At 63.0% G+C, this 110,869-nt stretch carries 110 protein-coding genes, 3 tRNA genes, 2 pseudogenes and 2 riboswitches (2 of these 117 running past the window's edge); of the genes and pseudogenes, 66 read left to right on the top strand and 49 right to left on the bottom strand.

The annotated features are described in order from the left end of the window. Positions 1-533: the 5' portion of a precorrin-6A synthase (deacetylating) gene (gene cobF, locus GEV39_RS09825; protein WP_173888590.1), read on the bottom strand. The gene continues 217 nt to the left of window position 1, outside the view; only the first 533 of its 750 coding nucleotides appear in the window; the start codon lies at positions 531-533; its stop codon lies off the left edge, out of view. Positions 534-601: 68 nt separating this feature from the next. Next, positions 602-1,891 carry an OprD family porin gene (locus GEV39_RS09820; RefSeq protein WP_173888588.1) on the bottom strand — a complete coding sequence of 430 codons (1,290 nt, stop codon included), beginning with the start codon at positions 1,889-1,891 and terminating at the stop codon, positions 602-604. Positions 1,892-2,242: 351 nt separating this feature from the next. Between GEV39_RS09820 and GEV39_RS09815 the strand changes: the two genes are divergently transcribed. The 3 genes from GEV39_RS09815 to GEV39_RS09805 all read left to right on the top strand — a co-directional run bounded on the left by GEV39_RS09815 (position 2,243) and on the right by GEV39_RS09805 (position 3,697). Beyond that, entirely contained in the window at positions 2,243-2,602 is a 360-nt protein-coding gene (locus tag GEV39_RS09815) for a histone-like nucleoid-structuring protein, MvaT/MvaU family (RefSeq protein WP_054905064.1), read from the top strand. 226 nt (positions 2,603-2,828) lie between these two features. Further along, the gene (gene gloA, locus GEV39_RS09810; protein WP_173888586.1) at positions 2,829-3,356 is read left to right on the top strand and encodes a lactoylglutathione lyase; all 528 of its coding nucleotides are present in this window, start codon (positions 2,829-2,831) and stop codon (positions 3,354-3,356) included. Positions 3,357-3,454: 98 nt separating this feature from the next. Beyond that, the gene (locus GEV39_RS09805; RefSeq protein ID WP_173888585.1) at positions 3,455-3,697 is read left to right on the top strand and encodes a hypothetical protein; all 243 of its coding nucleotides are present in this window, start codon (positions 3,455-3,457) and stop codon (positions 3,695-3,697) included. A 75-nt stretch (positions 3,698-3,772) separates the two neighbouring features. Here the strand turns inward: GEV39_RS09805 and GEV39_RS09800 are convergent, their stop codons facing one another. Then, on the bottom strand, positions 3,773-4,594 hold the full coding sequence (locus GEV39_RS09800) for a shikimate 5-dehydrogenase (RefSeq protein WP_173888583.1): 822 nt from the start codon (positions 4,592-4,594) through the stop codon (positions 3,773-3,775). Positions 4,595-4,753: 159 nt separating this feature from the next. Between GEV39_RS09800 and GEV39_RS09795 the strand changes: the two genes are divergently transcribed. Both GEV39_RS09795 and GEV39_RS09790 read left to right on the top strand, forming a co-directional pair. Beyond that, complete coding sequence (locus GEV39_RS09795; protein WP_009686467.1) at positions 4,754-5,101, top strand: hypothetical protein; 348 nt, start codon at positions 4,754-4,756, stop codon at positions 5,099-5,101. 94 nt (positions 5,102-5,195) lie between these two features. Continuing rightward, positions 5,196-5,378, top strand: a complete 183-nt coding sequence (locus tag GEV39_RS09790) for a hypothetical protein (RefSeq protein WP_054905061.1) — start codon at positions 5,196-5,198, stop codon at positions 5,376-5,378. A 24-nt stretch (positions 5,379-5,402) separates the two neighbouring features. Here GEV39_RS09790 and GEV39_RS09785 read toward each other — a convergent pair whose 3' ends face one another. Continuing rightward, on the bottom strand, positions 5,403-5,786 hold the full coding sequence (locus tag GEV39_RS09785) for a chemotaxis protein (RefSeq protein ID WP_173888581.1): 384 nt from the start codon (positions 5,784-5,786) through the stop codon (positions 5,403-5,405). 158 nt (positions 5,787-5,944) lie between these two features. On the opposite strand from GEV39_RS09785, the gene GEV39_RS09780 reads away from it, so the two are divergent. Then, positions 5,945-6,769: a S24 family peptidase gene (locus GEV39_RS09780; RefSeq protein ID WP_173888579.1), complete on the top strand. Its 825-nt coding sequence runs from the start codon at positions 5,945-5,947 to the stop codon at positions 6,767-6,769. A 38-nt stretch (positions 6,770-6,807) separates the two neighbouring features. Here the strand turns inward: GEV39_RS09780 and GEV39_RS09775 are convergent, their stop codons facing one another. Beyond that, positions 6,808-7,128 carry a DUF1654 domain-containing protein gene (locus GEV39_RS09775; RefSeq protein WP_173888577.1) on the bottom strand — a complete coding sequence of 107 codons (321 nt, stop codon included), beginning with the start codon at positions 7,126-7,128 and terminating at the stop codon, positions 6,808-6,810. A gap of 226 nt (positions 7,129-7,354) precedes the next feature. Between GEV39_RS09775 and GEV39_RS09770 the strand changes: the two genes are divergently transcribed. Together GEV39_RS09770 and pbpG are read left to right on the top strand one after the other, a co-directional pair. Continuing rightward, positions 7,355-8,029, top strand: a complete 675-nt coding sequence (locus tag GEV39_RS09770) for a polysaccharide lyase family 7 protein (protein ID WP_173888574.1) — start codon at positions 7,355-7,357, stop codon at positions 8,027-8,029. Positions 8,030-8,311: 282 nt separating this feature from the next. Then, the gene (gene pbpG, locus GEV39_RS09765; RefSeq protein ID WP_029887028.1) at positions 8,312-9,238 is read left to right on the top strand and encodes a D-alanyl-D-alanine endopeptidase; all 927 of its coding nucleotides are present in this window, start codon (positions 8,312-8,314) and stop codon (positions 9,236-9,238) included. 30 nt (positions 9,239-9,268) lie between these two features. Here the strand turns inward: pbpG and GEV39_RS09760 are convergent, their stop codons facing one another. After that, positions 9,269-9,715: a hypothetical protein gene (locus GEV39_RS09760; RefSeq protein WP_173888572.1), complete on the bottom strand. Its 447-nt coding sequence runs from the start codon at positions 9,713-9,715 to the stop codon at positions 9,269-9,271. Positions 9,716-9,888: 173 nt separating this feature from the next. On the opposite strand from GEV39_RS09760, the gene GEV39_RS09755 reads away from it, so the two are divergent. The 9 genes from GEV39_RS09755 (at position 9,889) to GEV39_RS09715 (ending at position 17,432) form a co-directional block, all read left to right on the top strand. Then, positions 9,889-11,223 carry a lysine N(6)-hydroxylase/L-ornithine N(5)-oxygenase family protein gene (locus tag GEV39_RS09755; RefSeq protein WP_173888570.1) on the top strand — a complete coding sequence of 445 codons (1,335 nt, stop codon included), beginning with the start codon at positions 9,889-9,891 and terminating at the stop codon, positions 11,221-11,223. 175 nt (positions 11,224-11,398) lie between these two features. Then, entirely contained in the window at positions 11,399-12,592 is a 1,194-nt protein-coding gene (locus GEV39_RS09750; protein WP_173888569.1) for a PepSY-associated TM helix domain-containing protein, read from the top strand. Next, entirely contained in the window at positions 12,589-13,128 is a 540-nt protein-coding gene (locus GEV39_RS09745; protein ID WP_173888567.1) for a PA2404 family protein, read from the top strand. Before GEV39_RS09750 ends, GEV39_RS09745 begins: the two co-directional genes overlap by 4 nt. Further along, complete coding sequence (locus GEV39_RS09740) at positions 13,125-13,445, top strand: hypothetical protein (RefSeq protein WP_173888565.1); 321 nt, start codon at positions 13,125-13,127, stop codon at positions 13,443-13,445. The genes GEV39_RS09745 and GEV39_RS09740 overlap by 4 nt, the downstream gene beginning before the upstream one ends. Beyond that, on the top strand, positions 13,442-14,011 hold the full coding sequence (locus tag GEV39_RS09735; protein WP_173888563.1) for a DUF6162 family protein: 570 nt from the start codon (positions 13,442-13,444) through the stop codon (positions 14,009-14,011). Before GEV39_RS09740 ends, GEV39_RS09735 begins: the two co-directional genes overlap by 4 nt. A gap of 16 nt (positions 14,012-14,027) precedes the next feature. Further along, positions 14,028-14,930 carry a metal ABC transporter substrate-binding protein gene (locus GEV39_RS09730; protein WP_173888561.1) on the top strand — a complete coding sequence of 301 codons (903 nt, stop codon included), beginning with the start codon at positions 14,028-14,030 and terminating at the stop codon, positions 14,928-14,930. Continuing rightward, complete coding sequence (locus GEV39_RS09725) at positions 14,927-15,673, top strand: metal ABC transporter ATP-binding protein (protein WP_173888559.1); 747 nt, start codon at positions 14,927-14,929, stop codon at positions 15,671-15,673. Before GEV39_RS09730 ends, GEV39_RS09725 begins: the two co-directional genes overlap by 4 nt. After that, positions 15,673-16,572, top strand: a complete 900-nt coding sequence (locus tag GEV39_RS09720) for a metal ABC transporter permease (RefSeq protein ID WP_173888557.1) — start codon at positions 15,673-15,675, stop codon at positions 16,570-16,572. Before GEV39_RS09725 ends, GEV39_RS09720 begins: the two co-directional genes overlap by 1 nt. Beyond that, on the top strand, positions 16,569-17,432 hold the full coding sequence (locus GEV39_RS09715) for a metal ABC transporter solute-binding protein, Zn/Mn family (protein ID WP_173888555.1): 864 nt from the start codon (positions 16,569-16,571) through the stop codon (positions 17,430-17,432). The genes GEV39_RS09720 and GEV39_RS09715 overlap by 4 nt, the downstream gene beginning before the upstream one ends. Before the next feature lie 29 nt (positions 17,433-17,461). On the opposite strand, the gene GEV39_RS09710 is transcribed toward GEV39_RS09715, so the two are convergent. The 6 genes from GEV39_RS09710 to GEV39_RS09685 form a co-directional block, all read right to left on the bottom strand. Then, on the bottom strand, positions 17,462-18,517 hold the full coding sequence (locus GEV39_RS09710; protein ID WP_283246106.1) for a DUF1615 domain-containing protein: 1,056 nt from the start codon (positions 18,515-18,517) through the stop codon (positions 17,462-17,464). A gap of 23 nt (positions 18,518-18,540) precedes the next feature. Beyond that, entirely contained in the window at positions 18,541-19,092 is a 552-nt protein-coding gene (locus GEV39_RS09705; protein WP_173888553.1) for a hydrolase, read from the bottom strand. A gap of 57 nt (positions 19,093-19,149) precedes the next feature. Then, on the bottom strand, positions 19,150-19,869 hold the full coding sequence (locus GEV39_RS09700) for a thioesterase II family protein (RefSeq protein WP_173888551.1): 720 nt from the start codon (positions 19,867-19,869) through the stop codon (positions 19,150-19,152). Next, positions 19,866-20,087 carry an MbtH family protein gene (locus GEV39_RS09695; RefSeq protein ID WP_009686443.1) on the bottom strand — a complete coding sequence of 74 codons (222 nt, stop codon included), beginning with the start codon at positions 20,085-20,087 and terminating at the stop codon, positions 19,866-19,868. The genes GEV39_RS09700 and GEV39_RS09695 overlap by 4 nt, the downstream gene beginning before the upstream one ends. 93 nt (positions 20,088-20,180) lie before the next feature. Further along, positions 20,181-20,582, bottom strand: a complete 402-nt coding sequence (locus GEV39_RS09690) for a hypothetical protein (RefSeq protein ID WP_054905046.1) — start codon at positions 20,580-20,582, stop codon at positions 20,181-20,183. 66 nt (positions 20,583-20,648) lie between these two features. Next, complete coding sequence (locus GEV39_RS09685; RefSeq protein WP_173888549.1) at positions 20,649-21,533, bottom strand: LysR family transcriptional regulator; 885 nt, start codon at positions 21,531-21,533, stop codon at positions 20,649-20,651. A 146-nt stretch (positions 21,534-21,679) separates the two neighbouring features. Here GEV39_RS09685 and GEV39_RS09680 point away from each other — a divergent pair, with 146 nt between their 5' ends. Both GEV39_RS09680 and GEV39_RS09675 read left to right on the top strand, forming a co-directional pair. After that, positions 21,680-22,699: an alpha/beta hydrolase gene (locus tag GEV39_RS09680; RefSeq protein ID WP_173888547.1), complete on the top strand. Its 1,020-nt coding sequence runs from the start codon at positions 21,680-21,682 to the stop codon at positions 22,697-22,699. A gap of 183 nt (positions 22,700-22,882) precedes the next feature. Continuing rightward, positions 22,883-24,256 (top strand): hypothetical protein, encoded by a 1,374-nt coding sequence (locus GEV39_RS09675; protein WP_173888545.1) that lies wholly within the window; start codon positions 22,883-22,885, stop codon positions 24,254-24,256. Between the two features lie 64 nt (positions 24,257-24,320). On the opposite strand, the gene GEV39_RS09670 is transcribed toward GEV39_RS09675, so the two are convergent. Then, positions 24,321-24,614 carry a DUF1330 domain-containing protein gene (locus GEV39_RS09670; protein WP_110678535.1) on the bottom strand — a complete coding sequence of 98 codons (294 nt, stop codon included), beginning with the start codon at positions 24,612-24,614 and terminating at the stop codon, positions 24,321-24,323. A 77-nt stretch (positions 24,615-24,691) separates the two neighbouring features. Between GEV39_RS09670 and ribBA the strand changes: the two genes are divergently transcribed. From ribBA to GEV39_RS09635, 7 genes are all read left to right on the top strand, one after another. Next, entirely contained in the window at positions 24,692-25,813 is a 1,122-nt protein-coding gene (gene ribBA / locus GEV39_RS09665; RefSeq protein WP_173888543.1) for a bifunctional 3,4-dihydroxy-2-butanone-4-phosphate synthase/GTP cyclohydrolase II, read from the top strand. A 353-nt stretch (positions 25,814-26,166) separates the two neighbouring features. Further along, positions 26,167-27,192 carry an ABC transporter substrate-binding protein gene (locus GEV39_RS09660; protein WP_009686436.1) on the top strand — a complete coding sequence of 342 codons (1,026 nt, stop codon included), beginning with the start codon at positions 26,167-26,169 and terminating at the stop codon, positions 27,190-27,192. Further along, complete coding sequence (locus GEV39_RS09655; RefSeq protein WP_173888541.1) at positions 27,189-28,106, top strand: ABC transporter permease; 918 nt, start codon at positions 27,189-27,191, stop codon at positions 28,104-28,106. Before GEV39_RS09660 ends, GEV39_RS09655 begins: the two co-directional genes overlap by 4 nt. 6 nt (positions 28,107-28,112) lie before the next feature. Further along, positions 28,113-28,919, top strand: coding sequence for an ABC transporter permease (locus GEV39_RS09650; protein ID WP_173888539.1), 807 nt, complete (start codon positions 28,113-28,115; stop codon positions 28,917-28,919). 17 nt (positions 28,920-28,936) lie between these two features. After that, positions 28,937-30,085: an ABC transporter ATP-binding protein gene (locus GEV39_RS09645; RefSeq protein WP_173888537.1), complete on the top strand. Its 1,149-nt coding sequence runs from the start codon at positions 28,937-28,939 to the stop codon at positions 30,083-30,085. Between the two features lie 352 nt (positions 30,086-30,437). Then, positions 30,438-31,745, top strand: a complete 1,308-nt coding sequence (locus tag GEV39_RS09640) for a substrate-binding domain-containing protein (RefSeq protein ID WP_173888536.1) — start codon at positions 30,438-30,440, stop codon at positions 31,743-31,745. Between the two features lie 177 nt (positions 31,746-31,922). After that, entirely contained in the window at positions 31,923-32,963 is a 1,041-nt protein-coding gene (locus GEV39_RS09635) for a TerC family protein (protein WP_173888534.1), read from the top strand. A 22-nt stretch (positions 32,964-32,985) separates the two neighbouring features. Here the strand turns inward: GEV39_RS09635 and GEV39_RS09630 are convergent, their stop codons facing one another. Next, on the bottom strand, positions 32,986-34,215 hold the full coding sequence (locus tag GEV39_RS09630) for an acyl-CoA dehydrogenase (protein ID WP_173888532.1): 1,230 nt from the start codon (positions 34,213-34,215) through the stop codon (positions 32,986-32,988). A 139-nt stretch (positions 34,216-34,354) separates the two neighbouring features. Here GEV39_RS09630 and GEV39_RS09625 point away from each other — a divergent pair, with 139 nt between their 5' ends. The 3 genes and pseudogenes from GEV39_RS09625 to GEV39_RS09615 all read left to right on the top strand — a co-directional run bounded on the left by GEV39_RS09625 (position 34,355) and on the right by GEV39_RS09615 (position 38,082). Next, the gene (locus tag GEV39_RS09625; RefSeq protein ID WP_054914004.1) at positions 34,355-35,281 is read left to right on the top strand and encodes a LysR family transcriptional regulator; all 927 of its coding nucleotides are present in this window, start codon (positions 34,355-34,357) and stop codon (positions 35,279-35,281) included. Positions 35,282-35,491: 210 nt separating this feature from the next. After that, positions 35,492-36,646 carry a cysteine desulfurase family protein gene (locus tag GEV39_RS09620; protein WP_173888531.1) on the top strand — a complete coding sequence of 385 codons (1,155 nt, stop codon included), beginning with the start codon at positions 35,492-35,494 and terminating at the stop codon, positions 36,644-36,646. Between the two features lie 378 nt (positions 36,647-37,024). Continuing rightward, positions 37,025-38,082, top strand: a pseudogene (locus GEV39_RS09615) (IS110 family RNA-guided transposase). A gap of 440 nt (positions 38,083-38,522) precedes the next feature. Here GEV39_RS09615 and nfsB read toward each other — a convergent pair. Continuing rightward, positions 38,523-39,176, bottom strand: coding sequence for an oxygen-insensitive NAD(P)H nitroreductase (nfsB, locus tag GEV39_RS09610; protein ID WP_173888529.1), 654 nt, complete (start codon positions 39,174-39,176; stop codon positions 38,523-38,525). Between the two features lie 104 nt (positions 39,177-39,280). Between nfsB and GEV39_RS09605 the strand changes: the two genes are divergently transcribed. From GEV39_RS09605 to GEV39_RS09595, 3 genes are read left to right on the top strand one after another with little or no spacing between them, the layout of a single operon-like run. After that, positions 39,281-40,204: a LysR family transcriptional regulator gene (locus GEV39_RS09605; protein ID WP_173888527.1), complete on the top strand. Its 924-nt coding sequence runs from the start codon at positions 39,281-39,283 to the stop codon at positions 40,202-40,204. Between the two features lie 48 nt (positions 40,205-40,252). Continuing rightward, positions 40,253-41,083, top strand: a complete 831-nt coding sequence (locus tag GEV39_RS09600; RefSeq protein WP_173888525.1) for an AraC family transcriptional regulator — start codon at positions 40,253-40,255, stop codon at positions 41,081-41,083. Between the two features lie 50 nt (positions 41,084-41,133). Then, on the top strand, positions 41,134-41,718 hold the full coding sequence (locus GEV39_RS09595; protein ID WP_173888523.1) for a LysE family translocator: 585 nt from the start codon (positions 41,134-41,136) through the stop codon (positions 41,716-41,718). 53 nt (positions 41,719-41,771) lie between these two features. Here the strand turns inward: GEV39_RS09595 and GEV39_RS09590 are convergent, their stop codons facing one another. Beyond that, positions 41,772-42,971 (bottom strand): sugar transporter, encoded by a 1,200-nt coding sequence (locus GEV39_RS09590; RefSeq protein WP_173888521.1) that lies wholly within the window; start codon positions 42,969-42,971, stop codon positions 41,772-41,774. A gap of 202 nt (positions 42,972-43,173) precedes the next feature. Here GEV39_RS09590 and GEV39_RS09585 point away from each other — a divergent pair, with 202 nt between their 5' ends. After that, the gene (locus GEV39_RS09585) at positions 43,174-44,490 is read left to right on the top strand and encodes a hypothetical protein (protein WP_173888519.1); all 1,317 of its coding nucleotides are present in this window, start codon (positions 43,174-43,176) and stop codon (positions 44,488-44,490) included. Positions 44,491-44,562: 72 nt separating this feature from the next. Here GEV39_RS09585 and calA read toward each other — a convergent pair whose 3' ends face one another. Then, complete coding sequence (gene calA, locus GEV39_RS09580) at positions 44,563-45,615, bottom strand: vanillin reductase (RefSeq protein WP_173888517.1); 1,053 nt, start codon at positions 45,613-45,615, stop codon at positions 44,563-44,565. Between the two features lie 180 nt (positions 45,616-45,795). Here calA and GEV39_RS09575 point away from each other — a divergent pair, with 180 nt between their 5' ends. Continuing rightward, positions 45,796-46,701: an AraC family transcriptional regulator gene (locus tag GEV39_RS09575; protein WP_029884985.1), complete on the top strand. Its 906-nt coding sequence runs from the start codon at positions 45,796-45,798 to the stop codon at positions 46,699-46,701. A 25-nt stretch (positions 46,702-46,726) separates the two neighbouring features. Here the strand turns inward: GEV39_RS09575 and thpR are convergent, their stop codons facing one another. Next, entirely contained in the window at positions 46,727-47,293 is a 567-nt protein-coding gene (thpR, locus tag GEV39_RS09570; protein ID WP_173888515.1) for an RNA 2',3'-cyclic phosphodiesterase, read from the bottom strand. 159 nt (positions 47,294-47,452) lie between these two features. Here thpR and lpxO point away from each other — a divergent pair, with 159 nt between their 5' ends. From lpxO to GEV39_RS09555, 3 genes are all read left to right on the top strand, one after another. Next, on the top strand, positions 47,453-48,352 hold the full coding sequence (gene lpxO / locus GEV39_RS09565; RefSeq protein ID WP_029884983.1) for a lipid A hydroxylase LpxO: 900 nt from the start codon (positions 47,453-47,455) through the stop codon (positions 48,350-48,352). Between the two features lie 137 nt (positions 48,353-48,489). Further along, positions 48,490-48,834: a carboxymuconolactone decarboxylase family protein gene (locus GEV39_RS09560; RefSeq protein ID WP_029884982.1), complete on the top strand. Its 345-nt coding sequence runs from the start codon at positions 48,490-48,492 to the stop codon at positions 48,832-48,834. 75 nt (positions 48,835-48,909) lie between these two features. Then, positions 48,910-49,479, top strand: coding sequence for a GNAT family N-acetyltransferase (locus GEV39_RS09555; RefSeq protein WP_173888513.1), 570 nt, complete (start codon positions 48,910-48,912; stop codon positions 49,477-49,479). A 68-nt stretch (positions 49,480-49,547) separates the two neighbouring features. On the opposite strand, the gene GEV39_RS09550 is transcribed toward GEV39_RS09555, so the two are convergent. Next, positions 49,548-50,294 carry an outer membrane beta-barrel protein gene (locus GEV39_RS09550; RefSeq protein ID WP_173888512.1) on the bottom strand — a complete coding sequence of 249 codons (747 nt, stop codon included), beginning with the start codon at positions 50,292-50,294 and terminating at the stop codon, positions 49,548-49,550. Between the two features lie 161 nt (positions 50,295-50,455). After that, positions 50,456-50,663, top strand: a riboswitch (cobalamin riboswitch). A gap of 111 nt (positions 50,664-50,774) precedes the next feature. Here GEV39_RS09550 and GEV39_RS09545 point away from each other — a divergent pair. From GEV39_RS09545 to GEV39_RS09525, 5 genes are all read left to right on the top strand, one after another. Next, entirely contained in the window at positions 50,775-52,901 is a 2,127-nt protein-coding gene (locus GEV39_RS09545) for a TonB-dependent receptor (RefSeq protein ID WP_173888510.1), read from the top strand. Between the two features lie 137 nt (positions 52,902-53,038). Continuing rightward, positions 53,039-54,205, top strand: a complete 1,167-nt coding sequence (locus GEV39_RS09540; RefSeq protein ID WP_173888508.1) for an acetyltransferase domain-containing protein — start codon at positions 53,039-53,041, stop codon at positions 54,203-54,205. Positions 54,206-54,233: 28 nt separating this feature from the next. Next, positions 54,234-54,431, top strand: a riboswitch (cobalamin riboswitch). 111 nt (positions 54,432-54,542) lie between these two features. After that, a complete protein-coding gene (locus GEV39_RS09535) occupies positions 54,543-55,553 on the top strand; it encodes an ABC transporter substrate-binding protein (RefSeq protein WP_173888506.1) in 1,011 nt (336 codons plus the stop codon). Then, positions 55,553-56,569 carry a FecCD family ABC transporter permease gene (locus tag GEV39_RS09530; protein ID WP_173891677.1) on the top strand — a complete coding sequence of 339 codons (1,017 nt, stop codon included), beginning with the start codon at positions 55,553-55,555 and terminating at the stop codon, positions 56,567-56,569. Before GEV39_RS09535 ends, GEV39_RS09530 begins: the two co-directional genes overlap by 1 nt. Beyond that, positions 56,566-57,354, top strand: a complete 789-nt coding sequence (locus GEV39_RS09525; protein ID WP_173888504.1) for an ABC transporter ATP-binding protein — start codon at positions 56,566-56,568, stop codon at positions 57,352-57,354. The genes GEV39_RS09530 and GEV39_RS09525 overlap by 4 nt, the downstream gene beginning before the upstream one ends. A gap of 41 nt (positions 57,355-57,395) precedes the next feature. Here the strand turns inward: GEV39_RS09525 and GEV39_RS09520 are convergent, their stop codons facing one another. After that, positions 57,396-57,893: a GNAT family N-acetyltransferase gene (locus GEV39_RS09520; protein ID WP_173888502.1), complete on the bottom strand. Its 498-nt coding sequence runs from the start codon at positions 57,891-57,893 to the stop codon at positions 57,396-57,398. 130 nt (positions 57,894-58,023) lie between these two features. Between GEV39_RS09520 and GEV39_RS09515 the strand changes: the two genes are divergently transcribed. The 3 genes from GEV39_RS09515 (at position 58,024) to GEV39_RS09505 (ending at position 61,656) form a co-directional block, all read left to right on the top strand. Continuing rightward, positions 58,024-58,503 (top strand): hypothetical protein, encoded by a 480-nt coding sequence (locus GEV39_RS09515; protein ID WP_173888500.1) that lies wholly within the window; start codon positions 58,024-58,026, stop codon positions 58,501-58,503. Between the two features lie 58 nt (positions 58,504-58,561). Beyond that, a complete protein-coding gene (locus GEV39_RS09510) occupies positions 58,562-60,133 on the top strand; it encodes a sensor domain-containing diguanylate cyclase (RefSeq protein WP_173888498.1) in 1,572 nt (523 codons plus the stop codon). A 185-nt stretch (positions 60,134-60,318) separates the two neighbouring features. Further along, positions 60,319-61,656 (top strand): MFS transporter, encoded by a 1,338-nt coding sequence (locus tag GEV39_RS09505; protein ID WP_173888496.1) that lies wholly within the window; start codon positions 60,319-60,321, stop codon positions 61,654-61,656. 638 nt (positions 61,657-62,294) lie between these two features. On the opposite strand, the gene GEV39_RS09500 is transcribed toward GEV39_RS09505, so the two are convergent. From GEV39_RS09500 to GEV39_RS09490, 3 genes are read right to left on the bottom strand one after another with little or no spacing between them, the layout of a single operon-like run. After that, positions 62,295-65,441, bottom strand: coding sequence for an efflux RND transporter permease subunit (locus GEV39_RS09500; protein WP_173888494.1), 3,147 nt, complete (start codon positions 65,439-65,441; stop codon positions 62,295-62,297). Between the two features lie 16 nt (positions 65,442-65,457). Beyond that, complete coding sequence (locus GEV39_RS09495; RefSeq protein WP_173888492.1) at positions 65,458-66,657, bottom strand: efflux RND transporter periplasmic adaptor subunit; 1,200 nt, start codon at positions 66,655-66,657, stop codon at positions 65,458-65,460. Further along, entirely contained in the window at positions 66,650-67,903 is a 1,254-nt protein-coding gene (locus tag GEV39_RS09490) for a TolC family protein (RefSeq protein ID WP_173888490.1), read from the bottom strand. The genes GEV39_RS09495 and GEV39_RS09490 overlap by 8 nt, the downstream gene beginning before the upstream one ends. Before the next feature lie 237 nt (positions 67,904-68,140). On the opposite strand from GEV39_RS09490, the gene aroQ reads away from it, so the two are divergent. Together aroQ and GEV39_RS09480 are read left to right on the top strand one after the other, a co-directional pair. Further along, the gene (aroQ, locus tag GEV39_RS09485) at positions 68,141-68,590 is read left to right on the top strand and encodes a type II 3-dehydroquinate dehydratase (RefSeq protein WP_173888488.1); all 450 of its coding nucleotides are present in this window, start codon (positions 68,141-68,143) and stop codon (positions 68,588-68,590) included. After that, a complete protein-coding gene (locus GEV39_RS09480) occupies positions 68,587-69,435 on the top strand; it encodes a shikimate dehydrogenase (RefSeq protein ID WP_173888486.1) in 849 nt (282 codons plus the stop codon). Before aroQ ends, GEV39_RS09480 begins: the two co-directional genes overlap by 4 nt. 54 nt (positions 69,436-69,489) lie before the next feature. On the opposite strand, the gene GEV39_RS09475 is transcribed toward GEV39_RS09480, so the two are convergent. The 4 genes from GEV39_RS09475 to GEV39_RS09460 all read right to left on the bottom strand — a co-directional run bounded on the left by GEV39_RS09475 (position 69,490) and on the right by GEV39_RS09460 (position 79,326). Continuing rightward, a complete protein-coding gene (locus GEV39_RS09475) occupies positions 69,490-70,041 on the bottom strand; it encodes a DUF4174 domain-containing protein (RefSeq protein WP_173888485.1) in 552 nt (183 codons plus the stop codon). 206 nt (positions 70,042-70,247) lie between these two features. Beyond that, positions 70,248-74,672 (bottom strand): NEL-type E3 ubiquitin ligase domain-containing protein, encoded by a 4,425-nt coding sequence (locus GEV39_RS09470; RefSeq protein ID WP_173888483.1) that lies wholly within the window; start codon positions 74,670-74,672, stop codon positions 70,248-70,250. Between the two features lie 78 nt (positions 74,673-74,750). Continuing rightward, positions 74,751-77,111 (bottom strand): DNA polymerase II, encoded by a 2,361-nt coding sequence (locus GEV39_RS09465; RefSeq protein WP_173888481.1) that lies wholly within the window; start codon positions 77,109-77,111, stop codon positions 74,751-74,753. Between the two features lie 106 nt (positions 77,112-77,217). After that, positions 77,218-79,326, bottom strand: a complete 2,109-nt coding sequence (locus GEV39_RS09460) for a TonB-dependent receptor family protein (protein ID WP_173888479.1) — start codon at positions 79,324-79,326, stop codon at positions 77,218-77,220. Between the two features lie 152 nt (positions 79,327-79,478). Here GEV39_RS09460 and GEV39_RS09455 point away from each other — a divergent pair, with 152 nt between their 5' ends. Together GEV39_RS09455 and GEV39_RS09450 are read left to right on the top strand one after the other, a co-directional pair. Beyond that, positions 79,479-79,721 carry a DUF1654 domain-containing protein gene (locus tag GEV39_RS09455; protein WP_054905228.1) on the top strand — a complete coding sequence of 81 codons (243 nt, stop codon included), beginning with the start codon at positions 79,479-79,481 and terminating at the stop codon, positions 79,719-79,721. A 245-nt stretch (positions 79,722-79,966) separates the two neighbouring features. Then, the gene (locus tag GEV39_RS09450) at positions 79,967-80,638 is read left to right on the top strand and encodes an OBAP family protein (RefSeq protein WP_249414356.1); all 672 of its coding nucleotides are present in this window, start codon (positions 79,967-79,969) and stop codon (positions 80,636-80,638) included. Positions 80,639-80,709: 71 nt separating this feature from the next. On the opposite strand, the gene GEV39_RS09445 is transcribed toward GEV39_RS09450, so the two are convergent. The 7 genes from GEV39_RS09445 to GEV39_RS09415 form a co-directional block, all read right to left on the bottom strand. After that, complete coding sequence (locus tag GEV39_RS09445; protein ID WP_173888476.1) at positions 80,710-81,000, bottom strand: hypothetical protein; 291 nt, start codon at positions 80,998-81,000, stop codon at positions 80,710-80,712. Between the two features lie 175 nt (positions 81,001-81,175). Beyond that, a complete protein-coding gene (locus GEV39_RS09440) occupies positions 81,176-81,406 on the bottom strand; it encodes a hypothetical protein (protein WP_173888474.1) in 231 nt (76 codons plus the stop codon). Between the two features lie 12 nt (positions 81,407-81,418). After that, positions 81,419-82,300, bottom strand: a complete 882-nt coding sequence (locus tag GEV39_RS09435; RefSeq protein ID WP_173888472.1) for a manganese catalase family protein — start codon at positions 82,298-82,300, stop codon at positions 81,419-81,421. Positions 82,301-82,468: 168 nt separating this feature from the next. After that, positions 82,469-82,894 carry a GTP pyrophosphokinase gene (locus tag GEV39_RS09430; RefSeq protein ID WP_173888470.1) on the bottom strand — a complete coding sequence of 142 codons (426 nt, stop codon included), beginning with the start codon at positions 82,892-82,894 and terminating at the stop codon, positions 82,469-82,471. Positions 82,895-82,992: 98 nt separating this feature from the next. Next, positions 82,993-83,562: an SPOR domain-containing protein gene (locus GEV39_RS09425; RefSeq protein WP_173888468.1), complete on the bottom strand. Its 570-nt coding sequence runs from the start codon at positions 83,560-83,562 to the stop codon at positions 82,993-82,995. A 132-nt stretch (positions 83,563-83,694) separates the two neighbouring features. Continuing rightward, positions 83,695-83,771: transfer RNA gene (locus tag GEV39_RS09420), tRNA-Val, on the bottom strand. Between the two features lie 155 nt (positions 83,772-83,926). Beyond that, positions 83,927-84,003: transfer RNA gene (locus GEV39_RS09415), tRNA-Val, on the bottom strand. A 201-nt stretch (positions 84,004-84,204) separates the two neighbouring features. Here GEV39_RS09415 and GEV39_RS09410 point away from each other — a divergent pair. Next, complete coding sequence (locus GEV39_RS09410) at positions 84,205-85,488, top strand: NAD(P)/FAD-dependent oxidoreductase (RefSeq protein WP_009682777.1); 1,284 nt, start codon at positions 84,205-84,207, stop codon at positions 85,486-85,488. A 113-nt stretch (positions 85,489-85,601) separates the two neighbouring features. Here the strand turns inward: GEV39_RS09410 and GEV39_RS09405 are convergent, their stop codons facing one another. Beyond that, positions 85,602-86,336, bottom strand: coding sequence for a peptidase C39 family protein (locus tag GEV39_RS09405; protein ID WP_173888466.1), 735 nt, complete (start codon positions 86,334-86,336; stop codon positions 85,602-85,604). A gap of 166 nt (positions 86,337-86,502) precedes the next feature. Between GEV39_RS09405 and GEV39_RS09400 the strand changes: the two genes are divergently transcribed. Continuing rightward, positions 86,503-86,682 carry a hypothetical protein gene (locus GEV39_RS09400; protein WP_173888464.1) on the top strand — a complete coding sequence of 60 codons (180 nt, stop codon included), beginning with the start codon at positions 86,503-86,505 and terminating at the stop codon, positions 86,680-86,682. 51 nt (positions 86,683-86,733) lie between these two features. Here the strand turns inward: GEV39_RS09400 and GEV39_RS09395 are convergent, their stop codons facing one another. Together GEV39_RS09395 and GEV39_RS09390 are read right to left on the bottom strand one after the other, a co-directional pair. After that, positions 86,734-87,486 carry a TerC family protein gene (locus GEV39_RS09395; protein ID WP_054905234.1) on the bottom strand — a complete coding sequence of 251 codons (753 nt, stop codon included), beginning with the start codon at positions 87,484-87,486 and terminating at the stop codon, positions 86,734-86,736. A gap of 28 nt (positions 87,487-87,514) precedes the next feature. Then, positions 87,515-87,754 (bottom strand): hypothetical protein, encoded by a 240-nt coding sequence (locus tag GEV39_RS09390; RefSeq protein WP_054905235.1) that lies wholly within the window; start codon positions 87,752-87,754, stop codon positions 87,515-87,517. A 133-nt stretch (positions 87,755-87,887) separates the two neighbouring features. On the opposite strand from GEV39_RS09390, the gene nhaR reads away from it, so the two are divergent. The 3 genes from nhaR (at position 87,888) to GEV39_RS09375 (ending at position 90,883) form a co-directional block, all read left to right on the top strand. Then, positions 87,888-88,781: a transcriptional activator NhaR gene (gene nhaR, locus GEV39_RS09385; RefSeq protein ID WP_173888463.1), complete on the top strand. Its 894-nt coding sequence runs from the start codon at positions 87,888-87,890 to the stop codon at positions 88,779-88,781. A 127-nt stretch (positions 88,782-88,908) separates the two neighbouring features. Further along, positions 88,909-90,120, top strand: coding sequence for a serine/threonine transporter SstT (sstT, locus tag GEV39_RS09380; protein WP_173888461.1), 1,212 nt, complete (start codon positions 88,909-88,911; stop codon positions 90,118-90,120). 115 nt (positions 90,121-90,235) lie between these two features. After that, positions 90,236-90,883 carry a YceH family protein gene (locus tag GEV39_RS09375; RefSeq protein ID WP_173888459.1) on the top strand — a complete coding sequence of 216 codons (648 nt, stop codon included), beginning with the start codon at positions 90,236-90,238 and terminating at the stop codon, positions 90,881-90,883. 4 nt (positions 90,884-90,887) lie between these two features. On the opposite strand, the gene GEV39_RS09370 is transcribed toward GEV39_RS09375, so the two are convergent. The 4 genes from GEV39_RS09370 to gorA form a co-directional block, all read right to left on the bottom strand. Beyond that, on the bottom strand, positions 90,888-91,076 hold the full coding sequence (locus tag GEV39_RS09370) for a hypothetical protein (RefSeq protein ID WP_041166543.1): 189 nt from the start codon (positions 91,074-91,076) through the stop codon (positions 90,888-90,890). A gap of 733 nt (positions 91,077-91,809) precedes the next feature. Continuing rightward, on the bottom strand, positions 91,810-93,387 hold the full coding sequence (gene ahpF, locus GEV39_RS09365; RefSeq protein WP_173888457.1) for an alkyl hydroperoxide reductase subunit F: 1,578 nt from the start codon (positions 93,385-93,387) through the stop codon (positions 91,810-91,812). A gap of 127 nt (positions 93,388-93,514) precedes the next feature. After that, positions 93,515-94,078, bottom strand: coding sequence for an alkyl hydroperoxide reductase subunit C (gene ahpC / locus GEV39_RS09360; RefSeq protein ID WP_004375926.1), 564 nt, complete (start codon positions 94,076-94,078; stop codon positions 93,515-93,517). A 180-nt stretch (positions 94,079-94,258) separates the two neighbouring features. Then, entirely contained in the window at positions 94,259-95,614 is a 1,356-nt protein-coding gene (gene gorA, locus GEV39_RS09355) for a glutathione-disulfide reductase (protein ID WP_173888455.1), read from the bottom strand. 240 nt (positions 95,615-95,854) lie between these two features. Here gorA and GEV39_RS09350 point away from each other — a divergent pair. Continuing rightward, positions 95,855-96,912: pseudogene (locus tag GEV39_RS09350) on the top strand (IS110 family RNA-guided transposase). A gap of 325 nt (positions 96,913-97,237) precedes the next feature. Here GEV39_RS09350 and galU read toward each other — a convergent pair. The 4 genes from galU to GEV39_RS09330 form a co-directional block, all read right to left on the bottom strand. After that, a complete protein-coding gene (gene galU, locus GEV39_RS09345; RefSeq protein WP_173888454.1) occupies positions 97,238-98,077 on the bottom strand; it encodes a UTP--glucose-1-phosphate uridylyltransferase GalU in 840 nt (279 codons plus the stop codon). A gap of 273 nt (positions 98,078-98,350) precedes the next feature. Next, positions 98,351-99,265 carry a c-type cytochrome gene (locus GEV39_RS09340; RefSeq protein ID WP_173888452.1) on the bottom strand — a complete coding sequence of 305 codons (915 nt, stop codon included), beginning with the start codon at positions 99,263-99,265 and terminating at the stop codon, positions 98,351-98,353. After that, positions 99,262-99,912, bottom strand: a complete 651-nt coding sequence (locus GEV39_RS09335; RefSeq protein ID WP_173888450.1) for a c-type cytochrome — start codon at positions 99,910-99,912, stop codon at positions 99,262-99,264. Before GEV39_RS09335 ends, GEV39_RS09340 begins: the two co-directional genes overlap by 4 nt. 145 nt (positions 99,913-100,057) lie before the next feature. After that, positions 100,058-100,417 carry a hypothetical protein gene (locus GEV39_RS09330; protein ID WP_173888448.1) on the bottom strand — a complete coding sequence of 120 codons (360 nt, stop codon included), beginning with the start codon at positions 100,415-100,417 and terminating at the stop codon, positions 100,058-100,060. Between the two features lie 159 nt (positions 100,418-100,576). Between GEV39_RS09330 and GEV39_RS09325 the strand changes: the two genes are divergently transcribed. The 8 genes from GEV39_RS09325 to csrA all read left to right on the top strand — a co-directional run bounded on the left by GEV39_RS09325 (position 100,577) and on the right by csrA (position 106,375). Beyond that, positions 100,577-100,879 carry a DUF1883 domain-containing protein gene (locus tag GEV39_RS09325; protein WP_003250918.1) on the top strand — a complete coding sequence of 101 codons (303 nt, stop codon included), beginning with the start codon at positions 100,577-100,579 and terminating at the stop codon, positions 100,877-100,879. 7 nt (positions 100,880-100,886) lie between these two features. Continuing rightward, positions 100,887-101,057, top strand: a complete 171-nt coding sequence (locus tag GEV39_RS09320; protein WP_173888446.1) for a hypothetical protein — start codon at positions 100,887-100,889, stop codon at positions 101,055-101,057. A 39-nt stretch (positions 101,058-101,096) separates the two neighbouring features. Beyond that, the gene (locus tag GEV39_RS09315) at positions 101,097-102,173 is read left to right on the top strand and encodes an NAD(P)H-dependent flavin oxidoreductase (protein WP_173888444.1); all 1,077 of its coding nucleotides are present in this window, start codon (positions 101,097-101,099) and stop codon (positions 102,171-102,173) included. 176 nt (positions 102,174-102,349) lie between these two features. Then, positions 102,350-103,072, top strand: coding sequence for a molybdate ABC transporter substrate-binding protein (gene modA, locus GEV39_RS09310; RefSeq protein ID WP_249414355.1), 723 nt, complete (start codon positions 102,350-102,352; stop codon positions 103,070-103,072). Beyond that, positions 103,072-103,752, top strand: a complete 681-nt coding sequence (gene modB / locus GEV39_RS09305; RefSeq protein WP_173888441.1) for a molybdate ABC transporter permease subunit — start codon at positions 103,072-103,074, stop codon at positions 103,750-103,752. The genes modA and modB overlap by 1 nt, the downstream gene beginning before the upstream one ends. Position 103,753: 1 nt before the next feature. After that, positions 103,754-104,845: a molybdenum ABC transporter ATP-binding protein gene (gene modC / locus GEV39_RS09300; RefSeq protein ID WP_173888439.1), complete on the top strand. Its 1,092-nt coding sequence runs from the start codon at positions 103,754-103,756 to the stop codon at positions 104,843-104,845. A 56-nt stretch (positions 104,846-104,901) separates the two neighbouring features. Next, on the top strand, positions 104,902-105,924 hold the full coding sequence (locus GEV39_RS09295; RefSeq protein WP_054913452.1) for a DNA topoisomerase IB: 1,023 nt from the start codon (positions 104,902-104,904) through the stop codon (positions 105,922-105,924). Between the two features lie 253 nt (positions 105,925-106,177). Next, entirely contained in the window at positions 106,178-106,375 is a 198-nt protein-coding gene (csrA, locus tag GEV39_RS09290; RefSeq protein WP_009683195.1) for a carbon storage regulator CsrA, read from the top strand. 42 nt (positions 106,376-106,417) lie between these two features. Here the strand turns inward: csrA and GEV39_RS09285 are convergent, their stop codons facing one another. The 3 genes from GEV39_RS09285 to GEV39_RS09275 are packed head-to-tail and all read right to left on the bottom strand — an operon-like array spanning position 106,418 to position 109,394. Beyond that, on the bottom strand, positions 106,418-106,771 hold the full coding sequence (locus tag GEV39_RS09285; RefSeq protein ID WP_173888437.1) for a response regulator: 354 nt from the start codon (positions 106,769-106,771) through the stop codon (positions 106,418-106,420). 11 nt (positions 106,772-106,782) lie between these two features. Continuing rightward, the gene (locus GEV39_RS09280) at positions 106,783-108,228 is read right to left on the bottom strand and encodes an ATPase domain-containing protein (protein ID WP_173888435.1); all 1,446 of its coding nucleotides are present in this window, start codon (positions 108,226-108,228) and stop codon (positions 106,783-106,785) included. A 5-nt stretch (positions 108,229-108,233) separates the two neighbouring features. After that, positions 108,234-109,394, bottom strand: a complete 1,161-nt coding sequence (locus GEV39_RS09275; protein ID WP_173888433.1) for a two-component system sensor histidine kinase NtrB — start codon at positions 109,392-109,394, stop codon at positions 108,234-108,236. Positions 109,395-109,662: 268 nt separating this feature from the next. Here GEV39_RS09275 and GEV39_RS09270 point away from each other — a divergent pair. Beyond that, positions 109,663-109,747, top strand: a tRNA-Leu gene (locus tag GEV39_RS09270). Positions 109,748-109,851: 104 nt separating this feature from the next. After that, positions 109,852-110,265, top strand: coding sequence for a DoxX family protein (locus tag GEV39_RS09265; protein ID WP_173888431.1), 414 nt, complete (start codon positions 109,852-109,854; stop codon positions 110,263-110,265). 1 nt (position 110,266) lies between these two features. Here GEV39_RS09265 and GEV39_RS09260 read toward each other — a convergent pair whose 3' ends face one another. Next, entirely contained in the window at positions 110,267-110,470 is a 204-nt protein-coding gene (locus GEV39_RS09260) for a hypothetical protein (protein ID WP_173888429.1), read from the bottom strand. A 398-nt stretch (positions 110,471-110,868) separates the two neighbouring features. On the opposite strand from GEV39_RS09260, the gene adhP reads away from it, so the two are divergent. Next, position 110,869, top strand: partial view of an alcohol dehydrogenase AdhP gene (adhP, locus tag GEV39_RS09255; protein WP_173888428.1) — a 1-nt sliver only. It continues 1,010 nt past the right edge of the window; only 1 of the gene's 1,011 nt is visible here; its start codon straddles the right edge of the window (only 1 of its three bases is visible, at position 110,869); its stop codon lies beyond the right edge, outside the window.

Genomic DNA, 110,869 nt, shown 5'->3' with positions numbered 1-110,869 from the left:
TCGATACTCCCCTGCCCGGCCAGACGTCGACCAGGCAGCACGGTCAGCGGTTCGCCAATGCGGTTGAGCGCAACCCGGTGGCGCGCCGCCAGTGCCTGCACGCTGCTGATGCCCGGAATGACCTGCAGGTGCAGCGCGCCAACTCGCTCGCAGACCAGGTCGAGGATGCGCAAGGCGCTGTCATAGAGCGTGGGCTCGCCCCACAGCAGAAAGGCGCCGGTTTCGCCGTCGCCGAGTTCCTCTTCGATCAGTTGCGCATACAGCGCTGCACGTTGTACGTGCCAGTCCTGTACCGCCTGCACATACGCGTCGGCCTGCCCATCGCGCAGCGGGTCGGCGACCTGAACCAGCCGATAGCCGCCCTCGGGCCGGTACCGCTGCAGGATGGCCTTGCGCAGCTGCACCAGCTCGTTCTTGACGCTGCCCTTGTCGAGCACGAAGAACACGTGGGCCTGGCGCAAACCGTCGACGGCTTCGTACGTGACCTGGCGTGGGTCCCCCGGGCCGATGCCGATCAACAACAGCTGTTTCATTGTGCTGCCCTCCGGTGCTGTTCAGCAGCCATTGTCGGGCGCCAGCAGGCCGCTGGCAAAGCACCCGTTCAGAGCAGCGAGAAGTTGTAGCTGACGATCACCCGCGTTTCGTCCATATCCCGCGCCCAGCGCTCATAGTTGCTGCGGTAGGTGGAATTACGCAAACGCACGCTGACGTCCTTGAACGTGCCACTTTGCACTTGGTACTTGAGCTCGCTGTCGCGCTCCCACTCCTTGCCTTCGGCATGGCTGCCTGGCACCTGGATATGGTCACCGTTGATGTACCGGGTGAAGAACGTAAGGCCAGGCACACCCAACGCCTTGAAGTCATAGTCATAGCGCACTTGCCAGGAGCGCTCCTGGGCGGCGGCAAAATCATTGACCTGTGCATAGTTGACCAGGTACGGGTTGCTGCCATCCAGGTAGGGCATGGCGCTGTCGCCATACATGCGCTGCCAGCCAGCACTGAGCTTGTGACCACCCAGGCTGTAGCCGAGCATGCCGCTGACGGCGCGGTGATCGATCGCACCCGCGCGGGCGTTGCCGATGTCGTCGCTTTTGATCAGCCGCAGGTCGGCAGCAAGGCTACCCACCGGCAGCGGTTGGCTGGCCACCAGGCCGAAATACTGCTGGCGATAGATGTTCTCCAGCCTGGCCACTTGATACTGGGCACCGAAACGCTCGTTGACCCGGTAATCGACCCCGGCGAGGTCGAAGTGGTCGGCTTCGATATCGCAGGCGTAACGCTTGTTCTTGCAGTGCACGCGAATGTTTTGGCGGTCGGTTGAATCCCTTGCGGTGTACCGATCCAGGCGTGCCAGGGTGAACTTCAAGTCCCGGCGTTCCTCGGAGGTCAGCATAGCGCCCTGGAACATCGTCGGCAGCAGGCGGCCATCGTTGTACTTGAGCAGGGGTACATCCGGCATCATCGAACCGTACTTGAGCACCGTGTTGGAAACTTTGACTTTGGCCGCCAGGCCCATCTTTGCATACTGGTTGGCGGAGTGCCGCGGGTTGTGCCCGGAAGCCGGCAGCAAGCCGCTGTTACTGTCGGCGGGGCTGGAGTCCAACTTCACACCAAACATGCCCAGCGCATCCACACCGAAGCCTACCGGGCCTTCGGTGTAACCCGACTGTACATTGAGGATAAAGCCTTGGGCCCACTCTTCTCGCTTGGACGCCCCTTGGCCGGAACTGCTGTGGCCGTCACGGAAATCCCGGTTGAAGTAGACAGTGCGTGCTTCAACCTTGGCACTGCTGTCTTCAAGAAAACCGGCAGCCTGGGCATTGGCACCGGCATATAACAGGAACAGGCCGGCAACACGACGCCCGGGGGCGAGGGGATAGGGGGCAAACATGCAGGGAAACATCCAGATTCAAAACGGGTTGACAACCGGTGGCACAGACTTGCCACGGTGATGGGACATGACCACGCAACAGCCAGCCATACTTTGAAATGATCACGCAATAGCGCTGGCGCGGGCCATTGGACCATGGTCTAAGCGCCTTGCCAGGCAGCTTAGGCGAATCGCGCATGGGCAACTACGAAAGTTCCCCGCTTACTTGCAAAAAGTTAGCGGTTTACCCCGCCCCGATGTGTGACTACACTCGATAGCAACGAACAGTAGAACCCACCTGCGTGGCCGGCGTATTCATGCGTTTCAATGTTCGTCACGCCCCGCCACAGCCGACGTACAGGAGTGATTACAGTGTCCAGACTTGCAGAGTTTCGTGCTGCGGAAAAAGCGCTCCAGGAACAGATGGCACAACTGGAAGCGTTGAAAAAGGATGCCGGCTTAAAACGCGAAATCGAGTTCGAGCAGAAACTTGTCAACCTGATGAAAAGCTACGACAAAAGCCTGCGCGATGTCATAGCCATACTTGACCCCAAAGCCGGGGCGCGCGCCACCAGCCCTGCCCCCAAACAGCACCGCCGCCCGCGGGTAGTGAAGGTTTATACACACCCCGAGACAGGCGAGCGGATCGAGACCAAAGGCGGCAACCACCGGGGCCTCAAAGCCTGGAAAGAGCAGTATGGCGCCGCCGAGGTGGAAAGCTGGGCCCGCTGATGAAACATCAACACGTGCTTCACACTTTTTTCACAAGGGCTGGCTCAGTATCGAGGCAGCTAAAGGACTAGCGACCCCATCACGCGCCCGCACATGCGGGCCTCTAATTCCAGCGCCCTGCATTCGTGCAGGGCGCTTTCATTTGCGCAATCGGCGCACTGACGTATCATGGCCAGCCTGTCTGTTTTGCCGGCGCCCCGTGCCCGGCCCTGCCTCAGGAGTTCCCATGAGCCTGCACGATCTGCAAACCTTGCCTGGTGTCACCGCACAACCTGACGCCGCCACCGCCCAATTCGTCTTCAACCACACCATGCTGCGGGTCAAGGACATCGAAAAGTCGCTGGACTTCTACACCCGTGTGCTGGGCTTTCGCGTAGTAGACAAGCGTGATTTCCCCGAAGCCGCTTTCAGCCTGTACTTCCTGGCCCTGGTCGACCCGGCGCAGATTCCCGCCGACGACGCCGCCCGTCACCAGTGGATGAAGTCGATCCCGGGCGTGCTGGAGCTCACCCACAACCACGGCACCGAAAACGATGCCGATTTCGCCTATCACAATGGCAATACCGACCCGCGCGGCTTCGGTCACATCTGCGTGTCGGTCCCCGATGTACGCGTCGCCTGTGCGCGCTTCGAAGCGCTGGGTGTACCGTTCCAGAAACGCCTGCAGGACGGGCGCATGAACCACCTGGCCTTCATCAAGGACCCGGATGGCTACTGGGTCGAAGTGATTCAGCCGGCCGACCTCGCAGGCTAAGCGTTCGTCGCGGCGCGTTCGTCGGGGGCGGGAACCATCGCCTCCTCGCCGTGGTATATGAAGGTAACTGCTTCCTATGCCACAGCGAGGTAAGAACCATGCAATCCCTTCACTGTGAATACCGCGAGCACACCATTACCGCCAGCGTGATGCCCCATCCGGAATCCCCCCTGCCCTACGCCGCTGGTTGCCTGATCACTGCCCCTGATGGCCATACCAGCAGGCGCCTGTCGATGCCGATGAAGTTTTTCTCTGACCTGAAGAATGCCCAGCGTGTGTCGCTGGCCCACGGTCGAGCGCTGGTGGATCAGCAGCTGGACGCCGGTAAGCAGGTGTTCTGACTGTGCTCTGGCCTGTGGCGGCCTCTTTGCGGCTAAAGCCATTGCTGTACCGCGAAGGGGCCGCTGCTGGTGCAATCAGCTATCGCGAGCGTAGGCCACGGCGGCATCGACTTGCGCGTGCGTCGGCCTCACACCCGTATACAACACGAACTGCTCCAGCGCCTGCAGCGCAATCACCTCAAGCCCGGTAATCACCGGTTTGCCCAGCGCCTGGGCGCGGCGAATCAACGGTGTTTGCGCGGGCATGGCCACCACATCGAACACCCGCTCTGCAGCTGCAATGGCGATGTCCGAAAACGCCAGCGCTTCAGCTTCTGCGCCCCCCGCCATGCCGATCGGCGTCACATTCACCAGCATCGGCGGGCAGATATCGCCGAGTTCTGGCAGCCAGCGGTAGCCGCACATATCCGCCAGCTGCTGCCCCGCCTGTGCATTACGCGCGACGATGGTGCCTTCGGCAAAGCCGGCATCGCGCAGGGCGCTGGCCACGGCCTTGGCCATACCGCCGCTGCCGCGCAGGGCGAAAGCGGTTGCCGGGTCGACCTGGTGCCGGGTCAACAACTGGCGTACGGCCAGATAGTCGGTGTTGTAGGCTTTGAGGCGACCGTTGGTGTTCACCAGGGTGTTGACCGATTCGATGGCCGCCGCCGACGGGTCGATCTCGTCTACCAGCGCCATGCACGCTTCCTTGTAAGGCATCGACACCCCACAACCGCGTATACCCAAGGCCCGAATTCCCGCTACTGCGGCCGGCAGGTCGTCGGTGCGCATGGCCTTGTAGTAAAAGTCCAGGCCCAACTGCTGGTACAAGTGGTTGTGAAAGCGCACGCCGAATGTACCGGGGCGGCCTGCCAGGGAAATGCACAGCACGGTATCCCTGCCGGGAGTTGTCGACATAGCCTGCTCCTGAGTCATGACTGAAACGTTTGTGCAGCGTACCAGAGGCAACCGCTGGTCGTCCCTTACACAACCTTTACCATTGCCCTGTGCGCAATTGACAAATACCGGAGTCATATTAGCGACACCCCACTTGGGGGGTTTACTCGCGAGGTTGATATGAACCGTCTCATTCCCGGAATCGCCCTGCTGGTCGGCGCTTTGGCCATCAGCGGGCCTGCAGCTGCCCACGGTGGTTACGGCCACGGCGGCGGTTGGTATGGACCGGGCCCGCTACTGGGCGCTGCCGTGGTTGGCGCGGTGGTTGGCGCGACGGTGTCTGGCGGGCACGACCGTACGGTGTATGTGGAACGCCAGCCGGTGTACTACCCGCCGCAACCGGTGTACGTGCAACCGCCACCACAGCCCGTCTATTACCAGCCTTACTATGCGCCGGCTCCGCCACCGCCAGGCTACCGGGCCTACTACGGCCCGCCACGGGTGTATTACGGCCCGCCACGCTGGTAAGGGTTGATAGAAGTAATGACCACTATCGACAACGTTGATTTCAAACCCTGGTAGCTGCTGGGTATGGTAGGCCCATGTTTCACAGGAGGTCCCCATGGCCACTATCCAGATCATGTCCGTTGTCGGCAGCGCTGTTCCGGTTTCACTGCGTGAACAAGGCCTGTTGGCCTGCTGGTACCTGGTGCGCAACGGCGAGGCTGTGAGTGGGCCGGTGCCGACCCTCGCCCAAGCCCGCGCATTGGCTGAACTGTTGCAACCAGGCACTTTGGCCGCCTGACCCGAATTTGTTGTGCGTTGCTCCCTACGCCCTTGTGCCCGCCGAAATGGCGGGCTTTTTTTTGTCTGTTCCTGGTGGGTGCGGGTCGTCGGTCGTTTCACGCCTTTGCCTGGCCAGTTGACTGGTCAGGGCCACGACCCTGCCTTGCAAGCGACCGACGGTGATCACCAGTTCGTTACGCTCCTTGGCGAACTGGTCTGCCTTGGCCTCCGCCTCACGGCGGGCATCGCGCTCGCTATCGAGCAGTTCGGTCAGGCGGCGAATGACCGCAATGTCTGCATTGTCCAGCGCGCGGTCTGCCGCATCTCTGGACAGCCATTTGCGCAGCCATAGAAAGGCCCCGAGCAACATGGTGCCTGTACCACCCAGCCACGTGAGGGTGCCTGGGCCGAGGTCGGTGGGATCCATGTAAACCTCTTTACTGACGTGATGGGCAGTCCACGCATTACATCGCTGTGGCTTTTATTATTTGCAGACTTAATTTAGCCTAGAGGTAAATTGACCTCAAGGAAAATTTAGCTATGCGCGCATTTAGCAGTCAGCTAAACACTGGCATGCTTCGCCTTATGGACATCTACGAAATCCGCAAGCAAAACCTGGTCAAGCTGATAGCCGACCAGAAAAAAGGCGCCTGCGCCGAGCGCTGGGGCATGGCACCTGCGCACCTGAGCCAGATTCTCTCGGACAAGACCGCCAAGAACCTGGGCGACGACGTGGCGCGGCGGATCGAGGGTATCGAAGGCTTGCCACGCGGCTGGTTCGACGCGCTGGCGCCCGGCGATCACCCGCAGGCCGCGGGCGGGCCTGCCGACGGCGCGCTGAGCGCGGCCGATCTGGTTAGGCAGATGCTGGCAAGAAGTGGCAAAGGCATACCTGAAGAAACCCGCCAGAGGCTGCTGGCCGCGGCTGCAGAGCCCGCGCAAGCCGTATTGCTGCAGGCCGACCAAGGCCGGCCCGGCCTAGTGGGTGATGAGGTATGGATTGCCCACTATGATGTGCGCGCAGCCATGGGCGGCGGCCAGATCCCCCATGACTACCCGGAAATGTTCAAGGATGTGCGGGTCAGCCCCAGCCACCTGCGTGAACTGGGTGTGGAATTCAGCGAGCATCACCACCTGAAGATGGTCACTGGCTGGGGCCAGTCGATGGAGCCCACCATCAAGCACCGTGACCCACTGATCGTCGATGTGAGCATCCGTGAGTTCGTGGGCGACGGGATCTACTTTTTCGCGTGGGGTGACCATATCTATATCAAGCGTCTGCAGATTGCCGATGACGATCATTTCGAGATGATTTCCGACAACTCACGGCACAAGGACCGCCTGATTCGCCGCGAAGAAACCTATATCCAGGCCAGGGTTCTGCTGGTGTGGAATGCCCACCTCGTGTAAGGCGCAACCTGCCCCGGCAGCGACCTGGCGCAGGGGTTTCAGAACGGGGCAGCCGACGCCAGTGACCCACAGCCCTGCTCGACGCTCACTTCGTCAAACTGCTGGCCGGCGTGGCGCTGCCAGCGCACCAGCACGCTGCCATCAGGGTTGAAGGTCAGGTCCAGCTCGGGGGTGTCCAGCAGCAGCCCCATCACCTCCTCCCATTCCGCGTCGCCATCGCTGTCCAGGCGATGCACCAGCACCCAGCGCTGGGTCTGTGCCACAGGGTGGTTGATCATCGACGATACCCGCAGGCTCAGGCGCTCTACACCCGACATGCCCAGGGGTTGAGGGATTGTCGACGCTGTGTGGATAGGCATATTGTCATCCTGATATATGTATATTTGTACAGTATCTGCCGAAAGCTTATCGCACAGCCAAATGCAGCGTAAAGGCCTTGTCTTGAAAATTTTCGCCAACAGGTAATTTCACGCCCAACACAATTTTAGCTTTAAGCTATTGACATTTAATTTAGCTACTGGCTAACTTTTCAGCCCAGCAGCATTCAGCTTGCGCTTGGAACCTGGCTGTTCATGAGGAGTTACCATGGCCGTAGACGTCAGCACCCTGTTGATCGCCACCCCGGTGGCAGTATCCGCAACCAATCCCGTCGCGCTGGAACTTGGCGGTGAGGAAGCCATCGCCCGTTTTCCTGAGGTAGTCAAAGTACTGAGCGACGGCTCGATCCAGCTTTCTGCGCCGACCAAAGGGGCGTCGAGCAAGAGTACCCACCGCACCCGCTGTGAATGGACCGAAACCCGTTCCTGGACGCTGGCCAGCGCTGCAGACCATTGGAGCCGTCAAAGCATGACGTTGACCAAGGTCAACGCAGCGCAGAAGGTGGTCATTGCCCAGATGCACGTGCACGGCGACGACGGCCCGCCCCTCAAGGTGTTCTGGAAGAAAGGCGATATCACCTTGGGCTTTCGCCAAACCTATGACCAGGCTGACCCGGTGAATTCGACGGTGCTCAAAGGCGTACCGCTGGGTGCGCAGTTCGGCATTAGCCTGCACGTCACGGCACAGGGCCTGGTCACCGTCACCGCAACCTGCAAGGGAGCAACCGGTACTTCAGGCGGTTTGCAACTCGACGGCAGTTGGGCTTCGCGCCTGTTCGAATTCCACGGCGGCGTTTACAACCAGGTCGACTACAACGATCAAACGCCGGCCGACGATGGCTCAATCTGCATTATCAGCGACCTGACGTTGATACATGGCTGAGGCGCAAACGCCTTTTCCGTGCCGGCCCGCCTGTAAATGGGGTCGGTACCGGACCTGATCAGAACTGAGCGTACAGTTTGCCCCACCTCTATTACCGCTCGGCGCCCTTTCTGAACAGCACATGAAGGGGACAGAATGGGTACGGGATTAAATTTCGTTCACGTTGCGCCCTTTAGATATAAGGCATTCGACAGCCGTTCAGCCATACTCCAGAATGCAGCGGTTTTTTGGGGGAAAACCCTTGCACAGCCAACGACATACCAACCTTTAGTGAGCCTCAACGTGAAAACATCCCTGTCCATTCTCAGCCTGCTGCTGTTGCTCACAGGTACCGCGACGCTGCCGTCGACCGCTGCTGCACAACCCCCGGCCAAGGTGCAACGCGACCCTTCCAAACTGCACCTGGCTTCGGGCAGCGCACTGCTGATCGACCTCAATACCAACCAGGAGCTGTACTCGAACCACGCCGACCGCGTGGTGCCGATCGCTTCGGTGACCAAACTGATGACCGCGATGGTGGTGCTGGACGCCAAGCTGCCCATGGATGAGATGCTCACCATGACCATCGCCAACAACCCGGAGATGAAGGGGGTGTATTCAAGGGTACGCCCCGGCAGCCAGCTCAATCGCCGCGAGACCCTGCTGATTACCTTGATGTCTTCGGAAAACCGTGCAGCCAATAGCTTGGCCAATGCCTACCCCGGTGGCTACCCGGCATTCATCAAAGCAATGAACGCCAAAGCCCGTAGCCTGGGCATGGCCCATACCCGCTACGTTGAGCCTACCGGACTTTCGACGCAGAACGTGTCGACTGCCCGCGACCTGTCCAAGCTGCTGATGGCCTCGCGCAAGTACCCTATGCTGAGCGAGCTGTCGACCACCCGCGAAAAGACCGTGGCCTTCCGCAAGCCCAATTACACCCTGGGGTTCCGTAACACCGACCACCTGGTGAACAAGAGCAACTGGGACATCAAGCTGACCAAGACCGGTTTTACCAACGAAGCCGGGCATTGCCTGGTGCTGTTGACCCGAATGGATAACCGCCCTGTGGCCATGGTCATCCTGGATGCCTTCGGCAAGTACACGCATTTCGCCGATGCCAGCCGCCTGCGCCAATGGCTGGAAACCGGTGCAGCCAAACCAGCGCCGGCCGTGGCCATGCAGTACAAGGCGGATCGCCAGGGCAAAGGGCGGGTGGCGGCCGAGTAAACAGGCCCGAAGCAACAGGCCATGGCGCCGTCAGGCCGTGGCGCTGACCATCCCGCCCGAGCTGCTGCCACCCTCTTGCTGCAGCAGCTCCAGCAACTGCGCGGTAGCGGCCATGATCTGACCGTTGAGGGTAGCGATGCTTGCCTGCTTGGCACCGACCGCAGCCGCCTTGGACGTCTCATCCATCTTGCTGTTCTGCAACGCGGCAAGCTGCTTCTGCTCCTCGGCCATTTGCTTCTGCAAGTCCTTGATCAACTGCCGCAGCTCGCTTACCGCCTCCGACTCACCGCTGTCCGCTGTAGCCGTTGACTGTGCCTGGCTACCCGCGGATACCTTGAGGCTGTCGCTGCTGATTTGCAGCGGGCCCACCGCTTCGCCGGCCTGCTTGGCCTGATCGCGTTCTGCGGCGGCATTGGCGCTGAGCACCTGCGCCGATACGCCATTGATCATGAGGTTGCCAGCTGTGATGACGGCCATGTCGGTCCCTGTCTGAAAGATCGGTCTTTGCGTTAACCACCCTATCGGCCAATTCGCGCCGCGCTTTAGCCCAATTAAATTCCCTGTCGGCTGGCTCGTTCCACCTCATGTACTTGCACAGCGGCCGAAGCCCCGGCGGGCGTGCCTATTCGAGCATTCAGGGAATCACCATCATGAGCCAGCCCATACAGCAGGACACCATCAAAGATCTGATCGGCGTGGGCTTCGGCCCTTCCAACCTGGCCTTGGCCATAGCCCTGGAGGAACTGGCAGAGTCACAAGGCCATGCCCTGGACGCGCTGTTCATCGACAAGCAACAGGACTACCGCTGGCACGGTGAAACCCTGGCGACACAAAGCGAGCTGCAGATCTCGTTCCTGAAAGACCTGGTGTCGCTGCGTAACCCCACCAGCCCCTACAGTTTCGTCAATTACCTGCACCAGAAACAACGCCTGGCCGACTTCATCAACCTGGGCACTTTCTACCCCTGCCGTCTGGAGTACAACGACTACCTGCGCTGGGCAGCCGAACATTTCGCCGGCCAGGCCGTCTATGGCCAGCAGGTGCTGCGGATCGAGCCGCAGGTACAGGGCGGCCGGGTCGAGCACCTGCGCCTGGTGTCGCGTGATGCGCAAGGCCGCGAATACAGCCGCCGCACCCGCTCGGTAGTGGTCGGCAGCGGCGGCACACCGAAAATTCCGGCGAAGTTCGGTGCCTTCAAGGATGACCCGCGGGTGTTCCACCATTCTCAGTACCTGAGCAGCCTGAACAAACTGCCGTGCACGCAGGGCGCCCCGATGCGCATCGCCGTGATCGGCTCGGGGCAGAGCGCCGCCGAGGCGTTCATCGACCTCAACGACAGCTACCCTTCGGTCAAAGTCGACATGATCCTGCGCGGCTCGGCCCTCAAGCCCGCCGACGACAGCCCGTTCGTCAACGAGATCTTCTCGCCGGACTACACCGACCTGGTCTTCAACGAGCCTGCCGAGCAGCGCAGCAAGCTGCTGGGCGAGTACCACAACACCAACTACTCGGTGGTCGACCTCAACCTGATCGAGCGCATCTACGGCATCCTCTACCGGCAAAAAGTCGCCCACCAGTATCGCCACAACGTCTTGTGCCGCCGCCAGGTCGAAGCCGTGGTCGCCACCCGCGAGGGCCTGGAGCTGACTTTGCGTGACCTTGCCACCGACCAGCAGCAAACGCACCGTTACGATGCCGTGATTCTCGCCACTGGCTACGAACGCCGCTCGCACCGCGACCTGCTGGCACCCCTGGCCGGGTACCTGGGCGACTTCAGCGTCGACCGCAACTACCGCGTGCTGGCCAGCCCCGACCTGCAAGCCTCGGTATACCTGCAGGGCTTCTGCGAAAACAGCCACGGGCTGAGCGACACCCTGCTCTCGGTGCTGCCGACACGTGCCGCGGAGATCGCCAGGGCCCTGTACCAGGACCTCGCACAGCTGCACGGCAAACCTTCTGCGGCAGTGGCCCTGACCAGCGCCTGACCGCCACAACACGCGCCGTACAGGCCGACCTGACGCCCCTGCGCAGGTCGGCTTTGTCGTTTGAAACATTTGCTTTCATTTTAATCGGCAGGATCTCGATTCTCATTCGTCCTTATCAGTACAGCCCTCTTTGGTTGGGCGCACGCTCGACCACCCATTGCAGAAGACCCGTCTGATGGCCAAATCGTTGAAAAAATCCAAATCCAGGCTGTGGTTCCTGGTGCACAGCTGGCTCGCCTTGCCGATCTGGTTCTTTGTATTGATCGTCTGCTTCACGGGCATGCTCGCGGTGGTCAGCCAGGAAATCGTCTGGCTGGCCAACCCCGATGTACGTGCCAGCAAGCCGGACCCCGACGCCGAACGCCTGAGCTTCCAACAGGTGCTGAACGCCCTGCATGAAGCAGAGCCGGATATGGTCGTGCGCTCCATCATCCAGCCTGAGGGCTCACACTTCGCCCTCACGGCCAATGTGACCTTCCCGGACGGCACCACCCCGACCTTGTACGTCAATCCTTACACCGGTGCGATTCAGGGCAAATCCCCTGACTTCAACTTCCAAGCCTTCACCCGCGCCCTGCACGGCTGGTGGCTGGTGCCCTTCACCAACGGTTTCAGCTGGGGCTGGTACCTGGTGTCGATCCTCGGCCTGCCCATGCTCGCTTCGCTGGTAACCGGGCTGGTGGTGTACAAGAAGTTCTGGAAAGGCTTCTTCAAGCCGGTACGCACAGGGCACGGTTCGCGCATCTTCTGGGGCGACCTGCACCGCCTGGCCGGTGTCTGGTCGATCTGGTTCATCGCGGTCATTTCCATCACCGGTACCTGGTTCCTGATCCAGGCGATTCTGTTCGACAACCACATCAGCATTTCCAGCGAGCCGATCGTGCCGGTCATCGCTCGCGACGAAGTGCCCCAGACCGCCGATGGCAGCCCAGCCCCACGGATCGACCTCGATGAGGCGGCGCGCATCGCTGGCCTGGCGATTCCAGGGCTGGAAATCAACTTCATTGCGTTGCCTGCCACCGCTTACAGCCATATTTCCATGGGCGGGCGGGGCTGGTATCCGCTGATGGTCCAAAGCGCCGAGGTCAACCCCTACACGCGCAAGGTAGACAGCCAGTTCCTGCTGGGCGACCGCTCCGCCCTGGAGTTCGTCACCGAGTCCATGCGCCCCTTGCACACCGGTGACTTTGGCGGCCTGCCGATCAAGCTGATCTGGTTCTTCTTCGGCCTGGTGCTCACCCTGATGGTGTTCAGCGGCTTGCTGATCTGGACCAAACGCACGGCGCAAGCCACCGCTGCCGCGCTGAAGCGTAGCGAACGCGCACCCCGCACTGCGCCCACCCAGACCTCGCTGGAGATGCAACGATGAGCCACACCCAGGCCGTGCCCGTCAGCCCGCTGAAACAGTGGTGGTTGAAGTGGCGTTTCCACTTGAACATCCTGCTGATCCTGATCCCGCTGGGTTTCATGCCCAAGTATTTCAGCGACGCAAAGCTGTTCCGCGGCGAGGCAGGGCTGGGGGCGAATGTGATCACCGGCATCCAGGCCGGCCCCTACACCCTGGACGTGGCGGAACTGCGTGACGAAGCCCCCCGCAGAGACGGCCCGGCAGGCGACTTCAAGGTATTCAGGGCAGCGCTGTGCAAGGCGTGCGTCAACGACGTGAAGGCCGTTTACCTGCGCATCGGCAAACCGCGCAGCCTGCGAGCGGCTGGCACGATCTTCTTCGGCGCGCCTTACGCCATGGCCACCAACCTGCCGATCCCCCCGCGCACCCAACCCGACGCCCAGATCTGGATCACCGTGGAAGGCTGGGACGGCAGCATGCACCAGGCGTCTGTCCCGCTGGCCCAGGCATCGCCAGCCACCGTGGCCTGGCTCGAGAAAAAAGGAGGCAAGAAATGAAATACCTGCTGCGCACCCTCGCCCTGCCCTTGCTGGCACTGGCCGCAAGCCCGGCACTGGCCCACAACCCTATGTGCGAATGCGAAGAACTGGCCAGCGGCCAAGTCAAGTGCACCGGTGGTTTCTCGGACGGCAGTGGCGCCCCCGGGGTAACCTTGGATGTGATCGGCTACGACGAGCAAGTGCTGGTCGGCGGCAAGCTTGGCGACGATTCGTCCCTGACCTTCAAGCGCCCGGACGGCGAATTCTACGTACTGTTCGACGCCGGCCCCGGGCACGTGGTGGAAGTCGACTACGCCGATATCGCCCAGCCATGAGCCGCGCTCACGTGATCCGCCCGGCCGGCGCCGGGCACGAAACCCTGTACGTGCTGTTGGCCAGCCTGCTGATAGTGACGTTGGCGGCTGGCGTGGTGTGGCTGCGCGGCGAGCGCGAGGACGAACAGGCCATCGCCAGCCACCAGATCGACGCCCGCCGCGACCTCACTGCGGCCGAGCAAGGCCTCTACACCGACCTACGGGTGGCATTCGACGAGATCCTGTTGCTGCGTGAAGAAAACGCCGCTGCACCTGGGGTACAGGCCCTGGCCGACGAAGGCCTGCCGCCGTTCGTGGTCGACGCCGGCAGCCAGAGGCGGGGCAGCCACCAGTGGACCTGGCTGGCGTCCGGCGCCTACCTGGGCCGCAGCCAGGCACCCGAAATTGCCGGCAGCCTGCTGCTGATCCTGCCACCCGACAGCACCGGCCAGGCCGATATCTGGTTGCGCCGCGACAGCGCCGCACCCCTCCCGGATGACCTCGGCCAGGCGGCACTGATCGCCGCTGGCTGGCAACAAGTGGTCAGCCACTACGACGCCGGGGTTACCCGCGAACACCGCCACTGAACCGAAGGACTCGCCTATGTTTCGCTCCGCCCTCGCCCTGCTCCTGGCCCTGGCCCTGCCGGCAATGGCCCTGGCCGATAACGGCAAGCCGCTGCGTATCGGCATCACCTTGCACCCCTACTACAGCTACGTGAGCAACATCGTTGGCGACAAGGCCGAGGTGGTGCCGCTGATTCCGGCGGGCTTCAACCCGCACGCCTACGAGCCCCGGGCCGAAGACATCAAGCGCATCGGCACCCTGGACGTGGTGGTGCTCAATGGCGTTGGCCATGACGACTTTGCCGACCGCATGATCGCCGCCAGTGAAAAACCTGATATCGCCACGATCGAGGCCAATCAGAACGTACCGCTGCTGGCGGCTACCGGCATTGCCGCGCGCGGTGCCGGCAAGGTGGTCAACCCGCACACTTTCCTGTCGATCAGCACGACCATTGCCCAGGTCAACAACATTGCCCGCGAGCTGGGCAAGCTCGACCCGGACAATGCCCGGTTCTACACGCAGAACGCCCGGGCCTACGCCAAACGCCTGCGTGCCTTGCGTGCCCAGGCACTGGCCAAGGTCACCGAGGCCCCCAGCGCTACCTTCCGCGTGGCCACCATCCATGCTGCCTACGACTACCTGGTCCGCGACTTCGGCCTGGAAGTGACCGCCGTGGTCGAACCCGCCCATGGCATTGAGCCAAGCCCGGCGCAGTTGAAGAAGACCATCGACCAGCTCAAGGCACTGGACGTGAAGGTGATCTTCTCGGAAATGGACTTTCCCTCAGCCTATGTCGAAACCATCCAGCGTGAGTCTGGTGTGCGCCTTTACCCCCTTACCCACATTTCCTATGGCGAATACACCAAGGACAAGTACGAAGTGGAAATGAAGCGCAACCTCGACACCGTGGTCCGCGCCATTCAGGAGAACCGCGCATGACCGCCGCTGCCAACCTGGCAACCGCCAGTGGGCCGCGCATCACCTTTGCCGGCATCGACCTGACCCTCGGCCGCACCCGCATCCTCGAAAAGGTCAGCTTCACCGTCGCCCCGGGCAGCGTGCACGCCATCGTCGGCCCCAACGGCGGCGGCAAGAGTTCGCTGATCAAGACCCTGCTCGGGCAAATGCCCCACCAAGGGCAATTGACCCTGCACTGGCCGGGGCAAGGCGAGGTGATTGGCTACGTCCCGCAGGCCCTGGAGTTCGACCGCGGGCTGCCAATGACCGTGGATGATTTCATGGCTGCCATGTGCCAGCGGCGCCCGGCCTTCCTGGGGTTGTCACGCAGGGTGCAGCCTGCCATCGATGCTGCGTTGGCGCGGGTTGGCATGCTGGAAAAGCGCAAGCGGCGCATGGGGGCCTTGTCGGGCGGTGAGCGTCAGCGGGTGCTGCTGGCCCAGGGGCTCATCCCCGAACCACAACTGCTGGTGCTGGACGAGCCGATGTCGGCGCTCGATGAAGCCGGCATTCAGGTGTTCGAACAACTGCTACTGGCCTGGCGCCAGGCCGGGACCACTGTGTTGTGGATCGAACACGACCTGGAAGCCGTGCTGCGCCTGGCCGACCGGGTTACCGGGCTGAGCCGTCAGGTACTGTTCGACGCCCCGCCAGCCCAGGCCCTGACGCCGGAGCGCCTGCTGGGCCTGTTTTCCGTCCACCCGCGTAACGAGAGCATTGCCTGATGAGTTTCGACATTTTTCGCCAAACGGTCCAGGGATGGGCCGCTGCCGGCTACCTGCCCGAGGCGCTGGCCTATGGCTTCGTGGTCAACGCCTTGCTGGCCGGCCTGATGATTGGCCCGGTGCTGGGTGGCCTGGGCACCTTGGTGGTGGTCAAGCGCTTTGCATTCTTTTCCGAAGCGGTCGGCCATGCCGCACTGACCGGTGTGGCTATCGGCATCCTGCTGGGCGAGCCCTACACCGGCCCTTATGGCAGCCTGTTCGGTTACTGCCTGCTGTTCGGCATCCTGCTGAACTTCCTGCGTAACCGCACCGGGTTGTCACCGGACACACTCATTGGCGTATTCCTCTCGGTGTCACTGGCGCTGGGCGCCAGCCTGCTGCTGATGCTGGCGGGCAAAATCAATGTGCACATCCTCGAAAACGTGCTGTTCGGTTCGGTGCTGACCGTGAGCGGGCAGGACCTGGTGGTACTGGGCATCGTCGCCGTGCTGGTGCTGGCCTTGGCGCTGCCGCTGTACAACCGCATCATGCTGGCCAGCTTCAACCCGCAGTTGGCCGCCGTACGCGGCGTGGCGGTGAAAACACTGGACTACCTGTTCGTGGTGCTGGTGACCCTGGTCACCGTGGCTGCAGTGAAGGTGATTGGCGCCATTCTGGTCGGTGCGTTGCTGGTGATCCCGGCTGCCGCCGCGCGCCTGGTGAGCCAGTCACTGAAGGGCTTTTTCTTCCTCTCGGTGCTCATCGCGAGCATCAGCGCGTTGTTCGGCATTCTGCTACCGATCGTGTTCGACCTGCCGGTGCCGTCGGGTGCCGCGATCATCCTGGTCGCCGGTCTCTGCTTCGCCCTCGCTGCGCTCGCCCGCACCCTCGTTCCCCGCCTGCAAGGAAACCCGGCATGAACCTGAAACACCTGACCCTGGCACTGGCCCTGGCCAGCCTGCCGTCGCTGTCTTTCGCCACGCAGGTGCTGACCACCTTGCCGATCACCCACAGCCTGGCCAGCGCCCTGCTCGAGGGGACCGGCGTACAACTCAAGCGCGCAGCCCCGGCCAACCTGCCGGCCAGTCGCCAGCCGTCGTATTTCAGCGGCCGTGGTGGCGCTAGCCTGGACAAGGCTGCGCAACAGGCCGATGCGGTGATCGGCGTGCGTTCGATCTGGCGCGACGACCCGCTGTACCCGATGGCTCGGCGCAGCAATATCCGCATTGTCGAGATCGATGCCGCACGGCCGGTGGACGGCGCCTTGCCAGGTATTGCGGTGAGTGGCGACGATGCCTACGACGCCTACCCGTGGCTGAACCCGACCAATCTGGGGCGCATGGCGGACGTCGTGGCCAACGACCTGGAACGCCTGGCGCCCAGCGAAAAAACGAAAATCCAGGGCAACCTGGCCGCGCTCAAACGCCAGCTGTTGGCGCTTGCCGCCAGCAGCCAGACGCAGTTGGCCAAGGTCGACAACCTCACAGTGGTCAGCCTGTCGCCGCGGTTGGGTTACCTGGCCAGCGGCCTGAACCTGGATGTGGTGCAGCAGCCGCTGCCAACGGCGTGGGATGCCGCCGCGCTGAAGGCGCTGGAAGCCAACCTGAAGGCACAGGATGTGGCGTTGGTGCTGGACCATCGCCAACCGGAGCCGGCGCTGGCCGCAGCGATCAAGGCAGCCGGCGCGAAGCTGGTGGTGGTGGACAGCGACCCGGATGATGCGTTTGCCGGGTTGAAGGCCAGTGTCGAACAAGTCGTCGGGGCACTTGGCGAAAGCTGATCAACAGTCCCTCGCAAATTCTGGAGGCGCTAGCGCTTCATGCACCGTTGATAACGCTCGTCCACCCGCCCTGCAAACCACGCCGTGGTCAGCTTGCGGGTAATCTTCGGGCTCTTCAGTTCGATTCCCGGCAGCACCGCTCGCGGTAGCGGCTTGCCAGCGGCGGCGTCGGCCAGGGCGAATACCCCGGCGTACAGCTTGCTGGCCTCGAACACCAGGCTGTCGCCGTCCTCCAGTTGGCGGCGAATCTGCGGGTTGCGCAGCCCCAGCTTCCCGCCCACTTTGCGCGCCGCCGTTTCGGTCGCGCCCGGCATGATCGACCCCGGTGCGATCAGGTCGCCGTCCAGCGCCAACCGCACACCCGTGACCTTGCTCAGCGCCGCTTGAAACGCCGCATTGCGGCTGGCGTACCAACCCGCATTGAAATCGGCGAAGCGGTAGAGCGGGCGTTCGTAGCTGGCCGGGTAACCCAGCAAGTGCGCGATACCGAAATACATGCCACCGCGCCGGCTGAACACCTCCTGGCGAATGCTGCCGTCATGGCTGTAGGGGTACCCCTCCGCATGCTGTTCGGCAAAGTCGATGCTGACCTGCATCGGCCCGCCGGTATGCACCGGATTCAGCCCGCCAAGCAAGGTCCTGCCCAACGGTAGGCGAGCAATGACCTCGTCGTACAGTTCGCTCAACTGTTTCTCGCTGCGCACTGCCTGTAGCCGCTGCTGGTAGCTTTGGCCGTTGCCAGACGGCGTTTTCAACGCACCATCGATCAGCAGCCTGGGGATGTGCAGGCGCGCGGCGCGGCGGTCGATTTCTTCACGGGCGATACGCCCCAGGTTGGGCACCTGTGGGTCGGCCGTGAAGGTCGACTCCTGCTCGGTGACCGCCAACACGGCACACAGGTTGCTCTTGCTGGGGGTGATGCGCTGGGCCTCGAAGGCCACCTGGATGTCCTTGGCCCAGCCCTCGCGGTCGCGGGCTTGCGTGGGTAGCAACCGCAGCAGTTGGGCGCGAACCTTGGCAGGGTCCGCTTCGGGCACTTCTTCGCGGCGCCCGGCGCAACCTTGCAGCAGTGCCAGGGCCATCATGCCTGCCGCCCATAACCGGCCGTTCAGGGCTGTTCACCGACCAGGTAGGTCTTGCTGATGTGGCGGAACAACGGATGCGCCGCACTCCCCATCAGCTCGAACAGCACCATTTCCCGGGTCACTACCTGCGCACCGGCTTCGCGCATGCGCGCCAGGCCCGCCGCCTTGCTGGCCGCCGTGCGGCTGTCACAGGCATCTTCGACCACGAACACCTGCTTGCCCAGCGCCAGCAGGCCGAGCACGGTCTGCAGCACGCAGACATGGGTTTCCATGCCACACACGATCACCTGTTCGCGGGCCATCAGGCTGTCGGGCAAGCATTGGGCGGCAACGCAGGAAAAATGGCTTTTCTCCACCACCTGGGCGGCCGGTGCCGCCACCAGCAACTCGGCCAGGGTATGGCCCAGGCCCTTGGGGTACTGTTCTGAAATCACCACCGGCAGCTCCAGCTCGGCGGTCGCCGCCAGCAGCCAGCGGGCCCGCGCCCGGGTGCCTTCGGCGTCGCTCATGGCGCCGATGAGCTTTTCCTGGATGTCGACGACCAGCAGCGTGGCCTTGTGTGGATTGATCAGCATGCTCTGCCCCTTGCCTGGGAAAAGGCCTAGCCTCCCCCAGGCAAGCGGTGACGTCAATCAGGCGGACAGGCGCAACGGTTGCAGCGAGGCAGTGAGGGCGTCGAGCACACGGTCTTCATGCTCGTGGATGAAGAAGTGCCCGCCGGGGAACATCTGCAACGAAAACTCGCCGTGGGTTTCTTTGCCCCAGGCCCGCAGTTGCTCGTCATTGGCCCGGTCCTCAATGCCGCCCAGCACATGCAGCGGGCAGCTCAGGGCCGGCCGCTGACGGTAGGCGTAGGTGCCGCACAGCAGGAAATCGGCGCGCAGGGTCGGCAAGGTCAGGCTCATCAACTCGGCATTGGCCAACACTTCCTCGGGCGTGCCTTGCAGCTCACGCAGCTCGCTGATCAGCTCGGCGTCGGTTTTGGGCTCGCGCCAGTGCCGGCCATCGTAATCTTCGCGCCGGGTCGGGGCCGCCGTGCCGCAGGCGAACAACGCCAGCGGCGCCGGGCAGCCAAGCGCTTGCAGCTCATGCGCCAGCTCGAAGGCCAGCAAGGCACCCAGGCTGTGGCCCAGCAACGCGTAGGGTGCATTGGCGGCCAGGCGCTGCTCGCTGGCCAGTTGCCGGGCCAGCGCCTGCATGTCGGTGTGCAGCGGCTCGGCCATGCGGGCGCCGCGCCCGGGCAGCTCCACCGGGTGTACCTGCACCCACGACGGCAGCTTGCGCCGCCAGCGGCTGTAGACCATGGCGCTGGCCCCCGAGTACGGCAGGCACAGCAGGTTCAGTGCGGTCACTGGGGGGCGGCTTCGGCCATTTTCTGGCGCAGGCTGAGGGGGCGCATGTCGGTCCACACCTCGTCGATATACGCCAGGCATTCCTTTTTCAGGCCGCTTTTGCCCACTGCACGCCAGCCGTTGGGGATGGCTTTGTAATCGGGCCAGATCGAGTATTGCTCTTCATGGTTGACCACTACCTGGAACTGGATATCTTCGCGGTCGAATACAGAAGTCATTGCCTGCCTCCTTGAATGATGAAAACCGCTGCGCGCACTGGCGCAGGGGGCTTTCAAGTAGACGTAGCAAGGCGGCGGAAAATTAACTTCATCTCATGCATCGCGCAGCAGGTCGTGGGTATCGAGCAGGCGGAACGCAACCTCGGGATTGCGCTCCAGCCCGCGCCGGATCGCCGCCGGGATCGCCTGCCGGGTTTTGCGGCATAGCCCGGGCTGGTTATCCAGTTCGATGACGATGCCGCGCATGGTCCGCACTTCATTGAAGCCCGGGGCAATGTGCACGCGAATGCCGAGATTGTCGAACAGGCGTTGTTGTAACCGCTGCAAGTCTTCAAGGTCCTTCAGGTTTTCCAGGCGGTCGAGCAGGCGCTTTTCTTCCTGGCGGGTCAGCAGGAGGATGCGCTGGGCGGTCTGCGGGTGGTCGGCCAGTTGTTCGCGGCCACAAATGCAGGCGCCAGGGGGGCAAGGCTGGCGCAACGGTGGAGAGCTGGTCATGAGGCAAGCATAGCCAGTTTTTGCGGGTGCTTGTAGAAGCGGTCTTTTATCGCACGTGCCGTGGCTTTACAGCTGCAGCAAGCGCTCGCGCAGGAAGTTCACGAACCCCTGCACCGGCCGCGCCACCTGCCGGTGCTGCGGGTACACCGCCGACAGCTGTAATGCCGGCGGCCGCCAGTCATCCAGCACCGTGACCAGGCGCCCATCGGCCAGCGCTTGCCCAACGATGAAAGTCGGCAGGTAAGTCACCCCCATGCCGGCAATCGCCGCATCCCTGAGGATTTCACCATTGTTCGCGCGCATGCGCCCGGCCACCTGAATCGCCTGGGCCTTGCCAGCCTGCCGAAACTGCCACTGCACCTGCCGCGAATGCCCATACGGCAGGCAGTCATGCCCGGCCAGGTCTTCCGGCTTGGCCGGCACACCGCGCGCCGCCAGGTAGCCCGGGCTCGCGCAGTACACCCGCTGCACATCGGCGATGCGCCGGGCGATCAGGCTGGAGTCCTCCAGCCCGCCAATCCGCAACGCCAGGTCATAGCCTTCGCCGATCAGATCCACCGCCCGATCACTGAGGTCCACCTCCACATCCACCTGCGCATGCAACTGCAAAAACTCGGTCAGCAAACAGCCCAGGTGCGCCATGGCGAACGACAACGGCGCGCTAAGGCGCAAGGTGCCGCGCAAGGCCTGGGCCTGGCCGCTGATGTCGTGCTCCACCTGCTGCACTTCACCCAGCAAGCGCAAAGCCGCCTGGTAGTAGTGCCGGCCCAGCGGCGTGGCATCCAGGCGCCGCGTGGAGCGGTTGAGCAGGCGCACGCCCAGGCGCTCTTCGAGTTGCATCAGGCGCCGGCTCACCGATTGCTTGGACATCCCCAGGCGGTCGGCGGCGGCGGTAAAACTGCCGGCCTCCATCACCTGGGCAAAGATTCGCATGTCTTCGTAGGGGTTCATTGTCTCGCTCTTGGTGACAGTTAAACGCTTTATAGCGGCTTTTTCCCACGAACGCACCTGCCTAATCTACGCACAGGTCGCAACGATGGCCCAGCAGGCCAGACAAGACGCCCATTCCCGACACTTGCACAGAAAAGGATTCGCCCATGAACATTGTCCACACAACACTGACCGCCTCGCTTCTGGCGCTGTCCGTTTCCAGCGCGTTCGCTGCGGGAAGCCCAGGCGTCGAGCAACACACCCAGGCCTTCCTCGAAGCCCTGGAGCAAGGTGGCGGCAAGCCACTGGAGCAACTCAGCCCGAAAGATGCCCGCGCGGTGCTGACCGGCGCCCAGGCCTCGGTCAAGGTTGACCTCTCCGGGGTCGAGGTGAAGGAACGCACCATCGAGGCGGACGGCCAGTCGATCAAGCTGCAGGTGGTTCGCCCGGCCCATGTCAAAGGGGCGTTGCCGGTATTCATGTTCTTCCACGGCGGCGGCTGGGTGCTCGGCGACTTCCCGACCCACCAGCGGCTGATCCGTGACCTGGTGGTTGGCTCTGGGGCAGTGGCGGTCTATGTCGACTACACCCCGTCGCCGGAGGCGCACTACCCGACCGCGATCAACCAGGCCTATGCCGCGACCCGCTGGGTGGCCGAGCACGGCCAGCAGATCGGCGTGGATGGCAAGCGCCTGGCCGTGGCTGGCAACAGCGTCGGCGGCAACATGGCAGCGGTCGTGGCGCTGAAGGCCAAAGAGGCTGGCACCCCGGCCCTGCGCTTCCAGCTGTTGCTGTGGCCGGTGACGGACGCCAGCTTCGAAACCGCTTCGTACAAACAGTTTGCCGAAGGGCACTTCCTGACCACCGGCATGATGAAGTGGTTCTGGGACAACTACACCACGGATGCCAAGGCGCGGGAACAGATCTACGCCGCGCCTCTGCGGGCCACCACCGAACAGTTGCAAGGCTTGCCGCCAGCGCTGGTGCAAACAGCCGAGTTCGACGTACTGCGTGATGAAGGTGAGGCCTATGCCCGCAAGCTCACTGCCGCCGGGGTGCCCGTGACCTCGGTGCGCTACAACGGCATGATCCATGACTATGGGTTGCTCAACCCGCTGAGCCAGGTACCGGCGGTCAAGGCGGCTATGCGCCAGGCAGGCGCTGAACTCAAAGCGCATCTGAACTGAGCCCATGACCGGAAGACCTGCCCAGGACCAATCGAGATGTTGGCGCTCGGTCACCTGGGCTTGGCCCGAATGCTGATAGAACTGCCAGTAGCCGCCACTTTTTTCCTGTGCGCAAATTGCACCAAAGCCCACGATAGCTATGCGTGCGGCTGTGCTACTCCACTCAGAAAAAGGTGCTCGCCAATGTGGACACGAATAGCCCTGTCGCTTCTAACCCTGGCAAGTTTGATCGGTTGCGTGTCGCACACGTCCTCTGTGCTGCCTGCCCGTCCGCCCGCGCAGACTCAGGCACTCACAAGCGCAACAGCCAAGTCACAGCAGTTGATCGAATTGAACAAGCGGGGTGAACAGGCGGTTACGCAACTGAAAGTCTGGTACGACTCGGTCACCGAAGACTGTGGTGGGCCTGACAAACCCAGCTACCTGTGCAGCGGTTTTGAAATGCGTGCCACCGGTTTCATCCCAGAATCGCTACCTTGGGACCCGAGCCGCAAGCACTTGGATAAAGGCGCCATAGCGTTTTCCTGGGTGCGCCGCGATACCAACTTCGGCAGGGCGGCGGAACGCTTCAATGGTTATTTGTTCCCGCCTCTGCAGGCCATCCCGCACGGCAAGCTGCGCGAGCTCGAAGTACTGTGCACCTTCCCCATCGATGGTGGCACGGACAACCGCGAAACCGCGCAGGGGTGCGGCCCGCATGATGGGTTTGAGAGCACCACGGATGCGTGCCAGAAGGTCGGCGTGAAGGATGCCGAAGCGTGGTTGGCAACGTACAGCGAAGATGACATCAGAAAATCAAGAGTCTGCGGGTGGGACCTTCGCGAAGCACCCGCGAACATGAAGGCCCGATGGTTCGAGATGCCGATAAAAGTCAGGGCAGGTTTGAGCGCAGATGCGTGGATGGGCTACAACGAGATTTTGCTCCCTGCCTGGCAAGTCGGCGTGGGCGCCGACTTGCCTGTTTTCGCATTTTTCTATGTCGAGGGTCAGACGCAGGCTGGCTTGCTGGCGCAGTTCGACCAGTTCCGGTATCACGCAGCGTATGGCCAGGCGGTGCCTGTAATCCGAATCAAGCTGCCCACGGCGAAGGATCAGGTTATGCAGCTAAGCTACGATGAGCAAGACCAAGCGGTAGGTCGCCCCATCGTGACTTCGGAGGTCGATTTCGAGTCCGAGCAGGTCGGTGACCGCAAGGAATTCAAGGTTGACCAGACGACATTCAAACTACATGGCACGGGTGGGATCAGCGACGATTCGCACAGCGGCGATGGAAGCGCCATAAAGGCAAAACATCTTACGTTCGACGGTTCAACCGAAATTCTGCTGCCTGGCACAGGTACCCGCCGCGTAAGTTACGACTGGGGGTGCAGTGATCTATGTACCAGAGATCTCACCTTCACGGACAACCACAAACGGCTGAGTGACCGTGAAGGTATGCATTATGGGTCCGATGAGCTAACGGTGAACGGCCCTGAAATACTGCACCTTCACATGGTTGAAGACGGCGAAAATCCGCGCATGGTCATCGACAACGTGCACGTTACGCAAGCGCCTTGAGCCTCTGTTTTGCCAGTAGTAGCCCTATCGCCGGCTCGCCGGCGTCAGGGGCATCAACCAACACTCACGGCCCCACCCCTTCAACGATGATCACGTCGGCCTTCGCTACCCCTTGGCGATGGCTGCACGCCTCCTGGTACAGCTCAGACCGGTAACACGCCACCGCCTGCGCGTAGGAATCGAATTCGATCACCACGCTACGCTGAGGTGTGGGCCGCCCTTCCAGCGCCTCGCTGCGCCCGCCACGGGCCAGAAAGCGGCCACCGAACGCCTGGAAGGCAGCCGGGGCGCGTTGGGTGTATTGCTGGTACTGCTCGGGGTCGGTCACGTCCACATGGGCGATCCAATAGGCCTTCATGCGCCTTCTCCTGATTAGCCGATACTTGTGTATGATGGTATACCATAAAAATGACACCACCACAGCGAGCGTGCAACATGGCTTTCAACACCATCGAGGAACTTCTCGAGGACTACCGGCAAGGCAAAATGGTCCTGCTGGTGGATGACGAGGATCGAGAAAACGAAGGCGACCTGCTGATCGCCGCCGAGCGTTGCGACGCTCAGGCCATCAACTTCATGGCCCGCGAAGCGCGGGGCCTGATTTGCCTGACCCTGACCGACGATCACTGCCAACGCCTGGGGCTGGAGCAGATGGTACCGGCCAACGGCAGTGTGTTCAGCACCGCGTTCACCGTGTCGATCGAAGCTGCCACGGGCGTCACTACCGGCATCTCTGCCGCCGACCGGGCACGTACAGTGGCCGCGGCCATGGCCCCCACGGCCCGCCCCGAAGACCTGGTCCAACCCGGCCATATATTCCCCCTTCGTGCCCGCGAAGGCGGCGTACTGACCCGCGCCGGCCACACCGAAGCGGGTTGCGACCTTGCGCGCTTAGCCGGCTTCAGCCCGGCCTCGGTGATCGTCGAAGTGCTCAACGACGACGGCACCATGGCGCGCCGCCCCGACCTTGAGGTGTTCGCTGCACGGCATGGCATCAAGATCGGCACCATCGCCGACCTGATCCACTACCGCCTTAGCACCGAGCAGACCATCAAGCGCATCGGCGAACGGGAACTGCCGACCGTGCATGGCACCTTCCGCCTGGTCACCTATGAAGACCGCATCGAAGGTGGCGTGCACATGGCCATGGTAATGGGCGATATCCGTCGCGAGCAGCCAACCCTGGTCAGGGTGCATGTGATCGACCCCCTGCGCGACCTGGTCGGCGCCGAATACGCCGGCCCCGCCAACTGGACCCTGTGGGCCGCACTGCAGAAGGTGGCCGAGGAAGGCAGCGGCGTGGTGGTGGTCCTGGCCAACCATGAATCCTCACAGGCATTACTGGAGCGGGTACCACAGCTGACCCAACCGGTGCGGCCTTACCAGCGCGGGCAGTCGAAGGTGTACTCGGAAGTGGGCACCGGGGCGCAGATTCTGCAGGACCTGGGGGTCGGCAAGCTGCGCCACCTGGGGCCGCCGCTTAAATATGCGGGGCTGGCGGGTTATGAGCTGGAGGTGGTGCAGAGCATTCCATTTGAGCCAGGACGTATGGGCTGACGCAATGCCTTGTAGGAGCGGCCTTGCGTCGCGAAAGGGCCGCATAGCGTCCCCAGGTTCTCAGCGTTGACAGATGAATTGTTGGGGCCGCTTTGCGGCCCTTTCGCGACGCAAGGCCGCTCCTACAGAGGTTCACGCAAGCACGCAGAGCATAGAGTGATGGCCGGTCGCCTCATACCTCTTGCCAAAAGTTTGGAATACCATAATATGATATCCCGTAGACCTTAAATCTGCACGCCGGCGTCCACATCGCCAAATGGCCACCAACACTTTGTTTTAGCTGCTCCCCGAACACTATTGGCGGGCGCACCAAAAGCCCCGCCTCGAATAACAAAAGCAACGAGGGCGTAACCATGCTGTTGAGCAAACGTGTAACCGCAGTGCTGTCCGCCAGCCTGCTGACCCTGGCATGTCAGGCCGCCCAAGCCGCCGACAGCCTCAACTTCGTCAGCTGGGGCGGGACTACCCAGGACGCCCAGAAAGAAGCGTGGGCCGTTCCCTTCACCAAAGCGACCGACATCAAGGTAGTCCAGGACGGCCCGACCGACTACGGCAAGCTCAAGGCCATGGTCGAGAGCGGTAACGTGCAATGGGACGTGGTTGACGTGGAAGCCGACTTTGCCCTGCGCGCCGCCAGCGAAGGCTTGCTCGAACCCCTCGACTTCACCCAGATCAAGCGCGACAAGATCGACCCACGCTTTGTGTCCGACCACGGTGTCGGCTCGTTCTTCTTCTCCTTCGTGCTCGGTTACAACGAAGGCAAGCTCGGTGCCAATAAGCCTGTCGACTGGGCGGCGCTGTTCGACACCAAGACCTACCCTGGCAAACGCGCCTTGTACAAATGGCCCAGCCCAGGCGTGCTGGAACTGGCCCTGCTGGCCGACGGTGTAGCCCCCGACAAGCTCTACCCGCTGGACCTGGACCGCGCCTTCAAAAAGCTCGACACCATCAAGAAAGACATCGTCTGGTGGGGCGGTGGTGCTCAGTCGCAGCAATTGCTGGCCTCTGGTGAAGCTGCGCTGGGCCAGTTCTGGAACGGTCGCGTCTACGCCCTGCAGCAAGACGGTGCCCCGGTGGGTGTGAGCTGGAAGCAGAACCTGGTCATGGCCGATTTCCTGGTCATCCCCAAAGGCGCCAAGAACAAGGACGCGGCCATGAAGTTTCTGGCCAACGCCAGCAGCGCCGAAGGCCAGGCCGAGTTCGCCAACAAGACCGCCTACGCGCCGGTCAACGTCGACAGCGTGGCGAAACTGGACAAGGACCTTGCACCCAACCTGCCTACCGCCCATGCCCAGGACCAGGTCACCCTCGACTTCGCTTACTGGGCCAAGAACGGCCAGGCCATCGCCGCGCGCTGGAATGAGTGGTTGGTCAAATGAAAGTCGCCATCAACGCCCTGCATAACGCGCAAGGTGCCCCCACAGGGGCCGGCGCTCCGGGCACCGTACCGCGCCGTGTCAGCCTGAGCCAGCGCTGGAAAGGCAGCCGTAACCTGCTGCCGGCCTTGCTGTTCCTGGGTCTGTTCTTCTTCGCCCCGCTGATCGGCCTGTTGCTGCGCGGGGTACTGGAGCCAACGCCCGGGCTGGGCAACTATGAGCAGCTGTTCGCCAACTCGGCTTACGCACGGGTGCTGTTCAACACCTTCTCGGTGGCCGGTGTGGTCACCCTGATCAGCGTGCTGCTGGGGTTCCCGCTGGCGTGGGCCATCACCCTGGTGCCCAAAGGCTGGGGCCGCTGGCTGCTGAACATCGTGCTGCTGTCGATGTGGACCAGCCTGCTGGCACGCACCTACTCGTGGCTGGTGCTGCTGCAGAGTTCGGGGGTAATCAACAAGGCGTTGATGGCCATGGGCATTATCGATGCCCCGCTGGAGATGGTGCACAACCTGACCGGTGTCGTGATCGGCATGAGCTACATCATGATCCCGTTCATCGTGCTGCCGCTGCAGGCGACCATGCACGCCATTGATCCGATGGTGCTGCAGGCAGGCTCGATCTGTGGCGCCAGCCCGTGGACCAACTTCTGGAAGGTGTTCCTGCCACTGTGCCGCTCGGGGCTGTTCTCCGGGGCGCTGATGGTGTTCGTGATGTCGCTCGGTTACTACGTCACCCCGGCACTGCTGGGTGGGGCGCAGAACATGATGCTGCCGGAATTCATCATCCAGCAGGTGCAGTCGTTCCTCAACTGGGGCCTGGCCAGCGCCGCCGCCGCACTGCTGGTGTTGATCACCCTGGTGCTCTTCTACCTGTACCTGAAGCTGCAGCCGGAGTCCCCGGTTGGCAACCCGAGGTAAACCGCCATGCTCCTTTCCCCCAATGCCATGGGCCGCCCGCTGCGCACAGGCCTGTACCTGACCACCGGGGTGATCGCAGCCTTCCTGCTGCTGCCGGTAGTGTTCATCGTGTTGCTGTCGTTCGGTTCGTCGCAGTGGCTGGTATTCCCGCCGCCCGGCTGGACCCTCAAGTGGTACGGCCAGTTCTTTTCCAACCCTGAGTGGATGGAGGCTGCACTGGCCAGCTTCAAGGTGGCCGTGCTTACCACCGTTGCAGCGGTGCTGCTGGGTTTACCCAGCGCTTTCGCCCTGGTGCGTGGCCGCTTCCCGGGCCGTGAACTGCTGTACGGGCTGTTCACCATGCCAATGATCGTACCGCTGGTGATCATTGCGGTGTCGGTGTACGCGCTGTTCCTCAAGCTGGGCTATACCGGCACGCTGTTCGCGTTCGTGGTCAGCCATGTGATCGTCGCCCTACCCTTCACCATCATTTCGATCATCAACTCGCTGAAGCTGTTCGACCAGTCGATCGAGGATGCCGCCGTGATCTGCGGCGCGTCGCGCCTGCAGGCGATCTTCAAGGTCACCTTCCCGGCCATTCGCCCGGGGATGATTGCCGGGGGCCTGTTCGCGTTCCTGGTGTCCTGGGACGAGGTGGTCCTGAGTGTGATGATGGCCAGCCCCGACCTGCAGACCTTGCCAGTGAAAATGTGGACCACCCTGCGCCAGGACCTGAGCCCGGTGATCGCCGTGGCCTCGACCTTGCTGATCGGCCTTTCGCTGCTGGTCATGTTCATTGCCGCCGCCTTGCGCCGGCGCACCGAAAACGCCTGAGCGCGGAGATAACAACAATGAGTGCAGTGATCAAAGACAACGCGCACGGCAAGACCCTGGTCAGCCTGCGCGGCCTGAACAAGCACTACGGCGACTTCACCGCCGTGGACAACCTCGACCTGGAGATCCAGGACGGCGAGTTTCTGACCTTCCTCGGTTCCAGCGGCTCGGGCAAGTCCACCACCCTGTCGATGCTGGCCGGCTTCGAAACGCCGAGCAGCGGCGAGATCCTGGTCGACGGCCAATCGCTGGTCAACGTGCCGCCGCACAAGCGTGATATCGGCATGGTGTTCCAGCGTTACTCGTTGTTCCCGCACCTGAACGTGCGCGACAACATCGCCTTTCCGCTGGCCATTCGCAAACTCAATGCGGGCGAAACCAGCAAGCGTGTCGATGCCATGCTCAAGCTGGTGCAACTGGAACAGTTCGCCCACCGCAAGCCGTCGCAGATGTCCGGCGGCCAGCAGCAACGTGTGGCGATTGCCCGCGCGTTGGTGTACGAGCCACGCATTCTGCTGATGGACGAGCCGCTCGGGGCCTTGGACAAGAAGCTGCGTGAAGACCTGCAGGACGAGCTGCGTCAACTGCACCGCCGCCTCGGCATCACCATTGTCTACGTGACCCACGACCAGGAAGAGGCCATGCGCCTGTCGCAGCGCATTGCCATTTTCAGCCACGGCAAGATCGTTGGCCTGGGCACCGGCTACGACCTGTACCAGAACCCACCGAATGCTTTTGTGGCGTCATTCCTGGGCAACTCCAACTTCTTGCGGATCAAGGCCAGCAGCAACGGCGCAGCCAGCTTTGAAGGCCAGCCGGTGGCCATCCGCCTGACCCCGGGGCTGGCAGCCTCGCAGGATGCACTGATCATGGTCCGCCCGGAAAAAGCCCTGGCCCTGACTGCCGAACAAGCCGCGCGCCAGCCGCTGCCGGCTGGCTGGAACGAGGTCAGCGCCAAGGTTGGCGAGGTACTGTTTTTGGGGGAAAGCCAAACCTGCCATGTGGTGACTGCTGGCGGTACCGAACTGACGGTCAAGGCGCTGTCTGCAGCGGGTATGCCGATGCAGCCAGGGGATAACGTGAAGGTGCGCTGGGCAGTGGCTGATGCCTGCATCTACACCGAATGGGCCGAGAGCGACCTGAGCAAATCGGCCGGCGCGCATTGAGACCGCCAGGGCCGCCTTGCGGCCCATCGCCGGCAAGCCGGCTCCCACAGGGATCGCATCAGGGCTGGCAGGTGTTTGTCAGAAGATATGCAGCGCCTGTGAGATCGAGCGCCGCGCGGGCGGCGCTCGATCTCACAGGCGCTGAAGATACTGCGGCTACCCTTGCCAGAAACCATAGAATCTCCCACAACGTACAGCACAGGTCTTGAGAACATTGCTATCGTGTGGGAGCCGGCTTGCCGGCGATGGGCTGCACAGCAGCCTTGACAGCCTCAATCCCATTGACTGTCACATTATCATCACGCCCCTGTCGTAATCTGCCGGCCAACTCTATGCCAGAGGGCCACCCGGCATGCCGCGCCTGCTTGTGCTACTGCTCACCGTGCTACCACTGGCCACCGTGGCCAAACCCGTTCATTTGCGTGTGCAAGGCTCCAATACCATCGGCGCAGCCCTGCTGCCGGCGCTGGTGGAGGGCCAACTGCGTGCGCAGCAAGCCAGCGCGATCCAACGGCAAGCCGGCAAGCGGCCCAACGAAACCGTGATCACGGCCCGGGACACGCAGGGCCAACCGGTGCGCATCGACATCGCTGCCCACGGCTCCAGCACCGGCTTCACCGCCCTGGTTGAGGGCGAGGCCGACCTGGCCGCCGCCTCACGGCCGATCAACGACAACGAAGCACTCCAGTTACGAGCGTTGGGCGACCTGCGTGCTACCGCTTCCGAGCAAGTCATTGGCCTGGATGGCGTGGCGGTCATTGTCCACCCCGACAACCCGCTGCCGCAGCTCAGCACAGGGCAACTGGCGCAGATTTTCTCTGGCCAGATCCAGCGGTGGGAAGAATTGGGCATTTCCGGCGGGGCTATTCACCTGTACGCCCGTGACGACCGCTCCGGCACCTTTGAAACCTTCAAGGCACTGGTACTGGAGCCGCAGCACGCGGCACTGTCAGCCCAGGCCCGGCGCTTCGAATCCAGTGACGAACTGGCTGCACGGGTGAGCACCGACCGCCAGGCCATTGGCTTCAGTAGCCTGGCCGCAATTCACGGGGCCAAGGTGCTGGCGGTGGCTGAAGGGGACGCCCCAGCCATGCTGCCGGAGCGGGCCCTGGTAGCCAGCGAGGACTACCCCCTGTCGCGGCGCTTGTACTTCTATCTGCCGGCCAACCCCAAACCACGCGCCAAGACCCTGGCGGACTTCGCCCAAAGCCCGGCAGGCCAGGCCATCGTCGCCCAGCAGGGGTTCGTTTCGCAGCAGATACAGGCCCTGCCAGTGCCACCACAGGCAGGCATGCCGCCGCGCTACCGCAGCCTGGCCAGGCAGGCACAACGGCTGAGCGTGAACTTTCGCTTTCAGGCAGGCAGCGCCAACCTCGACAACAAGGCCCTGCGTGATGTGCAACGGGTCGCAGATTACCTGCACCAGGCCGGCAAGCTACAGGGCAAGACAGTGCTGGTTGGCTTCGGCGACCCCAAGCTGACCCCAGGCCGCGCTGCGCTGCTGTCGCGCTTGCGGGCGCAGGCGGTGCGCCGCCAGTTGGCACGTAACGGCGTCGAAGTGCTGCAGGTGACCGGCATGGGCGCTGAATTGCCTGTGGCCGACAACGAACGTGAGCAAGGGCGGCTGCACAACCAGCGTGTGGAGGTATGGGTGTACTGAGCCACAGGGTGCTGCTGTTCACGGCCGCCTGGCAAACAAATGTAACAGCTCCGGGTTCGGCAGCGCAGGCAAACAGGTCTAGCCTCAAGCCTATGTGATACCGGGCCCCTCTGACGGCTGCCACGCCGTGATGTCGGATCACTGTTGCCACGCAACGTCGACATTCAAGGAGGGCTCATGACAGCTCTACAGGCGTTTCTCACCACCCCGTTCCTCGGTACCAGCATCTGGTTGTGGCTGATGTTCATGGCCATCGTCATCGGCCTGCTGGTACTCGACCTCGGCGTGCTGCACCGCCACGAACGTGAAATAGGCATGCGCGAGAGCCTACTGTTGTACTCCGGCTACTTCAGCATCGGCGTGCTGTTCGGCGGCTGGGTCTGGTTCCAGCTAGGCGCGCAATCGGCGCTGGAGTTCTACACCGGCTTGCTGGTCGAGCAATCACTGTCGATGGACAACGTGTTCGTCATGGCCATGATTTTCAGCTATTTCGCCATCCCCCGCCGTTACCAGCACCGCGTGCTGTTCTGGGGCATCCTCGGGGTGGTGATCCTGCGCGCGATCATGATCGGCGTGGGCGCAGCGCTGGTGCAGAACTTCGCCTGGGTGCTGTACGTCTTCGGGGCCTTCCTGCTGTTCACCGGGGTGAAGATGGCGCTGTCCAAAGAAGACAGCCATCCAGACCTGGCCAATAACCCAATCCTCAAGTTCGTACGCCGGCACCTGCGGGTGACCGACGAAATTCATGGCTCGCACTTCTTTGTCCACCAGACACCCCCGGGGCAGAACAAGGCCCTGCGCCATGCAACGCCGTTGTTCCTGGCGCTGGTGCTGATCGAACTGGCCGACCTGGTGTTTGCCGTGGACAGCGTACCCGCGATCTTCGCCATCACCCAGGACCCGTTCATTGTCTACACCTCGAACATCTTTGCCATTCTTGGCCTGCGCTCACTGTACTTTGCGTTGTCGGCGTTGATGCACCGGTTCGTATACCTCAAGTACGCATTGGCGCTGGTGTTGATCTTCATCGGCTGCAAGATCTTCTACCATGGCATGGTCGGCAAGGTGCCGGCGTTGCTGTCGTTGGGTGTGACGTTCGGGTTGTTGCTGGGTGGGGTGGTGGTTTCGCTGATCAAGACGCGGGGGCAAGAGGCGACTGTCGTGGATCCGCCGCCGGAACACGCTACGCCCCAAGCCAATGCAGGCCACAAAGGGTAGGCCTGACGAGCATCAGCCTGCCTCACCCCCCGCTGCGCAACATCTCTGCCGGCACATACTTGCCAATCTCATACTTGCCGATCGCCGCCCGGTGCACTTCATCGGGCCCGTCGGCCAGGCGCAGGGTGCGCTGCATGGCGTACATGTACGCCAGCGGGAAATCGCCGCTCACCCCTGCCCCGCCATGCAGCTGGATCGCCCGGTCGATCACCTTCAGCGCCACGTTCGGCGCCACCACCTTGATCTGCGCGATCTCGCTGCGCGCGACCTTGTTGCCGGCCGTGTCCATCATGTACGCCGCTTTGAGCGTGAGTAGCCGGGCCATGTCGATTTCCATGCGCGAATCGGCAATCTTGTCGACATTGCCCCCCAGGCGTGCCAAAGGCTTGCCGAAGGCGGTGCGCGCAACCGAGCGCTTGCACATCAGTTCCAGCGCCCGTTCGGCCATGCCGACCGAACGCATACAGTGGTGGATACGCCCAGGGCCCAGGCGCCCCTGGGCGATCTCGAAGCCGCGGCCCTCGCCGAGGATCACGTTTTCGTAAGGCACCCTTACGTTCTCGAACAGCACCTCGGCGTGGCCATGCGGTGCATCGTCGTAGCCGAATACCGGCAGCGGGCGAACAATCTTCACGCCAGGCGTATCGGTTGGCACCAATATCATCGAGTGCTGCTGGTGACGCGGGCCTTCGGGATTGGACAGGCCCATGAAGATCATCACCTTGCAGCGCGGGTCGCACGCACCCGACGTCCACCATTTGCGGCCATTGATCACCCACTCGTCACCGTCACGCACCGCGGTCGCGGCCATGTTGGTAGCGTCCGAGGAGGCCACGTCCGGTTCGGTCATGGCGAAGGAGGAGCGAATCTCGCCCCGCAGTAGCGGCTCCAGCCACTGGCGTTTCTGCGCCTGGCTGCCGTAGCGCACCAGCACCTCCATGTTGCCGGTATCCGGGGCCGAGCAGTTGAACGGCTCCGGGCCGAGCAGTGAGCGGCCCATGATTTCGGCCAGCGGCGCGTACTCCAGGTTGCTCAGCCCAGCGCCGTACTCCGACTCGGGCAGAAACAGGTTCCACAGCCCCTCGGTGCGGGCCTTGGCCTTGAGCTCTTCCATAATCGCGGTGGGCTGCCAGCGGTCGCCCTCGGCGACCTGGCGGTCGAACACCGCCTCGGCGGGGTAGACATAAGCATCCATGAACGCGGTGACACGCTCGCGCAGTGCCTGGACCTTGGGCGAATAGGCGAAATCCATCGGGCTTACCTTCACGGTTCGAAGAACATGGCCAGAGCCTAGAGCAGCGCGCCCCGATCCACCTAGTCTATTTTCCGCGTGTATGAACATTCATAACCGATATATGATCGGCGGATAACTCCAACAAAGAGCGGCGCCCATGAACCTCAGCAAGGTCGACCTCAACCTGTTCATCGTGTTCGATGCGATCTACACCGAAGCTAACCTCACCCGCGCCGGGCAGATCGTCGGCATCACCCAGCCGGCAGTGTCCAACGCCCTGTCGCGCCTGCGCGAAACCTTCAACGACCCGCTGTTCGTGCGCACTGCGCAAGGCATGGTGCCCACGCCCATGGCGCAGAACATCATCGGCCCGGTGCGCAACGCCCTGGCGCTGCTGCGCACGTCCGTACAGGAAAGCCGCATTTTCAACCCGCAACAGGCCAACAAAACCTTCCGTATCAGCATGACCGACCTGACCGAAGCGGTCATTCTGCCGCCCCTGTTCCAGAGGCTGCGCCGCCTGGCGCCGGCGGTGCTGATCGAGAGTTTCCTGTGCAAGCGCCGTGAAACCACCAAGGAGCTGGCCGCCGGCCGCCTGGATTTCGCCATCGACGCACCGTTGAACACCGACCCCCAGGTCCGCCACGTGAAGCTGATGCAGGACCGCTACGTCTGTGCCCTGCGCCAGGGCCACCCGCTGGCGGACAGCAAACTGACCCTCGACAGCTACCTGGGCATGACCCACATCCACATTTCCAGCCGCCGCAACGGCCTGGGGTATGTCGACCTGGCCTTGGGCAAGATGGGCGTGCAGCGCAAGGTCGCCCTGCGCTCGCAGCACTACCTGATGGCCTCGCAAGTGTTGCAGCAGACCGACATGGCGATGACCGTCCCGGAGCGTTTCGCTCGCCGTCATCAGCTGCGCTACCACCCGCTGCCGGTGGAGGTCCCGGCCCTGGAAACTCACCTGTACTGGCACGAAAGCACCGACCAGGACCCGGCCAACCGCTGGATGCGCGAGCAGATCACCGAACTGTGCCAACGTGTAGTCGCCGATGAAGAAAAAGCGCTTGAACCCGCCTGACACACACTCTGAACGCGGTCGAGGCGCATCACGATATGCTGTGCGAAGGGAAGGATCGAGGAAAATATTCTCCAAAAAATTATTCAAGTAGAACAGACACACCTATAGGCCGCAAATAGTGCAGCGGGAAGCGAAAAGCATCTTTCCGACAAACGATAGGCTGATGCCAACGATCGCCTAACCCACGGCGACAGACATGGACATGCCCCGATGCCTAACGCCCCGCTGTATTTCGATTACGCCGCCACTACCCCGGTCGATGACCGGGTGGTGGAAACCATGCTCGCCTGCCTGGGCCGCCAGGCCAACTTCGGCAACCCGGCCTCCAGTGGCCATGCCTACGGCCAGGCCGCCCGCAGTGTGGTGGAGCAGGCCCGACAGCAAGTGGCCGAGCGCATCGGCGCTTCAGCCGAAGCGCTGGTATGGACCTCTGGCGCCACCGAGTCGAACAACCTGGCGCTCAAAGGTGTTGCCAACGGCTTCGCCCCACCCGGGCACCTGGTCACCAGCCTGCTGGAACACAAAGCCGTACTCGACACCGTAGCCGAACTGGAGCGCCAGGGCTGGGCGGTCACGCGCCTGGCGCCTGATGCCCGTGGCCTGATCCAGCCCGCGGCCGTACAAGCCGCGTTGCGCACCGATACCCGACTGGTATCGCTGATGGCCGTCAACAATGAACTGGGCACGGTCACCGACGTTGCCGCCATTGGCGAGTGCGTTCGCGCCCATGGCGCCCTGTTGCACGTGGATGCCGCACAGGCAGTGGGCAAACTGGCGATCGACCTGAACGCGATGGCTGTCGACCTGATGTCGTTCTCGGCGCACAAGGTCTATGGCCCCAAAGGCATCGGCGCCCTGTACGTCGGGCCTCGGGCGCGCCCGGTACTGCGCGCACAGATCCACGGCGGTGGCCATGAGCTGGGCCTGCGTTCCGGGACCTTGGCCACCCATCAGATTGCCGGGATGGGCAGTGCTTTCGCCCTGGCCGGGCAGCCCGACGACAGCGAGTACCTGCGCCTTGCGCAGCTGGCCACGCGGCTGCTGGAAGGTTTGCTGAAGTTGCCCGGGGTCAGCCTCAATGGCTGCGCCACGCAACGCATCCCGCACACCCTGAACCTGTGCATCGACAGCCCGGGCTTCAACAGTGCGGCGCTGGCCAGCGAACTGGCGTTGTCCACCACCTCGGCGTGCAACTCGGCGAGCAACACGGCCTCCCACGTGCTGCTGGCGCTGGGGCTGAATGAGCACCAGGCGCGCAACAGCGTGCGCCTGAGCATCGGCCGTTTCAGCACCGACGCTGAGATCGACAAGGCGCTGGAGGTGTTTGCCAGGGTACTGGCTGCGGCGTCGGCAGCCTTGTGGTAACCCGCCTTTTGCGCGGCCCCTGTGGGAGATTCTATGGTTTCTGGCAAGGGTAGCCGCAGCATCTTCAGCGTCTGTGAGATCGAGCGCCGCCCGCGCGGCGCTTCGCGGGTAAACCCGCTCCTACGTTTGTTTCGGGCCAATTATGCCTGGGGGATTTGCGCGCGAACGCCTTGGCGCCCACCACGATATCGCGTCGTAAAAACAAGGCGGTCGCGCGCGTCCGGCACAGGCAATACTGGCCCGAAACAAATGTAATCGATGGACTCGCCCCCGCCGAGGCATCACAGTGCCACGGTGGCGTTCGAAGAAGCCAACGGCAGCGAGGGCGAGACCATGAAAAAGCATAGCTCCAAGCAAGCTTCTCTGTCTTCCACTGATGTGGAATCTTGCACCACCATTGCGATCGACCTGGCCAAACAGGTCTTTCAATTGGCAGGTGAGGATGCTACTGGCAGGGTTATCTACGAAGATCGCATTAAATCGCGGCAAGCTTTCCACGATTTCCTGATCAGATTGCCCTCCACAGTGGCCGTCTTGATGGAGTGCGGCCCTGGTGCACAAGCCTGGGCAAGGCTGTTGCAGACCCAAGGTAACTCAGTGCGTATTCTTCCTGCGCAGCGCGTTGCCGAACACCGCAGCGGTGCAAAGAACGACCGCAACGACACCCATGCCATTTTGCGTGCCGGCCGAGATAGCAGCATCGCGGCGATACCCATCAAGAGCACCGCAGCATTGGCCATCCAGGCCCTGCACCGTGTTCGGCGCGGCAGCATCAAGCGGCATACAGCCTTGGGTAATCAGATGCGTGGCTTGCTGCTTGAGCACGGCGTATCCATGCCGCAGGGCGATGCAGCGATCATCAAGCAAGTGCCGCGGTGCCTGGAGGATGCTTCTTTGCCTTTGCCAGACTTGTTGCGCGAGCTGCTCGATGAGCTGTTGGCTGACTGGCTGTCCCTGGGTGAGCGCATCGCCCGGTTGAGTAAGCGGCTGGAAGCGACAGCTCGCGAGGACAAGGTTGCGCAGAGACTGATCACCATTCGTGGCGTCGCGCCATCACCGCCACCGCGATTGTCGCGAAGCAGACAGAGCCCAGCCGTTTCGCCAGTGGCCGAATGTATTCAGCCTTCTTCGGCATCGTGCCCGACCAGCACAGCAGCGGAAACAAGGTCAGATTGGGCAGGATGAGCAAACGAGGTGATGGCTACATACGCAGCCTGATGATTCAGGGCGCGCATGCTGTCTTGAGTCAGCTAAAGCCTGATTCCGATCAGCCAGACGATCGCCGCCTCTTACGCTGGCTGTCTCGCCTTGGACGCAAGGAGGCGGCGATCAGACTGGCTAATCGGAATCTGCGCATCATCTGGGCGCTGTTGCAGAGCGATCAGGTTTATCAACGCAAACCGAACAGCAAGCCGGAGGCGGCTATGAGCCTCTGACCAACCGAGTAATGCCACCGGGGCGCTGAGCGCTCCAACCCCTGCTAGTGAACATCGACCCTTGGTAAGACCGTCGCAGATTGATGCCTCCGCTCCTACAGGCCTGTTAGTGGCCTCAATGTAAACGGCACTCTGCGAGCTCACCACGATGGTGGCCAGAAGCAAAAAGCTTCCTCGAATAGGCCTGATACATAGATGCAACCGGGTTCCTATGTTCAAAAGCAGCTAGACAGTGTGGGCGAGTCCATACATAGGAGCGGGTTTACCCGCGAAGCGCCGCGCGGGCGCCGCTCGATCTCACAGGCGCTGCATATCTTCTGACAAACACCTGTCAGCCCTGATGCGATCCCTGTGGGAGCTGGCTTGCCGGCGATGGGCTGCAAAGCAGCCCAATGGCTGCCACCAGGGCTTGACTGCCTGGCATTACCCGGCTGCCGCGCTTACAGGAAGGTGAATACCTGCGATGCCGGCAAGCGCGACTTGCCCAGGCCGGCATTGAAGTCGGCCTCACTGCGATAGCCCAGGCAGAGCATCACCACGCTGGTGAACCCCCGCTCGCGCAAGCCCAGTTCTGCATCCAGCAGCTTGCTGTCGAAACCTTCGATGGGCGTGGCATCCAGCCCCAGTGCCGCAGCACCCAGCAACGCCGTACCCAGGGCCAGGTAGGTCTGCTTCTCCATCCAGTGCTGCACGTCCTTCAGATCAAAGCGATGCAGGTCAACGTAGTGACGGCGGCTCTGGTTTTGCGCCGCGCGCGCCTGTTCGTCCCGGAAGCGCCCGTCGGCGGCCTCCTGGTCCAGCACGCTGTTCAGGTGCGCTTCAGTCATTTCGGTACGGGTGCAGAACACGATCACGTGCGAAGCATCGAGCAGCTTCGGCGTGTTGTAGGCATAGCCCTGCGAGGTGCTCTGGGCCAGGCGGGCCTTGCCTTCGGCGCTGTCGGCGACGATGAAGTGCCAAGGCTGGGAATTGACCGAGGACGGGCTGTGGCGCAGTTGCTCGAGCAGGGCATCGACCGTGGCCTGGGGAATACGGCGTGAGGCATCGTAGGCTTTGGTGGTGTAACGGCGCTTGGCCAGCGAGACGGTATCCATGCAACGACTCCAGGTATGAGCAGTGAATTTGCCGCTCATCTTATCTTTCCTGCAGAAAAGAAAAACCGGCACAATGCAGCAACACTTTCGGCCCTGGAGTGAAAATGCTGCGCATCGCAGACCTTGAGCTGTTCGCCCGTAGCAGCGTGCTGGGCAGCTTCACCGCCGCTGCCCACGAAGCGGGCTTGCTGCCTGGCCAGGTGGCTGCGGCCATCAAGCGCCTGGAGCGCGACCTGGACGTGCGTCTGTTCGCCCGCACCACCCGCAGCCTGCGCCTGACCGCAGAGGGCGAGCGCTACCTGCCGACCGCACTGAATGTGCTGGAGAGCCTGCGCCAGGGCCACGAGGACCTGCATGGTAACCCTGATACCCTGCGCGGTACGCTGCAGGTGTCGGCGCCCTCCGACATGGGCCGCAACATGCTGTTGCCATGGCTCAGCGCCTTCCGCCGCGAGCACCCGGCGTTGCAGGTGCGCTTCTTTCTCTCTGACCAGATCGCCGACCTCAACCGTGACCCGGTAGACGTGGCCATCCGCTATGGCCACAACCAGGACGCCAACTACATCGCCCTGCCCCTGGCTGCCTGGAACCGCCGGGTGCTAGTCGCCTCGCCCGACTACCTGGCCCGGCACGGCCGCCCACTCACCCCCGATGCGCTGCAGCAGCATGCATGCCTGTTGTATATGCAGCACAACCGGGTCTACGACAAATGGCAACTGGGCAACCGCACCGTGCAGGTGCGCGGGCCGCTGGTCAGCGACGACGCCGACGTCATCCGCCGTTTGGCCGTACAGGGTGAAGGCATCGTGTACAAGTCGTGGCTGGACGTCAGCGCCAACATAGCCACCGGCGAACTGGAGGTCGTTCTCCCCGAACTGCCCGGCGAATCGACCCCGGTCACGCTGGTGTGCCCGCATCGTAAACAGCTCACCCCGGCGGTGACCCAATTGCACCTGTGGCTACGCGAGCGCTTCGAGGCGTTGCGTGAACCGGCACTGGCCAGCGGCTGCACAATTGTTCCAGACTGACCTCAACCGTTACGCTAGGGTGGCCTTTTGAACCGGCGGCATGCCCCCATGAGCAACTGGATAGACTTCAAGCAGGACGCCGACACCGGCATCGAGTCGGTGCGGGCGCATTTTGTCGGGCATGCCTACGACCCGCACTGGCACGACAGCTTTCTGGTGGGTGTCACCGAACAGGGCGTGCAGCAGTTCAATTGCCGCCGGGTGCGCCACCGCAGCACACCCGGGCAGGTGTTTCTGCTCGAGCCTGGCGATATTCACGATGGCCTGGCCCCCACCGAGGAAGGCTTCACCTACTCCACGTTGTACCTGGACCCGCTCTGGCTCGACCAGCAATTGCGGTCGCTGTTCGAGCACGCGCCGGGCGGCAGCCTGCCGAGCTTTGCCGATACCCTTTGCCATGACCAGCGTTTGGCAAGCGCCACCGCCCTCGCCTTCCGCGCGGTTCATGACCAGGACTTGCGCATCGTCCGGCAAACCGCCACCGACGAACTGCTTGCCCGCCTGACCTGCCACCTGCAATGGCGCCGGCGCATCAACCCCGACCCGCGCCTACCGCTGAGCGCGCAGCGCGCGCGGGACTACCTGCATGCCAACCTGGAACGCGACATTGGCCTCGACGACCTGGCCCAGGCCTGCGGCATCGACCGTTTTCGCCTCACCCGGGCGTTCAAGGCCGCCTTCGGTATTGCCCCTCATGCCTACCTCATCCAACTGCGCCTGACCCGTGCCCGGCGGCTGCTCGCCCAAGGCCAGAGCTCGGCGCAAGTGGCCGTGGCCTTGGGCTTTGCCGACCAGAGCCACCTGGGCCGCTGGTTTCGCCGCGCCTACCAGCTGACACCGGCCGACTACCGCAGGCGCTGCTCAAACCTTCCAGACTGAAGCGCCTGGCAACAGCGAGCATGGGGCTTTGATGCTTTGGAGCGTTCCACATGTCTCAGCCGATGCTGCCCTTCATCCTGTTTGCTTTGGTCGCCAGCCTCAGCCCGGGGCCAACCAACCTGTTGATCCTGGCGCACGGCGCCCGCCTGGGCCTGCGGGCCAGCCTGTTGCCGATCCTGGCGGCCTGCTGCACGGCAGCGACGATTGTGCTGCTGGTGGGCCTGGGGCTGGGCGAGCTGTTGCTGCGCCACCCGCTGGCACAGCCACTGATGAGCTGGGCCGGAGCGCTGTGGTTGAGCGGGCTGGCGTGGAAAATGCTGCGCAGTGCCGGGGCACCGCTGCACGCAGGTACGGCTCAAGGCTTCAGCGCACTCAGCGCCGCCTTGCTGCAGGCGGTCAACCCCAAAGTGTGGTTGATGGCCGTGGCGGTGGTGGGGGTGTTTGCCGCCCCCAGGTTACCGGTATGGCAGTTGGCGTTGGTGTTCTGCCTGATTGCCCTGCCGTGCATGGGGGCATGGGCGGTACTGGGGGCAGGCAGCGCCCGCTGGTTGCAGGCGCCGCAGCGGTTACGGGTGTTCAACCAACTGTTGGCGGGGCTTTTGCTGATTTCAGCATGGGCGGCGGTGCTGGCCTGACGCCCTCCCACCGGTTTGGGCTGCCCCTGCAGCCCATCGCAGGGCCTGACCGGTCAGTGCGGTAACGCCTCTCGCAAGCGCCGGGTGCTGGCCACTGCCAGCAACAACGCGACCACCGCCACACTACCGCCTACCAGGCCGATGTACGCCACATCCAGCCGGCTGCTGACAATGCTGCCCAACAGTGCCCCGCCCCCAATGCCGATGTTGTAGATACCCGAGAACAGCGCCATCGCCACGTCGGTCGCATCAGACGCCAGCTTCAACGTCTTGGACTGCAACGCCAGGCTGAAGCTGAGGATCGCTACCCCCCACAACATGCTCAGCCCCGCAAACACGTAGAAGTTGCCTGACAGAGGCAACAGCAACAATAGGCACGCCGCCAGCACCCCCATCGAGCCCAGCAGGAAACCCTGCGCGAAGCGCTCGCTGTAGCGGCTGAACAACACTGAACCCAGTACCCCTGCACCCCCGAACAGCAACAGCAACAGCGTGGTGCGCTCGCCGCCGATCTGCGCCACGTGCAGAGCGAATGGCTCGATATAGCTGTATGCGGTGAATTGCGCAGTAATCACCAGGGTCACCAGCAGGTAGGTGATGACCAGCGCCGGGCGCCTGAACAGGACCGGCAGGCTGCGTAGCGAGCCGGAGTTCTGGCTGGGCAGCAGCGGCAACGACTTCATCAGGCACAACATGGTCACCAGCGCCACACCGGCAATGCTCAGGAAGGTGATGCGCCAGCCCAGCGCCTCCCCCACCACACGCCCGAGCGGGATGCCAAGCACCATGGCCAGGGTGGTGCCGGTGGCCAACAGGCCCAACGCCTTGGCCTGCTGCCCCGGCGGCGCCACGCGCACCGCCAGCGAAGCGGTAATGGCCCAGAACACCGCATGCGCCAGGGCAATGCCGATGCGACTGACCAGCAGCATGGCGAAGCTCTGCGACAGCCAGGACAACAAATGGCTGACGATGAACACCATAAACACCAACAACAGCAAGCGCCGCCGTTCGATGTTGCGGGTCAGCAGCATCATCGGCAGAGAGGCCAGCGCCACCACCCAGGCATAGATGGTCAGCATCAGGCCGACCTGGGCAGTGCTCATCTCGAAGCTGCGGCCAATGTCACTGAGCAGCGCCACCGGGACGAATTCGGTGGTATTGAAAATGAAGGCCGCCAGGGCCAAGGCGATGACGCTAAGCCAACTGCCGCTGCCCGTGCCGGGTGGCAGGTGGCTGGGTACAGGTCCGTTCATTGTAGAAAGAGAGTCTCCGCGAAAAAGCAACAGGTCGCGCGCCAGCGCCCCGCTTTACGGGCTTGCCGACGTACGCATTGTCATGAATAGGAATGCCGGCATGGTACGCGTCACACCCGGGGCTAACAACCGCAAGTCGGGCATAAGGAGTACCATGCGCGCTTGAAGTGAAACACGTTGCAGCAAGGAGCCCGCCCCACTCATGGATAAGCAGTACCCCCAGCAGCAATGGCAGCAGGCGGTCATCGCCTATGCCCAGGCCGTCAACGACTACGTCGCACAAGGCCGTGCCCAAGGCTGGGACAACCTTCAAGCGCCACAAGTGCCCGCCACGGAACACCTGCTCGACGCCTGGCTGGCGGCGCTGCAGGCAGCCAACCGCCCGGGCTGCAGTGAGCAGCAGCGCCAAACCTTCCGCGAAGCCTGGCCGCCTGCCCACCAACCGCTGGTGCCGTTGCTCGACAAGCATGGCCAGGGCATCAGCAATGTCCTGCTGCTGGACGACGGTAGCCTGCTGGCGCGCATCGGCATGCCGCACGACAAAGGCCAGGTGCTGCGTATCGATCGCCATGGGGTCACCCCGGTGATCGGCGTCGAGTACTTCGGCCGCTGCCCGGCCCGCCGCTACTTTGCCCTGGGCAATGCCGAAGGCGTCCGGGTGACCGCTGGCTGGGGCGGCCCACAGGTACAGCGCCTGGCCTGGCCGACCGGCCTGGAAGGGTTGCCGGCCGGCTACCCGTTCGAGCCGTTCGACCTGCCACCCGCGCCCACCGCTTTGATCCCCTTCCCGGACGGCCAACGCGTACTGCTGGTCAGTGCCGATGGCACCTTCGTGTTGGCCAGCGACGGCGCAACCCGCCTGCTGCCGCACCAGGCGCGGGTACTCGACGCCCTGGCCGAAGGCACCGAGCCGGAAGACATCAGCCTCGGGCTGAGCATGGAGCACGGCACGGTGTCGGCGGATGGCCGCTGGGTCGTGGTGGGTGAGCAAGGCAGCCGGCACCTGGTGCTGGACGACCGGCTCAGGTTGGTGGCCGAGATTGGTCCCGGCAGCGAATACCCGCATTTCGCGCTGTTCAACCAGCGGGGTAACCAGTTGATCCTCAACGCCTGCCACTTCTACAGCGGTGCCACGCTGGCGGTACGGGTAGCCGACCTGCCGGGGCTGCGCACCGATTACTACAGCCAGGACCCGCGCACCCCACTGGTGCAGGATGGCGCGCGTGTCTATGCCGGGGCGGCCCGCACTGGCGAATACATCATCGGTGATGCCTACGGCTACCTGCGGGCCTTTGGCGAAGATGGCCAGGAGCATTGGCAGCACTACCTGGGCTCGACCATCAGCGCCATGGACATCAGCGCCGACGGGCGTACCCTGGTGGCCGCCAGCCATGCCGGGATTGTGGCGGAGATTGCCCTGGACAGCGGCCGGCCGGCGTGGCAGATCGGTACCGGCGCGCATGGGGAGGTGCGCCGGTGGCTGTTCTGGAAGGGCTGGGACAAACCGCTGGCCTGGTAGCCAAGCCTGCCCCGGCAGGCCAGCGCCGGTCGCTTCGCGGCTTGCCCGCCAAGCGGCCGACGCAGGCCCCGATCAGGCCTGCAGCGTGGCCATGTCGATCACGAACCGGTATTTCACATCACCGGCGATCATGCGCTCATACGCCTGGTTGATATTGCGGATATCCAGCATCTCGATATCGCAACGGATATCGTGTTCGGCGCAGAAGTCCAGCACTTCCTGGGTCTCGGCGATACCGCCAATCAACGACCCCGCCAGCACCCGACGCTTCATGACCAGGTTGGCCGCATGCACGGCCGGGTCGATCGGTTCGATAAGGCCGACCAGAATGTGCACCCCGTCGAACTTCAGCGTTTCCAGGTACGGGTTCAGGTCGTGCTGCACCGGAATGGTATCGAGCAGGAAATCGAAACGGTCGGCCGCAGCGCGCATCTGCTCGGCATCGGTGGACACGATCACATGGTCGGCGCCCTGGCGCCGCGCTTCTTCGGCCTTGGCCTGGGAGCGGGTGAACAAGGTCACTTCTGCGCCCAGCGCCTTCGCCAGCTTGATGCCCATGTGGCCCAGCCCGCCCATGCCCAGGATGCCGACCTTGTGGCCCGGGCCGACACCGTGGTGCTTGAGCGGCGAATAGGTGGTGATGCCGGCGCACAGGATCGGCGCGGCGCTGGGCAGGTCCATGCCGGCCGGAATGCGCAGCACGAAGTGCTCGCTGACCACGATGCTGCTGGAGTAACCGCCCATGGTGTTGCTGCCGTCGACCCGGTCCGGGGTGGCGTAGGTCATGGTCGGGCCTTCCTGGCAGTATTGTTCCAGGTCCTTGGCGCACGCCTCGCAGTGGCGGCAGGAGTCGACCATGCAACCCACGCCGACCAGGTCACCTACCTTGTAGGCGGTAACCTGTTCGCCCGTGGCGGTGACGCGGCCGATGATTTCGTGGCCAGGCATCAGCGGGTATACGGCAATGCCCCATTCGTTGCGCGCCTGGTGGATGTCGGAGTGGCACACGCCACAGTACAGGATCTCGATGGCGACATCGTCTGGGCGCGGGCTGCGGCGCTCGAAAGTCATGGGGGCCAGGGGGCTGGTAGGGGTTTGGGCGGCGTAACCGATAGCGGTATACATGCTGGACCTCGCTGTAGAGTGAAACGATTCAGTGATGGAATTGTGCCCCCCATTCGCCCCCACGCCCACGGCAGATTCTCCGGCATGCATGCCTGATTCTCCGAACCTGCCCTTATGCTACTGGCGCGATACCGTCAATCTGCGATCATTAGGCTGTCTGATCCTCTGCCCTGGTTCATCATGCAACTGACCCGCCACGTCGATGCCAACGCGCCCCTCTGCGCCCTGATCCGCTGCCTGGCCACGCGCCCGGGCTTCGTGCCTACGCACCTGCCTCAGGTGCAGGTACTGAGTTGGGACCACTATGTCGCCAGCAGCCCGCAAATCTACGAGCCCAGCCTGATGATCCTGGCCCAGGGCAGCAAGCTGGCACGCCTGGGGCCACGCACCCTCGAATACGGTGCTGGCCACTACCTGGTGCAGGCGTTGTCAGTGCCCTTCATGTGTGAAACCTTCGCCACCCGCGAGGCGCCGCTGTTGGGCGTGGCGGTGGACATCGACCGTGGCGTGCTGGGTGAACTGGTACAAAGCATGGACCTGGCGCCAGACCCTGCCGTGCAGGCGCAAACACCGCAATCGATGACTTCCGCAGCACTGGATGCGCCCATGCGCGACAGTGTGGAGCGCCTGCTGCAGTGCCTGCAGGACCCACTGGATGCCAAGGTCCTGGGCCCGGCGAGGGTGCGTGAAGTGCTTTACACCGCGCTGCGCGGCCCGCAGGCTGGGGTATTGCGGGCGCTGGTGGAACAACAAGGGCACTTTGCCCGCATCGGCGCTGCCCTCGCCCACTTGCGCGAGCACTACAGCGAGCCCCTGAGCGTGGAGGCGCTGGCGGCACGGGCCAACATGAGTGTGTCGACCTTCCACGAACACTTCAAGCGCTGCACCGACATGGCGCCCATGCAATACCTCAAACGCCTGCGGTTGCTCAAAGCCCAGCAAATGCTGATCGGCGAAGGCCTGGGTGTTGCACAGACGGCGCACCGGGTGGGCTACCAGAGCACGTCGCAGTTCAGCCGCGAATACAAGCGCCAGTTCGAACGCAGCCCAGGGGATGAACTGCCTTACCAGAGCTTGCCGGTTTGACTGAAGGGCGGCGGGCAATCACCCGTCAGCCACCAGGCGTGGCACTGGAGGCCGCCAGTGGCCATTGCGCCAACGGCCAGTAGGCGCCCTTGCGCGATTCATACAACGTGAAGTGCGGGGCGCCGAGGAAAAACGCCGGCGCACTGCCGGCCTCTGGCAAGTGGCCCCGAAAATCCCTGGCAAGCGTCAGGTGGGGGCGGTAGTCGCGCTTGGCAGCTTGCCCGGCAAAAGGCAGCAGCGCCTGCTGCAGGCCGCACACCAGGCGCATCAGCGCTGCTGGCACCTGCTGCGCCTCCAGTACCAGGGCGCTGGAGCGCTGCCACACCTGCAAGCGGTCAAGTGTCAACCGGGGTGCCCTGCCCGGCAGCGCCAGGTGATCGACCGCCGCACAAATCGCCGGCACCAGGGCGGCATCCACATCGCCCAGGAACAGCAACGTGACATGAAAGTTGGCCGCCGGCACCGGTTTGCCGCTGCGCAGGTTCAGGCCGCGACGGAACTGGGCCAGGGCCCTGCGCTGGACATCGCTGACCGGCAGGGCGAAAAACAACCGCTTGAACGGGCTGCCGCTGGGGCGTACATCATGAACCATGGTGACTCCTGGGCATGAAACGTTTGCGCACGACTGTAGGGCATTACACCAATGTCGGCCCACGGTTTCGTAACAATAAGTACAAACTGCCCACATGATTGTTTATGCTGGCGGGCTTATGCCATGGCGCATGGCCTTATTTTCGACAAGTAACCGTCCATGAAAATTGCACTCGTCCTCCTCTTCGTTCTCTCGATCGCGTACGTTCACCTGCGCGGTCGGGTCCGTCACAAGCTGACCCGCCAACTGGGCGACCACTCCAGCTTTTTGGCCCCGATCAACAGTTTTCTGTACCTGTTTTCCAAACACCCGGCCAAGCCGTACCTGCCCGTCGAGGCCTTTCCCGAACTGAAACCGCTGCAGGAGCACTGGCAGGAAATTCGCGAAGAAGGCCGGCAACTGCTGCAGGTAGGCGAAATCAAGAAGTCCGACAACTACGACGACGTGGGCTTCAACTCGTTCTTCAAAACCGGCTGGAAGCGCTTTTACCTGAAGTGGTACGGCGAAAGCCACCCGTCGGCAATGGCCCTGTGCCCACGCACCACCGAACTGCTGCAAGGCATCGGCACGGTCAAGGCGGCGATGTTCGCTACCCTGCCACCGGGGGCCAAGCTGGTGCGCCACCGTGACCCGTATGCCGGCTCCTACCGCTACCACCTGGGCCTGGACACACCGAACGACGACGCCTGCTACATCGATGTAGACGGCGAGAAATACTCCTGGCGCGACGGTGAAGGGGTGGTTTTCGATGAAACCTACATCCACTACGCGGCCAACAATACCGAGCACAACCGCATCATTCTGTTCTGCGATGTCGAACGCCCGCTCAAGTACCGCTGGGCCAGCGCCTTCAACCGCTGGTTCAGCCGCAATGTCATGGCGGCTGCCGCAGCCCCCAACACCGCCGGAGACAAGACCGGCGGCATCAACCGGCTGTTCACCCGTATCTACAAGATCCGGGAACGCGGCAAGGCGTTGAAAAAGCGCAATCGCACGCGCTACTACCTGGAGAAGTGGGCGGTGGTTGCAGCATTGCTGCTGGTGTTCATCTACATCTGAGCCCGTGTGTTGCCAGCGGCCTGTGCAGATGGTGTAGCCAAAGGCATGACTGGGCATGCACCAAAGTACAAGCCGCACGTTCGCCGCGCGTCGACTAGCCTGAAAGCTCCATTCGCAACCACCCCAAGGTGACCACGATGAGCATGATGGACTGGGATGCCTACCGAAAGCAATTGATGGCCGGCATCGGCGATCTGAAGCAACTTTCCCCCGACACCGTGGCCGGCTACATGACCGCCAGCGGCGCCGGGGCCAAAACCGGGCATCTGGACGCCAAGACCCGCGAACTGATCTCCCTGGCCGTGGCGGTAACCACCCGTTGCGACGGCTGTATCGCCGTGCATTCGCAGCAAGCGGTGAAGCATGGCGCCACCCGTGAGGAGATTGCCGAGGCGTTGGGTGTGGCGGTGGCGATGAACGCGGGTGCCGCGCTGGTCTACTCGGCCAGGGCCCTGGATGCCGTGGGCAAGGCCAACGGTTAAAACCTAACGGCGCCGCCCTTGCGCGACGGCGCCGTGCCCCGCAGACTGTGCGGCTGAACCCGCGCAGGAACCCGCATGATCCACATACGCCCCATGACGGCCGACGACTTCGAGCGCTTCTGGCCCACCTTCCAGGCCACTGTCCAGGCCTGCGAAACCTACGCCTACGACCCGGCCCTGAGCTTTGAACAGGCCCGCCACCTGTGGCTGGAGCTGCCTTTGCGCACATTGCTGGCCGAAGAAGAGGGTCAACTGCTGGGCTCGTACTACCTCAAGCCCAATGCGGCCGGGCCCGGTGCGCATGTCGGCAATTGCGGCTACATGGTCTGCGCCCAAGCGCGCGGGCGCGGCTTGGCCAGGTTGATGTGCGAGCACTCGCAGAAACTGGCGCGCCAGGAAGGCTTTCTGGCCCTGCAGTTCAACTCGGTGGTCGCCACCAATGAAGTGGCAGTCGCCCTGTGGCACAAGCTGGGGTTCGAAACGGTTGGCCGCTTGCCCAAGGCCTATCGCCATGCCCGGCTGGGGCTGGTGGACTGCCTGGTGATGTACAAGTGGCTGGCCGATGAGCCAGTGGCAGAAAAGCCGCCGCTGCTGATCGGGCGCAAGAATATCGAAGCTCGGGTTTCGCGGCGGCGTGGGCGCTGAGGGGTCGAAGCGAGGCTGACCTCTTCGCGTTCACCCGCAAAGAGGGCGGCCTGGTTGACCCACTGTGCTCAGAAAGCCAGGCCTAGCTTGAAACCGTACTCCTCGCGCTTGAGCGCGGTGTTGTCGGCCAGTAACGTCTGGTCGTCAAGCTGGTATTTGGTGCGGGTGTAGTACACGCTGGCCTGGATGGGCAGGTTGCCTTGCTGGTTCATCAGCAGCGTGAACTCGGCGTAGGGGTTGGTACGGTCTTGCATGTCCGCATCGTCACTCCCATAGTGCCGGACATCCAGGTCGACCTCACCATTGAGCGTGCGCCGAACCCCTGCTTCCATGCGCAGGGTAGCCGAGTCGAACTGGTGGTTGTAACCCAGCGCTGCCTTGGCAAAAGGCGCTTTGTACGTCAGCTCGGTTTCGATTCGGCGGTGTTCGGTCTCCAAGCGTGACCACATGTAGCCACCGCCCACGATCACATCGACGAAATTACGCGCATCCACCGCCGCACGCCAACCCAGGTCCAGACCTGCCTGACCCTCTTTGAGTTTGTTGTCATGCCGTTCGGCATACTTGCCCTCGGCCCCTACCTGGTAGATGAAGCCGGACTCCGCAGTCATCTTGTTGCCGAAGTTGGCAAAGATCCCGCCTTCATCCACGTGTTCGGTCTGTGTTTCTCGGCCACCCTCGAACTTGAATTCATCGTAAGCGCCGAGTATGCCAACTGTGAACAATGGCTCGGTACTGGGTGCAGCGGTGACTGCCAGCGGGCAGCCCATAAGGGCCAATAGGCAGGTGTGGCGCAGCAGGTTGTGACTGAACATGCCGTGATGTCTCCTTGACAGTTAAACGAATCGCAAGCTCTTATCGGGATTGATGTCAGCCGCCAAAGTTCGAAATAACCTGCGCAATCTATCCAAAGTCCGTTGCCCGTCACACGCTACCCAGCCATGTTCAAGGTTGACGACGGCACCGCCAGGTGCTCAGATGCGCGCCAGTTTCAGGTGCCCTGCGCCGCCGCGCGCAGGGTGAAACGGGAAGCCGGTGCATCGTGTTTATCACGACAAGTCCGGCGCTGCCCCCGCAACGGTAAGTGAGCGAACCCTTCGAGATACCACTGTGCTCAGGCATGGGAAGGTGAAGGTTTCATGCCCCTCGCAAGCCCGGAGACCGGCCTGAAGCTTCACTTGGCACCCCGCGGTGGGCGGGCGCAGGCCGGTATCCGTGCGCGCGCCTGCCTGTACGGAGCCCTCCTTTGCGTGTTTTCCACCGGGATCCATTCATTCCTGCAGCAGTGGAACGACATGTCCCGTATGTTCAAGCTTCACCCCCTGGCGGCCTTCCTGGCCGTCACGCTTCCGGCCCTGGCCGATGAGCGCGGCCCGCAGCCCCTGCCATTGCCCTCCACGGCCATCACCGACACCCTCGATAGCCACGCCAGCGACTTGGCCACGCCGACCCAGGCTGGCTCGCGCCTGGGACTCAGCGCTTTGGAAACGCCAGCCAGTACCAGCAGCATCAGCACCGAGCAGCTTCAGCAGCGCAACAACCTGACCGTGCAGGACGCCGTAACCCGCTCGCCGGGCATTACCTTCATCGGCTCCCCCGGCGACGGTGGCACCGGCCTGTCCGCCCGTGGCTTTGCCGGGCACGGCTCGGTCATGACCTTGTTCGACGGCGCCCGCCTGTTCACCGGAGCCGGCACCCAGACCTTCCCGGTCGACCCGTGGATGGTCGAAGGTATCGACGTGCTTCGCGGCCCGGCATCGGTACTCTACGGCGAAGGCGCCACCGGCGCGGTGGTCAACGTCATCCCGAAAAAACCGGTTGCCGGTACGGTGCGCAACCAGCTGCGGCTTGGGTATGGCAGCTGGGACCGCCAGCAACTCGGCCTGGACAGCGGTGGCAGCCTCAGCGAGCGCCTGAGCTATCGCCTGACGCTGAACCAGCAAGCCGGCAATGGCTGGGTGGACCGCACCCCCTCACGCAGCCTGGCGCTCAGCGCGGCCCTGCGCTTCGATGCCAGTGACGACCTCAGTTTTACCCTGGCCCATGAGCGCGGTGCGGCGCAGCCTGCCAACTACTACGGCACGCCGCTGATCGACGGCCATTACCGCAGCAGCCTGCGCAAGAAAAACTACAACCTGCAGAACGACGTGCAGCGCTACGACGACCAGTGGACCCGCCTGACCACCGACTGGGCACTCAACGACCACCTCAGCGCCAGCAACCAGCTGTACTACATCAGTAGCCGCCGCCATTGGCGCAACGCCGAGCAGTATGAATGGGACGCCGGGCGCCAGCAGCTGCTGCGCGGCAGCTACCTCGAAATCAAGCACGACCAGGAGCAGTTCGGCGACCGCCAGACCTTCACCCTCGACCATTCGCTGTTCGGCCTGGCCAGCAGAACCGTGCTCGGCGCCGAATACAACAAGGTGCGCTTCAACGTCGACAGCAATAGCCCCTACAACGATGTCGGCGGGGACTACATCGACCCGTGGCAGCCGCAGCCGGGCGTATTCCACAGCAGCTCGCCGCTGCGCCCGCAAAGCCTGTCCACCACCCATACCTTTGCCCTGTTCGGCGAAAACCGCCTGCAACTCACTGAGCGCCTGTCGCTGGTGACCGGGGTGCGCCGCGACCAGCACCACATCGACCGCGACAACCTGACCAATGCCAGCCGCAGCGACCGCAGCCTGCAAGGTGGCAACTGGCGTGCGGGGCTGGTGTATGCACTCAGTGACGCGCTGTCGCTGTATGGCCAGTACGCCACCAGCGAGGATGGGGTCAACAACCTGATCAGCCTCAGCCCCGGCCAGATGCACTACGACCTGACCAAGGCGAAACAGACCGAGGTGGGCCTCAAGCACCGTTTCTGGGACGGGCGTGGTGAATGGACCTTGGCGGCCTACCACATCGTCAAGCAGAAGCTGCTGGTAGCCGATCCCCTTACGCACGAGTCTCAACAAGCTGGCCAGCAGACGTCGGACGGGCTGGAGGCAACCATGGAACTGGCACTGGCCCACCAGTGGCGGGTGTCAGCCAACGCAGCGCTGCTGCGCGCCCGGTATGACGCGTTTGACGAACAGGTGGGCGCAGCGGTGCAGGACCGTGCCGGCAACCGCCCGGCCAACGTGCCTCGGCGCACCGCCAACCTGTGGCTGAGCAAAGGTATTGGCCAGCAGATCGAGGTGGGGGTGGGCGCGCGCTATGTGGATGAACGTTACGCCGATAACGCCAATACCCAGAGCGCCCCAGGCTATACCGTGGTCGACGCCACGATCGGCTGGCAGGTTCTGCCGCAGGTGAAACTGGGGTTGCAGGTGAACAACCTGTTCGACCGCGAATATGTGCAGGCGGCGTTCAGCGGCCAGCAATGGCTGATGGGAACGCCACGCTCCTACTTTGCAACGCTGGACTACAGCTTCTGAAGTGAACAGCCCGGGTTGGCGTAGCGCAGCTTCACCGCGACAAGCCAACCCGGCGCTGAGCAAAAAACCTACCCGTTCACGGCTATATGGATATAACATAACATTTCATTCAGGCTTTCTTTCACCAGCGACCCTCCATGACAAGCGCCAGCCCCAGCCCCACCCAACTCAACCAGCGCCTGCAGAGCATCGACGCCCTGCGCGGTCTGGTAATCCTGTTCATGCTCCTGGACCACGTGCGCGAAACCTTCTTCCTGCACCGCCAGGTCAGCGACCCGATGGCCATCGATACCACCGAGCCGGCACTGTTCGCCAGCCGTACCCTGGCGCACCTGTGCGCGCCGGTGTTCGTGCTGCTGACCGGGCTCTCGGCCTGGCTGTATGGCGAAAAGCATCAGGGCCGTGGCGATGTCGCGGCGTTCCTGTTCAAGCGCGGGCTGTTTCTGGTAGCGCTGGAGTTCACCCTGGTCAACTTTGCCTGGACGTTCCAGCTGCCGCCCACGGTGATCTACCTGCAGGTGATCTGGGCCATCGGCATCAGCATGCTCGCCCTGTCGTTGCTGGTGTGGCTGCCACGCCCGGCGCTGCTCGGCCTGAGTGCCGTCATCATTGCCGGGCACAACCTGCTCGACAGCCTTCACTTTGCCCCGGAGTCCGCTCTCCACGTGCCCTGGGCGATTCTGCATGACCGCGGCTGGCTGATGTTGTCCGACACGCTGCGGCTGCGCACGTCCTACCCGGTACTGCCGTGGATCGGGGTGATCGCCCTGGGCTACTGCCTTGGGCCATGGTTCGCCCGCGGCAGCCAGGCCGGGCCACGTCAGCGGTGCCTGCTGTTTGGCGGGCTGCTGGCGCTACTGGGCTTTTTCGTGGTGCGCGTGCTCAACGGCTACGGCGAAGCCGCGTGGCGCGACTACCCCACGTTCACACAAACCCTGATGAGCTTCTTCAACCTCACCAAGTACCCGCCTTCGCTGGTGTTCCTGGCACTGACCCTGGGCTGCGGCCTACTGTTGCTGCGCGCATTCGAGCGCGCAGGCCAGGCCCGCTGGATCAGCGCCCTGGCGGTGTTCGGCGCAGCGCCGATGTTCCTCTACCTGCTGCACCTGTATGTGCTGAAGCTGCTGTACCTGGCCTGCGTGGCGCTGTTCGGCCCCAACCACGGCAGCCACTTCGGCTTCGACGGCGTGGCTGCGGTATGGTGCGTGGCGCTGTTGCTGGCGGCTGCGCTGTACCGGCCGGTGCACGCGTTCGCCCGGCTGAAACAGCGGCGGCGCGACCTCCGCTGGCTGAAGTACTTCTGAAAAGCGTTTTCACCCGGCGGCGCGATGGTCTACCATGCGGGCCGCCGGTTTCCATCACGGAATCAATAGGGAATCCCCGGCCCGCCAACACGGGCCAAACGGAACTGCCCCCGCAACTGTAAGTGCCGAGCCTGCTCCATCGACGCCACTGGGTGTACTACCCGGGAAGGCCGGAGCCGGGCCGTGACGCACCAGTCAGGAGACCTGCCGGCCTACATTCACCAACCGGCGGGGTGCCCGGGATTGGCCACCTGTGTTGCCTTTGCCGCTGGCGAGGGCGCGGTGATGTCTGTCCGTGCGTTCATTCCGTGAACTGTCCGATAGGAGATCGCCCAGCATGCTGCCCCGCTTCGCCACCCTGCTTGCCGGCCTCAGCTTCAGCGGCCTGGCCCAGGCCGCCGCCACCCAGTACCCGCTGACGGTGGACAACTGCGGTAAGCCGCAGACCTTTGCCCAGGCCCCGCAGCGCGCCGTGACCATCGGCCAGGCCGGCACCGAAATGCTCTATGCCCTGGGCCTGGGTGACAAGCTCGCGGCGAGCTCGCTGTGGTTCAACAATGTGTTGCCCGAATACCAGGCCGTGAACGCCACGGTACCGCGCCTGGCCGACAACGAACCCAGTTTCGAGGCTGTGGTTGGCCAACGCCCGCAACTGGTGGCCGTGCAGTTCGAGTGGATGGTCGGGCCGCAGGGTGTGGTCGGTACGCGCGAACAGTTCGCTGAACTGAACATCCCCACCTACCTGTTGCCCTCAGACTGTGAAGGCAAGGACAACCTGATCGGTGCCGACGGCACCCGCCTGCAGGCGTTCCAGGTCGACAGTATCTACAAGAGCGTCAGCCAGCTGGCGGAGATCTTCGATGTACAGGCGCGCGGCGTGGCCCTGAACGCCGAGCTCAAAGGCCGCCTGGACAGCGCCCGCGCGCAATTGGCAGGCAAGGACCTGTCGGGCACCTCGGCACTGTTCTGGTTCTCCAGCGCCGACCTGGTCATCGACCCTTACGTCGCGGGCCGCCAAGGGGTCGCCGACTTCATGCTGCGCACCCTGGGGGTGCGCAACGTGGTCGAGTCCAGCGAGGAATGGCCCACCGTAGGTTGGGAAACCCTGGCCAGGGCCAACCCCACCTGGCTGATCATCGCCCGCATGGACCGCCGGCGTTACCCCGCCGACGACTACCAGAAGAAGCTGGAATTTCTGCGCAGCGATCCGGTAACCCGCAACATGGACGCGGTGAAGCACGACCGCATCATCATCCTCGACGCCGACGCCATGCAGGCGGGCATCCGCCTGTTCCGAGGTGTGCAAACGTTGGCGGCCGCTTTTGCCAGCGGTAAAGCCAGCCAGTGATCAGTCGACTCTCAACCTGTATCGGCCTGGCCGTGGCCGCACTGCTGGCGGCCCTGCTCGCCGGCACCGCCATTGGCGAAACCGGCCTGGCACCGCGCGTGGTCGGCCAGGTGCTGGCCAACCAGCTGTGGCAAGCCGGTTATCCGGTCGACCCGATCGATGCCGGGATCATCTGGAACTATCGCCTGACCCGCACACTGGTTGCGGCGGCCTGCGGTACCGGCCTGGCCACCTGCGGCGTGATCCTCCAGGCGCTGCTGCGCAACCCCCTGGCCGAGCCTTACCTGTTGGGGCTGTCCGCCGGCGCTTCGACCGGTGCCGTACTGGTTGGCCTGCTGGGCCTGGGCAGCCTTGCTCTGAGCATGTCGGCCGGCGCTTTCATCGGTGCCCTGGCGGCATTTGCCCTGGTGCTGGTGCTGGCCCGCGCGGCAGGCCCTGGCAGCAATAACGCCCAGGTGATTCTGGCCGGTATCGCCGGGTCGCAACTGTTCAATGCCCTGACGGCATTCCTGATCACCAAGTCGGCCACCGCCGAGCAGGCACGGGGCATCCTGTTCTGGCTGTTGGGCAACCTCAGTGGCGTGCGCTGGCCCGCAGTATGGCTGGCCGTGCCAGTGGCACTGTTCGGTTTGCTGATGTGCCTGTGGCATCGCCGCGCGCTGGATGCCCTCACCTTCGGCGCAGACTCGGCGGCTTCGCTGGGGATACCGGTGCGGCGCACCCAGTTACTGCTGATCAGCTGCGCGGCGCTGGTAACGGCCGTGATGGTGTCCATCGTCGGCGCCATCGGTTTCGTCGGGCTGGTCATTCCGCACGCCCTGCGCCTGCTGCTCGGCCCCGGACACAGCCGCCTCCTGCCTGCCAGTGCACTGGGCGGGGCACTGTTTCTGATTGCCGCCGACATCTTGTCGCGCACGCTGATCAGCGGCCAGGTCATACCGGTGGGCGTGGTCACCGCGCTGCTTGGCGCGCCGGTCTTCGCGCTGATACTGGTCAGCCGCCGGGGTCGCCCATGACGGTCATGGCTGCATTACAACTGGCGCCGCTGAGCTGCCAGGGTCTTGGCCTGCAACTGGCAGGTAAACGCGTGCTGCACGACATCCACCTCAACCTGGTGGCGGGTGAAACACTCGCGATCGTCGGCCCCAACGGCTCAGGCAAGTCTTCGCTGCTGAAGGTGCTGGCCGGCCTGCGCCCGCCGGCCTGCGGCAGCGTGCAGCTGATGGGCGAGCCACTGGCAGGCATGCCACGCCGGCGTGTGGCCCAATGCCTGGCACTGGTTGAACAGCAGGCCGACACCCTCGATGCAATCAATGTGTTCGACGCGGTCGCCTTGGGCCGCACGCCGTGGCTGTCAGCCATTGCGCCGTTCTCCAGAGCGGACCGGGCGATTGTCGAGCAGGCACTGGCCGACCTCGACGCCTTGCACCTGCGCGCTCGCCTTTGGGGGTCGTTGTCCGGTGGCGAGCGCCAGCGCGTGCATATCGCCCGCGCGCTGGCCCAACGGCCGCAGGTGCTGCTGCTCGACGAACCGACCAACCACCTGGACATCCAGCACCAGCTAAGCCTGCTGCAACAGGTGCAAGCCCTGCAGGTGACGACCCTGGTGGCCCTGCACGACCTCAACCAGGCGCTGACCTGCGACCGCGTTGCAGTGCTCGACAAAGGCCGGCTGGTCGCCCTCGGCAGTCCGTTCGAGGTACTGACGCCCGAGTGCCTGCTGCACACCTTCGGTGTTCATGGCCATTACCTCACCGACCCCTGGGACGGCACACGCATCTTGCGCTTTCGCGCCCCCTGAGCTACCGGCAGAAGCCTGGGTAGCCCAGGCGCCTGGCCTGCTCAGCCCAAGCGCAGTTGCATGTGGGTGGTTTGCCAGACCGGGTCTGGCTCCACATCCACGACAGCGAAGCCTTGCCGCTCCCAGAACGTGATGGCCCCCGGCAGGAATGGGTGGGTATGCAGGTAGAGCCAACCGATGCCAGCCTGCAGCGCCTGCTGGCGCAAGGCGCCGAACAATGCGGCGGCAAGCCCGCGCCTGCGGTACGCCGGCAGCACGAACAGGCGCACCACTTCAACTACGCGCTCGCCAGCATAATCAAGCTGGCCGAAACGGTGGTCGTAGGGCAGGTAGCCGATCACCCCGACCAGGCGCTCACCAACCCGGGCTTCCAGGAAGCAGCTCTCGCCCTGAAGGTAGGTTTCGCTGAAATGCGCCAGGTCCCGGGGCAATGGTGCATGGGCCAGCGCCGGAAACAGCTCGCGGCGCGCGCTGTCGACAAACGCCAGCACTTCGCCAATGGCATCGCGGGGAACAGGTTGCAAAGTCCAGTCCGGCATAAGGTTCAAGCCTGAGTGTTGGGTGCACGGTTCTAACCCAGCCGGCCGTACAAGGCAAATCGCAGGGCTCGTCGCGGCAGGGCTGACCTCGCTATAATCGGCAGCCTTCACTGCCCGACCAGGCCACGCCATGCCTCGCATCCAGAAGTTGCTGTTGCCGCTGTTGCTGATTGCTGCCGTTACCGCCTGCGACCAGAAGCCCTCCCGTGAAGAGCAGATTCTTGCCCAGCTGCCGCTGCAGGATGCGTACACCCACAACATCGAACGCATGGCCGGGCTGCTGGGCCGCCAGCACCCACGGCTGTCGCGTGCCACCATCGAAGATGTGCTGCGCAAGCACCTGACCGTAGAAGACCAGCGCCAGGACCTGTTCCGCCTCTACAGCACCAAGAACTTCAGCGACGCCGAGTTCGCCACCATTGTCGCGGCCACCCAGGACCCGGCCAAGGCCCGTGCCCTGGAAGATACCGATGCCGGTCGGCAACTGAGCGATAAACTCACCGGCTTGATGCGTGAAACCGCCCGGGACCCGAAGGTGCAAGCACTGGCCGAGCAACGTATGCAGCAGGTGCAAGACGAACTGAACGCCTTGGAAAAGGCAGGTTCATGAGCGCGACTGGCACGGTCGCTTACGTTTCGTAACCCCATTCGAACATTCGAGGTCAGGATTGCCACACGCCAAGCACGGACTGCGCCTGGATCTACGCACACTCATTCTGGTGCTGTGCGCCCTTACTGCCGTGGTCATGCTGTGCGCCAGCTATTTCGCCAGCTACCGGGTACAGCGCCAGTTGCTGATCGACCACGCGCTGGAAGCCAACCGGGTGTATGCGGCCAAGCTGGCCAGCATCACCGATGCATTCATCGGTAATGCCTTGCAGCAACTGGCGTACAGCGCCAGCGAGCAAGGCCGGCATCTGGACGATCCCGCCGCCCTGCAACGCGAGACAGACCGCGTGCTGGGCCAGAGCATGGCCTTCAATTCCACATTCGTGATCGATGCCAATGGCGTGCTGCTGGCGATATCCCCCGCCCCGCTACGCCACATGGTCGGCACCCGGATGCAATCACCCGGTGTGCAGGAGGCATTGCAGGAGCGCCGCGCGCTGGTGTCGACACCCTACCTGTCGGCGGCCCACAACCTGGTGGTGGCGCTGACGCAACCGGTCGTCGACGCCAACGGCCGCTACCTGGGGTACGTCGGTGGCAGCCTGTACCTGCGGGAACGCAACATCCTCAACCGCCTGCTCGGCGAGCACTTCTACAAGGACGGTTCGTACCTGTATGTGGTCGACCGCAATCGCCGGCTGCTCTACCACCCCGACAGCCAGCGGGTGGGGACCGTCGTGCAGGGCAATGACCTGATCGACCAACTGACCAACCTGGGCAACGGCACCCGCCAGCTGACCAACAGCCAGGGTGTAGAGATGGTCGCCGGCTTCGCCACCGTGCCCAGCGCCGGCTGGGGCGTGGTGGCACAGCAGCCTCTGGCGCAAACCATGATGCCGCTCAGCCACCTGGTGTTGAACGTGATCGGTACTTCAGCGCCGCTGGCACTGATAGGCTGCGTGCTGCTGTGGTGGCTGGCCCTGACCATCGCCCGCCCACTGTGGCAACTGGCTGCAGGCGCCCGCTCGATGGACCGCCCCGGCACCGCTGAGCGCTTGCATCGCGTGCGGGCCTGGTACTTCGAGGCCGCCGAGCTCAAGCGCGCCTTGCTGTTCGGCTTGAACTTGCTGCAGGCGCGCATCGGCAGGCTCAACCGCGATGCCCAGACCGACCCCCTGACAGGCCTGGGCAACCGCCGCAGCCTGGAGCTCAACCTGTCGCTGCTGGAAGCCGAAGGCCGGGCATTTGCAGCCATCGTGCTGGATATCGACCACTTCAAGCAGGTCAACGACAAGCATGGGCATGTGGTCGGTGACCAGGTGCTGCAGCGGCTGGCCGAGCTGATGCGCCGCTGTTGCCGCGAGGGTGACCTGCTTTGCCGCACCGGCGGTGAAGAGTTCCTCATGCTGCTGCCTGGGGCCAGCCTGGAGGTGGCCGCCGCGGTCGCTGAGCGCCTGCGGGTGACGGTGCAGGAAACGCCGATCCAGCCGGTGGGCGCGGTGACCCTGTCACTGGGGGTGGCCCACTGGAACGGCGAGCCGGGGCGCGAGCCGGAAACCGTGCTGAGCGAGGCTGACCTGGCGCTGTACCGGGCCAAGCAGGAAGGGCGCAATCGCGTCGCTGTCGCCTGATTGCCTGGCGCCCGCGGCGCTGCTGGGTACAGGCCGTGTCGATGGCGGTTGATTCAGGTATCCCGAGGTCGTCCTCGACAAAGCGCCTTGCGCTGCCCGGCTATCTACTGGCAGGCATAACAATGATGGGGCGGCCAGACCGCACCACGTTCATCATGCCTGCCAATGGAATCGGAGACCCCCGCATGTCCGCACCTCATGAGGTATCCCCCGCCACCCTGCGCAGGGTGATCGCCGCCTCGGCCATCGGCAACTTCGTCGAATGGTTCGACTTTGCCGTATACGGCTTTCTCGCCACGCTGATCGCCAGCCAGTTCTTTGCCAGCGAAGACCCCAGCGTCGCCTTGCTCAAGACCTTTGCCGTGTTCGCGGTGGCCTTCGCCTTGCGCCCCCTGGGCGGTATCGTGTTCGGCGCCCTCGGCGATCGACTGGGGCGCAAGCGCATCCTCTCGCTGACCATTTTGCTGATGGCCGGCTCCACCACCCTGATCGGCCTGCTGCCGACTTACGCCAGCATCGGCCTGGCCGCGCCGGTATTGCTGACCTTGGCGCGCTGCCTGCAGGGGTTTTCTGCCGGTGGCGAATACGCCGGGGCCTGCGCCTACCTGATGGAGCACGCGCCCAACGACAAGCGAGCCTTCTACGGCAGTTTCGTACCGGTTTCGACCTTTTCCGCATTCGCCTGTGCGGCGGTGATCGCCTATAGCCTGGAAGCCAGCCTGTCCAGCGAAGCCATGGCTGCCTGGGGCTGGCGCATTCCGTTCCTGATCGCCGCGCCACTGGGCCTGGTCGGCTTGTACCTGCGCTGGCGCATGGAGGAAACCCCGGCGTTCCGGGAAGCCGTGGCCCAGGGCAAGGAGCACGAGCATTCGCCACTCAAGGAAACCCTGCGCCACCACGGCCGGGCCATTCGCAACCTGGGGGCGTTCATTTCGCTGACGGCGTTGTCGTTCTACATGTTCACCACCTACTTCGCCACCTACCTGCAACTGGTCGGCAACCTGACCCGGGCGCAGTCGCTGCTGGTCACCACCGTAGCCCTGCTGTTCGCCGCCATCGGCTGCCCGCTGGCGGGGGCGCTGTCGGACCGGTTCGGGCGGCGCAAGACCATCGGCTTCACCTGCCTGTGGGTGATGCTGTGCGTGTTCCCGGCCTACTGGCTGGCCAGCTCCGGCTCGATGCCGGGCGCCCTGCTGGGGGTGATTCTGCTGGCGGTCGGGGCGCTGTGCAGCGGGGTGGTGACAGCGGCATTGCTGTCGGAGAGCTTCCCGACCCGGACCCGCTACACCGCTTCAGCCATTACCTACAACGTGGCGTATACGCTGTTCGGTGGCACCGCGCCGCTGGTCGCGACCTGGCTGATCGGGCAGACCGGCAGCAGCCTGGCGCCGGCGTTCTACCTGGTGGTGATTGCGTTGGTGGCTTTGGTCGGCGGGCTGGCGTTGCCGGAAACTTCCCGGATATCGCTGCATGATGAAGCCAACGCCGTGGGTGTAGGCCAAGGCGTTCACGGCTCGGTTTGAGATCCTGGGCTGCTGTGCAGCCCATCGCGACACAAGGCCGCTTGTGTCTAGAGAGGGGACCAGAAGCTGGAGTGAAAGCGGTGAATGACAAGCTGAATACCGCAGGTGCCTAGAGCACGTGGGAGCGGGCTTGCCCGCGAACACCGGCGCAGCCGATGCCAGACACCGCGTCGCCTGCTTCGCGGGCACGCCCGCTCCCACAATGAATCGCGCAGGCTTTTCAAATTGAGAAAGACAGTTGCTCCTGCAAGTACGGCGGCAACTCCAAGCCAGCGCAGGCCCTGTGGGAGCGGGCTTGCCCGCGAACACCGGCGCAGCCGGTGCCAGACACCGCGTCGCCTGCTTCGCGGGCACGCCCGCTCCCACAATGAATCGCGCAGGCTTTTCAAATTGAGAAAGACAGTTGCTCCTGCAAGTACGGCGGCAACTCCAAGCCAGCGCAGGCCCTGTGGGAGCGGGCGTGCCCGCGAACACCGGCGAAGCCGGTGCCAGACACCGCGTCGCCTGCTTCGCGGGCAAGCCCGCTCCCACTATCAATCGCGCAGGCTTTTCAAATTTTGAGCAAGACAGTTGCTCCCACCAGGCACACCTTGCAGGGTGTAGGTGCGTCGCGATGGGCCGCCCAGCGGCCCCGGGCTTTACCCCTCCTGCGCCTCTTCGCGCCGATAAGCCCATTGGTACAAGGCCGGCAATACCAGCAAGGTCAAGGCAGTCGAAGACAGAATTCCGCCAATCACCACGGTCGCCAACGGCCGCTGCACCTCCGCACCGGTGCCCGTCGCCAAGGCCATGGGAATGAACCCCAGTGACGCCACCAGCGCGGTCATCAGCACCGGGCGCAAACGGGTCAGCGCGCCCTCCTCGACCGCCGCACGCAGCGTTCGCCCCTGCTCACGCAAGCCGCGGATGAAGGCAATCATCACCAGGCCATTGAGCACGGCCACCCCCGACAGGGCAATGAAGCCCACGCCAGCGGAAATCGACAAGGGAATGTCGCGCAACCACAGGGCCAGGACGCCCCCTGTGAGGGCGAACGGAATCCCCGTGAACACCAGCAGGCCATCCCTGAGGTTGTTGAACATCATCAACAGCAACGCCATGACCAGCAGCAAGGCCACCGGCACCACCACTTGCAGGCGCTCGGCCGCCGATTGCAGCTGTTCGAACTGGCCGCCCCATCGTGTCCAGTACCCAGGCGGTATCGGCACCTGGCCTCGCAATACCTGCTCGGCCTCCTGCACGAACGAGCTCAGGTCGCGCCCCCGCACGTTGGCGCTGACCACCACCACCCGCTTGCCGTCTTCGCGGCTGACCTGGTTCGGCCCCAGTTGCAGGTCGAGTGTGGCCACCTGCGACAGGGGGATGAAGCCGATCTGCCCGGTTCCTGCGGCCTCACTGGCAGGCACCGGAATCAGCAGGCTGGCCAGCCCCTCGACGTCGGTACGCAAGCTTTCCGACAGGCGCACCACCATGTCGAACCGCCGGTCACCCTCATACAAGGTGCCCGCCTTGCGGCCGCCCACGGCGGTGGCGATGGCATCCTGCACATCGCCTACGTTCAGGCCATGGCGAGCGGCCTTGTCGCGGTCGATATCGATGGTCAGCACGGGCAGGCCCGTGGTCTGCTCGACCTTCACCTCGGACGCCCCCGGTACGCCCTGCAGGCTGCCAGCGATCTGTGCGGCAGTACGGTTGAGCACCTGCATGTCGTCACCGAACAGCTTCACCGCCACGTCACTGCGCACACCGGAAATCAGCTCGTTGAAACGTAACTGGATCGGCTGCGACAACTCATAATTGCTGCCGGGAACACTGCTGGCGGCGCGTTGCACCTCGGCGATCAGCGCCTCGCGTGACTTACCGGGGTCGACCCATTGCTCACGCGGGCGCAGCATCACGTAGGCATCGGAAATGTTCGGCGGCATCGGGTCGGCAGCGATCTCGGCAGTACCGGTACGGGCGAACACCCGCTCCACCTCGGGCACCTGGGCGATGATGGCCTGCTCCAGGCGCTGCTGCATGTCCACCGATTGCGACAGGCTGGTGCCCGGCACACGCAGGGCCTGCAGGGCAAAGTCACCCTCGCTGAGGCTGGGGATGAATTCACTGCCCATGCGGCTGGCCATTACCCCGGACAACAGCACCAAGGCCGCTGCCCCGGCAAATGCACGCCGGCGCCGGCCCAGCACCCAGGCCAGCACCGGCGCATAACGCTGCCGCGCGGTGCGCATTACCAGGCCCTCTTCTTCCTTGACCTTGCCGGTGACGAACAGGGCGATCGCAGCGGGCACGAAGGTTACCGAAAGGAGCATCGCGCCAAGCAAGGCGATGACCACGGTGAAGGCCATGGGGTGGAACATCTTGCCTTCGACCCCGGTCAGGGCAAAGATTGGCAGGTACACCACCATGATGATCAACTGCCCGTAGATCAGCGGCCGCCGTGCTTCACGGGCGGCGGCGAACACCTCGTGCAAGCGCTCGCTGCGCGTCAGCATGCGGCCATGCCGTTGCTGGGCATGCGCCAGGCGGCGAATGGCGTTTTCCACGATCACCACCGCGCCGTCGACAATGATGCCGAAATCCAGCGCGCCCAAACTCATCAGGTTGGCGCTGACCTTGTTGGCGAACATGCCCGTGAAGGTGAACAGCATCGACAACGGAATGACCATGGCGGTTATCAGTGCCGCGCGAATGTTCCCCAGGAACAGGAACAGCACAGCGATCACCAGAATGGCCCCCTCGATCAGGTTCTTCTTCACCGTGGCGATGGCCTTTTCCACCAGGTTGGTGCGGTCGTACACGGTCACCGCCGACACCCCTTCGGGCAGGCTGCGGTTGATCTCGACCAGCTTGGCAGCGACCGCCTGGGATACCGTGCGGCTGTTTTCGCCGATCAACATGAACACCGTGCCCAGCACCACCTCGCGGCCGTTTTCGGTCGCCGCCCCCGAGCGCAACGCCTCGCCAAGGCCTACGTGGGCAACATGACTGACGCGGATCGGCGTGCCGCCCGCGCTGGAGATGACGATGTTGGCGATATCATCGGCCGAGGCCACCTGGCCAGGCGCGCGGATCAGCAACTGCTCGCCGTTACGTTCGATATATCCCGCGCCGACGTTGGCGTTGTTACGCTCAAGCGCCGCGATCAGGTCGTTGAGGGTAAGCTTGTAAGCCGCCAAGCGCTTGAGATCCGGCGCAATCAGGTACTGCTTCGCGTGCCCGCCAATGCTGTTCACCTCCGCCACCCCAGGCACGTTGCGCAACTGCGGCTTGATGATCCAGTCCTGGACCACGCGCAGGTCGGTTGCGCTGTAGGGGGTGCCGTCTTCCTTCACCGCCCCCTCTTCGGCTTCCACCGTCCACAGAAAAATCTCCCCCAGCCCGGTGGAGATCGGCCCCATGCCAGCCTCGATGCCCTCGGGCAGTTGCTCGCGCGCCACTTGCAGGCGCTCGTTGACCAACTGGCGGGCGAAGAACAGGTCGGTGCCGTCCTCGAAGATCACCGTGACCTGTGACAGCCCCGAGCGCGACAGCGAGCGCGTCTGCTTCAGCCCGGGCAGGCCGGCCATGGCGGTTTCGATGGCGAAGGTGATGCGCTGCTCGGTCTCCAGGGGCGAGTAACCGGGTGCGGCCGTGTTGATTTGCACCTGGACGTTGGTGATATCCGGTACGGCGTCGATCGGCAACTGCCGGTAGCTGTGAATGCCCACCGCGGCCATTAGGACCACAGCCAGCATCACCACCAAGCGCTGCTCGATGGCAAATTGGATCAGGCGTTCGAACATGCAGGCATCCCCCTGGTCAATGGCTGTGCTCGGCCGAGCCTTTGCCCAGCTCCGACTTAAGAACGAAGCTGCCGGCGGCAGCCACCTGGGTTCCGGCGGCCAGGCCGCTGGTGATTTCCACCTGCCCGGCATCGCGGCGGCCGGTGGTTACAGGTCGAGCCTCGAAGCCCTGCTCGGTACGGGCAAATACCACGGTCTGCGCGGCCAGGCTTTGCAGGGCGATTTCAGGCACCACTACCGCAGCCTCGAACCGCTCGAGGCTGACCACAACATTGACGAACAAACCGGGGCGCCAGGCGCCGTCAGGGTTCGCCAGGCTGGCACGGACGGTGGCGGCACGGTTCTGCTCGCCGAGCAGGCTGCCAACGTAATTGACCTTGCCTTCGACCTGGGCTCCCAGGTCTGGCGCGCTGACCGTGACCGTACGGCCGGTTCGGACCTTGTCCAGCTCACGCGGTGCCACAGCGAAGGTCGCCCACACCTGGCTCAGGTCAGACAGGGTGAAGGCGTTGCTGGTCTCGTCGACCACCTCCCCCACGCTCAGGTGTTTCTCCACGACCACGGCGTCGAACGGGGCGCGCAGTTCATAGCGGTTGCCGGCACCTGCCGGCCCTACCGCGGCGACCTTCTGCCGGGCATTGGCCAAGGCGATTTCGGCCTCCTGCAGCACCTGGCGCGCCTGCAGGTAATCCTGCTCGGCGCTGATGCGCTCCTGCCACAGCTGTTGTTCGCGCCGCAAGGTCAGGCGCGCCAGCTCAAGGCGGCGTTGGGCAGCCTGTTGCTCGCTGCGCAGGTCAGAGATCTGCTGGCTGGCGATTACCGCCAGCACCTGCCCGCGCTTGACCGCCTGGCCCAATTCGGCCTGGACCGCCTCGACCACACCCGGCACCCGTGGTACCACGTGGGCGGTGCGGTCCTCGTCAAAACGGATTTCACCGGGGAAGCTGATGGCTGTACCCAGCGCACGCGGCCCGGCAGCAACCAACTGCACACCGGCAGCCTCGATCTGGGCAATGGACAGGTGCACCTGCCCTTGGTCAACGTCGTGCTCTGTTTCTGCATGGCCTTCAGCGGCGCTCGCCTCGCCATGTGCATGGCTTTCTTCAGCTGGCTGGGCAGTGGCTGCCTGGCCGAGCGTACTGGTCCAGGCCAGGCCACCGAGGCCAAATGCGGCCAGGGTGGCTGCCAGGAGGGCCAACTTGCGTGGGTTAGTCATTGCTGCTCCTGCTGATCGTTGGGTTGCCCAGGTCATCGAGGTCGCCGTAGATACGCTCGACCCGCGCGCGTGCATCGGCCGCCCAGGCCAGGGCCTCGAGGTACAGGCCACGGGCCTCGATCAACGTGCGCTGGGCATCGAGTACATCGAGAAAAGCGAACTTGCCCATTTCGAAACCACGGGTCGCGGTGTCCACGGCTTGCTGTGCAGCCGGCAGGATGGTGCGGTCGTAGGCCGCCACCTCCTGCATGGCCGTAGCCCATTGGTCGACCGCGCTGCGGGTTTCGCTGCGCAAGCGCAGGGCCACGGCATTGCGCAAGTCACGCGCCTGGTCGGCACGGCGCGCAGCCGCCAGCACGTTGCCCTGGTTTCGGTCGAACAACGGCAGCGGCATGGACAGGCCAACCACGTTCACCCGCTCGCGCTCTTCGCGGCTGTACTGGCTGCCAAGGCTGACGGTGAGGTTGGGAATGCGCTGAGCCTTTTCCGTGCCCAACGCCGCATCGCCACGCTCGACCTGGGCGGCGGCCAGGCGCCACTCGACCGTTTGCTCGACGTGGGCGAGCAAAGTGTTAGTACTGGGCGCGGCCCCAGGCGAAAGCTTGGCCGCCTGCAAGGTGTCGAAGCTGGCCAGCGGGCTGCCGGTCAAACGCGCCAGGGCCTGGTAGGCCACGCTACGCTGGGTTTGCGCGCGGCGCAGTAAGGCCTCGGCCTGGGCCAGTTGCACCTGGGCGCGGGTGGCCTCCACGGGCGATGACTGGCCGGCAGTGACCCGCCCCTGCACCACCCGCAACCCGCGGGCGGTCAAGGCCTGGGATTGCTGCGCCAGCTCCAGCGCGGTCTGTGCCCGCAAGGCGGCATGGAACGCCTGGACCACATCGGCACGCAGGCCATTGCGCTGGCGTTCCAGGTCAAGCTGGGCGATCGCCTGACCGACGCCGGCCGCGGCGATGCGTGCAGCGCGCTTGCCGCCCAGTTCCAGCGGCTGGCTGAGGGTGATGGTGGTGGTGCTGGTCTCCCGGCGCGTGTCCTCCACCTCCCACGCCAGCTCGGGGTTGGGCAGTAACCTGGCCTGGCGCCATTCGCCGTCGGCAATGCCGATTTCGCGACGGGTGGCAGCCAGTTCCGGGTTCTGGGCAAAAGCGGCGGCCAACGCCTGGGGCAAGCTCAAGCGCTGGCTGGCGTGGGCGCTCGTAGCGCCAACCAGCAGCAGGCAGAGCAAGGCGAACTTGCGGGGGATAAGCACGGAACAGGTCCTCGTCGACGAAGGGTGGCGAGAGACTGTAGGGAGGGCTGGTTATCGGGGTGGTGGCATGAAAATTACAATTCTGTAAGGCGTGCAGCATGTGCGCCAGTGCGCCTTGGCGGCGAACGCGGTTCGATAATCGCCCACTTTCCCGGCGGAGCGGCTCCCCTCAATTGACGGAACTAACCAGTCAGTACAAAACTAGGCACATCCAACAACAACAAAGCGAAGCCCGTCATGACGCCCCTCATTCTCGTGCTCAACGGCCCCAACCTGAACATGCTGGGCACCCGAGAGCCGGCCCAGTATGGTTACGAAACCCTTGCCGACCTTGGCCAACACTGCGCCGATACTGCCAATGCCCACGGCCTGGAAGTCGAATTCCGGCAAACCAACCACGAAGGTGAACTGATCGACTGGATCCACGCCGCGCGCAATCGCTGCGCCGGTATCGTGATCAATCCAGGTGCCTGGACCCACACCTCGGTAGCCATTCGCGATGCGCTGGTGGCCAGCGAAGTACCCGTCATCGAAGTGCACCTGTCCAACGTGCACAAGCGTGAACCGTTCCGCCACGTGTCGTTCGTTTCGTCGATCGCGGTCGGCGTCATCTGCGGCTTGGGAAGCCACGGCTACCGCATGGCCATCAGCCACTTCGGCGCACTGCTCAAGGAGCGTGCAGCATGAGCCAGCCTGCCATCCTTGCCGGCCTGATCGGCCGGGGTATCCAACTCTCGCGCACCCCGGCCCTGCACGAGCACGAAGGCGATGCCCAAGCCCTGCGCTACCTGTACCGGCTGATCGACGCCGACCAGTTGCAACTGGACGACAGCGCCCTGCCCGGCCTGCTCGACGCTGCGCAGCACACGGGTTTTACCGGCCTGAACATCACCTACCCGTTCAAGCAGGCGATCCTGCCTTTGCTCGACGAGCTGTCGCATGAAGCGCGCGGCATCGGCGCGGTCAACACCGTGGTACTCAAGGACGGCAAGCGGGTTGGCCACAACACCGATTGCCTGGGCTTTGCCGAAGGTTTGCGCCGCGGCCTGCCCGATGTGGCCCGCCGCAAGGTGGTGCAGATGGGAGCTGGCGGCGCGGGCTCGGCGGTGGCGCATGCCTTGCTGGGCGAAGGGGTAGAACAGCTGGTGTTGTTCGAAGTGGATACCGCCCGCGCTCAGGCACTGGTCGACAACCTGAATGCGCATTTCGGTGCGGGACGGGCAGTGCTTGGCGGCGACTTGGCCACGGCATTGGCCGAGGCGGACGGGCTGGTCAACACCACACCGGTCGGGATGGCCAAGCTACCCGGCACGCCGCTGCCAGTGGCGCTGCTGCATGCACGGCTGTGGGTAGCGGAGATCATCTACTTCCCGCTGGAAACCGAACTGCTGCGCGCTGCCCGGGCGCTGGGTTGCCGCACCCTGGACGGTAGCAACATGGCGGTGTTCCAGGCCGTGAAAGCATTCGAACTGTTCAGCGGGCGGCAGGCCGACGCAGCGCGGATGCAGGCACATTTCGCCAGCTTCTGCTGACTGACCCAGGCCTGCGTGGCAACGGCCCTGAGCAAGCTCAGGGCTGACACGCGGTCAGTCTTCCAGCGGCTTGGGCGCAGCGGCAGGCTTGGCGGGTTTGGCAGGCTTAGCGTCCTTGGCCTTGGCTTGCGGTGCGGCCGCCACCGGCTCCGGTGCGGTCACCGCCTTCTCGCTGGCGGGCAGCGCATCGACTGCCTCGAAGATCGCCTGTGGATCAAGGGCGGTGTTGTCTTCATCATCCTTGAGAACATGCCGCCCACCATCCTTGCCAACCAGAATCACTTTGGTGCCTTTGCTCGCCCCCAGCTTCAGTTCGCGGATCAGCGCCATGGTGGTTTGCTGCTCGAGGTTCTTGTCCTCCCGTTTACCCATCATTTGCGCCACGCTGTACAGCACCAGGCTGCGCTCCTTGAATTTTGCCTGGGTAGCCGGGTCTTCGAGCGCTTTATTGAGCCCACGCAGGGTGGGGTCGGCGCTGCTCGGCGCAATGACCACCAATGGCCGCGCCTTGCCCAGTTCCTTGGCCAACGGTGCATCACTGTCGGCGGCATGCAAAGGGCCGGCAAGCGCGAGCAGGGTGGCGAGGGTCAGTGAGCGGACGAGCATGCATATCTCCTTATTCTCTCGATAAACCAAAGACTACAGATCATGGAGAAAGATCCGACGCGGGAGCCTAAACCAACAGCCCATGGCGTGCTTGCCGCAAAGGTAACTTCCGATTTCCGTGACCGGGCGGCGACGCCTGTGCAAACATCCCCGCCTGGTCTGAGCATAGCGCATAGCCGCCAGCCAGCGCCGCAGCGCCGGCCGCTTTACCCCGTCGAGCTGTCGCCAGGCGCGTTTCTGTCCAGGGCTTCGAGTGTCAGTTGCAACAGCACCGCATGCTCACGCTGCTGATTACGAATGTGCAGCCGCTCGATCTGCGCTTCTCGGTTGCCCAGCGCCACCAGCCGCTCCAGTTCATCATGCATGTCCTGCGGCACTTGCAGGCGAGCAGGGAAGCTTTCCCGCAGATAGTCCTGCCAGAAGCGTTGCCTGGAAAGGTATTCAGCCACGCCGTCGCGGGTCTGCGCTGCCAGCACGAAGGCACGCGCCGAGCGAATATCAGTGTCCTGCAACCGGGCAATACCGGTATACAACATCGCCCCGGGCTGGGCGGGCAAATCCAGGGCCGTCCGCAAGGCAACACGGTAAGCCAGGGCGAATTCGAGCGACTCACTGCCAGCCCCCAACCGGCGGGCATGTTCTGCAGCGAACTGGTCGAGCAATGCCAAACGCCACAACCGCCCGCCGAGCCACAACAAGCCCTGCTCCGGCGGGCGCCCACCCTGCTGGCGGCGCGTACGCCAGATCATCAAGCGCACTTCCAGGTCAGCGAAGCGCGCAGTGGCGTTGTCCTGGCAATCTGTGGACGCGGCATGCCCGAACAGCTCCAGCCGCAGGGCATCGTCTTCATTCATTGCTTCGAACATTTCCAGCACCCGGGCAGCCAGCGCACAGGCGGTAGAGGCATACTTGAACGCGCCGGAGGTGGTCAGCACGGACAGCGTCTTGAAAAAGTCGTCCGATACTTCTTCGGCCTCCAGATGAACCCACAACGCGGCCATTTCATCGCGATGCTCCGCCGCCACCAGGTCCAGATAACGGAACCGGTACGGCACGCGACTCGCCTCTAGCCAATGCCAGCTGGAAGACGCCTGCGATGCAGCCGCCAGCAGGTTACCGGACAGTTCAACCCGGCCAGCACGCCACAGTCGCGACTGATGCAGCTGGGCAGGCAGCGCTGAAATACTGTTATCACTGAGGTCCAGCGTGTGCAGTTGCGGTGCGTCCAGCGTGCCGTAGGGAAACTCCGGCAATTGCGTGCGTGACAAGTGCAAGGCGTTGAGCTCGGTCATGGCGAACACGGAAAATGCCCTGCGCAACGGGTTGTCCGACAGGTTCAGGTAGACCAGGGACCGGCAACCGGCCAGGATCAGCGCCTGGCTTTCGTCGAGCGCGATTCGGTTGCCGGACAGGTCGAGCACCTCCAGCCTTTGTACCAGCATCTGGGGCAGCGGTAAGCGCCTGAGCCGACAGTTGGTGATTTCCAGGTTGCGCAAGTTGGGAAACGCCTGCAGGAAATCGTCGGGCACTTGCTCCAGACGCATGGCGCGTAGGGCCAGTATGGACACGTGCGCGAAACTCACTTGCGCTGGCAAGCGGGGCAGTTGACGCAAACGGCTGCGCGTCTGGGTCAGCATGAAGCGCCCCTGCACAGCCCCCTGTTCCTGCAACTCGGGAACGAGCAAGCGCCAGCAGTCGAGCAAGCCCTTTCTGAACTCGCGTCTGGCCGTCAGTTCAGGGGTGGCAAAAGCATTGAAAACCCATCTGTCCAGGTGCGTGTTGAGCTGTCGATATTGCGCCTCCAGGTCGTTCAACCTGGCCTGTGCATCGGCTGACGCCAACCATTGGCCGACCTGTTCATCGCTGAAAGCCGGGTACAGGTCGCGCAGGCGCGCTTGCAGCGCCCGTGGCCTGAGCCGCCCGAGCCCAGCCCAGAACCTGCCGCCGGCCATGGGGTAGCCAATGCGGCCGTCAGCGAGCCGCAGGGGTGCCAGAAAGGCCCCGCGTCGCTGGCCCATGCCAAGGGCGGCCACCACGGCTGGCCGTTGGCTGAACGCAACCTCTGCCAACGCCTCACGCAGGGCGGGTGCGAACACAGCAGGCTGCCTGTTGGCCGCTCGTGCTTCGGCGTCATAAGCCGCCGCCAGTGTTTCGAACAGCTCCCCGGCAGCACCGGCATTGGGCTGGGCACGGTCGTGCAAGCGAAACACACCATGCTGGTGCAGCAGATCGAAGGTTGGCCCCACGCCTTCGATCGTCAGCAGCGGCTCGCTGGCCTCACCGTCGAACAAGCGCCAGCCAGGCCCACCGGCCCCCGGCACACGCCCCAGCAGGTTCAGCACAACCCGCGCCAGGTCGAGATTCTGCGGGGTATCGATGCGCAGCGCCTCAAAGACCCGCGCGGTTCGAATCCGCGTAACCTGCAGCCTTGCCGCCTCGGCCATGAACAGCGGCACGCGCCCGGTCTCTTGCAGGCACTGCAGGTCGTCCTCGCTGGCATTGCGCATCACTTCCCTGGCCGCCAGGCGGTGCAGGCTGGCGAAGGCCCGTTGCAACGGGCAAGGGGTTGGCGTGCCGGTGTTGTGCTCCTCGTACATGGCTTGCAGCAGCTCGCGGCGCCCGGCCCAGGCCACTTCAGCCAGCGCGCGCGCGTGCCTGCCTGCAGCCTGGGGAAGGCTCAGCACCCGCGCCAGCAATTGCTGATCGGCGGTGGCGACACCTTCGCGCAGTTGACTGACCAACGTGTGGATCCGCCCGGCGAACAACAGCCGCTGCACCGTGTCAGCCAGCGCTGCCTCAGGTGCTCGGCCATACACATGCCATGCCCGCAAGTGCTGGTCGTCCAGCCCGTGAATCGCCAGCGCCTGGTCGATCTGCTGGTCATCGAGGTCGCTGTAGGGCTTGCCCAGGCGGCGGAACAGCTGGCGCGCGTCTTCCCATTCGGCGGGCTGCTCGCACCACAGCCGCCACGCACCGGCGCCATTGTGGCGGAGCAATGGGGCATAGCCCTGGTAAGGGAGCAACTGCCATTGTTCATCGTCCGTGCGCCACGCCACTTCATACCAGTGATCGTCCATGCTGATCCAGCAGCGATCGGCCAGGCGATACACCCCCTGCTCGTCCGGCACTGCGGTAGCCGGCGGGGTGCCACAACGGTAGGGTGCAAGGTCGGTGTTCCACAGTTTTTCCTCGCCACCTGGCAGCTGCGCCGGCACCAGTGGGTCCACCATGCTCCAGGCACGTCGCGCCGCCGCGACAACAGCAACGGTTGCACCGACTGCCAACAACCCTTTGCCCACATTCAGCAGGTGGGCCAGCGCAGCATTGCGTTCGTTCTGTTGCCAGTCACTGACCGCCTGGAAGCTTTGCTCAAGCAGTTCCCAGGCCATCACACCCAGCATCACCGCGCCAATTGCAGGCACGAAAAGCCCTGCGATGCCGAGCAGGGTTCGCCCTTCAGCCTGTAAACGGCGAGCATGCTCGGCCTGAGCCTCGCGATCGAGCATCGCCACTGGCGGGGCGATGATTGCCGCGTCATCCTTGACCTGCGCTACCCAGTCATCGGCCAGGCTTTCGAACAGCGGTAAACCATAGGCATGCGTCTGTTCATCAAGGCTGCGGGTCGCCCAGTGGGTGACATCGTCGAGCCGCTCACCCACAGCAGAGAAAAACCGCTGGCTGTCGCGACGGCGCACGAAGCGGCTGAAGAAACGCCGGTAGTCGTTCTTGCGCAAACGCTTGCCAAGCACCCGGCGGGCGTAGTGTTCCAGGTCGTTGCACACGCTCCAGGGGCCTGAGGGGTCGCCAGGCACATACACCAGGACGTACTTGCTGGTGTTGTAGAGCGTCCCCTCGGCAATGACATCCAGCACCACAATCTGCTGCATGCGGCAACCAAACAGCTCCAGCCGGCGGACGCTGACCGGCGACCCCGCGAGGGTGCCAAGCGTGTCATGCATGCACAGTTGCACCACCCAGTGCAGCTGGGCCGCGCTCAACACGCCCTGTGCGCTGGCTGCAAGCGCATCGGCCAGCATGCCATAGCGTTGGCGGCGAACCAGCAGCTCGCGCACGCTTGGTTGAAAAACACTCGCCAGGTGCGCCTGGTACTGCTGGCCAAGGTCCAGCGTGCGGCACAGCCTGACGAAAGCCGTTGCCGATAGCTCAGTACGCGTGGCGCCCAGCGTATCGACCAGGCAATTTTTGCGGGGCTGATCATGCTGCTCGGCCTCGGTGAAGTTGCCCAGCGCTGCCTCCAGCAGCGGCGTATCGTAGTAATCGCTGTCGGCGACCGGAAGCCGACCGGTCACATAACTGATGGTCGGCGACGTGAAGTAATACCATTGCCGCAGGCACACGCGGTCGACATCCAGGGTGCCAAACCGGGCCAGCGCCTGCTGCAGCAAAGGCTGGCTGAAGTCATCCAGGTTGCGCACCTGTGCCAGGGCTTGCGCCAGCCCTTCCCGGCACGCCAGCAACTGCGACAGTGCCTGGCTCAGCAGCCGGTAGTCGGCCACCGTCAGCTTCGCCATCCAGGCCGGCAGCCGCTGTGCAATGTAATGGTCCTGGCATGCTTGCGCGATGGCAAGCGCGTCGACCGCATTCGAAGGTGAAGTGGATTTGCCCTGCATCTGTGCCTCCGCGATGGCGTTGAGGCTAGAGTTTGGGCAGGTTCAGGGCACGCCGACGGCTAGCTATCTACTACCCGTTCAGAACAGCAGCAGTTGATGGTCGATCAGCCGCGCGAAGTCGTCGCCGACAAAAGGCAGGATGGCATCAGCCACCGGCTGCAACTGCCGGCTGATGTAATGATCATGGTCGATGGGGGCTTGCAGGTTTTCCAGCGGCTCTGGGCCTGCGGTGGTGATCACATAGCTGATCCAGCCGCCGCGCTGGTACTGCAGCGGGCGGCCCAGGCGCTTGTTGTAGTCGTCGGCCAGGCGTGCGGCGCGCACATGGGGCGGCACGTTGCGCTGATAGTCGGCCAGTGGCCGCCGCAAGCGCTTGCGATAGACCAGCAGCTCGTCGTTTTCACCCGCCAGCGTGCGCTGTACATAGTCACACAGGTAATCACGGTACGGCTCACCACGAAACACGCGTGCGTAGAGTTCCTGCTGAAACTGCCGAGCCAGCGGTGACCAGTCGGTGCGCACCGATTCCAGGCCCTTGAACACCATTTCTTCAGTGCCATCAGGCCGCTGCCTGAGCCCGGCATAACGTTTCTTGCTGCCCTCGTCGGTACCACGGATGGTGGGCATCAGGAAACGCCGGTAATGCACCTCGAACTGAAGTTCGAGGGCGCAGTCCAGGTTCATGCTTTCGCGCAGGTGTGTTTGCCACCATTGGTTGACCCCGGCCACCAGCTCGCGACCGATGCGCACCGCGTCTTCCTCGACATGGGCGCCCTTGAGCCAGACGAAGGTGGAGTCGGTATCGCCATAGATCACGTCGAACCCCCGGGCCTCGATCAGCGCCCGGGTCTGGTGCATGATCTGGTGCCCACGCAAAGTGATGGACGAGGCCAGCCGGGGGTCGAAGAAGCGGCAACCGCTGGAACCCAGCACACCGTAGAACGCGTTCATGATGATCTTCAGTGCCTGGGACAACGGCGAGTTACCCTCGCGTTTGGCCGCCTCCCTGCCCTGCCACACACGCTCGACGATGGCTGGCAGGCAATGCTGGCTGCGGGAAAACCGCCCGCCACGAAAACCCTCCACCGAGTGGTCATCGTCAGGACGGTGCAAGCCTTCCACCAGGCCCACCGGGTCGATCAGGAAGGTACGAATGATTGAGGGGTACAGGCTTTTGTAATCCAGGACCAGCACCGAGTCGTACAAACCAGGGCGCGAGTCCATCACGAAGCCGCCGGGGCTGGCTTCGTCCGGGCGGCTGCCCAGGTTGGGCGCCACGTACCCCAGGCGGTGCATATGCGGTATGTACAAATGGCAAAACGCGGCGACCGACCCGCCGCTGCGGTCCACCGCCAGGCCGGTAACCGATGAGCGCTCCAGCAGGAACTCAAGCAGGCGGGTGTGGGCGAAGATCCGCGTCACCAGTTCACAGTCCTTCAGGTTGTATCGCGCCAGGGCCGGTTTGTCTTCGGCGAAGCGCCGGTTGATTTCGTCCATGCGCTGGTAGGGTGTGTCGATGGCTTTGCCTTCGCCGAGCAGCGTCTGGGCGACGTTTTCGAGGCTGAACGACGGGAAACTCCAGGTAGCCGAGCGCAGCGCCTCGATGCCATCGATCAACAACCGCCCCGGGGCGTCGGCGAATACGTGGCCACCGCCGCCCTGGCTTCGCAAGGTCATGGCTGCGCCTCTACGCCCCAAGGCAAGCGCTACCTGCAACGCCTTGGCGTGCTCATGCAGCACGCGCAGGTCGAACTGGATCAGGTTCCAGCCAATGATCGCGTCGGGGTCGTGCCGCGCCATCCACCGGTTCAGGCACACCAGCAGCTCGGCGCGGTCGGCGCAGTAGTGCAGATCGAAGTCCACCCCCGCTGGATCGCCGTTGGGTTTGCCTAGCATGTACACCTGACGCTGGCCACAGCCCTCCAGGGCGATGCTGTACAACTCCCCACGTTCGCTGGTTTCGATGTCCAGCGACACCAGGCGCAGCGGTGGGCGGTAACCTGCCAGCGGCTTGAGCTGAGCTTCGCAGAGCACGCCCTGTGCATCAGGCTTGCCGGTGAACTGCACGGGGGCGGTGATGAAGCGCTCCATCAGGTAGCGTTCCGGTGGGCGTATGTCGGCTTCGAAAACCTCGATGCCGGCGTTGCGCAGGCGTTGCTCCAGTTGCATCAGTTGCCGGTGCTGGCGGCAATACAGCCCCATGACCGGGCGCTGGTCAAAGTCCTTCAACTGCAAGGGCTTGAGTTGTACACCTGGCTCTTTGGCCAACAACACCCGGGCGTGTTCAGCCTGGGCCAGCGGGATGAAAGCCACCGAGTCCTGCGGGGCAAGGCGCAATTGCCGGGGCCCCTGATCGGTAGCCAGCCAGAACTCCACGCAGGTCCCTTCGGGCGTGTCATGCCAATGCCGGGTCAGGACGAAGCCCTGCTGCAATTCCACCGCATCTACCTCTGAAGCGTATGATAAGGCGCCGATTCTACCGCTACCGGCACTGCCAGCGGTGGCTGGGCTGCCCCTGCAGGCGCAACCCAGCCCATGCAGCCCGTCACTGGAACCGGTACGCCAAGCCCGCCCCCGCATACCATGAGCGCCCAGGCGCGGCCTCGTAGTAGCGCCCGTTGCTGTCGCCGACGATCACCGACCCCACATATTGCCGGTCGAACAGGTTGTCCAGGCGCACCAGCTGGTGGAATGTCCACGGGCCGACATGCTGCTCGAAGCGCGTACGCCAGTTGAACACGGCATAGGCCGGCGCCGCCTTGGCAGTGTTGCTGTCGTCGACATACACCTTGCTGCGGTACTGCCCTTCCAGGCCCATGCTGACCGCCGCCACCGGCTTCCATAGCAGCTCGCCATACAGGTTGTCCTGGGGCACACCTGGCAGGCGGTTGCCACGTGCAATGGTCTGGCTGACGTTTGCGGCATAGCGCGCATCGGTGCGGGTATACACCACACTTGCCTGCCACTGGTCGCTCCAATCCTGCTGCAGGCGGGCCTCGAAGCCACGCCGGAGGGTACGCCCAGCATTGCGATAGCTGGTTCGGCCGTCCGTCGCACGGTCCACGACAATTTCGTCGTCGGTATGGATCTCATAAACGGCGGCATCCAGCCGCGTGCGCTCGCTCAGCCGGTACTTAAGGCCCGTTTCATACTGCATGCTGGTGGCAGGCTTGAGCCCGAAGTTGAAGCCTTCGTCCGCGCCCGGTGCATAGGCCATCTCGGCCTGCGTGGGGGTTTCGAAGCCTTTGCCGACACTCACGTAACCACGCAGATCAGGGGTGAAGGCGTACATCACAGACAGTGAAGGGGTAGCTTGCTGATACCGTTTGGAGCCGCTGGCGTCACCGTTGGCCAGGTAATGGTCATCGACACGCATGTCCATGCTGCTGTAGCGCAGCCCCAGCTCGCTGGTCCAGTTACCGATTTCCCAGTGCGCCTGCAGGTAAGGGTCCAGGCTGGTGGCGGTGTCCTGCTCGTCACGTCGCAACTCGCCTTTCACACCCAGCTGGTCAGCGCTGAAGTTCTGGTAGCCACGGCGGTCATCCTTGCTCTGGTCGTAATCGGCGCCAAGGGTCAGGGTAAGATTGCCGGGCACCTGGGCAACCGGCTGGATCCAGCGCAGCGTACCGCCCTGGAACTGCCGATCGAAGTCGACCACACCACCCCCGCGCTGGCTGTTCGAGACCACCGTCTTGGGGATGGACAGGTACTGCACCACCCGGCGCTGCCCGGCGTACAGGTTCAGCTGCAACGTGGCGTCACCCACGTAGCGCTCATAGTTCATGCCCAACTGCTGGTGGTCGATGCTCTTGCGCGTGTCATAGGTTTGCGCCACTGCCGCGCTGGAGCGCGGGTCGTGCTTGTAGGCTTCCCAGGTCTGCCCTAGTGGGTCCTGGGTGCCGTTCTGTTCCAGGCTGCTGTAGATCAGCGCCAGGCGCGATTCGCTATCCGGCTTGAAATGGACCTTGGCGAAGGTCTGGTCACGGCGCGCCGCGCTGTGGTCACGGTAGCCGTCGGTGTCCATGCGCGACGCATCCAGCAGGAAACCGGCCGTGTCGTTACCGCCCTCGGCGGACAGGTGGTTCTTGTTGAAACCGTCGCTGCCGAAGGTGGTTTCGGCACCTACCTGGGCAGGGCCCTGGCCGTCGCGGCTGAACATCTGGATAACCCCACCGGCGTTGCTGCCGTACAGGGTAGCGGCCGGGCCGCGCAACACCTCGATGCGCTCGGCCACATCCAGGTTGAGCGTGGCCGCTTGCCCTTGACCGTCGGGAGTACTGGCCGGGATCCCATCGCTGATCAGCTTGATGCCCCGCACCCCGAAGGCCGAGCGGGCGCCGTAGCCTCGCGAAGAAACCTGCAGATCCTGGGCGTAGTTTTGGCGGTTCTGCACCACCAGCCCTGGCACCTTGCTCAGCACTTCCGACAGGTTGACGCCCAACTGGCCGTCAGTGCCACGGGACAAGTCGATGGTATCGACCGAGAACGGCAGGTCGAACGTACGGGTGGGCAGGTAGGCACCGCTCACCACCAGCGGCTCGATCACCACGGCAGTGGGTGCATCGGCCCAGGCATGGTCAAGCGCACTAAAGTCGCCTGCAATCAGCAGGACCAGCCCTGTAGAGGTAGGAAAACGAGAAAGAAATCGATACATGCGCAGCTTCCGAAAATGGCCGCCATTACACCAGACCCGCATCGACAGTGCGAACCCTCTGGCCAGCCTCGCCGGATTTTCCCTGACAAGCTGTTGCGAAATTGCTTACGCTGAAATACTGTACGCACATACAGCAAAACAAGGATATTCCTGTGTCCAGCACCGCCTCCGCTACCCCAAGCAGCTACGTTCAGCTGGGTGTTCGCATCCAGAAGATCATCAACAGCCCCACCGCCCAACGCAGCCGCGCGGCGCTGATCTTCCGCCTGGAACAGGAAAGCCCGGACGACTGGGAAACCTTGCTCGAGGAAATCGCCGAGAACGACAACGTCACCCTCGCCCACCGTGATGATGGCGGCGTGCAGATTTTCTGGACGGTGCCGAAGGAAGACTGACCACGCGTGGGCGTTGCCACTTCAGGTACGTTTCAGGAGGCGTAGGGCCATTCGTCCGTTGAACTGTACGCATCCCGGAGCATGGCGGTCTTTCAAGAACACCAGCCAGGGGCAATCCTCTTATGCAACAGCAACTTTCAATTTTCTCCATGGCCGTGAGCTGCAGCCTCTTGTGGGCCTGCTCTACCCCCGAAACCAGATCGCCAGTGGAAACACCCGGCAGACCCGAATCAGCAATGACTCAACTGCTGGAAGCCGGCGCAGCAACGCTGCAATCCAAGCCGCCGATCGAGGCGATCAACGCCTACCTGGATGGCTTTCACTTCTACAACGGCCACCCCGATGTCCAGATGGAGGCACATCATTACTGCAGTATCCTCAACGAAGATGTCATCCAGTGCGTCATTTTCGATGGTAATGACAAGGCAGCGAAGATCATGGGCGTCGAGTACATCATCGATGAGGCGCTGTTTGCGGGGCTGCCGGCCAAGGAAAAGGCCATGTGGCACAGCCACGGGTATGAGGTCTCGTCTGGCCAGTTGATCGCTCCCGGCATCCCTGCAGCCGCGGAGCACGCCCTGATGAAACGACTGGCCCATACCTATGGGAAAACATGGCACACCTGGCATACCGATCAAGACAAAGCTCTACCGGTGGGCGTTCCGCAACTGATGATGGGTTTCACTGCCGACGGCCAGGCGAACGCGACGATGGTCCGACAGCGAAATGGGCGTTTGGGGGTGGATACGGCAACGACCAAAGCTCAGCGCGCCGATATCCGCATCCCCAAAGCGGATCCCCAAGCGGATGGCTGGCAACACGGCAACGTCATCCAACTCACCGACCCCACAGGTGCTCATCTGCATCGATCTGCAACACCGACGCCACCAGGCAGCAATAGCCGCTCGAGCAAATAACTGTTTGCGTGGTTTGGACGCAGCGTTGATTGGGCGACCGAACTGGCGGGTGGTCAACCGTTGCCTTTGCGCTAAGCCACCCGTTTGACGCCATGGCCCTTATCCGTGGCCAATCCCCTTGCCCGACTGATGCCCCAGGCCAACGCTCGGGTCATTGATTCACCGGGGCGAGCTTCGAAAGCTTCTTCATGCAGCGCCATTCCCGATGCTGCGTACACCCCGATGAACAGCTGCGTCTGGCCTGTGCGCGAGAGCCTGACCTGAATATCTAGGCTGGTGCCGTTGTCGAGCTGCTCGTCATGGGTGCGATGATGAAGCACTGGATCGGCCCAATTCCAAAAAACATCACCACGAATACGCATGCCGCCCTCCTACGACTTTAGTCTTATATGGGACTTTAACCATAGCAAAGCGGGACGGCAGTTCAATGTCAGAGGTATGACTAATGAAGGGTATCGGACAACTGGCCCATGGTCCGATACCCTTTTTTCCTAGACAGGTTCCCTGACATATTGTCCTGACGCTTGAAAGCACGAATCACTGCAGGATGTTGCCGACCAAACCCGCACGCACTGACCCGGGCGGTAACGCCATGGGTAGGTCATTAGGCAGCACCGCCCCCACGCCGAACACACTTATGGCCATTTTTACTCGAAGGGCGCGCCGCGCGAGGCGCGAGTCGGCCTCAAAGCCGGCCAACGCAATTTTCATCGAACGTTCGAATCCTGATTCGGCTGGGATCTTGTCCTCTCTTCGTAACGCGTTCATGGAACACTCCCTTTATTCGCCTTTGCCGTTGACCAGACCCGATCCGAGGTCTGCACCTGTGACTGGGTCGCTGGCGGGATCGGACGCCGTTCGCAGTTTCATGGCCTCCAGTGCCGCAAGGTCGGAAGCGGACAGGTCCACCGAGGCGCTGCCATCGCCACCGTCCACGGCAGCCGAAGGATTCTCGACATACTCCCATTCTTCCCCTTCATTCCAGGGGCCCCTCACGTTCGGCTCGCCGGACATGTTGAAATAGGTGTTAGTGAACTCCGGCATTCCCGGAAGCTTGCCCTGAGGGAAGTTGGGCTGAATGGCGTGCAACGCTTTCTCGAAAGAAAGCTGGTGAGCGATTTCGCGAGTCATCAAGAACCCCAGCGCCTCTTTCACACCAGGATCATCCGTCACGTTCATCAGGCGCTCGTATACAATCTTGGCCCGTGCTTCAGCGGCGATATTGGAGCGGAAGTCCGCAGTAGGTTCGCCGATGGTGTCCACATAAGCGGCACTCCATGGGACCCCCGCCGAATTGGTGAGCGGAGCGCCGGCACCGTATAGGATGCTGGTGATATGTGAATCATTACCCGCGCCATTAATCGCTCTGTACAGCGCCCCTTCTTCTTCGACGCCTTCAGCAAGCCGGCCTTTGGCACCTTTGTTGAGCATCACGATGATGGAACCGACAATCTCCAGGTGGCTTAATTCTTCGGTCGCGATATCCATGAGCAGGTCTTTGCGGCCTGGATCCTCTTCAGCCAGCGCCTGGGTGAAGTAGCGGCTGGCTGCGGCCAGTTCGCCCTGGGCGCCGCCGAATTGCTCCAGTAGCAAATTTGCCAAGCCTGGATTGGGCTGTGCAACACGCACCGTGTATTGAAGTCGTTTGTTATGGATAAACATAGGAAATCTCCAACGGTTAACCAGGACGCAAAGACGTCCTGTGTCAATCGTGTGAGTTGCAATGCTTGGCGCCGGTGCGACCTCGCGTACCCTTGGCAAGACGAATGGCGCTATTGGCAAAGTTCAGAAATTCAGTTTGAACCCTGGTAGGCAAATTATCAGTGCCCTTCAATTGAGTGCCTGCAGATAAGCGCTGGCTTCCTGATAGCGGGCGAGCCGCGCCCTGTCAGCGGGGCCTGGGCAGGGGATACGCGAAAGATCGCTATTGTCGGCCAGGTCAGCCAGTTTGACCGTGCGCGCCAGCGGGTCGTCGCCCAGGCGAACGACAAAGTCCTGATAAGCTTCACCCTCACGCCGGCTGAGCGGCAGCAGGGCTGCCAGAATCTTCAGCGCGAAGCCCTCCTTCGCCAGGTCGGAGAGGGTCAGCGGGGTATCCTCGATCACATCGTGAAGCACCGCAACAATGCGCTGTTCCGGTGTGGCAACCCGCAGCATCACGCGTAGCGGGTGAAGGATATACGCCGCCCCACCTTTGTCGTATTGCCCTTCATGCGCCCTGGCGGCCACGGCTATGGCCCGCTCCAGTGTCGACATCCGGCGCCCCCCATTTCAGCCTCTCCCTACCCAAGCATAGCCAATGCTGCGCGGAAGGTGCCTATCATGCGCCATGGGGAGCGTTAGCCGCGCAGGGGTCAGCGCGCTGCGCCGTGCTGGATGACCACCGAGTCGGTGCCCAGTTTGGCCATGACTTCGTCGCGGCGGGCCTGCGCCTCTTCGCGAGTAGGGAACGGCCCCATCAGCACCACCGGCTTGCCATTGCGGTATTCCACCGACGACGGGATGCCCTTTTCGATCAAGCGGGCCGTCATGTCGCTGAGCGCGCCCATGTTGGCGCCCTGCACCACCTCGACATCCCAGCCTTCGGGTGCCGGCTGGTCGGCCAGCGCTTCGGCACGACGCTGCAGGTCGGCACCGCCGCACAGTTCGCGGATACGCAGGTTGTTGCCGGTTTCGTCCACGATAATGTCGTACTGGCCATCGCGTTTGAACGCCACGTAGCTGCGGTAGGCCTCATACTGCCCGGCATCGTCCTTGCCACGGACCTGGCCGCAGATGGTGCCCTGGGTGTCGATCCGCACGTTGCCGAACTTGGCCGTCTTGGGGTTGTGCAAGTGTTCAGCCACCTGCTTGTGCACGCCCTCGACCTCGTTCTCACAGCCCGCCAGGGCGAGCACTGCCATTACAACAGCCAGTTTACGCACGCGTGTACCTCCAGTTTTGAAGGGGCGGATTCTAGCATGCTGCGCGCGGGCCGAACCGTGACCAAAGGTTACAGGCTGCTTCACGCGCACATGCAAAAAGAGCGATCATTGCTGATCGCCCTTTCTGGAATTTGGTAGGCACAATTGGACTCGAACCAACGACCCCCACCATGTCAAGGTGGTGCTCTAACCAACTGAGCTATGTGCCTGTCGTGTGGTGCGCATCTTAGTGATCAAGTGCCCACCTGTAAAGCGTTTTTTTCAGAAAAATCAAAAACTTTCGCAGTTTCCAGGTGTTGCAGCCAAGCGCCGGAAAACCTAATGAAAAAATGGGTGACCCTTGCGGATCACCCCTTCTTCGATTTGGTAGGCACAATTGGACTCGAACCAACGACCCCCACCATGTCAAGGTGGTGCTCTAACCAACTGAGCTATGTGCCTGTCGTGTGGTGCGCATTCTACGCAATTGAAAAACCCTGTCAACACTTTTTTTCACGCTAAGCTACTGAATCTAAACCTCTTTATAGAGAAGGGTCGCTTGCGACCGTGTAAGGGATTTTCAACAGACGACTAGCGGGTGTTTATTATTATTGATAGCATCGCTACATTCGTTAAAAATATAAAACACGAGGTTCCTGCAGCATGGCTAACACCCCCTACCCCCAGTCCTACTACGCCGCCTCGGCCAACCCGGTGCCGCCACGTCCGGCGCTGCAGGGTGAGGTGGAAACCGACGTATGCATCATCGGCGCCGGCTACACCGGCCTATCCAGCGCCCTGTTCCTGCTGGAAAACGGCTTCAAGGTGAGCATCGTCGAAGCCGCCAAGGTCGGCTTCGGTGCCTCGGGCCGCAACGGTGGCCAGATCGTCAACAGCTACAGCCGCGACATCGACGTGATCGAACGCACCGTGGGCCCTAAACAGGCCCAGCTGCTGGGCCACATGGCCTTCGAAGGTGGGCGTATCATTCGTGAGCGCGTGGCCAAGTACAACATCCAGTGCGACCTGAAGGACGGCGGCGTTTTCGCCGCGCTCACCAGCAAGCAGATGGGCCACCTGGAATCGCAAAAGCGCCTTTGGGAGCGTTTCGGCCACAACCAACTGGAGCTGATGGACCAGAAGCGCATCCGCGAGGTGGTGGCGTGCGACAGCTACGTCGGCGGCATGCTCGACATGAGCGGCGGTCACATCCACCCGCTGAACCTGGCGCTGGGCGAAGCTGCAGCGGTCGAGTCGCTGGGCGGCATTATCTATGAGCAAACCCCGGCCGTGCGCATCGAGCGCGGCGCCAACCCCGTGGTGCATACCCCACAGGGCAAGGTCCGCGCCAAGTTCATCATCGTCGCTGGCAACGCCTACCTGGGCAACCTGGTGCCCGAGCTGGCCGCCAAATCCATGCCATGCGGCACCCAGGTGATCACCACCGAACCCCTTGGCGAAGAGCTGGCGCGCACCCTGCTGCCGCAGGACTACTGCGTCGAGGATTGCAACTACCTGCTCGACTATTACCGCCTGACCAGCGACAAGCGCCTGATCTTCGGCGGTGGCGTGGTGTACGGCGCACGTGACCCGGCCAACATCGAAGCGATCATCCGCCCGAAGATGCTCAAGGCCTTCCCGCAACTGAAGAACGTAAAAATCGACTACGCCTGGACCGGCAACTTCCTGCTGACCCTGTCGCGCCTGCCACAGGTAGGTCGCATCGGCGACAACATCTATTACTCCCAGGGGTGCTCGGGCCACGGCGTGACCTATACCCACCTGGCGGGCAAGGTGCTGGCCGAAGCCCTGCGCGGCCAGGCCGAGCGTTTCGACGCTTTTGCCGGCCTGCCGCACTACCCGTTCCCAGGCGGCCAGATGCTGCGCGTGCCGTTCAGCGCTATCGGTGCTTGGTACTACAGCCTGCGCGATCGCCTGGGCTTCTGATGTAAACAGGCCTGGCCTCCTCGCGGCTGAACCCGCTCCTCCATGGCGCAGTGCGGTGCGCACACGCTCTGTGGAGGGCCGGGTCTACCCGCGAAACGCCATGCTGGGAACGATCATTTGTTCAGGCTGTTCACCGCCTGCTTCGCCGCGATTTCCTGCCCCGCCCGCGACAACTCTTCGGCCGCCTGCAACCAGCGTTGCCTATCCACTTCAGCCGGCAATTGCCGTGGCGGTTGCACCAGCACTGCCCAACTGCCCAGCTCGGCCCACGCCGAAGCAAACGCGTCGAATGCCATCATGTGCCGGCGGTGCATGCCCGAGCGCAGCAGTACCCGCTGCTTGTAGCGGTCATACCCGATCAGCACCGCATAACGCGGCTCGCCCCACCAGGGCGAACCGTCTTCGTAGCGCAAAAGGACCGGGTTGCCCGCCGCCACTTGGGTCAACAGCGCATCCAGTTGCTTGTCCAGGCGATACACCACCATGCCGTAGTCCCGCGCCACGCGAGGGATGGCGGTGTCCAAAGCATCGGCACCCTGTGGCAGGTTCAGGGGCTTGTCCAGCAGCCCCGGGGTAATCGGCGCCCCCTGTTGCGACAACACTGCCGCCAGGGCCATGGCGCCGCTATGGTTGGCGTTGCCCCGGTAGAACGGCACGCTGCTGATTTCGACCCGTTGCGGCAGGCCTTTTAGATTGGCAGGCGGCGCACTGGCACAGCCTGCCAGGCTGGCTGCCACGATGAAAGCCGCCAGCAGCCTACGCCGGGCGCTCTTGAAGGAAGATTGCTGCATGGACACTCGCTTGTTCCAACGCCGGGCAGGCAGCGCCCAGCTCTGGCCACTGATCATAGGTCCGACGACGGCGCGGGTATAGTCCGACAGCGGCTTGGAGCGAATCGGACTCAGAGATAGACCTTTGTTCGATGGAACGTCCCAGGCGAAAGGCTAGACTAAAGCAGTGTCTGGAACGCAAACGCCGGTCAATCTGGCGTTTGCCGCAGCGATGGAGGCACAGATGAGCCTGACCCTGGCAATCCTCATGCTGGTCGGCATGTGGCTGAGCGTCGCAGCCGCCATGCTATGGGGTGTACTACGTATCGTGCGGCGTCATGCACAGCACAATCAACAACCGCCGCAGGCGCCGGCCAAAACTCGGCACGTACCGCGAGCACGGCGGCCTGCGGGCGTGCACTGATCGCGAAGCATTCAGCAGCCAAACGGGGCGCAACGCGCCCCGCTGCCCCCCTCAATGCTCAGCCGCCTCACGCTTGAGCCGCGCCCTGCGTGCGAGAATGTTGAGGACCTCGATCGCGGTGGAAAACGCCATCGCCGCGTACACGTAGCCTTTGGGCACATGGGCACCGAACCCTTCGGCAATCAACGTCATACCGATCATGATCAGGAAGCCCAGGGCCAGCATCACGACGGTCGGGTTGTCGTTGATGAAATTGGCCAGCGGGTCGGCAGCGACCATCATCACGATCACGGCAGTGATCACGGCGATGATCATGATCGGCAGGTGCTCGGTCATGCCCACGGCGGTGATGATGCTGTCTACCGAGAACACGATATCCAGCAGCAGGATCTGGAAGATCGCCGCGGCGAAGCCCAGGGTCACCGTGGAACCCACCTTGGCTTCTTCCTTGGCACCGTGCGGGTCGACGTTTTCGTGAATTTCCTTGGTCGCCTTCCACAACAGGAACAGGCCACCCGCAATCAGGATCATGTCTTTCCACGAGAACGCGTTGCCGAACACTTCGAACACCGGGTCGGTCAGCTGGACGATCCAGGCCACTGTGCTGAGCAACGCCAGGCGCATGATCAGGGCCATGCTGATGCCGATGCGCCGCGCTTTGGAGCGGTACGCCACCGGCAACTTGTTGGTCAGGATCGAGATGAAGATCAGGTTGTCGATGCCCAGTACGATTTCCATGGCCACCAGCGTAGCCAGGGCAATCCAGGCGGTAGGGCTAGCGGCGAGTTCCAGCAGATATTCCATTGTTCACATCCTGCAACGGCGGTTGGGGTCAGATTTCCTGGCTTTTTTCGTTCTTTTCAGCTTGCACGGGCTTCTGCCCTTCACTGCCAATGGCTTCGCTCAGCGCCTGCTGGGCGGCCTTGTTGGTGTCGTCGATGGCCTGCTTGGCCGACTGCGCGGCCTGATCGAGCATCTGCTGGGCGGACTTTTCGGCCTGGTCGCAACCAGCCAGGGCGAACAGTGCCAGGGCCAGTACCAGCGGCGTGCCGATGGATTTCAAGTGCAGCATGGGTTCCTCGCTTGTGGTGACTTCAGCAGCGCACGAGGCGCCTGATAGCGAAGGAGTCTAGACAAGCCAATACATCAGGAAAATTCGTATTTTCACCGGTTATACTTCGGGTTTTTCGAATCGGGAAAACAGCGTGCTCAACTATCGCCAGTTGCACTACTTCTGGGCAGTGGCCAAGACCGGCAGCATCGCCCGCGCCAGCGAACAGCTGAACCTCACCCCGCAAACTATCAGTGGGCAGATCAGCCTGTTCGAACACACCTACGGCCTGGAGTTGTTCCAGCGTGTGGGGCGGCAGTTGGAGCTGACCGAAACCGGCCGCCAGACGCTGACCTATGCCGAACAGATGTTCCAGCTTGGTGGCGAACTGGAGGCCATGCTGCGCGCCGGGCCACAGGAGCAAATCCTGTTCCGCGTGGGCGTAGCCGATGTGGTTCCCAAGTCGATCGTCTATCGCCTGCTGGCACCGACCATGGAGCTGGAGGACGTGCTGCGTATCAATTGCCGCGAAGACAAGCTTGAACGGCTGCTCGGCGACCTGGCCATCCAGCGCCTTGACCTGGTGATTTCAGACAGCCCCATGCCCAACAACTTGGATATCAAGGGCTACAGCCAGAAGCTTGGCGAATGCGGCCTGAGTTTTTTCGCCACCCCTGCATTGGCCAAGCGCTACCCGGGGGCCTTTCCTGCGTGCTTGCAGGATGCCCCTTTGCTCATTCCCGGCCAGGAAACCGTGGTGCGCAGCCGTTTGCTGCGCTGGCTGGGCGAGCAGCAGGTACAGCCCCGCATTGTCGGCGAGTTCGACGACAGTGCGTTGATGCAGGCCTTCGGCCAGTCGGGCAGCGGCATCTTCGTTGCACCCAGTGTGATCGCCGAGGAAGTGTGCCGACAGTACGGCGTGCAACTGGTCGGGCAGACCGAGGCAGTGCATGAGTCGTTCTATGCCATTTCGGTGGAGCGCAAGGTCAAGCACCCGGGGATCGTGGCGATTACCGAGGGGGCACGGCGAGAGCTGTTCCACTGGTGACCGGGCTGGTTCACGGCCTCGCCTGCATTCGCTTGCGGGGCGGCACTGGCCGCGAAACGTGCCGGGCCGCCCGGCAAGGCTCTGTGCTAAAGTCCCGCCCTTTACAGAATCCGAGATAACGCTGCACATGACCTCTGTTTTCCGCCTCCTCAACCGTACCAGCCTGGTGACGCAGATCGTCATCGGCTTGCTCGCCGGTATCGCCCTGGCCCTGCTGGCCCCCAGCGCGGCCGGCGACCTGGCCTTCCTCGGCAAGGTTTTCGTCAGTGCCCTCAAGGCAGTGGCGCCTGTACTGGTGTTCATTCTGGTCATGGCTTCGATCGCCAACCACCGGCATGGCCAGGAAACCCACATTCGCCCGATCCTGTGGCTCTACCTGCTGGGCACCTTCGCCGCGGCATTGGTGGCCGTGATCGCCAGCATGCTGTTCCCTTCGCCATTGGTGCTCGCCACCGGCGAAGCCACGCTCAGCGCACCGGGCGGTATTGCCGAGGTCCTGCAGAACCTGTTGCTCAGCGCGGTCGACAATCCGGTCAACGCGTTGCTCAACGCCAACTTCATCGGCGTGCTGACCTGGGCCGTGGGCCTGGGCGTGGCCTTGCGCAATGCGGGCGACACCACGCGCACCGTGGTCGAGGACCTGTCCAACGGTGTCACCCTGATCGTGCGGGTAGTCATCCGCTTTGCCCCGCTGGGCATCTTCGGCCTGGTCAGCGGGACCTTGGCCCAATCCGGTCTGAACGCCTTGCTCGGCTACCTGCACCTGCTGGCAGTGCTGATCGGCAGCATGCTGTTCGTGGCGCTGGTGATGAACCCGCTGATCGTGTACTGGAAAATCCGCCGCAACCCGTTCCCGCTGACCTTGCTGTGCCTGCGCGAAAGCGGCATCACCGCGTTCTTCACCCGTAGTTCGGCGGCCAATATCCCGGTCAACCTAGCGCTGTCAGAGCGCCTTGGGCTGCATGAGGACACCTATTCGGTGTCGATCCCGCTGGGTGCGACCATCAACATGGCCGGTGCGGCGATCACCATCACCGTGCTGACGCTGGCCGCAGTGCATACATTGGGGATTGCGGTCGACCTGCCGACAGCGTTGTTGCTCAGCGTGGTGGCAGCCGTCTGTGCGTGCGGTGCCTCCGGCGTGGCAGGGGGGTCGCTGCTGCTGATTCCGCTGGCGTGCAGCCTGTTCGGCATCCCCAGCGAAATTGCCATGCAGGTGGTTGCGGTGGGCTTCATCATCGGGGTGCTGCAGGATTCGGCGGAAACCGCGCTGAACTCCTCCACCGATGTGCTGTTCACGGCCGCGGCGTGCCTGGCTGAAGAGCGGCGTAGCGCCTGATCTTCTTCGGGCTGCTGGCCGGAGCGGGTTCACCCGCTCTCACCAGCAGCCGCAATTGCCTTACACGACGGCATTACCTACCCTAGTGGCCTTTCCCCAGTAATGAGACAGGGCCATGTCAGACTACGAAACCGCCGGTGAAGGCCGCTTGAGCAGCACCGAGATCCGTGTCCTCGGCGCGTTGATCGAAAAGCAGGCCACCAGCCCGGAGAGCTACCCGCTGACCCTCAACGCCCTGGTCCTGGCCTGCAACCAGAAGACCAGCCGCGAGCCCGTCATGAACCTTACCCCAGGCCAGGTCGGCCAGGCCCTGCGCAACCTTGAAGCGCAGGGCATGACCCGCCTGCAGATGGGCAGCCGCGCCGATCGCTGGGAGCAGCGGGTGGACAAGGCCCTGGAGCTGGTACCGGCGCAACTGGTGCTGATGGGCCTGATGTTCCTGCGCGGCCCGCAGACCCTCAACGAACTGCTGACCCGCAGCAACCGCCTGCATGATTTCGACGACACCGAGCAGATCCAGCACCAGCTGGAGCGCCTGATCTCGCGCGACCTGGCCTTGCACCTGCCACGCCAGGCGGGCCAGCGCGAAGACCGTTATACCCATGCGTTGGGCGACCCGGCGCAGATCGAGGCGATTCTTGCTGCACGTCAGCAGGAGGGCGGCCAGCGCAGCAGTGGCAGCAGCGTGTCGCAGGAGCGTATCGAAGCGCTTGAAGCCCGCATCGCAGCGCTGGAAGCGCGCCTGGCAGACCTGGAAGGCTAGGCGGTCACGGCTCGGGGTCGGGGAAGTTGCGGCAGCTTTTGCGCTCGGCCAGCTCCCGGTCGCTGGGGCGCTGGTCGACGAATACGGTGCGACCGTCGGCGTAGATTTCCAGGTAACCCCAATGCAGGTCCTGCTCCTTCTGGCCGGGCTTGGGCGGGACTAGCCACCAGGGTTCGCGGCTGATCAGCGTCATGATACGGCTTCCTGAGGGTGGATGCCGTAAGCATAGACAGCCTGGGGTTGATGCCTGCGAGTGCTGGCCCTTTGGCGGCTAAAGCCGCTTGTGACCACCGGCGCAGCCGGTGCCAGACACCGCGTCGCCTGCTTCGCGGGCAAGCCCGCTCCCACAATGAATCGCGCAGGCTTTTCAAAATTTGAGAAAGACAGTTGCTCCGCCTTCGGTGCGACTCAATGCGATGCTCAGGGCTCGCGAGCCTTGGCTGGATCTGGTGTTGCCTCAGCCGAAGAGGGTGTAGATCAACAGCCAAAATGCAGGACTCGAAGATCACACGATTCCTGTGGGAGCGGGCGTGCCCGCGAACACCGGCGCAGCCGGTGCCAGACACCGCGTCGCCTGCTTCGCGGGCAAGCCCGCTCCCACAATGGATCGCGCAGGCTTTTCAAAATTTGAGAAAGACAGTTGCTCCGCCTTCGGTGCGACTCAATGCGATGCTCAGGGCTCGCGAGCCTTGGCTGGATCTGGTGTTGCCTCAGCCGAAGAGGGTGTAGATCAACAGCCAAAATGCAGGACTCGAAGATCACACGATTCCTGTGGGAGCGGGCGTGCCCGCGAACACCGGCGCAGCCGGTGCCAGACACCGCGTCGCCTGCTTCGCGGGCAAGCCCGCTCCCACTATGAATCGCGCAGGCTTTTCAAAATTTGAGAAAGACAGCGCTCCGCCTTCGAAGACAGGGCCAGCCCAGGCTTACGCCGGCGCCGACGTCCGGATCAGGTGGTCGAAGGCCGCCAGCGAAGCCTTGGCCCCCTCACCCACCGCAATCACGATCTGCTTATATGGCACGGTGGTCACGTCCCCCGCAGCGAACACCCCTGGAATGCTGGTCTGGCCTTTGGCATCGACAATGATCTCGCCGCGCGGTGACAGTTCGACGGTACCTTTGAGCCAATCGGTGTTCGGCAACAGGCCAATCTGCACGAAAATGCCTTCCAGCGCGACTTCATGCTGCTCGTCCGTGGCGCGATCCTTGTAGCGCAGGCCAGTGACTTTCTCGCCGTTGCCAAGCACCTCGGTAGTCAGTGCGCTGGTGATCACTTTCACGTTAGGCAAACTGTGCAGTTTGCGCTGCAACACCGCGTCGGCGCGCAGTTGGCTGTCGAATTCGATCAGCGTCACCTGGGCAACGATACCGGCCAGGTCAATGGCGGCCTCAACACCCGAGTTGCCACCGCCAATCACCGCCACGCGCTTGCCTTTGAACAATGGGCCGTCGCAGTGCGGGCAGTAGGCCACGCCACGCGCGCGGTACTCCTGTTCACCCGGCACGTTCATTTCACGCCAGCGGGCACCGGTGGCCAGGATCACGGTCTTGGCCTTGAGCGATGCGCCGCCCGCCAGCCGCACTTCATGCAAGCCGCCGTCGGTGGCCGGAATCAGCGCTTCGCCGCGCTGCAGGTTCATGATGTCGACGTCGTACTGCTTGACGTGCTCTTCGAGTGCAGTGGCCAGTTTTGGGCCTTCGGTTTCCTGCACCGAAATGAAGTTCTCGATGGCCAGGGTGTCGAGTACCTGGCCACCGAAGCGCTCGGCAGCCACGCCGGTACGAATGCCCTTGCGCGCTGCGTAGATGGCAGCCGCCGCGCCAGCCGGGCCACCGCCCACAACCAGCACATCGAAAGCGTCCTTGGCGTTGATTTTCTCGGCCTGGCGCGCACCGGCGCTGGTGTCGATCTTGCCGAGGATTTCCTCCAAGCCCATGCGCCCCTGGCCAAACAACTCACCGTTCAGGTAGATGCTGGGTACTGCCATGATCTTGCGCGCTTCCACTTCAGCCTGGAACAGCGCGCCGTCGATGGCAACGTGGCGCACGTTGGGGTTGAGCACGGCCATCAGGTTCAAGGCCTGGACCACGTCCGGGCAGTTCTGGCATGACAGCGAGAAATAGGTCTCGAAGGTGAACTCGCCCTCCAATGCCTGGATCTGCTCGATCACTTCGGCACTGGCCTTGGAAGGGTGGCCGCCGACTTGCAGCAGTGCCAACACCAGCGAGGTGAATTCGTGGCCCATGGGGATGCCGGCAAAGCGCAGGCTGATGCCTTTGCCATCGGCGCCAGCACCCGGGCGGCTCAACGAGAACGATGGGCGACGCGCATCGGTGCCGTCCGCGCTGAGGGTAATGAGTGTGGACAAGCTGGCGATCTCTACCAGCAGGTCATGCAATTCACGGGACTTCGCACCGTCGTCGAGGGAGGCAACGATCTCGATCGGCTGGGTGACCCGCTCCAGGTAGGTTTTCAGTTGCGATTTAAGCGTGGCGTCCAACATACGGGCGATTCCTTTTTCAGTACTCGGATACAAAAACGCCCAGGCGAGGTCGCCCGGGCGTTTGACGGGGCGGTAGCTAGTTCAGCTTTGGCGGCTGCTTACCGCCCGCGTTGTTGCGCGCATGGCCTTAGATCTTGCCGACCAGGTCCAGCGATGGCGCCAGGGTGGCTTCGCCTTCTTTCCACTTGGCCGGGCAAACTTCGCCGGGGTGGGCAGCAACGTACTGGGCAGCTTTCACTTTGCGCAGCAGTTCAGCTGCATCGCGGCCTACACCACCGTCGTTCAGTTCGACGATCTTGATCTGGCCTTCCGGGTTGATCACGAAGGTACCGCGATCGGCCAGGCCAGCTTCTTCGATCAGCACGTCGAAGTTGCGCGAAATGACGTGGGTTGGGTCACCGATCAGCGGGTACTGGATCTTGCCGATGGTGTCCGACGTGTCGTGCCAGGCTTTGTGGGTGAAGTGGGTGTCGGTGGACACGCCGTAGATTTCCACGCCCAGCTTCTGGAACTCGGCGTAGTTGTCGGCGAGGTCACCCAGCTCGGTCGGGCAAACGAAGGTGAAGTCGGCCGGGTAGAAGAACACGACGGACCACTTGCCTTTCAGGTCTGCTTCGCTGACCTGCACGAACTCGCCTTTGTGGTAGGCGGTAGCGTTGAACGGTTTGACCTGGCTGTTGATGATTGGCATGAGAGACGCTCCTTCATGGGGTTGGAATCAGTTGATGGATAGAATCCTAACTAATCATCCCGCTGAAGGCTCATTGGCAAAAGTCATGCTCGTGATTGGTTTTGGCTATAGCCAGAGGTACTTGATAGAAGACTCAGTTGTAGGAGCGGGTTGCCCCGCCCCTTCAACACAATGCGTGGATCAGCGGGTAGCCGTACGCAGGGTAACGAACTCTTCGGCCGCCGTCGGGTGCACGCCGATGGTTTCGTCGAATTGCTGCTTGGTGGCACCGGCTTTCAGGGCAATGCCCAAGCCCTGGATGATCTCGCCGGCATCAGGGCCGACCATGTGGCAGCCCAGCACCTTGTCGGTGTCGGCATCAACCACCAGCTTCATCAGGGTCTTTTCCTGGATATCGGTCAGGGTCAGTTTCATGGCGCGGAAGCGGCTTTCGAATATCTGCACCTTGTGCCCTGCCGCCAGCGCCTGTTCTTCCGTCAGCCCCACGGTACCGATTGGCGGCTGGCTGAACACGGCTGTGGGGATGTTCTGGTAGTCCACCGGGCGGTACTGCTCGGGCTTGAACAGGCGCCGTGCCACCGCCATGCCTTCGGCCAGCGCCACCGGCGTCAGTTGCACCCGGCCAATCACGTCACCAATGGCCAGGATCGACGGCGCGGTCGTCTGGTATTGTTCGTCGACCCGGATGTAGCCACGCTTGTCCAGCTCGACCCCGGTGTTTTCCAGGCCCAGGTTGTCCAGCATCGGGCGTCGGCCGGTGGCATAGAACACGCAGTCGGCCTGCAACTCGCGACCATCCTTGAGCGTGGCCTTCAGGCTACCGTCTTCAAGCTTGTCGATGCGCTGGATATCGGCATTGAACTGCAGGTCGAGGCCGCGTTTTTCCAGCTCTTCCTTGAGGTGGGCACGTACCGAACCATCGAAACCGCGCAGGAACAGGTCGCCACGGTACAGCAGCGAAGTAGCCGCCCCCAGGCCCTGGAAGATACCGGCGAACTCGACCGCGATGTAGCCACCGCCGACCACCAACACCCGACGTGGCAGGCTCTTGAGGTAGAAGGCTTCGTTGGAGGTGATTGCCAGTTCCTTGCCTGGGATGTCCGGCACCTGCGGCCAGCCGCCGGTGGCGATCAGGATGTGCTTGGCGCTGTAGCGTTGGCCCTCCACCTCCACTTCATTGGCCCCGGTCAGACGCGCGTGCCCCTGCACCAAGGTCACACCACTGTTCACCAGCAGGTTACGGTAGATGCCGTTCAGGCGCTCGATCTCACGGTTCTTGTTGGCAATCAGGGTACCCCAGTCGAAGTGCCCTTCTTCCAGGGACCAGCCGTACCCCGCAGCCTGCTCCAGTTCATCGGCCACATGCGCACCGTAGACCAGCAGCTTTTTCGGCACGCAGCCGACGTTGACACAGGTGCCGCCCAGGTAACGGCTTTCAGCCACTGCCACCTTTGCTCCAAAACCAGCGGCGAAGCGCGCAGCGCGCACCCCGCCAGAGCCGGCGCCAATCACGAAAAGATCAAAATCGTAGGCCATGTGTTCTCTCTCCTAGCAGGCGCCCAGCATAACGCACTGAGGCCGCTTTACAGCCCTTCGTGGCAGACCCGCCCCCATCAGGATGGCGCACGCCAAAGGCATGCGCGGTATCTGTAATCGATGGACTCGCCCCCGCCGAGGCATCACAGTGCCACGGTGGCGTTCGAAGAAGCCAACGGCAGCGAGGGCGAGACCATGAAAAAGCATAGCTCCAAGCAAGCTTCTCTGTCTTCCACTGATGTGGAATCTTGCACCACCATTGCGATCGACCTGGCCAAACAGGTCTTTCAATTGGCAGGTGAGGATGCTACTGGCAGGGTTATCTACGAAGATCGCATTAAATCGCGGCAAGCTTTCCACGATTTCCTGATCAGATTGCCCTCCACAGTGGCCGTCTTGATGGAGTGCGGCCCTGGTGCACAAGCCTGGGCAAGGCTGTTGCAGACCCAAGGTAACCAGTGCGTATTCTTCCTGCGCAGCGCGTTGCCGAACACCGCAGCGGTGCAAAGAACGACCGCAACGACACCCATGCCATTTTGCGTGCCGGCCGAGATAGCAGCATCGCGGCGATACCCATCAAGAGCACCGCAGCATTGGCCATCCAGGCCCTGCACCGTGTTCGGCGCGGCAGCATCAAGCGGCATACAGCCTTGGGTAATCAGATGCGTGGCTTGCTGCTTGAGCACGGCGTATCCATGCCGCAGGGCGATGCAGCGATCATCAAGCATGTGCCGCGGTGCCTGGAGGATGCTTCTTTGCCTTTGCCAGACTTGTTGCGCGAGCTGCTCGATGAGCTGTTGGCTGACTGGCTGTCCCTGGGTGAGCGCATCGCCCGGTTGAGTAAGCGGCTGGAAGCGACAGCTCGCGAGGACAAGGTTGCGCAGAGACTGATCACCATTCGTGGCGTCGGTCCCATCACCGCCACCGCGATCGTCGCGAAGCAGACAGAACCCAGCCGTTTCGCCAGTGGCCGAATGTATTCAGCCTTCTTCGGCATCGTGCCCGACCAGCACAGCAGCGGAAACAAGGTCAGATTGGGCAGGATGAGCAAACGAGGTGATGGCTACATACGCAGCCTGATGATTCAGGGCGCGCATGCTGTCTTGAGTCAGCTAAAGCCTGATTCCGATCAGCCAGACGATCGCCGCCTCTTACGCTGGCTGTCTCGCCTTGGACGCAAGGAGGCGGCGATCAGACTGGCTAATCGGAATCTGCGCATCATCTGGGCGCTGTTGCAGAGCGATCAGGTTTATCAACGCAAACCGAACAGCAAGCCGGAGGCGGCTATGAGCCTCTGACCAACCGAGTAATGCCACCGGGGCGCTGAGCGCTCCAACCCCTGCTAGTGAACATCGACCCTTGGTAAGACCGTCGCAGATTGATGCCTCCGCTCCTACAGGCCTGTTAGTGGCCTCAATGTAAACGGCACTCTGCGAGCTCACCACGATGGTGGCCAGAAGCAAAAAGCTTCCTCGAATAGGCCTGATACATAGATGCAACCGGGTTCCTATGTTCAAAAGCAGCTAGACAGTGTGGGCGAGTCCATACATAGGAGCGGGCCTGCCCGCGAAGGGCCGCGCGGCGGCCCCAGTCATCGCAATAGTGCTACAAGCAGCGGCTGTATCAGTAAGCCTTGCCAGTCTTGTAGTAGTTCTCGAAGCAGAAGTTGGTCGCGTCGATGTAGCCCTCGGCGCCACCGCAGTCGAAGCGCTTGCCCTTGAACTTGTAAGCGATCACACAGCCGTTCTGCGCCTGCTGCATCAGCGCGTCGGTGATCTGGATTTCGCCGCCCTTGCCTGGCTTGGTGTTCTTGATGATGTCGAAGATATCCGGCGTCAGGATGTAACGGCCAATGATCGCCAGGTTCGACGGTGCATCTTCCGGTGCGGGCTTCTCGACCATGTTGGTAACGCGGAAGATGTCGTCACGGATCATGTCACCGGCGATGACACCGTACTTGTTGGTTTCCTGAGGGTCGACCTCCTGGATGGCGATGATCGAGCAGCGGAACTGGTTGTACAGCTTGACCATCTGGGTCAGCACGCCGTCACCTTCGGGGTTGACGCACAGGTCGTCGGCCAGCACCACTGCAAAGGGCTCGTCGCCGATCAGCGGGCGCCCGGTGAGAATGGCATGGCCCAGGCCTTTCATTTCGGTCTGGCGGGTGTACGAGAACGAGCACTCGTCCAGCAGGCGGCGGATACCGACCAGGTATTTCTCCTTGTCGGTGCCCTTGATCTGGTTTTCCAGCTCGTAGCTGATGTCGAAATGGTCTTCCAGGGCGCGCTTGCCGCGGCCGGTCACGATGGAGATTTCGCTCAGGCCGGCATCCAATGCCTCTTCAACGCCATACTGGATCAGTGGCTTGTTGACCACCGGCAGCATTTCCTTGGGCATGGCTTTGGTAGCAGGCAGGAAGCGGGTACCGTAGCCGGCTGCCGGGAACAAGCATTTCTTGATCATATACGTCCTTACAAAAGGCTAGGCCTGTGGAATTCGGCGCAGTCTAATCAGGCGGCAGAAACCTTACAATGCCTGACCTGCGGCCGACCGATGGGTAGATAGAGATAAGCAAGTGTAGATAGTTCCGAGGGATCGCAAATATCGCCATCAGACATGCAATTGAAATACCACAAATCACGCCTGCCTATGGCGGCCTCCTGGCGAGCAAACCTGCTTCCACAACCACCGTTGCAGGTCAGGCTTACCCGCGCAGCGTTCGCTACAGGCACCCCGTCAGCTACCGGTCCCCTGCCCGACCAGCACGCCATCGACCTTCTGCCCATACAGGTTCACGCCGTCATTGGCGTGGAATTTCACCCGCGTCTTCTCGACAGAGCCTTCTACCAGGCGGGGATCCTGCGGCCGTTCATGCCGGTTGATCCATGCCGCAACATCCCAGGCCTGCTGGTCGCTGAGGCTGCCCGGCTGACCCAGTGGCATGTTGTACTTGATGAACGATGCCGCCGTGTTGATACGGTGCATACCGGCGCCCCAGTTGTAGCTGTCCTTGCCCCACAGCGGCGGCATCACATATTCGCCCGCCACTTGCTGCCCTTCACCGTTGTCACCATGGCAAATCGCGCATTGCTCGCGGTATACCTGCTGGCCACGCGTGAAGTCGTACCCGCCTGCAGGCTGCGCGACTTCCGGGTAACCGCGCCCGGCAATTTCGACGCCGGTCGGCGCCTTGGTCGACAGCCAGTACGCGTACACCGACAGCGCCGTCATCTGCGGGCTGTCCGCGGCCGGCGGCTTGCCATTCATGCTGAACTGGAAGCAGCCCTGGATGCGCTCGGCGAAGGTGTTGACCTTGTCGTTTTTCTTGCGATAAGCGGGGTACATGGGGTACGCGCCCCACAGTGGCGCCGAATGGGCCATACGCCCCTGGTCGAGGTGGCAGTTGCTGCAGTTCATGCCATTGCCCACCGCCTCGGGCATCAGCCGGCGGGTATCGACGAACAAGGCATGGCCTTCACGCACCATCTTGCCGAAGGCATTGTTTGGCAGTTCGCCTTCCGCCGGGGGCGTGAATTGCGGCGCGGTCTGCTTGCCTGGGACCTTCAGCTGCGACTGGTCTTCCATGGCAATAGGCGCGGCCTGGGCACTGCCCAGAGCGAGCAGCAACAGAGCGGGGATCAGCGGCTTCATGGTTTGACCTCCTGGCTGGCGGGGCGGGCGAAGAACTCGGCAACAGCCTTGATCTCGTCATCGGTCATGGCCTTGGCCACGCCGACCATCAGCTGGTTCGGGTCATTGCTGCGGCTGCCGTCGCGCCAGGCATTGAGCTGCGCCACCAGGTAACTGGCAGGCTGCCCGGCCAAAGGCGGGAAGTGCTCGCCAACGCCACCGCCACCCGGACCGTGGCATTGCACGCAACCAGGGATATGCCGGTTCCAGTCGCCGTACAGGGCCAGGCGGGTGGTAGGGTCGCCGGCCATCTGCTGGCGGCGCCCCTCGACGACCTTGACTGCCGGCAGGCTGGCCAGGTAGCTGCTGACGGCGGTGATTTCCTCTTCGCTCAGGGCCTTGGCCAACGGCTCCATCACCGCCTGCTTGCGGCTGCCGCTGCGCCAATCATGCAATTGCTTGCTGAGGTAAGCAGCCGGCAGGCCGGCCAGCCGCGGAAAGCCCGCGGCAGCGACGCCCTTGGCGTCCGGGCCATGGCAACCTAGGCAGGCCAGGGCGGCGGGGTTGGCCCCGCCCTGGGTGAAAATTTTCTGGCCATCGGCGGCATGCGCCCCGGGCCAGGCCAGGATCAGCAGGCTGCCGATCACGACGCGACTCAACGGTGTCATCACGAATCTCCATTTCTTTTGTTATAAGCTTAGGCCTAAAAAACATAAGCAAATGGATACTAGCCCCGCCAGGGAAATCGCAACAACGTCAAGCCGGCCGATCTGATGGCCATTAGCCCATTAACCGCCCTTTATTTGCCTCAGATCAACTTCCCGAGATGCAGCGGGTAGCTGCCGTGCGCACATCGCCCAGGCGCAGCGGGAAGTTGCTCAGCCGCTCATGCAGCTTGATGCTGCTGCCGCTGCCACGCTCATCGATATCCAGCAGGGCGGCTGGGCCGGTACCTGCCGCCAGCTTCTGCGGCACCGTCAGGCGCAGGCCGTCGCCGCGTTGCTCTTCCACCAGTGGGTCACGGCTGTCGGCAAGCTGGGCCTTGACGCAATCGGCATACTCGCGGGGGGTCTTGCCAGAAATCACATCCAGGGTCGCATGCGATTGCTCCAGTTCGGAAACACTGACACAGCCACCCAGTGCCAGTGTCAACGCGGCCACCATCCACTTCATCTCTCATACCTCAACTTGTACGAACCCGGTTCGACCACCGCCAGGCAGTTTTGCTCCGTGCTTTGGCAGAATTATCTACGCCCGGCGAACAGCGCGGCAGTATAACGGCACATCGTGGTATCTTTTGCCTTTGCTGAACCAAACCTTGCGGAGCATCACATGAAATTCGTACACCAGCGCGAGCACCTCAATGAGGACGACATCGTCGTCATCGAGTGTTCCCAGCGCTGCAATATCCGCCTGATGAACGACGCCAACTTCCGCAGCTTCAAGAACGGCGGCCGTCATACCTACCACGGCGGCCACTTTGAAAAGTTTCCGGCGAAGATCACCGTGCCCAGCACCGGGTTCTGGAATATCACCATCGATACCGTCACCACCCGCCCCATTTCGGTTACCCGCAAACCCACCCTGACCCACAAGATCAAGATCATCCGTCGCTCGTCGTCGAAACTCAGATAAGGCCACCATGACCCAGACCATCAAGTACGTGATCAAATACAAGCTCGACGGCCAGCGTCGCTGGGACTTCGCGCTGATGCCCGACGCCTCGCAAGCGCAAGCCCTCGAAGCCTTGCGCAAAATCCATGGCGATGACGCCGTCAAGATCAGTGACATCCAGGTCAGCAAGGCCCTGTAGAGCCGCCGCACCGTTCGCCCAGCGCAAGGAGACCCTCGCATGAGCCATTGGCCCGACCGCCGCATCCTCGACCTGCTGGGCATTGATTTGCCCATCCTGCAGGCCCCCATGGCAGGGGCGACCGGCTCGGCCATGGCCATTGCGGTGGGCTTGGCCGGCGGGTTGGGCGCATTGCCCTGCGCCATGCTCACCAGTGAACAGGTGCGCGCCGAAATTGCTGCATTCCGCGCCGGCTGTCCGGGGCGCCCACTGAACCTGAACTTTTTCTGCCACCCGCCACCCGCGCCCGATGCCGAGCGCGACGCGCGCTGGAAGCAGGCGCTCGCCCCCTACTACAGCGAAGTGGGCGCGGATTTCGCGGCGCCCACCCCGGTCTCGAACCGTGCGCCTTTCGATGAGGCGAGTTGCCAACTGGTCGAACAACTGCGGCCGGAGGTGGTGAGCTTCCATTTCGGCTTGCCCCAGGCTGCCCTGCTGCAACGGGTACAGGCCAGCGGTGCCAAGGTGCTCTGCACCGCCACTACCGTGGAAGAGGCCGTTTGGCTGGAGCACAACGGCTGTGACGCCATCATCGCCATGGGTTATGAAGCCGGCGGCCATCGCGGCATGTTTCTCAGCGACGCCATTACCAGCCAGATCGGCACCTTTGCCCTGGTGCCGCAGGTGGCCGACGCGGTCCGCCTGCCGGTCATTGCCGCCGGCGGCATCGCTGACCATCGCGGCCTGCTGGCGGCCCTGGCCCTGGGCGCATCTGCCGTGCAGATCGGCACGGCGTACCTGTTCTGCCCCGAGGCCAAGGTTTCGCCAGCACATCGCCAGGCGCTGGACAGTGCGCCTGCCAGTGACACGGCGCTGACCAACCTGTTTACCGGCCGCCCGGCCCGCGGCATCAACAACCGCATCATGCGCGAGCTGGGGCCGATGAGCCCGCTGGCACCAGCGTTTCCGCTGGCGGGCGGGGCATTGATGCCGTTAAGGGCAATTACCGAGCCGCAGGGCAACAGCGATTTCAGCAACTTGTGGTCAGGGCAGGCGTTGCGGTTGGGGCGGCGTATGCCTGCCGAGGCGCTGACCCGGGAGATCGCGGCCAAGGCACTGGCCAGGGTTGCCGGGTAGCCCGCGCCTGCGCGGCCTGCGGTAACCTTTCGTTAGCCCGCAATCACACCATCCTAGCGAATGCACCCAGCAGCCCTTCCCGGCCACTGGCCTATCGCTATATAGTTGTGAATATAACGATACCCCAAGGAGCTGCCTGCATGCGTATCCGCCCGTCTCACCTGGCCTTCACTGCCATGGCCAGCCTGTTTGCCTTCAACACCGCCTGGGCCGACGAGGTTCAAGTGGCCGTTGCGGCGAACTTCACGGCGCCGATCCAGGCCATTGCCAAGGACTTCGAACACGACACCGGCCACAAACTGGTCGCGGCTTACGGCGCCACGGGGCAGTTCTACGCCCAGATAAAGAACGGCGCGCCATTCGAAGTGTTCCTTGCCGCCGATGACACAACCCCGAAAAAGCTTGAGGAAGAAAAGCAGATCGTCCCCGGTTCACGCTTCACCTACGCCATCGGCACCCTGGCGCTGTGGTCGGCGAAAGACGGCTACGTCGATGCCAAGGGCCAGGTGCTGAAACACAACGCATTCAGCCACCTGGCCATCGCCAACCCCAAGGCAGCGCCATACGGCTTGGCCGCCACCCAGGTACTGGACAAACTGCAGCTCACCGAGGCCACCAAAGGCAAAATCGTCGAAGGCCAGAACATCACCCAGGCTTTCCAGTTCGTCTCCACCGGCAATGCCGAACTGGGTTTTGTCGCACTATCACAAATTTTCAAGGACGGGAAAGTGACCCAAGGCTCGGCCTGGATCGTACCGGCCAACCTGCATGACCCGATCCGCCAGGATGCCGTGCTACTCGACAAAGGCAAGGACAATGCCGCCGCCAAGGCCCTGATCGAGTACCTGAAGGGGCCAAAGGCCGCCGCCCTGATCAAGTCCTACGGTTATGAAATCTGATGCCGCTGGATGCCAGTGACCTGGGTGCCATCTGGCTGACCGTCAAACTGGCCAGCCTGACCACAGTGATCCTGCTGATCATCGGCACGCCGGTCGCCTGGTGGCTGGCGCGCACGCGCTCCTGGCTACGCGGGCCGGTGGGCGCGGTGGTGGCGCTGCCGCTGGTGCTGCCACCGACCGTCATCGGCTTCTACCTGCTGATCGCCCTGGGCCCCCACGGCTGGCTCGGCCAGGCCACCCAGGCCATGGGCCTGGGCACCGTGGTGTTCAGCTTCACTGGCCTGGTCATTGGCTCGACCGTCTACTCCATGCCCTTCGTGGTCCAGCCGTTGCAGAACGCCTTTGCCGCCATCGGCCAGCGCCCGCTGGAAGTCGCGGCCACCCTGCGCGCCAGCCCGTGGGACTGTTTCCTCCATGTCGTGCTGCCGCTGGCGCGCCCCGGTTTCATCACCGCCAGCATTCTCGGTTTCGCCCACACCGTGGGTGAATTCGGTGTGGTGCTGATGATCGGTGGCAACATCCCCGACAAGACGCGCGTGGTTTCGGTACAAATATTCGATCACGTCGAGGCCATGGAATACTCACAAGCGCACTGGCTGGCCGGCGCCATGCTGGTGTTCTCGTTCCTGGTGCTGCTGTTGCTGTACGCCGGACGCCGCGGCAAAGCAGGCTGGAGCTGAGATGACTGCATCGATAGTGGCGCGCCTGAACCTGGCACGTGACGACTTTACCTTGGACGTAGACCTGCACCTGCCCGGCCGCGGCATCAGCGCCCTGTTCGGCCAGTCCGGCTCTGGCAAGACCACTTGCCTGCGCTGCCTGGCGGGGCTGGAGCAGGCTGCCAACGCCTATATAGAGGTCAACGGCGAGGTTTGGCAGGACAGCAGCCGTGGTTATTTCCGCCCCCCCCACTTGCGCCCGGTGGGCTACGTATTCCAGGAGGCCAGCCTGTTCCCGCACCTGTCGGTGCGCGCCAACCTGGAATTCGGCTGGCGCCGCCTGGCGGCCGCCGAACGCAAAGTCAGCCTGAGCCAGGCCAGCGAGCTGTTGGGTATCGGCCATTTGCTGGATCGCCGCCCCGCGACTCTGTCGGGTGGTGAGGCGCAGCGGGTTGGCATCGCTCGCGCCCTGCTCAGCCGCCCGCAGCTGCTATTGATGGATGAGCCGCTGGCCGCCCTCGACGGCCCACGCAAGCGCGAGATACTGCCCTACCTGGAACGCCTGCACGGTGAGCTGGATATCCCGTTGGTGTATGTCAGCCACGCACAAGACGAGGTGGCACGCCTGGCTGACCACCTGGTGCTGCTGGAACACGGCCGCGCAGTGGCCAGCGGCCCCATTGGCGAAACCCTCGCCCGTCTCGATCTGTCGCTGGCCCAAGACGACGACGCCGGCGTGGTGTTCGAAGGCCGGGTGGTGGGGCACGACCCGCACTACGACCTGCTCGACCTGCGCCTGCCCGGCGAACATGGGCCCTTGCTACGCATCGCCCATGCTGCCCAGGCCATGGGCAACACCTTGCGGGTCAAGGTGCAGGCGCGTGACGTAAGCCTGGCACTGACAGCTGACAGCACCTCGAGCATCCTCAACCGTTTGCCGGTAAAGGTTCGCGAAACCCGCCCCGCGGCCAACCCGGCGCATGTGCTGGTCAGCCTGGACGCTGGCGGCAACCCGCTGCTCGCGCGCATTACCCGGTTTTCGGCAGAGCAGCTCGCCCTGCACGCAGGGCAGGTCGTGTACGCCCAGATCAAATCGGTGGCGCTACTGGGCTGAGCATACCTGACACGCGTGTTGTCCATTGATCAGTGATCTGACCGAGGCCAAACACCATGCTCGACTGCCCTCTGCCGCGCAGTTTGCACTATGTCGAAGACAGCCAGCCAGGCCTGACCCGGCGCCGTTGGCGCGACCGTTTCATCTACCTGGACGCCGATGGCGAACGGGTCCGCGACAAGGACACCCTGGCGCGCATTGCCGCCCTGGTGATCCCCCCGGCCTACACAGACGTGTGGATCTGTGCCGACCCCCAGGGCCACCTGCAGGCCACCGGCCGTGATGCGCGTGGCCGCAAGCAATACCGCTACCATGTGCAATGGCGCGAACTGCGCGACCAGCACAAGTACGGGCGCATGCTGGCCTTCGCCCAGGTTTTGCCGAAACTGCGCGCACAACTGGAAACCTACCTGGCACGCCCAGGGCTGGACCGGGAAAAGGTCATGGCATTGGTGGTGAGCCTGCTGGACCACACGCTGATCCGCATTGGCAACCAGCGTTACTTGCGCGACAACCAGTCTTACGGCCTGACCACCCTGCGCAACCGCCACGTAGAAGTCAAAGGCAGCAGCATTCGCTTCCAGTTCCGCGGCAAGCGCGGTGTCGAGCACAACGTCACCCTCAATGACCGGCGCCTGGCCAACCTGCTCAAGCGCTGCATGGAACTGCCCGGGCAGGCGCTGTTCCAGTACCTGGATGCCGACGGTCAGCGCCATAGCGTCGGCTCGGCCGAGGTCAACCAGTTCCTGCAGCAACTCACAGGTGCCGACTTCACCGCCAAGGACTACCGCACCTGGGCTGGCAGCAGCTTGGCGCTGGACCTGCTCAGGCCATTGGCCTGGGAACCGGAGGCCGAGGCCAAACGCCAGGTGGCCGCCATCGTTCGCCAGGTGGCCACGCGCCTGGGCAATACCCCGGCGGTCTGCCGCCGCTGCTACATCCACCCCGCCGTACTCGAACACTACGCCCTGGGCCGCCTGGCGGACCTGCCAAAACACCGCATACGCAAAGGCCTGGACCCTGAAGAGGTGGCTTTGCTGGTATTTCTTCAAGCCCTAGAGGAACAGGACGGTCATTAAGCCTGTCTATTCAAGCCATGATGCGAAGAAATTTCCCATTGGCCGCCAACAGCCCTATTCTTGCCACCGAGCACCTTGGCCGACAAATCGCTGACGGTTTGCTTTGGCACCTGCAAGTGAAGGTACGCAACAGAATTTTTCTGTCGGGGAATTACTATCCGCCGAAAGCGTCTTTAATGAGAAGGAACAGGGACCCGCTCCCGCCGCCGCGGCAGTTAGCCATGCGGACTTTTATATCACCAAGGAGAATTACATGCTGATACTCACCCGTAAGGTTGGCGAAAGTATCGTCATCAATGATGACATCAAAGTCACCATTCTGGGCGTAAAAGGGATGCAGGTGAGGATCGGTATCGATGCACCGAAAGATGTACAGGTCCATCGTGAAGAGATCTTCAAGCGTATCCAGGCAGGCAGCCCTGCCCCGGAAAAGCACGACGATTCGCAGTGAATCCAGGCTGACCAAGCGCATGGATGCGCTCGGCCGCAGGCCTCACGTTTTCAGTAGCTCACGCACCTTCGCAATCATCTGGTCCATGTCGAATGGCTTGTCGAAAATGGCCTCGACCAGGGTAGGACAGATCTGGCTGCCCTGTGCGCCACTCATGAGAATGACCGGCACCTTCTCCAGAGTGGGCTCTTCACGCATTTTGCGCACCAGCTCCTCGCCATTGAGCGCCGGCATCATGTAGTCGGTGATCACCAACTGCACGCTTGTGACCCTGAGCATTTCCAGCGCCTTGTCGCCGTTGCTGGCTTTCATCACCTGATAACCTTCATCCTCCAGGGCATACCCCAGGATATCGGCGATCAGGTATTCGTCATCGACGATCAGAATGGTGTTCATTGCCCCGCCTGTCACCCGCCGTCCTGCGGCACCGGCGTACCCGAAAGCACCCCGCTGTTGCCGGCGAACGCCTTGTGAAGCGTTATGCCCTGGGGCCCGATCAGCAGCTCGTGCAAGGCGGGGTCATGGTGGCTGTCACGCACCTTGATGATCGACAGCATACGCCGCAGCTGCGAGTCCAGCTCCACAAAGCGCATCAGCATCAGGTTGTCGACGATGCTCGACAGGTCCGGCGCCGGTGCACTGATCTCAGCGCCGAAAATATCGCGCATTTCCCAGGTCAGCATCACGCTGACACCGCGCGCGCGCAGCTCACCGGTCAACACGCGGAAAAACGCATTGAGGCGGACCGTGTCGGTGGCCAGGCGGCTGAATGCCCCCAGGCTGTCGATCACCACGCGCTTGCTGCCCAGTGCGGCAACCCGCTCCAGCAGCCGCGCGCCCACTTGGTCGAGCAACCCCTCGGTGGTCGGCTGCCAACACAATTGCAAGCTGCCGCTTTGCTCCATTGCGGCAAAGTCGTACCCCAGCGATGCGGCCTTGCTGCGCAGGCGCTCGGGCGTTTCATAGAAGCCGAAATGCAAGCCTGGCGCTTGCGCGGTACTGGCCCCAAGAAACGCCAGGCACAACGAGCTCTTGCCAATACCGGAGGGCCCGATCAACAAGCTGACCGAACCGTTCGCCAGGCCGCCACCGAGCATTTCATCGAACGTGGGTACCCCGCTGCTGACGCGCCCCACATTGCCGCTGGCGACCTGGCTGGGGTGACTGAACAGCGCTTCCAGGCGCGGAAACACGTGCATGCCGGCTTCGTCGATCAGGCACTCGTGGCGGCCCGACAAGGCACCACTGCCACGGGTTTTGCGTAATTGGACATGGCGCACGGCACGGCTGCCCAGTAACTGCTCACCCAGCTCGATGACCCCATCGACCATGGTGTGCTCAGGGCTCCCCTCCTCCAACCGGGCGCTGGTCAGCAGCAACACGGTACAACCTGCGAACGCGGCATGGCCTTGCAGTTCGGAGACGAACTTCTTGGTGTCGAGCGTGGTGTGTGCACGGGCGCGGGCATTGAGCACACCGTCGACGATCAGCAGGCTGGCCTTCTGCCGGCCGATTTCCTGGCGCAGCAAGCGCACCACAGCCTCAAGCCCTTCCTGTTCCAGTGTGTCGAACGCGCTGACGAACTGAATCTGGTCACCAATCAACCCCGGGTCGAAGAACGCGAGCGTCGACAGGTACTGGAACAAGCGCTCATGCGACTCGCTGAGCAAAGTGGCCACCAGCACCCGACCCCCGTCACGGACGTGGTTATGGGCCAGCTGGTTGGCAAGAATGGTCTTGCCGGCACCCGGTGGGCCTTGAACGATGTAGGAGGCGCCAGCCACCAGGCCACCCCTGAGCAACGCATCGAGCCCGTCGATGCCCGTTATCAGCCGCCTGAGTGCCTGTGCCATGTTGTCTACCTGTCGAGTGGGCTGCGTGCCTGATTCTGATACATTGGCAAATAAAGTTGCATGCAAGTTCCACGACCCGGCTCGCTATCGACACAAATAGCGCCACCGCTCTGCCTGGCGAAGCCGTACACCTGGCTAAGGCCCAGGCCGGTACCCTTGCCAAAGGGCTTGGTGGTGAAAAATGGCTCGAAGATGCGTGGCAGCACTTCGGGCGCGATACCTTCGCCACTGTCCTCGACCACAAAGCACACAAAGCGGCCGTGCAGCCCTTCCACCTCGCCGGCCAGCTCTACCACCTCGACCTTGAGGTCGATACGGCCATTGCCAGTGATGGCGTCGCGGGCATTGAACAACAGGTTGAGCAAGACCATTTGCAGCTGCCCGGCATCGACTTCGATCAGCGGCAGATCCGGTTGCAGCACCACCGCCAGCGTGATCGCACTGGGTAACGCATGCTCCAGCAGGCCACGGGTGGCGGCAACCAGGGCTGCCGGGGCAACGCAGGCCACATCGAGCTTGCGATGGCGAGCGAAGCTGAGCAGTTGCTGAGTCAGCTCGGTGCCGCGCTGCCCGGCATCGATGATGTGCTGCACCATGCGCTGCGCCCGCACCGGGTCCTGGGTAGTCTGCGCCAGGCGTGCCGAGCTGAGAATGATGGTCAGCATGTTGTTGAAGTCGTGCGCCAGGCCACCGGTCAACTGGCCAAGCGCCTCAAGCTTCTGCGCCTGGAACAGCTGGGCCCGCATGGCATCCAGTTGCATGGCCGACTCACGACGGTCGGTAATGTCACGGGTGACCTTGGCAAGGCCAACGATCTGGCCGTCTTCGTCGCGAATCACATCCAGCGCGGCCAACGCCCAGAACTGCGTGCCATCCTTGCGTACCCGCCAGCCTTCATCCTGCGCCACGCCTTGCTCGAGCGCTTGGCGCAGCAGGCAGTCAGGACGGCCATCCGCGCAGTCCTGCGGGGTGAAAAACAGCGAAAAATGCCGGCCGACCACTTCATCGGCGCGGTAGCCCTTGATCCGTTGCGCACCTGCATTCCACGACACCACATGCCCAGAAGGGTCAAGCATGTAGATGGCGTAGTCCACCACCGACTGAACCAGCTGCTCATAACGATGGGGGGGCATGACGGGGTGGTCGATGCTATCAGCTGAAACCATGCATACTCCACTGGCACAGCAGGAAGGACAAAATGAACGTAACCCGGTGTGCCAGCCTTGAGCTAGCCCTTGACACCCTTGGATCCAATCAATCGGTAACAGTGGCCTAATGACTGCAACGTGTCAATTGCCCATCACCACTGCCCTGTCATCTGTAGATCATAGGTGCTGCGGTTGACTCAACTATAACAATGGGTTATAAAGCGCGCTTGATTGCGAAGCCCTTCTACTTAGAAGCGAGCCGGTCGTTCACGACCCCTTCAAGCGTGCGAGTGTGGTGGAATTGGTATACACAGCAGACTTAAAATCTGTCGGCGTGAGCCTTGCGGGTTCGAGTCCCGCCACTCGCACCAAATTCCCCTGAAAAGGCGCCTGCATGGCGCCTTTTTACCGTCTGGCAGCAATGTTTTGTGCAGCTGCTAAAGTGGAGCATACATTCGTCCACTGGAACGCCGCCATGCGCTACTCCCTGTTCGATGGTCAACGCGACATCATCACCCTGCTTGCCCGCGTGCTGCTGATGATCCTGTTCGTCTTGTCAGGCTGGGCCAAGCTGACCGGTTTCGATGGCACCGTCGCCTACATGACCTCCCTGGGTGCCCCCGCCCCCATGCTGGCGGCCGCAATTGCGGTATTGATGGAGTTCGTGGTCGCCATCCTGCTGATCGTTGGCTTCTATACCCGGCCGCTGGCAGCGCTGTTCGCGTTGTTCGTGCTGGGCACCGCGCTGATCGGGCACCCTTTCTGGCACATGGTCGACCCTGAACGCAGTGCCAACATGACCCAGTTCCTGAAGAACATGGCCATTATGGGTGGCCTGCTGCTATTGGCCGTGAGCGGCCCTGGGCGCTTCTCCGTAGACGGGCGCTGAGTCAGTCGTCGCAGTCATCGAACCACGCTGGGTGCTCGAGCCGCTCTTCATCAAGGTCATCGAAGTCATTCAGCGTTTCGTCTTCCTCCAGCTCGTCCTCGGCGCCGTGGGCGTCCGCCTCGTGCTCCACGTCGTCGCCATAGAGGAATTCGTGGTCGAGCAGATGATCGTGCTCCGGCTCGGGAAGGTCGTCTTGGTCGCGCATGCTGGCTCCTGAAGTGTTGGCAGGCCTGTATAGGCCGATCGAGGTGCCGGGTCAATGGGAGCTATTAATGTACCGTTAATGCCACCGGCCCACTCTGCAGGCTCTCCCTTCAAACGTTATTTGCCCGCCGTTACGGCGGGCTTTTTTTCGTCCCGCCAATGACCCCGCCTCAAATGACAGGCTGATCACCTGCGCTTCACGAAATACCGACATCTGCTTGCGCACACTGACCCCGCTCCGTACGTTCTTGCAGCCCGCCGCACATTTGCCGCGGGCTTTTCTTTGTTCGACAGCCTGTGGCTGCCCTCTCATGACCTGGAGCAGTTTTCCCCTCCCGCGCAAAGTCTATGCTGATCCGGCCATCACTCAAGCTCATTCGGATAGACACGGAGGCTCCTA

This window comes from Pseudomonas sp. NY5710 (assembly GCF_013305665.1).
In the GTDB taxonomy this organism is placed as follows: Bacteria; Pseudomonadota; Gammaproteobacteria; order Pseudomonadales; family Pseudomonadaceae; genus Aquipseudomonas; species Aquipseudomonas juntendi.
This window is presented reverse-complemented; position numbering and strand designations above follow the sequence as displayed.

Excerpts from the sequence above, each read along its gene's own strand:
- GEV39_RS09650 (WP_173888539.1), top strand. The coding sequence starts at position 28,113 with ATGCTCCTTTCCCCCAATGCCATGGGCCGCCCGCTGCGCACAGGCCTG.
- GEV39_RS09375 (WP_173888459.1), top strand. The coding sequence starts at position 90,236 with ATGTCAGACTACGAAACCGCCGGTGAAGGCCGCTTGAGCAGCACCGAG.
- GEV39_RS09600 (WP_173888525.1), top strand. The coding sequence starts at position 40,253 with ATGAGCAACTGGATAGACTTCAAGCAGGACGCCGACACCGGCATCGAG.
- GEV39_RS09710 (WP_283246106.1), bottom strand. The coding sequence starts at position 18,517 with ATGATGGCCCTGGCACTGCTGCAAGGTTGCGCCGGGCGCCGCGAAGAA.
- GEV39_RS09680 (WP_173888547.1), top strand. The coding sequence starts at position 21,680 with ATGAACATTGTCCACACAACACTGACCGCCTCGCTTCTGGCGCTGTCC.
- sstT (WP_173888461.1), top strand. The coding sequence starts at position 88,909 with ATGACCTCTGTTTTCCGCCTCCTCAACCGTACCAGCCTGGTGACGCAG.
- gorA (WP_173888455.1), bottom strand. The coding sequence starts at position 95,614 with ATGGCCTACGATTTTGATCTTTTCGTGATTGGCGCCGGCTCTGGCGGG.
- modC (WP_173888439.1), top strand. The coding sequence starts at position 103,754 with ATGACTGCATCGATAGTGGCGCGCCTGAACCTGGCACGTGACGACTTT.
- GEV39_RS09735 (WP_173888563.1), top strand. The coding sequence starts at position 13,442 with ATGAGCCGCGCTCACGTGATCCGCCCGGCCGGCGCCGGGCACGAAACC.
- GEV39_RS09720 (WP_173888557.1), top strand. The coding sequence starts at position 15,673 with ATGAGTTTCGACATTTTTCGCCAAACGGTCCAGGGATGGGCCGCTGCC.
- GEV39_RS09620 (WP_173888531.1), top strand. The coding sequence starts at position 35,492 with ATGCCTAACGCCCCGCTGTATTTCGATTACGCCGCCACTACCCCGGTC.
- GEV39_RS09800 (WP_173888583.1), bottom strand. The coding sequence starts at position 4,594 with ATGTCGACAACTCCCGGCAGGGATACCGTGCTGTGCATTTCCCTGGCA.
- GEV39_RS09500 (WP_173888494.1), bottom strand. The coding sequence starts at position 65,441 with ATGTTCGAACGCCTGATCCAATTTGCCATCGAGCAGCGCTTGGTGGTG.
- GEV39_RS09635 (WP_173888534.1), top strand. The coding sequence starts at position 31,923 with ATGACAGCTCTACAGGCGTTTCTCACCACCCCGTTCCTCGGTACCAGC.
- GEV39_RS09405 (WP_173888466.1), bottom strand. The coding sequence starts at position 86,336 with ATGATCAGTGGCCAGAGCTGGGCGCTGCCTGCCCGGCGTTGGAACAAG.
- GEV39_RS09340 (WP_173888452.1), bottom strand. The coding sequence starts at position 99,265 with ATGAAGCCGCTGATCCCCGCTCTGTTGCTGCTCGCTCTGGGCAGTGCC.
- GEV39_RS09675 (WP_173888545.1), top strand. The coding sequence starts at position 22,883 with ATGTGGACACGAATAGCCCTGTCGCTTCTAACCCTGGCAAGTTTGATC.
- gloA (WP_173888586.1), top strand. The coding sequence starts at position 2,829 with ATGAGCCTGCACGATCTGCAAACCTTGCCTGGTGTCACCGCACAACCT.
- GEV39_RS09550 (WP_173888512.1), bottom strand. The coding sequence starts at position 50,294 with ATGTTCAGTCACAACCTGCTGCGCCACACCTGCCTATTGGCCCTTATG.
- GEV39_RS09715 (WP_173888555.1), top strand. The coding sequence starts at position 16,569 with ATGAACCTGAAACACCTGACCCTGGCACTGGCCCTGGCCAGCCTGCCG.
- GEV39_RS09725 (WP_173888559.1), top strand. The coding sequence starts at position 14,927 with ATGACCGCCGCTGCCAACCTGGCAACCGCCAGTGGGCCGCGCATCACC.
- GEV39_RS09335 (WP_173888450.1), bottom strand. The coding sequence starts at position 99,912 with ATGACACCGTTGAGTCGCGTCGTGATCGGCAGCCTGCTGATCCTGGCC.
- GEV39_RS09260 (WP_173888429.1), bottom strand. The coding sequence starts at position 110,470 with ATGCGCGACCAAGACGACCTTCCCGAGCCGGAGCACGATCATCTGCTC.
- GEV39_RS09625 (WP_054914004.1), top strand. The coding sequence starts at position 34,355 with ATGAACCTCAGCAAGGTCGACCTCAACCTGTTCATCGTGTTCGATGCG.
- GEV39_RS09780 (WP_173888579.1), top strand. The coding sequence starts at position 5,945 with ATGGACATCTACGAAATCCGCAAGCAAAACCTGGTCAAGCTGATAGCC.
- galU (WP_173888454.1), bottom strand. The coding sequence starts at position 98,077 with ATGATCAAGAAATGCTTGTTCCCGGCAGCCGGCTACGGTACCCGCTTC.
- GEV39_RS09285 (WP_173888437.1), bottom strand. The coding sequence starts at position 106,771 with ATGAACACCATTCTGATCGTCGATGACGAATACCTGATCGCCGATATC.
- GEV39_RS09525 (WP_173888504.1), top strand. The coding sequence starts at position 56,566 with ATGACGGTCATGGCTGCATTACAACTGGCGCCGCTGAGCTGCCAGGGT.
- GEV39_RS09605 (WP_173888527.1), top strand. The coding sequence starts at position 39,281 with ATGCTGCGCATCGCAGACCTTGAGCTGTTCGCCCGTAGCAGCGTGCTG.
- GEV39_RS09805 (WP_173888585.1), top strand. The coding sequence starts at position 3,455 with ATGCAATCCCTTCACTGTGAATACCGCGAGCACACCATTACCGCCAGC.
- GEV39_RS09275 (WP_173888433.1), bottom strand. The coding sequence starts at position 109,394 with ATGGTTTCAGCTGATAGCATCGACCACCCCGTCATGCCCCCCCATCGT.
- GEV39_RS09820 (WP_173888588.1), bottom strand. The coding sequence starts at position 1,891 with ATGTTTGCCCCCTATCCCCTCGCCCCCGGGCGTCGTGTTGCCGGCCTG.
- GEV39_RS09470 (WP_173888483.1), bottom strand. The coding sequence starts at position 74,672 with ATGCAGGGCAAATCCACTTCACCTTCGAATGCGGTCGACGCGCTTGCC.
- GEV39_RS09770 (WP_173888574.1), top strand. The coding sequence starts at position 7,355 with ATGGCCGTAGACGTCAGCACCCTGTTGATCGCCACCCCGGTGGCAGTA.
- GEV39_RS09400 (WP_173888464.1), top strand. The coding sequence starts at position 86,503 with ATGAGCCTGACCCTGGCAATCCTCATGCTGGTCGGCATGTGGCTGAGC.
- GEV39_RS09705 (WP_173888553.1), bottom strand. The coding sequence starts at position 19,092 with ATGCTGATCAATCCACACAAGGCCACGCTGCTGGTCGTCGACATCCAG.
- GEV39_RS09555 (WP_173888513.1), top strand. The coding sequence starts at position 48,910 with ATGATCCACATACGCCCCATGACGGCCGACGACTTCGAGCGCTTCTGG.
- ahpC (WP_004375926.1), bottom strand. The coding sequence starts at position 94,078 with ATGCCAATCATCAACAGCCAGGTCAAACCGTTCAACGCTACCGCCTAC.
- GEV39_RS09435 (WP_173888472.1), bottom strand. The coding sequence starts at position 82,300 with ATGTTTATCCATAACAAACGACTTCAATACACGGTGCGTGTTGCACAG.
- GEV39_RS09515 (WP_173888500.1), top strand. The coding sequence starts at position 58,024 with ATGCCTCGCATCCAGAAGTTGCTGTTGCCGCTGTTGCTGATTGCTGCC.
- GEV39_RS09775 (WP_173888577.1), bottom strand. The coding sequence starts at position 7,128 with ATGCCTATCCACACAGCGTCGACAATCCCTCAACCCCTGGGCATGTCG.
- modB (WP_173888441.1), top strand. The coding sequence starts at position 103,072 with ATGCCGCTGGATGCCAGTGACCTGGGTGCCATCTGGCTGACCGTCAAA.
- GEV39_RS09505 (WP_173888496.1), top strand. The coding sequence starts at position 60,319 with ATGTCCGCACCTCATGAGGTATCCCCCGCCACCCTGCGCAGGGTGATC.
- modA (WP_249414355.1), top strand. The coding sequence starts at position 102,350 with ATGGCCAGCCTGTTTGCCTTCAACACCGCCTGGGCCGACGAGGTTCAA.
- GEV39_RS09330 (WP_173888448.1), bottom strand. The coding sequence starts at position 100,417 with ATGAAGTGGATGGTGGCCGCGTTGACACTGGCACTGGGTGGCTGTGTC.
- GEV39_RS09795 (WP_009686467.1), top strand. The coding sequence starts at position 4,754 with ATGAACCGTCTCATTCCCGGAATCGCCCTGCTGGTCGGCGCTTTGGCC.
- GEV39_RS09585 (WP_173888519.1), top strand. The coding sequence starts at position 43,174 with ATGGATAAGCAGTACCCCCAGCAGCAATGGCAGCAGGCGGTCATCGCC.
- GEV39_RS09535 (WP_173888506.1), top strand. The coding sequence starts at position 54,543 with ATGCTGCCCCGCTTCGCCACCCTGCTTGCCGGCCTCAGCTTCAGCGGC.
- calA (WP_173888517.1), bottom strand. The coding sequence starts at position 45,615 with ATGTATACCGCTATCGGTTACGCCGCCCAAACCCCTACCAGCCCCCTG.
- GEV39_RS09785 (WP_173888581.1), bottom strand. The coding sequence starts at position 5,786 with ATGGATCCCACCGACCTCGGCCCAGGCACCCTCACGTGGCTGGGTGGT.
- GEV39_RS09695 (WP_009686443.1), bottom strand. The coding sequence starts at position 20,087 with ATGACTTCTGTATTCGACCGCGAAGATATCCAGTTCCAGGTAGTGGTC.
- GEV39_RS09440 (WP_173888474.1), bottom strand. The coding sequence starts at position 81,406 with ATGAACGCGTTACGAAGAGAGGACAAGATCCCAGCCGAATCAGGATTC.
- GEV39_RS09685 (WP_173888549.1), bottom strand. The coding sequence starts at position 21,533 with ATGAACCCCTACGAAGACATGCGAATCTTTGCCCAGGTGATGGAGGCC.
- GEV39_RS09750 (WP_173888569.1), top strand. The coding sequence starts at position 11,399 with ATGGCCAAATCGTTGAAAAAATCCAAATCCAGGCTGTGGTTCCTGGTG.
- GEV39_RS09325 (WP_003250918.1), top strand. The coding sequence starts at position 100,577 with ATGAAATTCGTACACCAGCGCGAGCACCTCAATGAGGACGACATCGTC.
- GEV39_RS09430 (WP_173888470.1), bottom strand. The coding sequence starts at position 82,894 with ATGTCGACACTGGAGCGGGCCATAGCCGTGGCCGCCAGGGCGCATGAA.
- GEV39_RS09655 (WP_173888541.1), top strand. The coding sequence starts at position 27,189 with ATGAAAGTCGCCATCAACGCCCTGCATAACGCGCAAGGTGCCCCCACA.
- GEV39_RS09315 (WP_173888444.1), top strand. The coding sequence starts at position 101,097 with ATGAGCCATTGGCCCGACCGCCGCATCCTCGACCTGCTGGGCATTGAT.
- GEV39_RS09755 (WP_173888570.1), top strand. The coding sequence starts at position 9,889 with ATGAGCCAGCCCATACAGCAGGACACCATCAAAGATCTGATCGGCGTG.
- csrA (WP_009683195.1), top strand. The coding sequence starts at position 106,178 with ATGCTGATACTCACCCGTAAGGTTGGCGAAAGTATCGTCATCAATGAT.
- GEV39_RS09630 (WP_173888532.1), bottom strand. The coding sequence starts at position 34,215 with ATGGATTTCGCCTATTCGCCCAAGGTCCAGGCACTGCGCGAGCGTGTC.
- lpxO (WP_029884983.1), top strand. The coding sequence starts at position 47,453 with ATGAAAATTGCACTCGTCCTCCTCTTCGTTCTCTCGATCGCGTACGTT.
- GEV39_RS09395 (WP_054905234.1), bottom strand. The coding sequence starts at position 87,486 with ATGGAATATCTGCTGGAACTCGCCGCTAGCCCTACCGCCTGGATTGCC.
- GEV39_RS09790 (WP_054905061.1), top strand. The coding sequence starts at position 5,196 with ATGGCCACTATCCAGATCATGTCCGTTGTCGGCAGCGCTGTTCCGGTT.
- GEV39_RS09460 (WP_173888479.1), bottom strand. The coding sequence starts at position 79,326 with ATGTATCGATTTCTTTCTCGTTTTCCTACCTCTACAGGGCTGGTCCTG.
- GEV39_RS09445 (WP_173888476.1), bottom strand. The coding sequence starts at position 81,000 with ATGCGTATTCGTGGTGATGTTTTTTGGAATTGGGCCGATCCAGTGCTT.
- GEV39_RS09690 (WP_054905046.1), bottom strand. The coding sequence starts at position 20,582 with ATGACCAGCTCTCCACCGTTGCGCCAGCCTTGCCCCCCTGGCGCCTGC.
- GEV39_RS09320 (WP_173888446.1), top strand. The coding sequence starts at position 100,887 with ATGACCCAGACCATCAAGTACGTGATCAAATACAAGCTCGACGGCCAG.
- GEV39_RS09520 (WP_173888502.1), bottom strand. The coding sequence starts at position 57,893 with ATGCCGGACTGGACTTTGCAACCTGTTCCCCGCGATGCCATTGGCGAA.
- nfsB (WP_173888529.1), bottom strand. The coding sequence starts at position 39,176 with ATGGATACCGTCTCGCTGGCCAAGCGCCGTTACACCACCAAAGCCTAC.
- thpR (WP_173888515.1), bottom strand. The coding sequence starts at position 47,293 with ATGGTTCATGATGTACGCCCCAGCGGCAGCCCGTTCAAGCGGTTGTTT.
- GEV39_RS09590 (WP_173888521.1), bottom strand. The coding sequence starts at position 42,971 with ATGAACGGACCTGTACCCAGCCACCTGCCACCCGGCACGGGCAGCGGC.
- GEV39_RS09645 (WP_173888537.1), top strand. The coding sequence starts at position 28,937 with ATGAGTGCAGTGATCAAAGACAACGCGCACGGCAAGACCCTGGTCAGC.
- GEV39_RS09295 (WP_054913452.1), top strand. The coding sequence starts at position 104,902 with ATGCTCGACTGCCCTCTGCCGCGCAGTTTGCACTATGTCGAAGACAGC.
- GEV39_RS09265 (WP_173888431.1), top strand. The coding sequence starts at position 109,852 with ATGCGCTACTCCCTGTTCGATGGTCAACGCGACATCATCACCCTGCTT.
- GEV39_RS09745 (WP_173888567.1), top strand. The coding sequence starts at position 12,589 with ATGAGCCACACCCAGGCCGTGCCCGTCAGCCCGCTGAAACAGTGGTGG.
- GEV39_RS09730 (WP_173888561.1), top strand. The coding sequence starts at position 14,028 with ATGTTTCGCTCCGCCCTCGCCCTGCTCCTGGCCCTGGCCCTGCCGGCA.
- GEV39_RS09390 (WP_054905235.1), bottom strand. The coding sequence starts at position 87,754 with ATGCTGCACTTGAAATCCATCGGCACGCCGCTGGTACTGGCCCTGGCA.
- GEV39_RS09475 (WP_173888485.1), bottom strand. The coding sequence starts at position 70,041 with ATGCTCGTCCGCTCACTGACCCTCGCCACCCTGCTCGCGCTTGCCGGC.
- GEV39_RS09740 (WP_173888565.1), top strand. The coding sequence starts at position 13,125 with ATGAAATACCTGCTGCGCACCCTCGCCCTGCCCTTGCTGGCACTGGCC.
- GEV39_RS09560 (WP_029884982.1), top strand. The coding sequence starts at position 48,490 with ATGAGCATGATGGACTGGGATGCCTACCGAAAGCAATTGATGGCCGGC.
- GEV39_RS09495 (WP_173888492.1), bottom strand. The coding sequence starts at position 66,657 with ATGACTAACCCACGCAAGTTGGCCCTCCTGGCAGCCACCCTGGCCGCA.
- GEV39_RS09480 (WP_173888486.1), top strand. The coding sequence starts at position 68,587 with ATGAGCCAGCCTGCCATCCTTGCCGGCCTGATCGGCCGGGGTATCCAA.
- GEV39_RS09280 (WP_173888435.1), bottom strand. The coding sequence starts at position 108,228 with ATGGCACAGGCACTCAGGCGGCTGATAACGGGCATCGACGGGCTCGAT.
- GEV39_RS09660 (WP_009686436.1), top strand. The coding sequence starts at position 26,167 with ATGCTGTTGAGCAAACGTGTAACCGCAGTGCTGTCCGCCAGCCTGCTG.
- GEV39_RS09540 (WP_173888508.1), top strand. The coding sequence starts at position 53,039 with ATGACAAGCGCCAGCCCCAGCCCCACCCAACTCAACCAGCGCCTGCAG.
- GEV39_RS09640 (WP_173888536.1), top strand. The coding sequence starts at position 30,438 with ATGCCGCGCCTGCTTGTGCTACTGCTCACCGTGCTACCACTGGCCACC.
- GEV39_RS09370 (WP_041166543.1), bottom strand. The coding sequence starts at position 91,076 with ATGACGCTGATCAGCCGCGAACCCTGGTGGCTAGTCCCGCCCAAGCCC.
- GEV39_RS09670 (WP_110678535.1), bottom strand. The coding sequence starts at position 24,614 with ATGAAGGCCTATTGGATCGCCCATGTGGACGTGACCGACCCCGAGCAG.
- GEV39_RS09760 (WP_173888572.1), bottom strand. The coding sequence starts at position 9,715 with ATGGCCGTCATCACAGCTGGCAACCTCATGATCAATGGCGTATCGGCG.
- GEV39_RS09595 (WP_173888523.1), top strand. The coding sequence starts at position 41,134 with ATGTCTCAGCCGATGCTGCCCTTCATCCTGTTTGCTTTGGTCGCCAGC.
- aroQ (WP_173888488.1), top strand. The coding sequence starts at position 68,141 with ATGACGCCCCTCATTCTCGTGCTCAACGGCCCCAACCTGAACATGCTG.
- ribBA (WP_173888543.1), top strand. The coding sequence starts at position 24,692 with ATGGCTTTCAACACCATCGAGGAACTTCTCGAGGACTACCGGCAAGGC.
- ahpF (WP_173888457.1), bottom strand. The coding sequence starts at position 93,387 with ATGTTGGACGCCACGCTTAAATCGCAACTGAAAACCTACCTGGAGCGG.
- GEV39_RS09575 (WP_029884985.1), top strand. The coding sequence starts at position 45,796 with ATGCAACTGACCCGCCACGTCGATGCCAACGCGCCCCTCTGCGCCCTG.
- GEV39_RS09410 (WP_009682777.1), top strand. The coding sequence starts at position 84,205 with ATGGCTAACACCCCCTACCCCCAGTCCTACTACGCCGCCTCGGCCAAC.
- GEV39_RS09545 (WP_173888510.1), top strand. The coding sequence starts at position 50,775 with ATGTCCCGTATGTTCAAGCTTCACCCCCTGGCGGCCTTCCTGGCCGTC.